Here is a 111,041-nt window from a genome sequence, read left to right as displayed (position 1 = left end):
CTCGCCGGCCGGATTGATCTCGACGATCCGCGCGCCCTTGGCCCGGGCGTCGTCGACATAGCCCTTCACCCGGTCATAGTGGCGCTGGGCGACCACGGCCGTGTAGTCGGGATTGTCCTTCAGGGTCGGGAAGTAGCGGCCGACGGCGGCCTGGGCTTCCTTGACGAAGGTCTCGACCTCTTCCTGCGGGGCGAAGACATAGTCGGGCGCCAGGCAGATCTGGCCGGCGTTCAGGGTCTTGCCGTTCATGATCCGCGCCGCGGCCGTGGCCATGTCGGCGCCGCGCGACAGGATCACCGGGCTCTTGCCGCCCAGCTCCAGGGTCACCGGCACCAGGTTCTCGGCCGCCGCCCGCATCACGTGCTTGGCCACGGAGGTCGCGCCGGTGAAGACCAGATGGTCGAAGGCGAGGCCCGCGAAGGCCTGGCCCACCTCGGGTCCGCCGACGAACACCGCGACCTCTTCCTCCGAGAACGCCTTGGCAAACATCGCCTTCAGCAGGTCGGAGGTGGCGGGCGTGAATTCCGACGGCTTGATCATCGCCCGGTTGCCGGCCGCGAAGATGCCGGCCAGCGGCGCGAAGGTCAGGTTGACCGGGAAGTTCCAGGGGCTGATCACGCCCACCACGCCCTTGGGCTGGTACTGCACGCTGGCCTTGGCGCCGAACAGGCCCAGGATCGCCGGGGTCGTCTTGCGCTTTTCGGGGCGCGCCCACCTGGCGACGTTCTCGCGGGCGAACTTCAGCGGGCCGATCGAGCCGGCGACGTCGGTCAAGGCCGTGGCCTCGGGCGAGCGCGAGCCGAAGTCGGCGTTCACCGCCTTGGCGATCTCGGCCTGGTGACCGATCAGGAGGTCGATCGAGCGGTTCAGCCAATCGATCCGCATCTCGACGCTGGGTGGCCCATTTTTCACGTGCGCGGCCTTTTGGCGCTGCAACACGTCGTTCATCGCCGCCTTATGGGCGTCGAAGGACAGATTCACCGGTGCATTCATGGCGTTGTCGCTCCTCCCCAGGATCCGCCTTACGCTGCGGAACTTACCTTATCAGCGATCACCATGAGCGAGCGGAAGGTCGTGCGCAAGTGAACGTTGTTCGTTCTTAACGGCTCGTAAGAACTCTCGAGTTTAAGGTCGCGCTCCAAGCGATCGGTGTTTCCGCAAGGGAAGCCGCCGATGGGGGAAGAAGAAAATGTCGGACGTCGAAACCACGCTGCGCGGTCCAGAGGCCTACAAGATCGCCGCGCGCGCCCTGGAGCTCATGGAACGCCACCAGGTGTGGCCGACCGCGCTGAACTTCGAGCTGTGGACCCACTACGTCGCCGACCCGGACGGCGCCCTGGCCCGTGAGCTGACCCGACTGATTTCCCTGGGCGAGCCGATGACCGAGCTGGTCAGCGAAGAGCTGGCCGCGACCTACCTGCCCAAGGCCCGCCTGAACGAACAGATCCGCGACGCTGGCGACATCCTGTCCAAGGAACTGGAAGCCGTCTCCAAGGCCATCCAGAACGCCCAGAAGTCGAACGCCGCCTTCGGCAAGGAGCTGGCCGGCGCGACCAAGAGCCTGGACAAGTCGACCGACGTCGACGCCATCAAGGCCGTGGTCGGCAACCTGGCCGACGCCACCCGCCGCGTGCACAAGGAAAACCAGTCGCTGGAAACGCGCTTGGCCGACTCCACCGCCGAGGTCGAGCGCCTGCGCGAGCACCTGGAACAGGTCCGCCGCGACGCCACCACCGACGGCCTGACGAACCTGGCCAACCGCAAGGCCTTCGACGAAGAGCTGGAGCGGGCCTGCGCGGAGGCCGACGAGCAAGGCGCCACGATCTGCCTGGCCGTGCTCGACATCGACCACTTCAAGGGCTTCAACGACACCTGGGGCCACCAGACGGGCGACCAGGTCATCCGGTACGTCGCCTCGGTGATCGGCCGCGTCGCCGCCCCGCCGCGTTTCGCCGCGCGCTATGGCGGCGAGGAATTCGCCATGATCTTCCCGCGCGAAGCCGCGTCGGCCGTCGCCACCACCCTGGAAGAGATCCGCGTCGAGGTCTCCTCGCGCATGCTCAAGCGTCGCTCGACCAACGAGGACCTGGGCGCCATCACCATTTCGTCGGGCTTCGCCGAACGCACGCCGGGCGAGCACGGCCACTCGATCATGGAACGCGCGGACGCGGCGCTCTACGCCTCCAAGCGCGGTGGTCGTAACCGCGTTACGGCGGCGGAATCCATGCCCGCCTCGGCCAACGCGGCCTAAGCTTCTTCAGCAGAAGACCTACCTGGCGCCGCCGTTCCGTGAGGATCGGCGGCGTTTCCTTTTGAAGATTCTGCTAGCCTTCCCAAGGGGCAAAGGCGCCTAGACTCTCCCTAACGAACCAGGGAGGCCTAAGCCGTGGACTACCAAAAGATCCGTGTCTCGACGCAGGACGGCGTCGCCACCGTCACCCTGTCCGATCCCACGACGCTGAACGCGGCCAGCCTGGAGATCGCCCGCGAGCTGATCCACGCCTTCTCGTCGATCGCGGCCGGCAAGGTCGAGGCGCGCGCGGTGATCCTGACCGGCGAAGGCCGCGGCTTCTGCTCGGGCGCGAACCTGTCGGGCGGTGGCGCGGCCGGACGCGAACTGGACGTCGACGGCAAGCCCGACGCGGGCTCGGCGCTAGAGAACACCTACAACCCGCTGATGACCCTGCTGCGCGACTTCCCGCTGCCGATCGTGACGGCGGTGAACGGTCCGGCGGCCGGCGTCGGCTGCTCGATCGCGCTGATGGGCGACATCATCGTGGCGGGCGAGAGCGCCTACTTCCTGCAGGCCTTCTGCCGCATCGGCCTGGTGCCCGACGGCGGCTCGACCTATCTGCTGCCGCGCCTGATCGGCAAGGCGCGGGCCATGGAGATGATGTTGCTGGGCGACAAGATCCCGGCCGCCACCGCGTTCCAGTGGGGCCTGGTCAATCGTTGCGTGCCCGACGACCAGCTGATCCCGACCGCCCACACGCTGGCGCTGGAGCTGGCCAAGGGTCCGGCGGCGCTGGGCGCGATCCGCAAGCTGGTCTGGGACAGCCTGGACAGCGACTGGACCGGCCAGCTGCACGCCGAACGCAAGGCCCAGAAGTTCGCCGGCAAGACCGAGGACTTCATCGAAGGCGTCAGCGCCTTCCTCCAGAAACGCGCGGCGGCGTTCAAGGGGCGCTAGCGGCCGCCTGCAGGGCCAGCAGGATCGCGACGGCCTCGTCGGCCCGCTCGGCCGGCACGAAGACGTGATCGTGGTTCAGCGCCGCGACCATGTTGCAGGCGATGCCGGCCTTGGCCAGCGCCGTGGCGACAGCGGCGGTCAGGCCGACGCCGTCCAGGGCCGAATAGACGTTCAGGGTGATCAGAGCCATCGGCCCTTCGACCGGAAAGCCGGCCGCTTGAGCCGCGTCGCGCTCAAGGATCAGGCTGACGCCCTCGGTCTCGTGGAACATGGCCAGGGGCTGCAGCGCCGCCCAGTCACGGTCGCCGGCCGCGCAGAAGACATACGCCCCAGGCTTCAGCGCCGGCGTCATGCCCGCGACCATTTCTCGAGCGTCGCGAACGACTTGCGTCACGTTTCGGATGTTCCGAGGTAGGGCTTGTAGCTCTTCTCCTCGACGATATCCGAGCCGGCGGCCTCGTTGATGGCGCGCTTGATGGCGGCGCGCTGGTCGTTGTCGATATAGACGCGGCGCGCCAGGGCTACGAAGTCCGGGCCAAAGTCCTGGCGGCGCTCGCAGTCGCGCTTGCCATCCTCGATATCCCAGAGGGCGGCGTTGACCGTCGTGAGTTCCTCGGTAAGGCGGGCGATGTCGGCGTTGTCGGGCAGGTGCTCGGCCGCCGTGGCTTCCAGCAGGGCCAGCTCCTTGCGGACATTGGCTTCCTTGGCCGGATCGCCGATGCGCTGGGCCTTGACCCGTAGGATGGTGATCTTGTCGACCAGTTCGCCCGCCGAGATCGGCGCGAGGATGGACATTCAGGAGGCTCCGGCAACCAGCGTCTGGAGGGCGTCCCAGGCCGCGTCGATCGGCAGGGCGTCCATGCCGCTTCCGTAGTCCTCCGCGACCAGCATCTCAAGCCGCTGGGCAGCGGGACGGAACTTCACCGACTTGCGGCGGTCCTGTTGCAGCGACAGCAGCGGCGCGCCGCCGGCAGCCAGCATATGGCCGGGTCCGGCGTCGTTGGCCACGCCCGCCGCCAGGCGTCCGGCCAAGGCGATGACCAGCAGCGGCCCCTTCACGCCCGTGAAGCCGTCGGTGCGGTTGCGTTCGGGCTGCAGCGCCTGCGGGACCTCGCGCGCAGCCACGGCGGCGTCCGCAGCCTCGTCCGGACCGAAGAAGAACACCGGCGTCCAGCCTTTCGTAACCACGCGGCGGGCCAGCTCCAGATAGTTTTCCAGCGGCCAGCGCTTGTCCTGGCCGCCCGCACCGGGCGCCAGGCCCACATAGGTCGGACCGGCCGGCAGCAGGGCCTCGGCGGCCTTCAGGGCGTCGGGATTGGTCAGGGCCAGGGGCCGCACCGCGCCCTGCCCGTCCGTGGCCAGATCCAGCAGTCGCGCCAGGCGATCGGCGACCGCCACCGGCCAGTCCTTGTCGCGCGCATGGCGAGCCGCGGAGACAAAACGCCCCGCCGCGCCGCGCTGGGCGACGCCGCTGCGGCCGATATGCTCCTGGGTGTCGATGACGAGGTCGAACTTGCGGCCGCCGAACGGTTTGCTCCACGGCATCATGTCCAAGGGCCGGCCGCCGTTCGAGCCTTCAAGGATCAACTCGTCGATATAGCCGGCCACCACGCCCTTCAGCGGGCCGGCATAGACCGTCTCGACCTTGGCCGCGCACCAGCTGATGCGCGCGTCCGGAAAGGCCGCCCGCAGGCCGGCGATGAAGGGCAGCTTGATCAGGCCGTCGCCGATCACCTCGCCCATCGAATAGATCAGAACCGTCTGGACCATGGCCGTGTGTCGCCGCGTCGCTGCGCCGGGTCAATCACGATCACGAGAATGTAAGTGAACGCTCACTTGCATTTCAACGCAGCCGTGCGATGCTCTCCTCATGAGCGCCAAACCCCGCATCGAACGCGCCGCCCTCGAGGCCTTTGTCGTCGAAGGTGTCGACGCGACCACCACCAAGACCATCGCCGCCCGCGCGGGCGTCTCGGAAGGCGCGATCTACCGTCACTGGAAGAGCAAGGACGAACTGGCGGTCGGCCTGTTCATGGACTGCCACCGCCGCCTCTCGACCCTGATCGAGGATGAGGCCAGCGCCGCCGATGGCATCAAGGCCAAGGCCGCCGCCTTGGTGACGGCCTATTGCGCGGTGGCCGACGAGGACTGGCTGCTGTTCTCATTCCACCTGCTGCAGCTGCACCACTTCCTGCCCTACTACCAGGAGGACGGCCGCGACCCGGTCACCCAGGTCGAGAATGTGATCAAGCGAGCGATGATCGCCGCCGAACTGCCGCCGGGCGACCCGCGCGTGCTGGCCGCCATGGCCATCGGCGTGATCACCCAGACCGCCCAGAACAAGGCCTATGGCCGCCTAGGCGCCGACGCCCTCTCAGCCCACGCCCCCCTCATGACCGCGGCCGTCCAGGCCGTGCTCTTTGCTCGCTAGGAACCGAACACCATGCGCAGCGCGCTGTTCAACGCCTACTACTGGGTCCTGTCGATCTTCTACGGCCTGTCGGCTGCGTTCGCCGCCCTGGCGCCGGGCCGCAAGCCCGTGGCCTTCGCCCTGCGGCTCTACAGCCAGCGGATGCTGTGGGCGCTGGACGTGTTCGCCGATGTGAAGGTGCAGCTGAAGGGCCAGGAGAACATGCCCGCCGGCCCGTTCATCATCGCCGCCAAGCACCACAGCTGGGGCGACGGCTTCGTGATGTTCGCCAATGTCGACAACCTCAGCTTCGTCACCGGCGACCACCTGGAGAAGTTCCCGCTGGTCGGGGCGATCCTGAAGAAGTTCGGGGCCATCGTCGTCGACAGCTGCGGCGGTCCCGAGGCCCGCAAGGCCCTGTCGGAAAGCGCCGCCCAGGTCGCCGCCGAGGGCCGCCGCATCCTGATCTATCCCGAGGGCCACCTGGCCAAGCCCGGCGAGCATTTCCGCTACCGGACGGGCGTCTACTACATGAGCAAGGATTTCGACCTGCCGGTCGTGCCGGTGGCGACGAACCTGGGCTGCTTCTGGCAGCAGCAGGACAAGAAGAAGACCCCGGGCGTGGCCACCGTCGAGTTCCTGCCGCCCCTGCCCCAGGGCCTGGAAAAGGCCGAGTTCATGCAGCGGCTTGAGGCCACCATCGAGGGTCGCACGAATGAGCTGATCGCACAGGCGCGGGGTGAGCCGGTGAAGCCGTCGGTGCTCGTGGAATCGCCGAAGAAGAAGTCGCAGGAACCGAAGAGGGCCGAGGCGTCGGCCTAGACCTCGACCGGGCACTCCGCCGGGACACCCGCGAACGTGCCCTCGGCGCGGCGCTTGGCGAAGTGGGTCTGGGCGCAGCCGCTGGAGCACAGCAGGCCGGTGTCGGACCAGTACAGCGGCGCCTCGTCCTCGTGCTTGAAGCGCGGCGCGCCCCAGGCCAGACCGCATTCCACGCAGGACGGAGTCTTGGCCAGCATCAGTCCAGAGTCTCAGGGGCAGGCTGGATCGTCACGCTCTCGCCGCAGCCGCAAGCGTCGGTTTCGTTCGGATTGTTGAACACGAACTTCGACGACAGCTTGGTGGTCTCGTAGTCGATCGTGGTGCCGATCAGGAACAGCACCGCCTTGGCGTCGATCAGGATGGTGACGTCCTTGTCCTCGACCACCTCGTCCAGGGGGGCTTTCTCGGCGGCGTATTCGAAGATGTATTCCGAACCCGCGCAGCCGCCGTTCTTCACGCCGACGCGCAAGCCCGCATAGGGCTTGTCGGCCCGGGCCATGATCTCCTTCACGCGCGCGGCCGCGGCGGCGGTCAGGGTGACGACCTTGGGGCGCGGGCGGCGGGGACGTGCGGTGATCGCGGTTTCCATGGCTTTCGAACCGATCAGAACATGTTCAGTTGCAGCTTGGCTTCGTCGCTCATGCGCGAGGCGTCCCACGGCGGCTCGAACACCAGCTCGACCGTGCAGGACTTCAAGTCGGGGATTTCCATGACCGCGTCACGCACCCAGCCCGGCATCTCGCCGGCCACCGGGCACCCCGGAGCGGTCAGGGTCATGTCGATGGCGACGTCCTTGGAGTCGCTGACATCGACCTTGTAGATCAGGCCCAGCTCATAGATGTCGACCGGGATTTCCGGGTCGTAGACGGACTTCAGCTTGTCGATCAGCTGGTCCGTGATCTTGGCGAGCTCTTCCTTCGAAAGCGCCGAGGGCGCTTGCGCGGAAACAGGTTCGGAAGAGGCGGCGGCGTCGGTCATGGGCGGCTCAACTGAAGAAACTGCGGGCCTTGGCCAGCGCGTCCACGAACGCGTCGGCCTCTGCCTCGGTGTTATATAGGGCGAACGAAGCGCGCGCGCTCGATGTGACGCCAAATCGGCGCATCAAGGGCTCGGCGCAATGGGTGCCGGCGCGCACGGCGACGCCGTAACGGTCCAGCACCTGGGCGATGTCGTGGGCGTGCGCGCCCTCGACCGTGAACGACAGCACCGCGCCCTTGCCGGGCGCTTCGCCCAGGATCCGCACGCCGTTGACGCCGCGCAGCTGCTCGGCGACGCGTTCGTACAGGGCGTGCTCGTGGGCGAAGATCGCGTCGCGATCCAGGCCATTCAGCCACTCGATCGCCGCGCCCAGGCCGACGGCCTCCAGGATCGCCGGGGTGCCGGCCTCGAAGCGATGCGGCGGGTCGGCGTAGGTGATCTTGTCCATCGAGACCGAGCCGATCATCTCGCCGCCGCCCTGATAGGGGGGCAGCGCAGCCAGGCGCTCAGCCTTGCCGTAGAGCACGCCGATACCGGTCGGGCCGTACAGCTTGTGGCCGGAGAAGACATAGAAATCGACGTCCAGGGCTTTGACGTCGACCTTCGCGTGCACGATGGCCTGGCAGCCGTCCAGCAGCACCGGCGCGCCGGCCGCATGGGCCAGGCGGACGATCTCGGCGACGTCGTTGACCGTGCCCAGCACATTAGACATGTGGGTGACGGCGACCATCTTGGTCTTGTCCGACAGCAGGCCCTTGAAGGCCTCCATGTCCAGACGGCCGTCATCCAGCACCGGGATGAACTTCAGCACGACGCCCTTGCGCTCGCGCAGGAAGTGCCACGGCACGATGTTGGCGTGGTGCTCCATCTCGGAGATCACGATCTCGTCGCCGGCGTTCAGGCCAAGGCCGAACGAGCTGGCGACCAGGTTCACCGCTTCCGTGGCGCTCTTGGTCCAGACGACTTCGGTCGGCTGGGCGTTGATGAACTTGGCGACGGTTTCGCGCGCCTTTTCATAGGCTTCCGTCGTTTCGTTCGCGAGCGTGTGCAGGCCGCGATGGACGTTGGCGTACGAGGTGCGGGCCAGGCCCGTCATGGCGTCCAGCACCGCGTCGGGCTTCTGGGCGCTGGCGGCGCTGTCCAGATAGATCAGCGGCTTGCCGTGCACCGTGCGCTGCAGGATCGGGAACTGGGCCCGGATCGCATTGATGTCGAAGGGGGCGTCGAAAGCCATCTAGTCGGGACTCCCCAGCTTCTTGGCGACCCAGGCGGCGGCGATGGCGCGGGCGCCGTCGTGCTCGATGCGCTCGACCACTTCGCCGACGAAGGCGACGGTCAGCATGGCCTTGGCCTCGGCTTCCGGGATGCCGCGCTGGCGGGCATAGAAGATCGCCTGCTCGTCCAGGGCGCCGATCGTGTTGCCGTGCGCGCAGGAGACGTCATCGGCGAAGATCAGCAGTTCCGGCTTGGCGTCGATCTCGGCCTTTTCGGACAGGATCAGGGCGTGGTGACCCATCCGTGCATCGGTCTGGTCGGCGCCGGGCGAAACGACGATGCGGCCTTGGAACACGCCGCGCGCCTGGTCGGTGACCATGCCCTTGGTGAGTTGGCTGGTTGTGCCATCGACGCCGGCGTGGGTCACGACAGTGGTCTGGTCGGCGTGGCGCTGGCCGTCCAGCAGATAGGCGCCGTCGAGGCGCGCGTCCGCATGGGCGCCGGGATGGCTGACGCGGGTCTCGATCCGCTGGCGACGCGCGCCCGAGGTCAGAACGGTCTGGGCGAACTTGGCGCCGGGCGCCAGGGCGACTTCGGCGGTGACGACGTTGATCGCCTCGGCGTCGTCCTCGACCAGGACGATGCGTTCCAGCGAAGCGCCCTCGCCCACGGCGATGTCCAGGGCGACGTCGGAGACATAGCCCTGGGCGCGGCCTTCGTGGCTTTCCAGCAGGACGAGGCTTTCGCCCGGCTTCACGACCAGCGCATGGCTGGCGCCTTGCGAGGCCTGGTCGGTCAGGGCGACAAAACGCAGCGCCACGACGCCCGAGACGACCTGGGTCTCGGCGATGCGGCGGCCGTTGACGAACACGGTCTCGGCGTCAGCCAGGCCCGCGAACGGACCGGCCGGAACCTCGCCGTCATGGGCCGGCGCGGCCGGCGGCAGGGTGCGCAGCAGGCCCCGCAGGTCGGTCCAGCGCCAGTCCTCGTCGCGCCGCGAGGGCAGCGCGGTCAGATCGCCGGTCTTGAGGGCGGTCGAAAGGGTCAAGCCGCCGCTCCGACGTAGCGGTCGTAGCCCTCGGCCTCCAGCTGCAGCGCCAGTTCCGGGCCGCCCGAGGCGACGATGCGGCCAGCGGCCAGCACGTGGACCTTGTCGGGTTTGATGTAGTCCAGCAGGCGTTGATAGTGGGTGATGACCAGCATGCCGCGATCAGGACCGCGCAGGGCGTTGACGCCTTCCGAGACGATCTTCAGGGCGTCGATGTCCAGGCCGCTGTCGGTCTCGTCCAGGATCAGGAACTTCGGCGAAAGCATCGCCATTTGAAGGATTTCCATCCGCTTCTTCTCGCCGCCCGAGAAGCCGACGTTCAGGCCGCGCTTGAGCATCTCGAAGTCGATCTTCAGCGAAGCGGCCTTCTCCTTGGCCAGCTTCAGGAAGGCCGGGGCGGCGATCTCGTCCTCGCCGCGCGCGCGGCGCTGGGCGTTGAGGGCGGTGCGGATGAAGGTCAGGGCCGGAACGCCCGGGATTTCAAGCGGATACTGGAACGACAGGAACAATCCCTTGGCCGCCCGCTCGTTGGGCTCCAGGGCCAGCAGGTCGTCGCCGTTCAGGCTGGCCGAGCCCTCAGTGACCTCGTAGCCGCCACGGCCCGAGAGCACGTAGGACAGGGTCGACTTGCCGGCGCCGTTGGGGCCCATGATCGCGTGGACCTCGCCGGCCGGCACGTCCAGCGTGACGCCCTTCAGGATCGGCTTGTCCTCGACGCGGGCATGAAGGTTCTGGATCTTAAGCATGGGTCTCGTTGAGTTTTCTGTATTCCGCGTCGTGGCCCGCGAAGGTTCCGGCGACGGCGATCTGGCCTTGGATGGCCGCGTTTAACAGCGAAAGATCCTCGGTCGGGATCCAGTATTCCTCGTGGCCGCGCACGCCAGCGGCCTTGTTCGCATAGGCGTTCATGAACGTCTGCGAGACCACGAACCGCACGACATAGCCGCGGCGATAGGTGGTGTGGGCGGCGTTCCAGTCGCGGGCCAACTGGGCCGCGAAGGCCTCGTCGGTGACCGGACGGAAGATCGGCTGCTCGGGATCGTGCGGCGGAAAGACCTTCCAGTCCGACGCCTTGATCGCCTGCAGCTCCTCCATGCCGACCGGCTGGTAGAGCGTGACGGTGGTCATCCCACGCTGCCCTCCAGGCTGATCGCGACCAGCTTCTGGGCCTCGACGGCGAATTCCATCGGCAGCTGTTGCAGCACGTCCTTGACGAAGCCGTTGACCAGCAGGGCCACGGCCTCTTCCTGGGAAAGGCCGCGCTGCTGGCAATAGAAAAGCTGGTCATCCGACAGGCGGGTGGTGGTGGCCTCGTGCTCGAACACCGACTGGCCGTTGCGGGCCTCGATGTACGGGACCGTGTGGGCCGCGCACTCCTTGCCGATCAGCAGGCTGTCGCACTGGGTGAAGTTGCGCGCGCCCTTGGCTTTCGGGTGGGCCGAGACCAGGCCGCGATAGGTGCTGGTCGACTTGCCGGCGCTGATGCCCTTGGCGACGATCCGCGACTTGGTGTTGGCGCCCAGGTGGATCATCTTGGTGCCGGTGTCGGCCTGCTGGTGACCGTTGGTCACGGCGATCGAGTAGAACTCGCCCGAACTCCCCTCGCCGCGCAGCACGCAGGACGGATATTTCCAGGTGATGGCCGAGCCGGTCTCGACCTGGGTCCACGACACCTTGGAGCGGTCGCCACGGCAGTCGGCGCGCTTGGTGACGAAGTTGTAGATGCCGCCCTTGCCGGTCTCGGGATCGCCCGGATACCAGTTCTGCACCGTCGAATATTTGATCTCGGCGTCGTCCAGCAGGACGAGCTCGACCACGGCCGCGTGCAGCTGGTTCTCGTCACGCATCGGGGCCGTGCAGCCCTCCAGGTACGAACAATAGGCGCCCTTGTCGGCGATGATCAGGGTGCGCTCGAACTGGCCGCTGTCCTTGGCGTTGATCCGGAAATAGGTCGACAGCTCCATCGGGCAGCGCACGCCCGGCGGGATGTAGACGAACGAGCCGTCCGAGAAGACCGCGCTGTTGAGGCAGGCGAAGTAGTTGTCCGAGGTCGGCACGACCGAGCCCAGGTACTGGCGCACCAGCTCCGGATGCTCGCGGATCGCCTCGCTCATCGAGCAGAAGATGACGCCGACGGCGGCCAGTTCCTTCTTGAAGGTCGTGACAACGCTGACGCTGTCGAACACCGCGTCCACGGCGTAACGCGGGGCGCCTTCGACGCCGGCCAGGACCTCCTGCTCCTTCAGCGGGATGCCCAGCTTGGCGTAGACGGCCAGGATGTCGGGATCGACCTCGTCGAGGCTCTTCGGCCCCTCCTTGGTCTTGGGCGCGGCGTAGTAATAGCTGTCCTGGTAGTCGATCTTGGGGAAGTTCACCTTCGCCCAGGTCGGCTCTTCCAGCTCAAGCCAGCGACGATAGGCTTCCAGGCGCCAGTCCAGCATCCACTGCGGCTCGTCCTTCTTGGCCGAGATGAAGCGCACGATGTCCTCGGAGAGGCCCTTGGGGGCGAACTCCTGATCGATGTCCGTGGTGAAGCCGTGCTCGTATTTCTCGAGCGCGGCGACGGTTTCGACAGTCTCTTTGACCGCGGCCACTACGCCACCTCCCGGCGCCGGGCGCCGATACGCTTCCAGGCGGCGAGCCAGGCGTCGCCGCACTTGATCCAATCTTCTTCCGTGCTGGCCCAGCCGCCGCTGACACGCAGGGCGAACGGAGCCAGGTCGGACCGGCCCATGGCTTCCACCACGCGGCTGGCCTTGACCTTGCCCGACGAGCAGGCGCTGCCGGCGCTGACCATGACCCCGGCCAGGTCCATGTTCATGACCTGGACCTCGGAGCCGAAGCCCTCGCCTGCAAAACACAACGTCTGGGGTAGGCGATCAGCGCCCTCCCCGAGCACGACCGCGCCTTGGGCCTTGAGCCGTTCGGCCAAGGCGTCGCGCCAATGGGACAGTTCGACCATCGACGCAAGGCTTTCCTGCGCCGCGCAGGCGGCCGCGCCGAAAGCTGAGATGCCCGCCACGTTCTCGGTGCCGGCCCGGCGGCCGCGCTCCTGACCGCCGCCGTGCTGGCGACGGGTGACGGTGGCGCGGGTACCGGCGACCAGAGCGCCGACGCCCTGCGGGCCGCCAAGCTTGTGAGCCGACAGCGCCAGGGTGTCGGCGCCGAGGGCGGAGAAATCGATGGCGATCTTGCCGGCGGCCTGGACGGCGTCAACGTGCAGCAGGCCATCGGCGGCGCGGACCAGGGCCGAGGCCTCGGCCACCGGCTGGATGACGCCCGTCTCGTTGTTGGCCAGCATCAGGCAGACCAGAGCCTTGCCGGGCGCTTCGAGCGCTTGGGCCAGCCAGGCTAGGTCGGCGACGCCATGGCCGTCGACCGGCAGGACTTCGACCGACAGGCCCGAAACCTTGGCCGTCTCGACCACGGCGTCATGCTCGACAGCGGAAATGATGATGCGGTCGACCTTGGCGCTCTGAATGGCGAGCGCATTGGCTTCGGTGCCGCCACTGACGAAGGTCACCGAACCGGCCGGCACGCCGACCAGGGCGCCGACCTCGGCGCGAGCCCGCTCGACCACGTCACGCGCGGCGCGGCCGGCGGCGTGGACCGACGAGGGATTGGCCGGGCTCTCCAAGGCGCGCAGCAGCGCTTCCTTCGCCTCCGGCCGCAGGGGGGCCGTGGCGTTGTAGTCGAGATAGACCGATGTGCGGGTGATGCTCACTCGGCCGCCATCTCCAGCGCGCGGGCGGGACGCAGTTCGCCCTTCAGGACGTCGGCCACAGAAACGCTGGCCAGGTAGCCATGGATCTGGCGGCCCATCTCTTCCCACAGGCCGTGGGTCATGCAGCGCTCGCCGCCGGCCATGCAGCCCTTGGCCTGGCCCTTGGTGAAGTTGCAGCGGGTGGCGCGCAGCGGCTCGTCGACCGCCAGCACGATGTCGGAGATGAAGGTCTCGTGCGAAGCCTTGGCCAGGCGATAGCCGCCGCCGGGGCCGCGGGCGCTGATCACCAGGCCCTTGCGGCGCAGGCGCGCGAACAGCTGCTCCAGGTAAGAGAGCGAAATCTGTTGGCGCGAAGCGATCTCGGCCAGGGCCACGGCGCGGCCCTCGCTTTCGTCCTGGCGCTTGGCCAGGTCGGTCATCGCCATGACCGCGTATCGACCTTTGGTGCTCAGGCGCATCGCCTTACCCCTTGCAGATTCCGCGCGCATCGGCTTTTGCGTGTGCTACAAGCCGCGACTTCGCGCGCGGGCCCTCCAGCCCGCGAACTGGTTGCGATCTAGGAAGACCAAGCGCAGTAGTCAAGTATTCCGACGAGCCAATCGTCGGGAGACAGGCCGCTGACGAGCTCAAGGGAACGACATGCCTGATGTGATTTTGACCGGCGCGTCCGGGCGGATCGAAGGTCGCTATTCTCCGGGCAAGACCGAGACAGCGCCAATCGCGCTGATCCTGCATCCGCACCCGAAGGCCGGCGGTCACATGAACCACCCGGTGTCGGTGCAGCTGTATCACCTGTTCATGAAGCGCGGTTTCGCGACCCTGCGCTTCAACTTCCGCGGCGTGGGCCGCAGCCAGGGCGAGTTCGACGCCGGCATCGGCGAGCTGGCCGACGCGGCCACGGCCCTCGACTGGCTGCAGACCAGCAACCCGGCCGCCAGCCAGACCTGGGTCGCCGGCTTCGACTTCGGCGCCTATATCGGCATGCAACTGCTGATGCGTCGCCCCGAGACGGACGGCTTCATCTCGGTGTCGCCGCCGACCAACATGTACGACTTCAGCTTCCTGGCCCCCTGCCCGGCCTCGGGCCTGTTCCTGACGGGCTCGGCCGACACCATCACCCCGCCGGTCGAGGTGGAGCGCGTGGTCACCAAGCTGCGGACCCAGAAGGGCATCACGATCGACTACGAGGTCATCGACAAGGCCACACACTTCTGGGCCGAGCACCTGCCCAGCGTCGAGAAGAGTGTCAGCGAGTATCTCGACAAGCGCCTGGCGGAAAACCCGATCTAGACGATTTTCGAAGGCCTCCCTCCGGGGAGGCCTTTTTCGTTGCGTCGTGCGACAAGCCATCCCTGGCGTAACATCGGTCTCGCACCTATATATTTCATCGATTGATGAATATGACTGGAGATGGTGATGCACTACGACATCGTCATCGTCGGCGGAGGCGCCGGCGGACTGGAGCTGGCGTCGCGGCTGGGCCGTAGGCTGGGTGGCCGACACGGCAAGCGCCGGGTCCTGCTGATCGACCGGTCCAGCTTCCACATCTGGAAGCCGACGTTGCACGAGGTGGCGGCCGGCACGCTGGACGTCCACCAGGAAGGCATCTCGTATTCGATCCTGGGCCGCTCGAACGGCTTCAACTTCCTGCTCGGTGAGCTGGAGACCTTCGATCCGACCGCCAAGCGCCTGACGCTGAAGGCGATCACCGACGACGACGGCCAGGTCCTGGCGCCCGAACGCGCCATCAGCTTCACCTACGGCGTGCTGGCGATCGGCTCGGGCTCGAACCTCTTCGGCACACCCGGCGCCGAGAAGGCCCACCTGCTCGAGCGCACCGAGGACGCCGAGGCCTTCCATTCGCGGCTGCTGGCGGCCTTCACCAAGGCTTCGTTCTCGGCCGAGAAGATCATGCGCGTCGCCATCGTCGGCGGCGGCGCCACGGGCGTCGAGCTATCGGCCGAGCTGATCGAGGCGCATCGCGAACTGCTGGGCAGCCTGGGCGACGAGCAGCGCTTCCGCCTGGACATCACCGTGGTCGAGGCCGCGCCGCGCATCCTGGGCGGCCTGCCGCCGAAGATCGCCGACAAGGCCACCCTGGCGCTCGAACGCAAGGGCGTGGCCGTTAAGACCGACGCCAAGGTCCTGGCCGTTCATGCCGACCGGCTGGAGACCAGCCAGGGCGACGTGCCCGCCGACCTGATCGTCTGGGCCGCCGGCATCAAGGCGGCCGATGGCAATACGGCCTACGGACTGGAGACCAATCGCGGCAACCAATTCTTGGTCAATGACCACCTGGAGACCTCGGCGCCCGATGTCTGGGCCCTGGGCGACTGCGCCGCCGCGCCCTGGAAGGACGGCAAGACCATCCCCGCCCGCGCCCAGGCGGCGCACCAGCAGGCCAGCTATCTGGAACGCGCCCTGATCGCCCGCCTGCACCAGGGCCGGGTCACGACGCCGTTCGTCTATCGCGACTTCGGCTCGCTTGTGTCGCTGGGTAACGACAAGGGCGTCGGCGCGCTGATGGGCGGGCTGGGCGGTCCCAACTTCTTCGTCGAGGGCCTGATCGCCAAGTGGGCCTACATGTCTCTCCACCTGGACCACCACCGGGCGATCCTGGGCATCGGGCGCACGGTGACCTTGGCCCTGGCGCGACTGCTACAGCAGCGGGTGTCGGGGCGGCTGAAGCTGCACTAGGGCTGGACGATCCGCCCGCCCGTCATCGGCGCCTTAACCCCCGTCGTGCCCGGGAAGCTGATCGGCAGGCCCTTGGCCGTGCGCGCCGCGAGATAGGCGAAGGCCTCGGCCTCGATGGCGTCGCCGCGCCAGCCGTAGTCCTCGGCGGTCTTGACCGGCACCGGGGCGCGTTCGGTCAGGACCTTCATGATCTGCGGGTTGTGCCGCCCGCCGCCGCAGACGATCAGAGCGCTGGGCCGCGCGCCGTGGTCGAAGGCCTTGATCACCGCCTCGGCGGTGAAAGCCACCAGGGTGGCGGCGGCGTCTTCGGCCGACAGCGGCTCGACCAGGTCCAGCGGGAAGTCGTAGCGGTCCAGCGACTTGGGCGCTGGGCCGGCGAAGTACGAACTGGCCAGGAAGGCGTCGAGGATGCCCTGGTCGACGCGGCCCGACGCGGCCAGTCGGCCGTTCTCGTCGAAGCGGCCCAGGCCCCGTTCCTGCAGCATCAGGTCGATCATGCCATTGCCGGGACCGGTGTCGAAAGCCAGCAGGTCGTCCTCACCAATCAGGGTGATGTTGGCCACCCCGCCGATGTTCAGCGCCGCCACCGGCGCGGCCAGGCCCGAGGCGCGGGCGCGGGCGGCGTGATAGATCGGGGCCAGCGGCGCCCCCTGCCCGCCGGCCGCCACGTCGTCGGTGCGGAAGTCGAAGGCCACCGGCCGCCCCGTGGCCTTGGCCAGGCGCTCGGCGTCCAGCAGTTGCACGGTCCGGCCGATCCGGTCCGGCGTCGGGCGCTCGTGCAGCACCGTCTGGCCGTGCACGCCCAGGAGATCGAAGTCGCTCCAGTGCAGACCGTGCTCGGCCAGGAAGCTCTCGGCGGCATGGAAATGCTCGTCGGCCACGGCGCGAGCCGCTTCGGCGAAGATCTCAGGCTCGGCCTTGTCGCGCGGCCAGCCGCGGGCGACCTCGGTCGCCACCAAGAGCAGGTCGCGGGTCTCTTCGCGCAGTTTACGTTCGCCCGCCGGGCCAAAGGCCTGGATCTCGTGGCCGTCGGTTTCCAGCACCGCCATGTCGACCGCGTCGAGCGAGGTGCCGGTCATGAATCCAAGGATACGCATGCGCCGTTGACTGCCACGGTCGCGAACGGGTAGCTAGGCCCCATGATCGACGCCCGCGTCCAAGCTCGTCCCTATTACCGCCCGCTGCCATAGCGGGAGGACGATCAGCCACGTCGCCACCCCGCCTCGCCGGGGTCGCTCTATTCCAAGTCGATCATGCGCTCCGGCTTATCCCGGAGTCCGAAATGAAACCCTCACAATCAGACCTCGCCGTGCTAGACGGCGCGTCGTCAAATTCAGAGAGTCGAACCATGTCCGCCGCGCCTGCCTTCAAGTCGGAGTTCCTGCGAACCCTGGAGGCGCGCGGCTACATCCACCAGATCACTCACCCGGATGAACTGGACGCCGCGGCCGCCGGCGGGATCGTCACGGCCTACATCGGCTTCGACGCCACCGCGCCGTCGCTGCACGTCGGCAGCCTGATCCAGATCATGATGCTGCGCCGTCTGCAGCAGGCCGGCCACAAGCCGATCGTCCTGATGGGCGGCGGCACGACCAAGGTCGGCGACCCGACCGGCAAGGACGAGAGCCGCAAGCTGCTGTCCGACGCCGACATCGCCGCCAACATCGCCGGCATCAAGCAGGTCTTCGCCCGCTTCCTGACCTTCGGCGATGGTCCGACCGACGCTGTCATGGTCGACAACGACGAGTGGCTCTCGAAGTTCGGTTACGTCCAGTTCCTGCGCGACTACGGCGTGCACTTCACGGTCAACCGGATGCTGGCCTTCGACTCGGTCAAGCTGCGGCTCGAGCGCGAGCAGCCGATGACCTTCCTCGAATTCAACTACATGCTGATGCAGGCCACCGACTTCCTGGAGCTGAACCGCAAGTACAATTGCGTTCTGCAGATGGGCGGCTCGGACCAGTGGGGCAACATCTTGAACGGGGTGGAGCTGACCCGCCGCGTCGACCAGAAGGCCGCCTTCGGCCTGACGACGCCGCTGCTGGCTACGGCTTCCGGCGCCAAGATGGGCAAGACCATGTCGGGCGCGGTGTGGCTGAACGCCGAGCAGTTGAGCCCGTACGACTACTGGCAGTTCTGGCGCAATGCCGAGGACGCCGATGTCGGCCGGTTCCTGCGCCTGTTCACTGACCTGCCGTTGGACGAGATCGCCAAGCTGGAAGCCCTCGAAGGCGCCCAGATCAACGACGCCAAGAAGGTGCTGGCGGACGAAGCCACGCGCATGGCCCACGGCGACGAAGAGGCCCGCAAGGCCCGCGACGCCGCCGAGAAGGCCTTCGAGCAAGGCGCCCTTTCGGTCGACCTGCCGACCTTCGAGGTGCCCGCCGCGGACCTGGAAGCCGGCATCGTGCTGGCAGCCTTGTTCGCCGACGCCGGCCTGGCTGCTTCGCGCGGCGAGGCCCGTCGCCTGGCCCAGGGCGGCGGCCTGAAGGTCAACGACAAGGCCGAGGCCAGCGCCGACCGCGTGATCAGCTCGGCCGACCTCGTAGAAGGCGTCGTCAAGCTGGCCGCCGGCAAGAAGAAGATCGTCTTGGTGAAGCCTGTTTAGTTATGGGTTGATTGTGCTCCCGGCCCTGGCGTAGCCAAGGGTCGGGGGTTCCCCCTTCTGGAGACGCGTTCGATGCTGCAGCCCGGCGACAAGGCCCCTGATTTCGACCTGCCGACCGACACCGGCCGCGTCAGCCTGTCGGGCCTGAAGGGCAAGAACGTCGTCCTGTACTTCTACCCCAAGGACGACACCGCCGGCTGCACCTCCGAGGCGCTGCAGTTCTCGTCGGAAGTCGAGGAATTCCAGAAGCTGGGCGCGGTGATCGTCGGCGTGTCTAAGGACAGCGCCGCCTCGCACGCCAAGTTCCGCAAGAAGCACGACCTGACCATCGAGCTGGCCGCCGACCCGCTGGGCGACATCGTCGAGGCCTACGGCGCCTGGGTCGAGAAGAGCATGTACGGACGCAAGTACATGGGCATCGACCGCTCGACCTTCCTGATCGACCGCGAGGGCGTCGTCCGCGAGGTCTGGCGCAAGGTGAAGGTGCCCGGCCACATCAAGGCTGTGATGAACGCCGCCAAAGCCATCAAGTAAAATTTCGCATGGCTCTTTTCGCCTCTTTGGGGAACCGCTTCGTCGCAGAAGTGTTGTATCCGCGCCTCAACCTGTGACCTTTCCACGCAAGCGCAGCCTTAACGGGTGACTTTCGCGGTCAGGAAACGTTAAGGATCGAGGCGCAATGTTATATTTTGCGACTCGCGCTCACTTGGGGCGCGAAGAGTCTTGCACGTTCCCGCTTTCTCGTAGCATATCGCCCAGACCTGAAACGGGGGGTTTCTTGGGCGATGGCGATCAAGCGCTTTAAGCGACTGCGGCACTCTCTCGAAGCCCTATTCCCCGAACGGCATATCTACATCCGCTCCGGCGGCGAGATGCGCGGCTATGTCTTTTCCACCAACAAGCAGCTGCTGGGCGCGACCGCTGTCGCGGTGACCGCGCTGTGGATGGGCGTCTGCACCGCGGCCATGGCGGTCAACGCCCTGGCCGTCAGCTCGACCGACCAGCAGGTGATCAAGCAGAAGGCCTATTACGAGCGCCTGAACGCCGATCGCCAGGCCCGCCTGAACAGCGCCGTGGCCCAGCTGTCGGCCACCAACGGCAATCTGGACGACCTGGCCACCTCGGTCGAGAAGCGCCACGCCGCCCTCGCCCTGCTGGTTTCCGATTTCAAGGGCGTGCCCGGCGCCGCCGACGCCCTCAAGGTCGCCAAGCCGCGCCTGCTGGCCGCCAGCCCCGTGCAACGCATCCAGGCCACGCGGATGGATCAGGAACGCCTGATCGACGCCGCCGAAGGCTTCGCCAAGAGCCGCGCCGAGCGCCTGCGCCTGGCCATGCGCATGGCCGGCCTGGACGCCTCCAACTTCACCGGTCGCGGCGTATCACTGGGTGGCCCGCTGATCGAGGCCAAGGATCCGCGCGCCCTGGCCGCCGTCCTGGACGTCGACGAGGACTTCGCCAGCCGCATCCAGCACGCGGCCAACGACATGTCGGACATGCGCTCGCTGGGCGCCGCCAGCAAGAAGCTGCCGTTCTATCGTCCGACCAGCAATCCGGCCCTGTCGTCCAGCTACGGCGTCCGTTTTGACCCGTTCACGCGCCGCCCGGCCTTCCATTCGGGCTTGGACTTCCCGGGCGCCTTCTACACTCCGATCATGGCCACCGCGCCGGGCGTCATCTCGTTCACGGGCGTGCGCTCGGGCTACGGCAATACGGTCGAGATCGACCACGGCGGCGGCTTCAAGACTCGCTACGCCCACTTGGCCACCATCGGCGTCCGCGTCGGCCAGCGCGTCACCATCGGCACCCGGATCGCGGCCATGGGCTCGACCGGCCGCTCGACCGGTCCGCACCTGCACTACGAAGTCTGGGTCAACGGTAAGGCCCAGAACCCCAATCGTTTCTTGAAGGCTGGTGAGTATGTTCAGCAAGCAAGCTAAGTCCGGCAAAACCCCGGCGCGTATCGAACCCCTTCCGACCCCGATGGCGGTCGCTCCGGTCGAGCAGGCCCGCCGCTCGCCCCCGAAGGTGGCCTCCCTGCTCTCGGCCGACCTGACCATCGAAGGCGGCGTCACCGGCGAAGGCGAGCTGCAGATCGACGGCGTGGTCAAGGGCGACGTCCGCGTCGGCCGCCTGACTGTCGGCGAGACCGGCCACGTCGAGGGCAGCGTCTATGCTGAGGTGGTGGAAGTGCGCGGCCGCGTGGTCGGCGCGATCACCTCCAAGCAGGTCCGCCTCTACGGCACCTCGTATGTCGATGGCGACATCACCCACGAGCAACTGGCCATGGAAACCGGCGCCTTCTTCCAGGGCCGCAGCCTGAAGTTCCAGCGCCCGGCCCCGGTCGCTCAGCCGGCCCCGGCCCCCGCGCCGCATCCGGAACAGCTGGCCCTGGCCAAGCCGGCCGCCGGCTAAGGCTTTTCCGACCTTCCGATACAAAGAACGCCCCGGATCGCTCCGGGGCGTTTTTCGTTTCAGCGCTTGAAAGCGGCGCGCTCTAGGCCTCGCCGCCGTCGCGGGTATGACCCACGCGTTGGGCCAGCGAAGCGCCCATGAAGGCGTCGAGGTCGCCGTCCAGCACCCCGGCGGTGTCGGAGGTCTCGACGTTGGTCCGCAGGTCCTTGACCATCTGGTAGGGCTGCAGGACGTAGCTGCGGATCTGGTGACCCCAGCCGATGTCGGTCTTGGTGTCTTCCAGCGCCTGCTGGGCGGCTTCCCGCTTTTGCAGCTCGGCCTCGTAGAGGCGCGCGCGCAGCATCTTCCAGGCTTCCTCGCGGTTCTGGTGCTGCGAGCGGCCGGCCTGGCAGGCCACCGCGATGCCGGTCGGAATGTGCGTCAGACGCACGGCCGAGTCCGTCTTGTTGATGTGCTGACCGCCGGCGCCGGAGGCGCGGTAGGTGTCGGTCCGCACGTCGGACGGATTGATCTCGATCTCGATGGTGTCATCGATCACCGGATAGACCCAGGCCGAGGCGAACGAGGTGTGACGACGGGCGCTGCTGTCGTACGGGCTGATGCGCACCAGGCGGTGCACGCCAGCCTCGGTCTTCAGCCAGCCATAGGCGTTCGGGCCCTTGACCAGCAGGGTCGCGGACTTGATGCCGGCCTGGTCGCCGTCGGTCTCTTCGATCAGCTCGGTCGTCATGCCGTGGGCGTTGGCCCAGCGCGTGTACATGCGCAGCAGGATGCCGGCCCAGTCGCACGACTCGGTGCCACCGGCCCCGGAGTTGATTTCGACATAGGCGTCGTTGCCGTCAGCCTCGCCCGACAGCAGGGCTTCCAGCTCGGCGCGACCCGCGCGTTCCCGGATGGCCTTCAGCTGGGCGCGGGCGTCGTTCAGGGAATCCTCGTCGGACTCCATGTCGGCCAGCTCGGCATATTCCAGCGCGTCTTTGACGTCGCGCTCGATCGACTGCACGGCCTCGACCTTGGCGGCCAGGGCGGCGCGTTCGCGCGAGACGGCTTGGGCTTCCGACGGGCGGTCCCAGAGGGTCGGGTCTTCGACCCGGGCGTTCAGCTCATCGAGCTTTCGGAGGGAGACATCCCAGTCAAAGACGCCTCCTGAGCAGTCCCACGGACTGCTCGATGTCGGCCGCGGCGGCCTCGACATCCGGTCGCATCACGTAACTCCGTGACAGTGTTGAAGGGCGCGGGAGATAGAGCGCGCCAGGGTTAAGTGTGCGCGGTTAACCCGCTCGGGCGCGCTCTAAACTCTTGAAGCTAGAGCCCGCTGCAGCGGGCTCTAGCGCGCGTCGCTCTCCCGCGCAATGACGTCAGTACAATCCGCTAAGCGGATCCGCTTTTGGCGGCGGCGGCTTGCCCGGCTGGGGCGGCGGTTGAACCGGCTGCGGCAGCCCCGGCGACAGCTGCTCGTACGGGATCGGCCCGGTCGGGACGACCTCGACCCGCGGCTCGGTGCCGGGGCGGAAGGCCTCGCGAACGCCGCGCACCATGGCGAACTTGGCCGTCTTCGGCGGCTTGAAGTCGACGATCGGCTGGCCGTCCAGCGCCACCTTCATGAAGTCGGTGAACACCGGCACGGCGTCGGTGGCGCCGGTCTCGCCCTCGCCCAGCGAGCGGTTGTCGTCGAAGCCGACGAAGACGCCGACCACCAGGTTGGGCGAGAAGCCGACGAACCAGGCGCTGCGGTATTCGTTGGTCGTGCCGGTCTTGCCTGCCAGCGGACGGCCCAACGAACTGACGGCGGCGGCGGTGCCGCGCTGGACCACGCCCTGCAGCATCGAGGTGATCTGGTAGGCCGTGACCGGGTCCATGATCTGGTCGCCCGGCGCGGCGAAGCGCGGGCTCTCATCGCCGTTGAAGCCAGCCTCGCAGCGCTCGCAGTCGCGCTTGTCGGCGCGGAAGATAACCTTGCCCTCACGGTCCTGGACCAGTTCGATCAGGTGCGGGTCGATGCGGCGGCCGCCGTTGACGAAGGCGGCATAGGCCGCGGTCAGCTTGAACGGCGTAGTTTCGCCGGCCCCCAGGGCCATGGCCAGCACCGGGTCCATGTCGCGCACCACGCCGGCGCGCTTGGCCATGTCGACGACCTTCTTCATGCCCACGCCCTGAGCCAGGCGCACAGTCATGGCGTTGATCGACTGCTCCAGGCCCTTGCGCAGCGGCTGCGCCCCGTAGAACTCCTTGTGGTAGTTCTCCGGGCTCCAGTCCTCGCCGTTCGCGCCCTTGAAGGTGATGGCGCTGTCGACGATGACGCTGGCGGGCGTGTAGTTGTTCTCCAGGGCCGTGGCGTAGACGAACGGCTTGAACGACGAGCCGGGCTGGCGCATCGCCTGGGTGGCGCGGTTGAAGTTCGACAGCGAGTAGGAATAGCCGCCCACCAGGGCGACGATCCGGCCAGTATAGGGCTCCAGCGCCACCATGGCGCCGTTGACGGCGGGAACCTGGCGCAGGCGATAGCCGCCGGCGTCGGTCTTCTCGACGAACACCAGGTCACCGGCCTTCAAGCCCTTGCCATTCTTGGCCCAGGCAACGTCCTCGCCGACGATCTGGCCCTCGCCCTCCTTCTTGACCAGGCGCACGCGCCCGTCGTTGGAGACGACCAGGGCCGGACGCCAGTCGCGGCGCTCGGAAGGGATCGGCTTGGCCAGGGCGGTCTTTTCCCAGGCCAGGTCCGTCGACTCGACGTGACCCCAGGCGCCGCGCCAGCCGTGGCGGCGGTCGTACTTCTCCAGGCCGTCCATCAGCGCGACCCGGGCGGCCGTCTGCAGGCGCGGATCCAGGGTCGTGCGCATGTAGTAGCCGCCTTCGTTCAGGCGGGGGCCGAGGGTCGCCATGCCGCGCTGGCGCACTTCCTCGACGAAGTAATCAGCGTCGCGATAGGCGGCGCGCCGGGGCGCGGTCTGGACGACCAGGTCCTCGGCCATGGCCTTGGCGGCGTCTTCCTTCGAGACCCAGCCCTGCTCGGCCATCTGGCCAAGCACCCAGTTGCGGCGGATCAGGGCTTTGGCCTTGTTGCGGATCGGGTGGTAGTTGTCCGGCCCCTTAGGCAGCGAGGCCAGGTAGGCGCACTGGGCCAGGGTCAGGTCCGGCAGCGACTTGCCGAAATAGTTGTAGGCCGCCGCGCCGACGCCGAACGAGCGATAGCCCAGCCAGATTTCGTTCAGATACAGCTCGAGGATCTGCTGCTTGGTCAGCGACTGCTCCAGGCGGTGGGCCAGGATCGCTTCCTTGAACTTGCGGCCGACCGTGGCGTCGCTGGTCAGGAGGACGTTCTTGGCGACCTGTTGGGTGATCGTCGAGCCGCCTTCCAGGCGCCGGCCGCGCATGGCGTTGCCGACGTTCTTGAGCATGGCGCGCGACAGGCCGCCGACATCGACGCCCCCGTGCTGGAAGAAGTTGCGATCCTCGGCCGCCAGGAAGGCCTGGGCCAGCTGCGGCGGGATCTGGTCGTAGGGAATGAAGATCCGGCGCTCTTTGGAGTACTCGCCGATCAGGGTGCCGTCCCACGCATAGACGCGTGTAGCCGTCGGCGGACGATAGTCCTGCAGCTCACCGGCGTCGGGCATGTCGTGGAACAGCCAGGCGGCATAGATCGCGATCGCGAATCCCGCGACGGCAATGGCCGACAACACCGCCACGCCCGCGATGGCCATCCATCGTTCGGTGGGTTTCAGATCCACGCGACCTCCGTCGGGCAGGCCCCCTCGCCTGCCGCACACCCTTCACTAGATCGCTTGTCGCCGAACCGTAAGCGGTTTTGCGGTCGCACCTTCGCCAGGCGAAGCGCGAACGATCACCCTGTGATTAGAGTGCGACGGCGGAAAGGGGAAGCGCAGTCCCTCAGGACTTGCGAAGCCCGGCCGAGAAATAGGCCTCGATCGAGTCGCCAACGGCGTTGACCAGGCGAGCGCGGCTGCTCTTGGTGGTCAGGAAGGCCTCGTCTTCCGCATTGGTGATGAAGCCCATTTCCAGCAGCACGGCCGGCACGTCGGGGGCTAGCAGCACGATGAAGCCGGCGTCGCGATGACTGCGGCGCAGCAGCGTCGTCTCTTCGCCCACATTGGCCAGCAGCAGCTGGGCGAAGGCGGCCGAGCGGTTCTTGGTGGCGCGCTGGCTCAGGTCCAGCAGGATCTGGCTGACGGCGCGGTCGCGGCCCGGCATGTTGGCCTTGATCAGCCAGTCGTCCTTGTTCAGGACCAGGCCGACGCGCTCGGCGCCTTTGTCCGACACGGTGTAGACCGACGCGCCGCGGGTGCTGGTGTCGGGGCCCGAGTCGGCATGCAGAGAGATAAAGAGATCGGCGTCGGCGCGGCGAGCGATCTGCACGCGGCCTTCCAGCGGGATGAAAGTATCGGTCTCGCGGGTCAGGACGACCTGATAACGACCGGTGCGCTCCAGACGCTCCTTCAGCGCCTTGGCGGCGGCCAGGGTCACGTCCTTCTCGTAGGTGTTGGCGCCCAGCGAGCCGGGATCCTTGCCGCCGTGACCAGCGTCGATGACGATGACCTTCTTCATGCGCAGCGGCGCGGCCTTGACCGGCATGCTGGCCAGGGTCAGGCGCGGCGCGGCCGGGCTGATGCTGGCGCCGTCCACGGCCTTGAGGTCGATGACATAACGATAGGCGCTCGCGCCGTCACCCGGCGGCAGCAGGAAGCGGCGGCGGACCTCGGCCTTGCCGGCCAGGTCCAGGCGCAGGCGGGCGCCGCCGGCGGCCTCGTCGATCACCCAGCGCTTGACCAGGCCCTGGCCCGTGCCCTGCAGGTCGCCGGAGACCAGAACGTTAGGAAGCGCCATGACCAGGCGCTGGTCGCTCATGCCGTCGGAAATCAGCTTGCCGGCCGCGGCGCGATCCAGGTCGATGACCACGCGGGTTTCCATCCGGTCGCCGCCGAAGCGGACCTTCTGCACGCCCGCGGGTGCGGCCGGCCCTTGAGCCGTCGCCACCGCGACGCCAGCCGTGGTCAGGCCGCCGATGATCAACACCGCCCGAACCCAGCCCATGCGAGCCAAACTGATGAGAACCTTACGCATCCCCGCCCGCGGTATCCGGAACTGGTGAACCGAACGTCAATATCGCTGGAAGGCGGTAGCCAAAGGGTTAAGTCCAGATCATCCGTCGAAAGCTTTTCTTTTGCTCGCTGATGTGGCTACAGTCCCGCCGCGCGCGAAGTCCGTGATCGTCACGACTCCACGCGAGCCGGCTTTGCCTCGAAAGTGGTCCTGAACCTCTTCCGAAGCGGAGACGGCAGACTAGATAGTTCGAGACGCAGCCGATCTGACGGGCACGAAGCCTGCCGAAACGCCGCGCCACGGGGCCCGCGTCGGGCTCAAACGCCTTCCCGGCGACGACGCGCCATCCAATCCCGCGCCTGGCGCGGTAGGGACAAACGAAACCTCAATGGGCTGCGCCGCACCCGACCGCCTTTGGCACCTGACCCTTCGCAACCGCGCTGACGGTGCGACGGTCGGCGACGCGCGCGCCCTTCATTCAGAACGGCGACCGGGCCTCGCGCCCGCCGCGCGCCGTGGAGACTTCCTTAATGTCGAAGAAGATGCTGATCGACGCAGCACACGCCGAAGAGACGCGTGTGGTCGTCGTGGACGGAACCCGGGTTGAAGAGTTCGACTTCGAGAGCCAAACCCGCAAACAACTTCGCGGTAACATCTATCTCGCCAAGGTAACCCGGGTCGAACCCAGCCTGCAGGCTGCGTTCATCGAGTACGGCGGCAATCGTCACGGCTTCCTGGCCTTCAACGAGATCCACCCGGACTACTACCAGATCCCGGTCGCCGACCGTGAAGCGCTGATGCGCGACGACTCGGGCGACGACGAGGACGACACCCCGATCTCGCGTCGCGCCTCGGGCGGTGACGACGAAGACGAGAACGGCGCCGATCACGCGGTCGACGACGACGACGATGACGTCGAAGAAGAGCTGGCGCGCCGCAAGCGCCGGCTGATGCGCAAGTACAAGATCCAGGAAGTGATCCGCCGCCGGCAGATCATGCTGGTCCAGGTCGTCAAGGAAGAGCGCGGCAACAAGGGCGCGGCCCTGACCACCTACCTGTCGCTGGCCGGCCGCTACGGCGTCCTGATGCCCAACACCGCCCGTGGCGGCGGCATCAGCCGCAAGATCACGGCCGTGGCCGACCGCCGTCGCCTGAAGAGCGTCGTCAACAGCCTGGACGTGCCGCAAGGCATGGGCCTGATCGTCCGCACGGCCGGCGCCAAGCGCACCAAGGCCGAGGTCAAGCGCGACTACGAATATCTGCTGCGTCTGTGGGAAAACATCCGCGACAACACGCTGCACTCGGTCGCGCCGGCGCTGATCTACGAGGAAGAAGACCTCGTCAAACGCGCCATTCGCGACATGTACGACAAAGACCTGGAAGGCATCTGGGTCGAGGGCGACGCCGGCTATAAAGAAGCGCGCGACTTCATGCGCATGCTGATGCCGAGCCAGGCCAAGAAGGTCTTCAACTATCGCGACCCGACCCCGCTGTTCGTGAAGCACAAGATCGAGGACCATCTGGCCCAGATCTATTCGCCGGTCGTGCCGCTGCGTTCGGGCGGCTATCTGGTGATCAACCAGACCGAGGCCCTGGTCGCCATCGACGTCAACTCGGGCAAGGCCACGCGCGAGCGCAACATCGAGGCCACGGCCCTCAAGACCAATGTCGAGGCCGCCGAGGAAGCCGCTCGCCAGCTGCGCCTGCGCGACCTGGCCGGCCTGATCGTCATCGACTTCATCGACATGGATGAAGGCAAGAACAACCGCACGGTCGAGAAGGTCCTGAAGGACGCTCTCAAGGACGACCGCGCCCGCATCCAGATGGGCAAGATCTCGGGCTTTGGCCTGATGGAGATCAGCCGCCAGCGTCGCCGCACCGGCGTCCTGGAAGGCACCACTCACGTCTGCGAACACTGCGAAGGCACCGGGCGTGTCCGCTCGGTCGAGTCCAGCGCCCTGGCCGCCCTGCGCGCGGTCGAGGCCGAGGCCCTGAAGGGCTCGGGCAGCGTGATCCTGAAGGTCGCCCGCTCGGTCGGCCTCTACATCCTCAACGAAAAGCGCGCTTACCTGCAGCGCCTGGTCCAGACGCATGGCCTGCACGTCACCGTGACGGTCGATGACAGCCTGCACGCCGGCGACCAGGAGATCGAGCGCACCGAACTGGGCGAGCGTATCGCCGTCGCGCCGCCTCCCTATGTCGAGGAGGATGACGATTTCGATCCGTCGGCCTTCATCGACGAAGAGGAAGAAGACGAAGAGATCATCGACGACGAGGACGAAGACGGCCTCGAGCGCGAAGACACCGACGATGACGACGCGGCGGCCCGCAAGCAGGCCCGCGACGACGATCGTGGTGGCGACCGCAAGGGCCGTCGTGGCCGTCGTGATCGCGGCCGCGGTCGTGGCCGTCGTGACGAGCGCGAGACCGAAGGCGAGGCTCCGGCCGAAGTCGAAGGTGAAGAAGACGAGCTGGAAGGCGACGCCGAAGACCGCGCCGAATTTGGCGATGACGATGACGGCAGCCGCCGTCGCCGCCGTCGCGGTCGCCGTGGCGGCCGTCGTGGTGGTCGCGAGGACGGCGATCGTCCGGCCGACGCCTTCGTCTGGATCCGTCCGCGTGTCCCGTTCGGCGAGAACGTCTTCACCTGGCACGACCCGGCCGCCCTGGTCAGCGGCGGCGAGCCCCGCCGTCCGGCCCCGGAACCCCGCGCCGAGGCTCCCGAAGCCGCCGAACGTCCGGAACGCGCCGAGCGTCCCGAGCGTGAGGAGCGTCCGGGCCGTGAGCGCGGCCGTCGTGGCCGTGACCGTGGTCGCCGCAACCGCGACGAGGCTCCGGCCAGCGAAACGGCCGTCGCCGAGACGACCGCCGCCGTCGAGGTCGTCAGCGCCGCTGAACCGGCCGAGCCGTTCGAAGCCCCGATCCTGGCTCCGCCGGTGATCGCTGGCCCGCCGGCCGACGTCTGGGTCGAGCTGCCCGAGGCCGAGGAAGCCCCGAAGAAGCCCAAGCGCACCCGCTCGCGCAGCAAGAAGGCCGTGGCCGAAGCTGCCGAAGCCGCGCCGGAAGCTGTCGAGGCCGTGGCCGAAGCGGTGACCGAGAGCGTCGCTGTGGTTCCGCCGGAACCCGTCGCTGAACCGGTCGTCGAAGCGGCTCCGGAACCGGTCCCGGCTCCCGAGCCCGTCGCCGAGGTCGTCGCCCAGGTCGAGGACGCCGAACCGGCCGCCCCGGCCGAACCGGATCCGAGCGAAATCACCACCCCGCCCGAGAAGCCCCGCAAGGGCTGGTGGCGCCGGTAAGGTGACCTGATGATGGCCCGCGCGTCCTGACAGACGCGCGGGCCAAAATCGTTGTGCGGCGCCCTGGAAACCCTTGTTCCCTCCCGCCGGACTTCCAAGTTAGACTGGTCGTGGTTCGCGGGGGCGCGATCTGGAGATCACTCGATGACCTCGCGTAGCGGGCATCCCAGGAAGAGGCTGGCCGGAAAACAGCTGGGCGTGGCGTTGTCCGCGCTGGCCATTCTTGCGTCCGGAGTTCCTCAGGTCGCCCTGGCCCAGGACAGCGGTCCGTCCCTGATCCGCGACACCGAGATCGAAGAGATCCTGCACCACGACGCCGACCCGATCTTCACGGCGGCGGGGCTGGACGCGCGCAACGTCCGTATCCTGATCATCGGCGACAAGTCGCTGAACGCCTTCGCCACCCAGGGCCTGCAGATGGGCCTGAACACTGGTCTGATCCTGCAGACCGAGAACCCCAACCAGCTGCGCGGCGTCATCGCCCACGAAACCGGACACCTGGCCGGCGGCCACCCGAGTCGCTCCGACGAGATGATGAAGGCCGGCCTCAAGCCGATGATCCTGACCATGGGCCTGGGCATCCTGGCGGCCCTGGCCGGATCGGCCGACGGCGCCGCCGTCCTGCTGGGCAATGCGCAATACGCCGGCGCGCTGGGCGCGCTGGGCTACAGCCGCGAGCAAGAGTCGCGCGCTGACCAGGCCGGCGCCGGCTTCCTGGAGGCCACCGGCCAGTCGGGCCGCGGCCTCGTCGAGTTCTTCGACAACTTCCGCTACCAGGAAGTCTTCGACCAGGCCCGGCGCTTCGCCTATTTCCGCAGTCACCCCCTGTCGTCCGAACGGATCGAGGTGCTGCGCAGCCGCGTCGAGCGCCAGCCGCACTACACCGCCGTCGACACGCCGGAGGACCTGGCCCAGCACGAGGTGATGAAGGCCAAGCTGGAAGGGTTCCTGAACCCGCAGATCGCCTTGATGAAGTACAAGGAGACCGACACCGGTTTCCCGGCCCGCTACGCGCGCGCCATCGCCTACTACCAGATGAAGGATCCGGATCGGGCCCTGAGCCTGCTGCAGCCGCTGATCGACCAGCATCCCGAAAATCCCTATCTGTGGGAGCTGAAGGGCCAAATCCTGTTCGAATTCAATCGTGTCGTCCTGGCCGAGGAGCCGCAGCGCAAGTCGGTGGCGCTCAAGCCCGACGCGGCCCTTCTGCGCATCAATCTGGGCCAGACCCTGATCAGCCTCAACGATCCCAAAAAGCTCGAGGAAGGCGTCCAGGAGCTCAAGCGCAGCCTGCTGAACGATCCCGACAACGCCGTCACGTGGCGCCTGCTGGCCCAGGCCTACGACACCCAGAAGAAGGACGGCGAGGCCCGCCTGGCCACCGCCGAGCAGTACTATTCGCTGGGCGCCGTGCGCGAGGCCAAGGTCTTCGCCATGCGGGCTCGCGAGCTCCTGACCAAGAACACCCCCGATTGGCGTCGGGCCACCGACATCATCCTGGCCTCCCGCCCGTCCAACCAGGACCTCAAGGACCTGGCCAAGGACGGCGTCGCGCAATCCAACCGGGGGCATTAGAGCCCCTCCTCTACCCGAGACCTTCATGACCCTGCTTCGTCGCGCCGCGACTCTCGCCGTTCCGCTGGCCATCGCCGGCCTGACCCTCGCCGGCTGCAACCAGGCCAAGCCCGACAAGGCGTTCGGCGAGAAGGTCCGCGCCTACCTGCTCGAGCACCCCGAGGTGCTGGTCGAGGCCAGCCAGAAGCTGCAGGAAAAGCAGGCCGCCCAGCAGGCCGTCTCGGCCCAGAAGGCGATCGGCCAGTACCGCCAGGCCATCGAGCGCGACCCGCGCGACGTCGTGATCAATCCGAACGGCTCGATCACGGTCACCGAGTTCTTCGACTATCGCTGCGGCTACTGCCGCCACGCCGCGCCCGAGATCGTCGAACTGGTCCAGAAGAACCCGGACGTACGTCTGGTGCTGAAAGACTTCGTGATCTTCGGCAACGACAGCGAGGCCGCCGCCCGCCTGATGCTGGGCGCCAAGGACCAAGGCAAGAGCCTGGAACTCTACAAGGCCCTGATGGCCGAGAACGCCCTGGACGCCGCCGGCGCTCTGCGCATCGCGGCCGGCATGGGTATCAACATGGCCAAGGCCAAGGCCGCCGGCGAAAGCCAGGCCGTCACCCAGCACCTGGCCGACACCGAAGCCCTGGCCAAGACCCTGGCCCTCTCGGGCACGCCCGCCTTCATCGTCGGCGACACCCTGATCCCGGGCGCCGACATCAACGCCCTGAAACTGGCGATCGAGCAGACGCGGGCGGGTAAGGCTAAGGCGGGCTGACCTTGAAGCACAGCCTTCGAAGGCTCACTATCTGCTGGTGAGCCCTCGAAGGAGCTGCCAGTGCGCGTCGCCCTCGCCGAAGCCGAAGGCCAACTGAACGATTTGGTCCGCCGCGCTGAAGCGGGCGAGGAGATCATCCTCACCCGCGAGGGCCAGGCTGCCGTGCGTTTGACGCCGGTTGAGAAGCAAAAGCCACCTCTCGATCCCGCCGAGCGCCTTAGAATACTTCAGGACATAAGCGAACGCGGGCGCGCTAAGGCGACGCCAGGCGTGTCCGCCGCACGCAGTCAGGACTTTCTCTACGATGACGATGGCCTGCCCGGGTGATCGTCATCGACACCTCCGCGTTGATGGCGATCGTATTGGGAGAGCCAAAGGCATCAAACTGTTACCAGGCCTTGGCGGCCGATCTTGACCTTCTGATCTCGGCCGGCACAGCCAGCGAATCAATGATCGTCGCGCATCGAAGAAACGTCGCCGTTGAAATGCGTGAGCTTTTCACCCGATTGGGCTTTCGGATAATACCCGTGACGCCAGACGACGTTGGTAAGGTCGAGAACGCCTATCGCCGCTGGGGCAAAGGCTTCCACCCAGCCGCTCTGAACTTCGGCGACTGTTTCGCCTACGCTCTCGCCCACGAACACGGCTGTCCGCTATTGTTCGTAGGCAATGACTTCGCCAGAACCGATATAACTGCGGCGCTCTAGATCAGCCCCGCCAGCGGCGAGCTCGGATCCGCGTACAGCCGCTTCTGCATCCGGCCCGCCAGATACGCCTCACGCCCGGCGATGACCGCGTGCTTCATGGCCTTGGCCATGCGGATCGGGTCCTTGGCTTCGGCGATGGCGGTGTTCATCAGGATGGCGTCGCAGCCCAGTTCCATGCCGATCGCCGCGTCCGAGGCCGTGCCGACGCCAGCGTCGACCAGCACCGGGACCTTGGCATTCTCGACGATGATCCGCAGGTTGACGCGGTTTTGGATGCCCAGCCCTGAGCCGATCGGCGCGCCCAGCGGCATGATCGCCACGGCGCCGGCCTCTTCCAGCTTGCGCGCATAGACCGGGTCGTCCGAGCAATAGACCATGACCTGGAAGCCTTCGGCGACCAGCAGCTTCAGCGAGCGCAGGGTCTCTTCCATGTCCGGGAACAGGGTCTTGGGGTCGCTGAGGACCTCCAGCTTGACCAGGTCCCAGCCGCCGGCCTCGCGGGCCAGGCGCAGGGTGCGGACCGCGTCCTCGCCGGTGAAGCAGCCCGCCGTGTTGGGCAGATAGGTGAATTCGGTCGGCTTGATGTAGTCGACCAGCAGCGGCTGGGTCGGATCGGTCAGGTTCACGCGGCGCACGGCCACGGTGACGATCTCGGCCCCGGCCGCGCGGGCGGCGGCGGCGTTGGTCGCATAGTCCTTGTACTTGCCGGTGCCGACAATCAGGCGCGAGCGGAAAGTACGGCCGGCGACGGTCCAGGTTTCGTCGCTGTCAGTCGAGACGGAGTCGGGGGAAACGTGCGCGTTCATGCGGCTGGTTTACGCCCCGTCAGCCGGGCTTTCAAACCCAGGATCAGCCGCCGCCGATAAAAGTGACGATCTCGATGCGGTCACCGTCGGCCAGCGCGGTGTCGCCATAGGTCGAGCGCGGGGCGATCTCGAGGTTGCGTTCGACCGCCACCTTGCGGGCGTCCAAGCCCAGGGCGGCCACCAGATCGGCGATCGTGACAACGTCGGCCACGTCCCGCTCTTCCCCGTTCAGCAAAAGCCTCATCTCACCTCCGAAGCGAGCCGTGCTTGTGACCCGGCGGAACCGGCTATACAAGACCTCCCGGAATCGACGGCGGAGCCGCATGGTAAAACCGATCCACGTGCTGAGTGGGCCCAACCTCAACCTGTTGGGGACCCGCGAGCCCGAGATTTATGGCAAGGACACGCTCGACGATGTCCGTGCGCGCTGTGAGGCGCGGGCGGCTTCGCGCGGCGTCGAGGTGGTTTTCCGCCAGTCCAACCATGAGGGTGTGCTGATCGATTGGGTGCAGGAGGCGCGTGAGTCGGCCTCGGCCCTGATCCTCAATCCGGCCGGCTACGGCCACACCTCGATCGCGCTTCTGGATGCGCTCAAGACCTTGAGCATCCCGGTGATCGAGTGCCACCTGTCCAACCCGGCGGCGCGGGAGGAATTCCGCCGCCACACCTATGTGTCGCTGGCCGCCACGGGGATCGTCTCCGGGTTCGGTGCGGCGAGTTATGAACTGGCGATCGAGGCCGCTTTCGGCCTGATCCGCGTTTAGCAACGATAACGCCCGGCGTTTTCCGCCGCCGGGGCGCTCAGAAGAACAAGGTAAGCTTCCATGTCGAACCCCAAGGCCCCCGCCGATCCGGTCGAAGCTCCGGCCATCGACGCCCGTCTGGTCCGCAAGCTGGCGGACATCCTGAAGGACACGGGCCTGTCCGAGATCGAAGTCGAGCACGCCGGCCTGAAGATCCGCGTGGCGCGTGAGCTGACCGCGGCTCCGGTCAACTACGTGCAGGCTGCTCCGACCTACGCTCCGGCCCCGGTCGCCGCCCCGGCTCCCGTAGCGGCCGCTGCGCCCGCCGCCGCCGCCGAAGCCGCTCCGGCCCCGGCCGCCGTCCGTGGCGACGCCGTGAAGTCGCCGATGGTCGGCACCGTCTACATGTCGCCCCAGCCGGGCGCGGACGCCTTCATCAAGGTGGGCGACACGGTCTCGGCCGGCCAGACCCTGCTGATCGTCGAAGCCATGAAGACCATGAACCCGATCTCTGCCCCCAAGGCCGGCAAGGTCGTCGAGATCCTCGTCGAGGACGCCCAGCCCGTCGAGTTCGGCGAGCCGCTCGTCGTCATCGAGTAACGCTCATGTTCGACAAGATCCTCATTGCGAACCGGGGCGAGATCGCGCTCCGGGTTCACCGCGCCTGCAAGGAAATGGGCATCGCCACCGTGGCGGTCCACTCCGAGGCTGACCGCAACTCCATGTGGGTGCGCCTGGCGGACGAGAGCGTCTGCATCGGCCCAGCGCCCGCCGCCAAGAGCTACCTGAACATCCCGTCGATCATCGCGGCGGCCGAGATCACCGGCGCCCAGGGCATCCACCCGGGCTATGGATTCCTGTCGGAGAACGCCCGCTTCGCCGAGATCGTCAACGCGCACGGCTTCACCTTCATCGGCCCCAAGCCCGAACACATCCGGATGATGGGCGACAAGATCACCGCCAAGCAGGCCGTGAAGGACGCCGGCATCCCGGTCGTCCCCGGCTCGGACGGCGGCGTCTCGACCGAGGAAGAGGCCTATGCGGCCGCCGACGCGATCGGCTTCCCGGTGCTGATCAAGGCCGCCTCCGGCGGCGGTGGTCGTGGCATGAAGGTCGCCCAGACGCGTGAAGACCTGGCCGAAGCCGTTTCGACGGCCCGCGCCGAGGCCCGCGCCGCGTTCGGCGACGACACGGTCTACATGGAGCGCTACCTCCAGAAGCCGCGTCACATCGAGCTGCAGGTCATCGCCGACAGCCATGGCAACGTGGTGCATCTGGGCGAACGCGACTGCTCGCTGCAGCGCCGCCACCAGAAGGTGCTGGAAGAAGCCCCCTCGCCGGCCCTGTCCGCCGAAGGCCGCGCCAAGATCGGCAAGGTCGTCGTCGACGCCGTCAAGGCTATCGGCTACCTGGGCGTGGGGACCATCGAGTTCCTGTGGGAGAACGACGAGTTCTTCTTCATCGAGATGAACACCCGCCTGCAGGTCGAACACCCGGTCACCGAAGCCATCACCGGCATCGACTTGGTCCGGGAACAGATCCGCATCGCCGCTGGCCTGCCGCTGTCGTTCACCCAGGAAGACGTCGTCTTCGAGGGCCACGCCATCGAGTGCCGGATCAACGCCGAGAACGCGCGGACCTTCACGCCGTCGCCCGGCACGATCACCGACTTCCACGCCCCTGGCGGCCTGGGCGTTCGCCTGGATTCGGCGATCTACACCGGCTATGCGATCCCGCCCTACTACGACAGCCTGATCGGCAAGCTGATCGTGCATGGCCGCGACCGCGCCGAGTGCATCGCTCGCCTGAAGCGCTGCCTGGGCGAGATGGTCGTCGGCGGCGTCGAGACCACGATCCCGCTGTTCCAGGACCTCCTGGTGCAGCCCGACATCCTGGCCGGCGACTACGACATCCACTGGCTGGAACGCTGGATCAAAGCCCAGGAAGCCTAAGTCCAGGCGTAGATATGGAAGACGCCTTCACGGTCGACGACCTGATCGCCTGCTACGCGCGCGGCGTCTTCCCCATGGCGGACGCCCGCGAGGACGAAAGCCTGTTCCTGATCGATCCCGAGCGGCGGGGCGTCCTACCGCTCGGGGACTTTCACATCCCCAAGCGCCTGGCCCGCACGGTCCGCAACGGTCCCTACGAGGTCAAGATCGACACCGCCTTCGAGGCGGTCATCGAGGGCTGCGCGGCCTCCAAGCCGGGTCGGGTCGAGACCTGGATCAACCACCCCATCCAACGCCTCTATGGCCAGCTCTACGCGCGCGGCCTGGCCCACAGCGTCGAGGCCTGGGAGGGCGATCGCCTGGTCGGCGGCCTGTACGGCGTGGCGCTGGGCGGGGCGTTCTTCGGCGAGAGCATGTTCTCGATCGCCCGCGACGCCAGCAAGGTCGCCCTCGTGCACCTCGTGGCGAGACTGCTGGCCGGCGGCTATCAGCTGCTGGACACCCAGTTCCTGACCGACCACCTGACGCAGTTCGGCACGGTCGAGATCAGCCGCGCGGACTATCGTCGGCGGCTGGCCAAGGCCCTGCTGGTCCCGGGCGACTTCTACGGCTTGGCGGGCGGAGCGTCCGGCAGCGACTGCTTGCAGGCGATCAGCCAGGCGTCATAGACCGGGTGCTCCAGCGGGTGCAGGCCCGGCGTGCTGGCGTACATCCAACCCTTGTAGATCTGGCGTCCCGGCGGGGCGGCGCGGCCGGCCTGGGCCTTGGGCTGGGTGTCGATGACGACATAGGCCGAGGTTTCTGGTGCGATCTCGTCCGAGGCAGCCGTCTCGCAGGCGCGGACGGTGAAGATCAGGGTCTTGTAGCGGATCGGCTGGCCCACCGGGACCTCGAACCGCATGGTCTCGGTCGTGACCTTGTCCAGCGCCTGGAGGATCGCCACCGAATAGCGTCCACGCTTGGTCGGCTCGGGCGGCTTGACCGAGGCCGCGACCTTGGGCGTCGCCGGCTTGGGCGAGGCCGGAGGATTGGGATTGGCGATGGCCGGCGTGACCTGGGTCGGCTGGGCCGGACGCGCGTCGCCCGGCGCGACGGGCGCCGTCGGCGCGGGCTGGGCCTGAGGGGCCAGGGGCGCGGCCGGGGGCTGGAAGGTCGAGTTCTGGCGCGCCAAGGCGGCACCCGTCACGGTCAAGCCGGACAGGGCCACAACGGCGGCGACCAGGGACGCCCGACGGGCCATGCGGCTTATTCCGGCTTCCAGGCTTCGTAGTCGCTGGTGGCGACCGCGCGCTCGCCGCCACGGGTCAGCGAACCCTTGGGACGCCAGGCGTGGACGGTGCCGGTCAGGTTGGGCAGGTGATCCTTTTCCCAAGCGCGGCGCGGCAGCGGAACCACAGTCGGCGGCTCGTCGAAGGTGTAGTGCAGCCAGCCGCTCCAGTCCGGCGGGACCTTCGAGGCTTCGGCATAGCCGTTGTAGATCACCCAGCGGCGCTTGCGCTGATCGTAGCTGTCGCTGTTGTCGCGGGCTTCGAAGTAGCGGTTGCCCTGCTCGTCCTGACCGATGAACACGCCACGGCGGCCGATATGGAAGCGTTGACCCAGGGTCGCGCCGTTCCACCACGTGAAGATCGCTTTCAGCACTACGTTCGCACCTGAAATTGCAAGGCTTTGATCCACCGCGAGACGCGCGGTGAAGCGGCCGGAACATAGCGCCCCAGGCTCGCAGCGTCCAGCGCCGCTCGGGCCGGACCGACTTCAACATCTTGTGGATTAGAGCCCCTCGACCCACGACATCTATTGAGGCTGGGCGATCGAGGTTCTAGCTTGGGGTGCGACCTTACGCGCATCCCGACGGCACGGAATCAGTCGTTAGGAATTTGGTAAGATATCACGACCGCCGCCCGGACCGGAACTCGCCCATGCGCACGCCCGCCAAAGCCGCCGGACTTGTTCCCGCCATGGAGTGGCGCGACCTCGAGCGCGCCGACGAGATCGTGGTGGTGTCGGCTCCGTCGACCTGGAGCGACGCCCGTGTCGAGGCTTGGCTGGACTGGGCTGGCCAGGTCGAGCCCAAGGCGCCGCTGGGCGGCGGGCCAGCCCGCTACGCTGAGCGTATCGCCCAAGCGGGCCTGTCGCGCGGCCTGTTCGGCGACAAGGCCGACGCCAACGCCTTCCGTGAAGCCCTGCTGGCCACCATGCTGTCGGGCGTCGCCACGCCCGCCATCGGCCAGGCCGGCCTGGAACTGCTGCCCGACATCGGCGAGTTCGAATTCCAGAGCGCGGTGAAGGCCACCCTGGCCCAGCGCCGGGGCCGCCTGCTGGCCGCCCAGGCCGCCGCGCGCCTGGACGCCGCCTTGGCCCAGGTCGCCGACGCCGTCCGCCGCTGCTCGGGCGACGCCCGCGCCTGCAGCGACGTTCGCAAGAACCCGGCCCTGGCCCGCGCAGCGCGCAAGGCCCGCGAGCTGGGCGCCGACGACCGCACCATCCTCGACGCCATCGCCACCGCCGAGACGCCGCGTCCGACCTTGACCGCGCAGGCGCAAGAGCGCGAGCTTTCGATGGTCGCCTCGGCCTCGCGCCAGGCCGTCGCCGCCGGCGACGAAGCCTCGGCCCTGGCCGCCCACGTCGGCTGGGAGACCAGCGCCCTGACCCTGGCCCTGTCGCCGACCGACGCCGAGCTGGTCTCGCGCGGCGCGGGCGTCAGCGCCGCCATCGACGCCAGCGCCTTCCTCGACGACGACGGCTTCGACGTTGAGCGTTTCACCTATGTCTGCCACCTGTGGGGCACGGCCCTGGAGCTGGAACGCGGCGACCGCCCTGCCCGCCTGGGCCTGGCCGGCGTCGGCGACTGCCTGCTGACTCAAGGGTGGGCGCAGACCAGCATCGAGGGCCGCGACGGCGCCGCCGCGCTGTGGGCCCTGGCTGTCGGCGCGGCCCTGTCGGCCAGCGCCGAGGCCGCCGCCGTCCTCGGTCAGGACGAAGCCTTCGCCCAGGACAAGCAGAGCGTCCTCAAGGGCATCGCCGAACGCCGCGTACGCGCCGCCGCCCTGCGCTCGGCCCTGGCCACCGAGGCCGCCGCCGCCCTGGCCACCGCCCACGCCCTGGCTCGCAAGCACGGCCTGCGCTCGGCTGCTCTGGTCGGTCCGTTCGAGGACGTCGAGGCGTCCCTTCGTCTGGGTGGCGCCCCCATCGGCCCAGCCGGCGCGGCGTCGCCCGTGTCGGTCACCCAGACCGCCGACGGCTGGCTGCTGCCCGCCTTCAGCCCCGCCGCCTTCGAGGCCCTGTCGTCCGAAGGCGTCGACCTGGACGCCGCCCGCCGTCACGCCCTGGGCCACGGCTCGCTGCTGGATAGCCCGGCCATCGACCACGTGATGCTGCAGGCCCGCGGCTTCACCGCCCACGAGATCGAGAAGGCCGAGAACGCCCTGCGCGAGCATCACGGCATCCGCGCGGCCTTCGCCCCGGCCATCGTCGGCGCGGGCTTCCTGCGCGACGTGCTGGGCGCCTCGGCAGAAGATGTGGCCCGCCGCGACTTCGACACCCTGGCCTTCGCCGACTTCTCGCCCACCGAGATCGCCACCGCCGAGCGCCACGCCCTGGGCGCCGGCACGCTGGGCGACTGCGACGCCCTGAACCCTGAGCTGCGCGAGGCCTTCCGCTCGATCGAGGCCCCGGCCTTCGCCGAGCGCCTGGCCATGCTGGCCGCCGTCGAGGGCTTCGCCTGCCTGCCCTCGCCCGTCACGGTGCCGGTGGCCTTCGACAGCCGCCCGGCCGACGCCGTCCGCGCCCAAGCCGCCGCCGCCCGTTCGGGCATCCGCGCCCTGCGCCTGCAACGCGCCGCCGCCCCGGCCGACTTCAAGCTGGATCTGCCCGACGAGCCGGCGACCGAAGCGCCCCGCGCCGCCGCGCCCGTGCGCGAGCCGGTCGTCACCGAGCGCGTGGTCGAGAAGATCGTCGAGCGCGACCGCGCCCGTCGCCGCCTGCCCGATCGCCGCAAGGGCTACATCCAGAAGGCGGCAGTCGGCGGCCACAAGGTCTATCTCCACACCGGCGAGTACGAGGACGGCGAGCTGGGCGAGCTGTTCATCGACATGCACAAGGAAGGCGCGGCGTTCCGCAGCCTGATGAACAACTTCGCCATCGCCGTGTCGCTCGGCCTGCAGCACGGGGTGCCGCTCGAAGAGTTCGTCGACGCCTTCGTCTACACCAAGTTCGAGCCGGCGGGCCCCGTGTCGGGCAACGACTCGATCAAGTCGGCGACCTCGATCCTGGACTACATCTTCCGCGAACTGGGCGTGTCGTACCTGGGCCGCGACGACCTGGCCAATGGCGACAGCGGCGAGTTCAACGCCGACGGCCTGGGCTGGGGCAAGCCGCTGACCGACGACGAGATCGACGATGTCGGCCTGGACCCCGTGCTGGCCAGCAAGTTCATCTCCAAGGGCTTCTCGCGCGGCGCGACGCCCGACAACCTGGTCTTCGCCTCGTTCGGCCGCAAACGGCTCGAGGGCGCCGACCGCCCCGGCGCCGAGGGCGAGATGTGTCCGGCCTGCGGCGACCTCTCGCTGAACCGACGCGGCGGCCTGACCGTCTGCGACACCTGTGGCGCGCAGTCCGATCGTCCGGGTCCCGTCGCCTCTTCGTAACAGCGTTGGCTTGGCGTTAAGCTTGCTGCAGCAAGGTGCGAAAGCCCTTTTCGCGTAGGATCTGCGCCAGAATGAAACCGTTTGCCCTGATCGCGGCCCTCGCCGCTCTGACCGTCGCGTCGAGCGTCCACGCCCAGAACGCCGGCCAGATCTCGGCCGTGCGCAACGGCGCCAGCTGCCCGCGCTGCAACCTGTTCCAGGCCGACCTGTCGAACCTGGAGCTGAAGAACAAGAACCTGGCCGGCGCGCGCCTTCGCCAGGCCGACTTCTCGACGGCGATCATGAACCGCACCAGCTTCGCCGGCGGCGACCTGCGCGACGTCAATGCCTATGGCGCGGTGCTGACCGGCGCCAGCTTCGCCCGCACCGACCTGACCAACGCCAGCTTCGTCGGCGCCTATCTGCAGGGCGCGAACTTCTCCGGGGCCAGACTGTCTGGCGTCAATTTCTCGGGCGCGGAAATGAACCGCGCCGTGGGCCTCAGCCAAGGCCAGTTGAACGGCGCCTGCGGCGACGACTCCACGTTGTTGCCACGCGGTTTCTCCATCCCGCGCTGCCGTTAAATCCCCGTCATTACCGCGATTTAAGTGGCCTCGTACCCTCCGACGGTTCAAACCGTAACTCACACAGTCGCGTATCGTTGGACTGGCACGGAGAAGTCGATGTCCCGCTTGGGCGTTTCTATCGCCGCCTTGACGCTGAGCCTGATGGCCCTCACGGGTCCGGCTCACGCTTCGATCGAAGACAAGGATGTCGCCAAGCTGACGTCCTTCGGCGGGATGTGCGCCAACTGTGACCTGGCCGGTCGCAAGCTGATGAACGCCAAGTTCGCCGGCGCCAACTTCGCCAAGTCCGTCCTGATCGGCGCCGACCTGCGCGGCGCGATGTTCTATGGCTCGAACTTCGCCGCCGCCGACCTGACCCGCGCCGACCTGCGCGGCGCCGAGATGCGCGGCGCCAACTTCGTGGCCGCCAACTTCACCGACGCCAAGATGTCGGGCGTCGAGAGCAGCGGCGTGAACCTGCAATCGGCCACCCTGGTCCGCGTAGACCTCTCCTCGTCCGAACTGCACGGCGCGCAGCTGGTCGGCGCCAACATGCAGCGCGCCCGGCTATCGAACGCCGAGCTGAACGGCTCGAACATGCAGGGCGTCAACGCCCGCGACGCCGACTTCTCGAACTCGGACCTGACCCACGCCAACATGACCGGCGGCCGGTTCGACGGCGCCAACTTCCGCAATGCCGACCTGACGGCCGCCAGCCTGCAGGGCGCGATCATGAGCGGCGCCGACTTCCGCAATGCCGATCTCAGCGCCGCGGTGCTGACCGGCGCGGACCTCTCGGGCGCCAAGGGCCTGGACCAGGACCAGCTGGACGAAGCCTGCGGCGATGGCGGCGTGCGCCTGCCGTCCGGCCTCACGATCCGCCCCTGCAACGGCCTGCGGGGTGCGCGCTTCATGCTGCTGCGCGAGATGCCCAAGCCGCCGGCCCCGCCAAAGCCGCCGAAACCGGCCAAGCCTCCGAAGTACTGACTTCGGACAGCGACCAAGAAAAAGCCCTCCGATCGCAAGACCGGAGGGCTTCTTTGTTTCTGGCTCTGCCGCCCGCGCCTTAGACCTTGATCGGCGGCGCGGTGCGGATGTGCAGCTCCTTGAGCTGCTTGTCGAGCACGTTGGCCGGCGCGTTCATCAGCAGGTCCTGGCCCTGCTGGTTCAGCGGGAAGGCGATGACCTCGCGGATGGCGACCTGGTCGGCCAGCAGCATGACAATGCGGTCGATGCCGGGGGCCAGACCACCGTGCGGCGGGGCGCCATAGCGGAAGGCGTTCAGCATGCCGCCGAACTGCTCCTCGACCACTTCCGGGCCGTAGCCGGCGGTGGCGAAGGCCTTGAGCATGATCTCGGGCTTGTGGTTCCGGATCGCGCCCGAGCACAGCTCGTAGCCGTTGCAGACGATGTCGTACTGGTAGGCGCGGATGGTCAGCGGATCCTGGGTCTCCAGGGCTTCCAGACCGCCTTGCGGCATCGAGAACGGGTTGTGCGAGAAGTCGACCTTCTTCTCTTCCTCGTTCCACTCGAACATCGGGAAGTCGACGATCCAGCAGAATTTGAACTGGTTTTCTTCGACCAGCTTCAGCTCGGTGCCGACGCGCGTACGGGCCAGGCCCGCGAACTTGGCGAACACGGCCGGGTCGCCGGCCACGAAGAAGGCGGCGTCGCCTTGGCCCAGGCCCAGCGATTCCATCAGGGCTTGGGTCGGCTCACCCAGGTTCTTGGCGATCGGGCCGCCCCAGCCGCCCTGGTCTTCCGACCAGAAGACGTAGCCCAGGCCCGGCTGGCCTTCGCCTTGGGCCCAGCTGTTCATGCGGTCACAGAAGGCGCGCGAACCACCGGTCGGGGCCGGGATCGCCCAGATCTGGTTCTTGGCGTCCGCGCCCAGAATCTTGGCGAACAGGCCAAAACCGCCGTCACGGAAGTGCTCCGAGACGTTCTGCATCTTGATCGGGTTGCGCAGGTCCGGCTTGTCGCTGCCGTACCAGGCCATCGACTGCAGGTAGGTCAGGCGCTCGAAGCCCTTGTGCTCGAAGCTCTCGCCAACGTCGTTGGTGAAGCTGTGCGTGCCGTCGATCGGCGAGACCGGCTTGCCGCTCGAGAACTCCTCGAACACGCCGTGCATGACGGGCTCGATGGCCGCGAACACGTCTTCTTGCGTCACGAAGCTCATCTCGACGTCGAGCTGGTAGAATTCCAGCGAACGGTCGGCGCGCAGGTCTTCGTCGCGGAAGCACGGGGCGATCTGGAAGTAGCGGTCGAAACCCGAGACCATCAGCAGCTGCTTGAACTGCTGGGGCGCTTGCGGCAGGGCGTAGAACTTCTCGGGGTGCAGGCGCGACGGCACCAGGAAGTCGCGCGCGCCTTCCGGCGAGCTGGCCGTCAGGATCGGCGTCTGGAACTCGTTGAAGCCCTGAGCGAACATGCGGTTGCGGATCGACTGGATCACGCGCGAGCGCAGGACGATGTTCTTGTGCAGCGTCTCGCGACGCAAGTCGAGATAGCGGTGCTTGAGGCGGATCTCTTCCGGATAGTCCGGCTCGCCGAAGACCGGCAGCGGCAGCTCGGCGGCTTCCGACAGCACCTCGACGGCCGAGACGCGGATCTCGATCTCGCCGGTCGGCAGGTTGGCGTTCACGACGCTGGCGTCGCGGGCCACGACCTCACCATCGATCTTGATGACGCTTTCGGCGCGCAGGCGCTCGACGATCGCGAAGCCCGGGGTCTCCGGGTGCAGGACCAGCTGCGTCAGGCCGTGGTGGTCGCGCAGGTCGATGAAGACCAGACCGCCGTGGTCGCGCTTGCGGTGGATCCAGCCCGACAGGCGCACCGAGGAACCGGTGTCGGAGGCGCGCAGAGCGCCGCAGTTGTGGGTGCGATAGGCGTGCATGGAGGTCATGAAAGTCTTGAATACGCGGTGATTTGCAAGGCGCGGTAAGGCGCACGTGGACGCCCCGATGTCAAGGATTCTAGGCCTGCTAGGCGGCTTCGACGATGGCCAGGAAGTCCTTGGCCTTCAGCGAAGCGCCGCCGACCAGGGCCCCGCCGACGTCCGGCGCGGCCAGGATCTCGCGGGCGTTGTCGGGCTTCACCGAGCCGCCATAGAGGATCGGCGTGACCGCGCCCTGCTCGCCAAACAGCGCGGTCAGCTCGGCGCGGATGGCCGCGTGCATCTCGACGATGTTCTCGACCGAGGCCACGTGGCCGGTGCCGATGGCCCACAGCGGCTCGTAGGCCACGTTGAAGGCCTGGCCCTTCAGGGCGTCCGGCAAAGAGTTGTGCAGCTGGCCGATGACGAAGCTGACCGCCTCACCCGCTTCGCGCTGCGCCAGGCTCTCGCCGACGCAGACGATCGGCTCCAGGCCCGCGGCGATGGCGGCCTGCGCCTTGGCCGCGACCTGCTGGCAGGTCTCGCCATGATCGGTGCGACGCTCGGAGTGGCCGACGATGACCAGGGTTCCGCCGGCGTCGGCGATCATTTCGGCCGAGATGTCGCCGGTGTGGGCGCCGCTGGCCTTGCCGTGGCAGTCCTGGCCGCCGGTGAGGACGAACGAGCCCTCCACGGTCTGCGCCAGGCGGTGCAGCAGGGTGGCGGGCGGGAAGATGGCGACGCGAGCGGCCGCCGGCTGGCGGTCCAGGCCGGCCGCGACGGCGCGGGCCTCGTCGAGGGCGGCCGAAAGACCGTTCATCTTCCAGTTTCCGGCGATCAGCGGCCGGGGAGTCGTGCTCGAAAGGGTCATGGACGCCTTCTTGGCGTCACGCTCGCTTGGGAAGTCAAGCCCAGGCCGCTTGCCCGGCCACCCACGGCTCTACTATACCCGCTGCTCTCGACCGCTTTGCTCGTTCGCTTGGCGGTCCCCTGGAAGGTTTTCGATCGCATGCTCGCCGGTTTCCGCTCCTTCGCCAAATCGCCGTTCGCGGTGCTGCTGTTTGGCCTGCTGATCGTCAGCTTCGCCATCTTCGGCATCAGCGACGTGTTCAAGGGTCCGCAAGGCTCGGGCGTGATCAGCGCCGGTCCGCGTACGCTGTCGGCGCAGGAATTCAAGGTGCGCTTCGACAACTATCGCAAGGCGATGGAACAGCGCGGCGGTGAGGCCATCACCCCGGACCTGGCCGTCGAGCGCGGCATCGACCGCCAGATCGTCCAGGAACTGACCCTGCAGGAATCGATCGCCGCCGCGATCCAGAAGATGGGCGTCGCGCCGTCTGACAAGCTGGTCGGCGACATCGTCCACCAGCAGATGAGCCAGCTGCCGCCCGGCCAGCGTCCGTTCAGCCCGATCACCGGCAAGTTCGACCAGCAGGCCTATGCAGCGCTGCTGGCCCAAAACAACCTGACGCCGCAGACCTACGAGGCCTCGCTGCGCGACGAGATCGCCAACGCCCACTTCTTCTCGGCCGTGGCCGACGGCATGAAGGCCCCGCGCATCTACGCCGCCCTGCAAGGCGCCTACCTGCTGGAAGGCCGCGACGTCGCGGCCTTCGCCGTGAACCCGGCGTCGGTCGAGCGCCCGGCCCCGCCGACCGACGCCCAACTGACCGCCTTCATGAAGGAAAACGCCGACCGCCTGACGCGTCCGGAAACCCGCGTGCTGTCGATCATGCGCGTCAGCGCCAAAGCCCTGGAGCCGACCGTCACGATCGATCCGGCCGCCGTGCAGAAGGCCTTCGACTTCCGCAAGGACAGCCTGGCCAAGCCGGAGACCCGCTCGATCATCCAGATCGCCGCCCCGGACGCCAAGGCCGCCGCCGTGATCTCCGACCGCCTGAAGAAGGGCGAGGATCCGGTCGCCGTGGCCAAGGCCTATGGCAAAACCCCGCTCGTCTTGAACGACAAGCCCAAGAGCGCCGTGCCGGACCGCAAGGTCGCCGACGCCGCCTTCACCCTGGCCGCCGGCCAGGTCAGCGGCGCGATCGCCGGTGAACTGGGCGCTTCGGTGATCAAGGTCACCAAGGTCACCCCGGGCGTCGTGGCCACCCTGGACAGCGTCCGTCCGCAGATCGAGGCCGAAGTCCGCGCCCAGACAGCGCAAGGCAAGGCCTATGACCAGACCCAGGCTTATCAGGACGCCCATGACGCCGGCGCCGACCTGATCGCCGCCGCCAGCAAGGCCGGCGCGATGACAGCCACGACCACCCCGATCACCGCCCAGGGCGCGGACCAGATGGGCCAGCCCATCCCCGGCCTGACCCCGGACATGGTCAAGACCGCCTTCGGCCTGCCGCAAGGCGGCGAGAGCGAGCTCGTGGAACTGGGCAAGGGCGAATACTACGCTGTGAAGGTCGAGAAGATCGTCCCGGCCGCCATGCCGCCGCTGGCCGAGATCAAGCCGCAACTGACCGGCGTCTGGCTGAACCAGGAGATGGGCAAGCGCCTGAAGGCCAAGGCCGACACGCTGGCCGCCCGCGTCAAGAAGGGCGAGAGCCTGGACGCCGTCGCCGCCTCGGCCCAGTCGAAGGTTCAGAAGGTCGCCGGCCTGACCCGCCAGAACGCGCAAGCGCACATGGCCCTGGGCCAGGAATTCCTGGGCGCGGCCTTCACCGCCAAGTCGGGTGAGACCTTCGTGGCCCGCGCCGGCCAGCAGGGCGAAGCCTTCGTGGTCGCCAAGCTGGAGACCATCAAGGCCGCCCCGACCGGCCAAGTGGCCCAGATCGCCGCCTTCACCCAGCAGCAGACGGCCAGCGGCCTGATGCGTGACCTGGGCGAGGCCTCGCGCACCGCCGCCCGAGCCCAGCTGAAGACCAAGAGCAACCTGACCCTGGCGCGCCAGGCCATCGGCGTCGACACCGACGCCCTGGCCAAGGCCGATGCCGCCAAGTCCGGAAAGAAAGCCGAGTAATGAGTCTGGAACCCGCGTTCGACGCCTTTTCGGAAGCCTATGATTCCGGACGGCAGCAGGTCGTCTGGACCCGTCTGATCGACGATCTCGAGACCCCGGTCTCGGCCTATCTGAAGATCGCCCAGACGCGTCCCTACAGCTTCCTGTTCGAGAGCGTCGAAGGCGGGACCTGGCGCGGTCGGTACTCGATCGTGACGATGAACCCGGACCTGGTGTGGCGCTGCCGCGGCGACCAGGCCGAGATCGCCGAGGGCGACGACATCGCCGCCGGCCGCTACACGCCCCAGCCGGGCGGCGCGCTGGACAGCCTGCGTGATCTGGTCGCCCAGGCGCGCATGGAACTGCCCAAGGGCTTGCCGCCCATGGCCGCGGGCGTGTTCGGCGCCCTGGGCTATGACCTGGTGCGTCTGGTCGAGCGTCTGCCCGACATCAACGAAGACACCCTGGGCCTGCCGGACGGGATCATGACCCGCCCGCAGATCGTCGCGATCTTCGACGCCATCGCCCAGGAGATCATCCTGACGACGGCCGTGCGGCCCAAGGCCGGGATCTCGGCCAAGGACGCCTACGCCGCCGCGCGCGCGCGCATCGAGACGGTCATGGCCGATCTGCATCGCCCGCTCGGCCACGACGCGCCGCGCCCGGCCCGCGATCCGATGGAGTTCACGACGCCGGTCAGCCGCGCCGACTACGCCGACGTGGTCGCCAAAGCCAAGGACTACATCGCCGCCGGCGACATCTTCCAGGTCGTGGCCAGCCACCGCTTCCGCGCGCCCTTCGACCTGCCGCCGTTCGCGCTGTATCGCTCGCTGCGCCGGACCAACCCGTCGCCGTTCCTGTTCTTCCTGAACCTGGACGGCTTCAACTTGGTCGGCTCCAGCCCCGAGATCCTGGTCCGCCTGCGCGACAACAAGATCACCATCCGGCCGATCGCCGGCACCCGTCCGCGCGGCGCCACGCCCGAGGAAGACGCGGCGCTGGAAGCCGAGCTGCTGGCCGATCCCAAGGAACGCGCCGAGCATCTGATGCTGCTGGACCTGGGCCGCAACGACGTGGGCCGCGTGGCCATGCTCAACCACCAGGGCCGCAACGCCCCCGCTGAGCGTCCTAAGGGCCCGAACGTCCGCGTGACCGAGAGCTTCAAGATCGAGCGCTACAGCCACGTCATGCATATCGTCTCGAACGTCGAGGGCACCGCGCCCGACGGCGTCGATCCGGTTGACGTGCTGATGGCCGCCCTGCCCGCCGGCACGCTCTCGGGCGCGCCCAAAGTGCGGGCCATGGAAATCATCGACGAGCTGGAAGTCGAGAAGCGCGGCATCGGCTATGCCGGCGCGGTCGGCTATTTCGGCGCCGACGGCTCGGTCGACACCTGCATCGTGCTGCGCACGGCGCTGGTCAAGGACGGCATGATGTACGTGCAGGCCGGCGGCGGCATCGTCGCAGACAGCGATCCGGACGCCGAATATGACGAGACCCTGCACAAGTCCCGCGCCCTCAAGCGCGCGGCCGAGGAAGCCTGGCGATTCAGCTGAGCCTTAGGGCTGTTTAGGGACCGCCCAGCCGATCGTCCGGCAGGTGCTGAGTGACCGCAGGCGGCGCCAGCACCATGACCGTGGCGAAGCTCAGCGCACAGACCGCGGCGAAGGCCGCGGCGGCCAGCACCGGCGCCATCTTCTGAGCGCGCGTCTTCTTCCGCAGCAGAGCGCGGACATAGGCGACGGCGATCGGGTCCAGGGCGGAATCACGCGGGTCCATCCCCATATGATGCGACAGACCGCGTTCGCTGTAACCGTAACTGAAGGCCGCGCGCGAAAATGCCGCTACACAAAGGCTTCGCGCAGGCTAGAACCGCACTTCGAAAGGCGGCGTCATGATCCTCGTCATCGATAACTACGACAGCTTCACCTACAACCTCGTCCATTATCTGAACGAGCTGGGGGCCGAGACGGTCGTCTACCGCAACGACGCTCTGACGGTGCAGGAGGCCCTTGGCCTGCAGCCCGCCGCCGTCCTGCTGTCGCCGGGCCCCAAGGCGCCTGACCAAGCCGGCATCTGCCTGCCCCTGCTGACCAGCGCGCCGGCCGACCTGCCGATCCTGGGCGTGTGCCTGGGCCACCAGGCCATCGGTCAGGCCTATGGCGGCGAGGTGATCCGCGCCAAGGCCGTCATGCACGGCAAGGTCAGCAAGGTCCGTCACGAGGACAAGGGCATCTTCAAGGGCCTGCCCAACCCGTTCACCGCCACGCGCTATCACAGCCTGGCCGTCCGCAGCGAAGACCTGCCCGCCGAGCTGGAGGTCACCGCCTGGACCGATGACGGCGAGATCATGGGCGTGCAGCACAAGACGCGCCCCGTGTACGGCGTCCAGTTCCATCCGGAATCGATCGCCACCGAGGGCGGCCATCAGATGCTGGCCAACTTCATCGACCTGGCCGGCGTCAAGCGCGACGCGGCGGTCTGGGTCTAGGGCGCACAGCATGTCCGACGCTTTCAAGCCGCTGCTGGCCAAGCTGGCCGACGGCCAGACCCTGGACGACGCCGACGCCGAGATCTTCTTCGCCGCCTGCCTGCGCGGCGAGCCGACGCCGGCCCAGGTGGCCGCCGCCGTCACCGCCATGCGCCTGCGCGGCGAGACGGTAGGTGAGATCGCCGCCTGCGCCCGCGCCATGCGCCGCGCCGCCGTGCAGTTGGAACACCCGTACGACGTCATCGACGTCTGCGGCACCGGCGGCGATGGCCTGCACACGCTGAACATCTCCACCGCCGTGGGTTTCGTGGCCGCCGGCGGGGGGCTGAAGGTCGCCAAGCACGGCAACCGCGCCATCACGTCGAAGTCCGGCACCGCCGACGTCCTGACCGCCCTGGGCGTCAATATCGACGCCACGCGCGAGCAGCAGCGCCAGGCCCTGGACGAGGCCGGCATCTGTTTCCTGTTCGCCCAGTCCCATCACGGGGCGATGAAGCACGTCTCGCCGATCCGCCAGCAGCTGGGTTTCCGCACCATCTTCAACCTGCTAGGCCCGCTGACCAATCCGGCCGGCGCCAAGCGGCAGGTCGTGGGCGTCTCGGCCCCGCGCTTCGTCGAGCCGATCGCCAAGGCCCTGGGCGCGCTGGGCGCCGAGCGTGCCTGGTCGGTGCACGGCTCGGGCATGGACGAGCTGACCACCACGGGCGAGACCGAGGTCGCCGAATGGCGCGACGGCCGCATCCACCTGTTCAAGATCACGCCCGAGGCCGTGGGCCTGCCACGCGCCTCGCTGTCGGACATCACCGGCGGTGATCCCGACTTCAACGCCGCCGCCCTCACCCGTCTGTTCGACGGCGAAAAGGGCGCCTATCGCGACATCGTGCTACTGAACGCCGCCGCCGCCTTCCTGGTCGCCGACAGGGTCGAGACCCTGGTCGAGGGTATCGAACTGGCCGCCGACGTCATCGACGAAGGCCGCGCCAAGGCCGCCCTGGCCGGGCTGGTGGCCGCTACGAATACGGAAGTGACCGCGTGACCGACATCCTCGCCAAGATCGCCGCCTACAAGCTTGAGGAGGTCGTCGACCGCAAGCGTCGCCGCACCCTGGGCGCGCTCGAGAACGCCGCCCGCAACGCCTCGTCGCCGCGCGGCTTCAAGCAGGCCCTGATCGCCGGCCACGCGCCTGGCAAGCTGTCGCTGATCGCCGAGATCAAGAAGGCTTCGCCGTCCAAGGGCCTGATCCGCGCCGACTTCGACCCGCCGGCCCTGGCTCGGAACTACGAAGCCGGCGGCGCATCGTGCCTGTCGGTGCTGACCGACGGCCCCAGCTTCCAGGGCGCCGACGCTTATCTGATCGACGCCCGCGCGGCCGTCAGCCTGCCCTGCATCCGCAAGGACTTCCTCGTGGATCCCTGGCAGGTGGCAGAGAGCCGGGCCCTGGGCGCCGACGCCATCCTGGTCATCTTGGCGATGATCGACGACGTCCTGGCCGCCGAGCTGATGAGCGAGGCCAAGCGCCTGGGCATGGACGCCCTCGTGGAAGTCCATGACGAGGCCGAGATGGAACGCGCCGGCGCCCTAGGCTCGGATCTGGTCGGCATCAACAATCGCGACCTGAAGAGCTTCGTGGTCGACCTGGCCGTCACCGAGCGTCTCCAGGCCCTGGCCCCCAAGGATGCCCTGCTGGTCACCGAAAGCGGCATCTTCACCCACGACGACGTCGTGCGGATGGAGGCCACCGGCGCCAAGGCCATGCTGGTCGGCGAGAGCCTGATGCGCCAGGCCGACGTCACGGCGGCGACCAAGGCCTTGCTCGGCTGACAGATCGGGTACGCGCCGTCTGGCGTTTTCCCCCTCGCCCGCCCACAGTCCTCTCAACAAGAACACTGCCCCGCGCGAGGAAACGCGAATGCATTGGCTCGCCCGCGTGGTGAATTGGTCCCTCGTCGCCTTTTTCAAGCGCGAGGGCTGGACGATCGAGGGCTCGGCCCCGACGACGACCCGCAAGTTCGTGATCATCGCCGCGCCGCACACCAGCAATTGGGACTTCGTCTACTTCCTGGGCGCGGCCGATGCGCTGAACCTGAAGCTCAGCTTCATGGGCAAGGCCTCGCTGTTCCGCTGGCCGTTCGAGAAGTTAATGAAGGACCTGGGCGGCGTGCCGATCGACCGCTCCCAGTCGCGCGACACGGTCCAGGCGATGGCCGACGAGTTCGCCCGCCGCGACGAGTTCATGCTGACGATCGCGCCCGAGGGCACGCGCGGCAAGGCGGGCGGCTGGAAGACCGGCTTCTACAACATCGCCCTGAAGGCCGGCGTGCCGATGGTGCCCGGCTTCATGGACTACAAGCGCAAGGTCGTGGGCCTGGGCCCCGCCATGATGCCCAGCGGCGACTACGAGAAGGACCTGGCGGCGCTGGCGGCGTTCTATGCGCCGGTCACGCCCAAGCATCCGGAACGCAAGACCGTCCTCTAGAGCCCGCCGCCACGATTTGGCCAAGCTCGCCGCCCTAACCTTGGCTTGAGCAAGCAAGGGGATGGCGATGCGCAAGTGGACTGAAGGCCTGATCGAGACCGCAAAGACCTTCGCCATCGTGGTCGTGGTGTTCCTGATCCCGCGCACGGTCTTTTGCCAGCCGTTCACGATCCCGTCGGAATCGATGCAGCCCACCCTGATGGTCGGCGACTACATCCTGGTCTCGAAATATCCGTACGGGATCAGCCGCCACTCGATCCCGCTCAGTCCGCCCGTGGGTCACGGCCGCCTGCTGGGCCAGGCGCCCGAACGCGGCGACATCGTGGTGTTCAAGAAGCCCAGCGACGGCCGCACCGACGTCATCAAGCGCGTCATCGGCCTGCCCGGCGACCGGATCCAGATGGAGGGCGGCGTGGTGCGCATCAACGGCGCGGCCGTGACCCAGACCCTGACCGGCATCGACGCCGAGGGCTCGCCCAATGCCTATCCGATCCCGGTCCGCCACCTGCGCGAAACCCTGCCGAACGGCCGGACCTACGCCACCAACAGCTTCGGGGTCGAGACCCAGGCGGCCAATACCGGCGTCTATACCGTGCCCGCCGGCTGCTATTTCGTGATGGGCGACAATCGCGACAACTCGCTGGACAGCCGCTTCAACCCCGGCTCGACGCCCAAGGGCTATGCTTCCTGCGCCTGGGACGTGGCCCGCGACGCCGACCTGCCGCCGGAACTGGGCATGGGCTTCATCCCGGCCGAGAACCTGGTCGGCCGCGCCGAGCGGATCCTGTTCTCGTGGACCGGCCACGGCCTGCGCCTGGACCGCACGTTCAAGGCCCTGCCCGCCCCCAAGGTTGGCTGACCTCACAACCCCCGCTAGGGTCCGCGCCACTTCGAATTGAGGGGAATCGGATGCGGGCCTTCCTGTCCAAGCTGCGTCGCGCCTTGTCGGCCGCCCCTCCCGCCCCGGCGGTGGACGCCGTGGCCGCCCCGCAGGAGCTCTGGCATCTGGTCGGGGCCGCCGACGCCGACTACGTCCGCGTGGGCCAGCAGTTTCGGCAGCTGTTCATCGATGCTGGCCTGCAGCCGCACCACGCTATCCTGGACGTCGGCTGCGGCATCGGCCGCGCCGCCGCGCCCTTGGTGGACTATCTGGACGAGACAGGTCGCTACGCCGGCTTCGACGTGATGGCCCAGGCGATCGACTGGTGCAAAGCCAACATCGCCGTCGGCGACGAGCGTTTTGCCTTCCTCCACGCCGACATGCACAGCGACCGGTACAATCCGGAAGGCTCGCAACCCGCCAGCCGCTTCGTGTTCCCCTATCCCGACGCCAGCTTCGACTTCGTCTGGCTGGGCTCGGTGTTCACCCACCTGCTGGCCGCCGACCAGGCGCAATTTGCGCGAGAAATCGTCCGCGTTTTGAAGCCCGGCGGAACCAGCGTCATCTCCTGGTACCTGATCGACGACGAGGCCCGCGCCAACACCGGCAATGGCCAGATCGCCTTCGATTTCGTCCACGCCCTGGACGGCTGCTGGACGGCCAATCCCGAGATGCCCGAGGACACGATCGCCTACGACCTGGCCTCGATCCTGGCTCAGTACGATGCCCTGGGCCTCGACACACTCAACGTGGCGCTCGGTGTCTGGCGGCGCGAGCCGATGCAGGACCAGGACATCATCGTGGCCCGCAAACGCACCTGAAAGCTTTCGTTAAGCTTTTGATTCTGGTCGACATTTACCCTATCGGCCAAGCTAGCTATTGATTTTCCTCGCCTTTCTCCGGCGAACGACGCTCGACTTGACTTTAACGCGGAACGCCTAGAGAACATTCGAAAGGTTTGCGGTTTGTTCCGCGCTCCAGCCGAGGTTCACATGCTCACCCGCAAGCAGCACGAACTGCTGATGTTCATCCACGAGCGGATCAAGGAGACCGGCGTCTCCCCGTCCTTCGACGAGATGAAGGAGGCCCTCGACCTGGCCTCCAAGTCGGGCATCCATCGGCTGATCACGGCCCTGGAAGAGCGCGGCTTCATCCGTCGCCTGGCCCACCGGGCTCGGGCGCTGGAAGTGGTGAAGCTGCCGCAGCAGGCGACGACGGCCGCCCCGCCCAAGGGCCGCGGCGCGTTCCGCCCGCAGGTCTTCGAAGGCGGCGGCTCGCCCCCGCCCGCCCCGGCCGCCTCGTCGGCGCCCGCCAATGACAGCCGCGACCTGCCGATCCTGGGCAAGATCGCCGCCGGCACCCCGATCGACGCCATCCAGCACGAACGCGAGCGCCTGCCGGTGCCCGAAGCCATGTTGGGTAGCGGCGAGCACTATGTCCTCGAGGTGCAGGGCGACTCGATGATCGAGGCCGGCATCCTCGACGGCGACTACGTGATCATCAAGAAGGGCGACACCGCCACCTCGGGCGAAATCGTCGTCGCCCTGGTCGGCGAGGAAGCCACCCTCAAGCGCCTGCGCAAGAAGGGCGGCTCGATCGCCCTGGAAGCGGCCAACCCGAAGTACGAGACCCGCATCTTCGGCCCCGACCAGGTCGAGGTGCAAGGCAAGCTGGTGGGCCTGATCCGCCGGTATCACTAGCTCGGCTCATCCCCGCGAAAGCGGGGATTTGAATAGGCCCCGACCTTGGCTGAGGTTCGGGGCCTTTTCGTATCGGGGTTACAGCCGCCCTTCCTCCGCCAGCCGCTTGGCCGCCTTGTCGAAGCCGGCCCAGGCCGCCGCCGCCAGCGAAGCGCCCGTGCTGACCCGGCGCACGCCCAGCGCGCCCAGGCTCTCGACCGACATGTCCGAGCCCCAGAACAGGACGTTGACCGGCTTGGGGGCCACGGCCTGAACGATAGCGCGGATTTCCTCGGGATCGGTGACCGCAGGTGCGTAGAGGCAGTCGGCGCCAGCCTCGGCATAGACCTTCAGGCGCTCGATGGTCGGCTCCAGATTCCGGTTGCCACGCAGATAGCCCTCGGTGCGGCCGACCAGGATCACGTCCTGGCCCGAGGCGTCGATGGCGGCCCGGGCGGCCTTCAGGCGTTCCAAGGCGACCGGCAGGTCGTAGAGCGCCGAGCCCGACCAGTCCTCGATCGACAGGCCTGCGACGCCGGCCTCGATGGCCAGGGTGACGCTCTCGCCGACGCCCTCGGCGGTATCGGAGAATCCGGCCTCGAAGTCGGCGTTCACCGGCAGGTCGGTGGCGGCGCACAGCTGGCGCAGGTGATCGATAACCTCGTCGCGGGTGATCTGACCGTCGTCCTTGCCCAGGGCCCAGGCCGCCCCGGCGCTGGTCGAGGCCAAGGCCTTGAAGCCCAACTTCTGCAGCCGCTTGGCGCTGCCGGCGTCCCACGGGTTCGGCAGGGCGAAGCAGCCCTCGGCATGCAGGGCGCGGAAGGCGGCGCGGCGGGCGGCGAACGGGTTGGACATCACGAATCCTCCAGAAGGTCGGCGCGAGGCTTAGCCGCCGCTCGTGACATCAGGTGTCAGCAGGCGGCTCCAAGGCCGGTCGCCGCGCAATGGCTGAGCCCAGACGATGCGCCAGCCGTCGGGCCGACGATAGAGCTCGGCCGCTCCACCGCGCGCGAAATCCTCAGCCGCCAGCAACACCGCATCGGCGCACAGCGGCGGGATGCGCTCCGGCGCCGGACCCCGGATCACCACGACCTCACTGGCCACGCACATGCCCGACAAAGTCTCGGCGTCGGGCGTCTTGCGGCTCCAGGCCAGGGACAGCCGCACCGGCGCGCCCAGGGCCGGCGCGCAGACCCGCTTGTCGCAGGCGTAGAGGCTCCAGGTCGCCGGCTCGAGCCCGCGCCGCCGCGCCCACAGCTCGGCCCCGAAGCGCTTGGCGTCGGTCCGCAACAAGACCGCCGCGTCGCCCGAGCGGACGGCGGCCGTGGCGCCGTCGGCGGCGATCCAGGCGTCCGGCGCGGCGGGCCTGGGCCACAAGGCGACCGCCAGGGCCAGGGGCGCGCCGATCCAGCGCAGATGGCCCTTCCACAGGCACAGGATCATCAGGCCCAGGAAGGCCACGACCAGCACCTGCGGCGGGGCGCTGGCTACGATCCTCTGCGCGCCATGGGCGTCGGCGAAGCCGTTGGCGATCCCGACCATGGCGTCGATGCCCCATCCGGCCACGGCCAGGAACGGCGCGCCCAAGCCGAACGGCTCAAGCAAGGTGCCGATGGCCAGGAACGGCATGATCACGAACGACGACAGCGGCGCGACCGCCAGATTGGCCGGCAGGCCCCAGACGGCGACACGATTGAAGTGCTGCATGGCGAACGGCGCGGTGGCCAGGCCCGCCACCAGGCTGGCCGCGACCGACGCCGCCAGCCAGACGATCCCCGCCTGCGGCCAGCGGATCCACCAGGGCGTCGAGATCTCCTTCACCGGACGCGGCCAGGCCTCGGCCAGGGCCACCAAGGCGGCGGTGGCGGCGAACGACATCTGGAAGCCCGGCTCGCCGGCCGTCTCGGGCTTCAGGGCCAGGATCAGCAAGGCCGCTACTGCCAGCCCATGAAGCGTGATGGCCCGCCGGTCGAACAGGATCGCCAGGAACGCCACGCTGGCCGTGATCGCCGCCCGCTCGGCTGGCGGCGGGGCTCCCGAGATCACCAGATAGCCCAGCACGGCGACGAGGCCGGCGATGGCGGCGATCTTCTTGCCTGGCGCCCGCAGGGCCAGCCACGGCCAGGCGGCGACGCCCAACCGCACTACCCCGAACATGAAGCCGCCGACGATGGCCATATGCAGGCCGGAGATCGAGATGATGTGCGCCAGGCCCGAAGCGCGCATGGCGTCCGTGTGGTCCTGAGTGATCCAGGCTTCATGGCCGGTGACCATGGCCGCGCCCAGGCCACCGCTGGTGGGTCCCATCCGCGCCAGGATCCGCTGAGCCAAACTCCAGCGGAAGGCGTTGACCGCCATCGACAACCGCAGCCGCCATGGTGGCGGATCCAGCCGCGCGACGTCCCAGTCGCCGATGATGAAACCGACGCCGCCGATCGAGTCGAACCAGGCGTCGCGCGCGAAGTCGTAGGATCCCGGCGCGGCCGGCGGCGGCGGCGGCCCCAGCATGGCCCTCAGCCGCACAGCCTGGCCCGGCGCGGGCGTCTCGTTCTCGCCGATCGTCACCCGGATCCGACGCGGCGTGTGTTCCGGCGCCAGCCCCGACACCGCGACCGGCGCGATCAGCAGACGCGGCCCGCCCGCGCCGGGGCTGACGACGTCGACGACAAAGCCCTCCACGCGTCGCACGACCCGCTCGCCGGCCATAACCGGCGCGGCCACACGGTCGCTGCGGAGCTTGGCCGCGAAGCCGCCCGCCGCGCCGCAAGCCGCCAGACTGGCCAGAGCCACCAGCAGCGGCGCCGCATTGCGTCGGCGCAAGACCTGCCAGACCGCTGCCAGCACCAGCATCACGCCGCCCAGCAGCCACAGCGACGGCTCGCGCCCCGCCTCCAGATAGGCCGCCGCGCCCAGACCGAACGCCACCGGCGTCCACAGGAAGGCCCGGACCGCATTGACTCGCACTTCGGCGACCGTCAGCGCCGCGAGGCCGCGCCAGGAGACCCGCGTTGCGGCTGTCGCCGGCGCGATATCGGCAAGTTCCGCGCCTAACACCCGGAAACCACTGTATTTTTGACGGTTAAGCCAAGTTCGCCGCGCTGCGGAAAAGCGCTAGGCCCGGTGCAAAGCGGCATGCTAAGACGCGCCGCCCAAGCCGCATCGCGGCCCGCGGTTTCCGGCGCCGTCTTGGCGTCCAGCCTTGCAGCCCTGAAGTCCATGTCGAACCCCACCTCCCCCGGCCCTTTCGCGACTGGCGTCGTCACGCGCTTCGCCCCCTCGCCCACCGGTTTCCTGCATATCGGCGGCGCCCGCACGGCGCTGTTCAACTGGTTATATGCACGCCACACGGGAGGAAAGTTCCTTGTTCGCGTCGAGGACACCGATCGTGAGCGTTCGACCGAAGCGGCCGTCGCCGCGATCTTCGAGGGCCTGAACTGGCTGGGCCTGGAATCGGATGACGAGGTCGTCTTCCAGCACACCCGCGCCCCGCGCCACGTCGAGGCCGTGCAGGAGATGCTGGCCGCCGGCCGCGCCTATCGCTGCTGGATGACCGTCGAGGAACTGGAAGTCGCCCGCGAGAAGGCCCGCTCCGAGGGCCGCGCCATCCGCTCGCCCTGGCGCGACGCGCCGGAAGGCGACCTGGCGGTCCCGCACGTGATCCGCTTCAAGGGTCCGCTGGACGGCGAGACCGTGGTCGACGACCTGGTCAAGGGCCCGGTGACCTTCCGCAATATCGAGCTGGACGACCTTGTCCTGCTCCGCGCCGACGGCGCGCCGACCTACAACCTGGCCGTGGTCGTCGACGACCACGACATGGGCGTCACCCACGTGATCCGTGGCGACGACCACCTTAACAACGCCGCCCGCCAGAGCCTGATCTACAAGGCCCTGGGCTGGGACGTGCCGGCCTTCGCCCACATCCCGCTGATCCACGGCCCCGACGGCGCCAAGCTGTCCAAGCGTCACGGCGCTCAGGCCGTCGGCGAGTTCGCCGACCTGGGCTACATCCCCGAGGGTATGCGCAACTACCTGGCCCGCCTGGGCTGGGGCCATGGCGACGACGAGGTCTTCAACGACGAGCAGGCGATCAGTTGGTTCGACGTGGCCGACGTGGTCAAGGCGCCCGCGCGCCTGGACTGGGCCAAGCTGAACCACATCAACGCCCAGCACCTGCGCAAGGCCGACGACGCCCGCCTGACCGAGCTGGCCCTGACGGCCGCCCATAAGCGTGGCGAGCCCCTGCCCGCCGACGCCCGCGAGCGCATCGCCCGCACGGTTCCGGAGGTGAAGGAAGGCGCCAAGACCATCCTGGAGCTGGTCGACCACTGTGCGTTCGCACTGAAGGTTCGTCCGCTGGCGCTGGAAGAGAAAACCCAAAAGCAGCTGACCGAGGAAACCGCCGAGCGCCTGACGCGCCTGCGGGAGCAACTGGCCTCGGTCGCGACCTTTGACGCCGCCTCCCTGGAAACCGCGTTGAAAACGTTCGCGGAATCCGAAGGCGTCGGCTTCGGCAAGTTCGGCCCGGCCCTGCGCGGGATCCTGACCGGCGGCGCGCCGGCCCCGGACCTGAACAAGACCATGGCCGCGCTCGCCCGCGAAGAGAGTTTAGGGCGCCTTGACGACGCCCTGGCGCCGCGCGCATGAGGCGCTATAACGCACGTGCGAAAACGAAAGTTGGACTGCTCGTTCCAATTTATGAAGGGGTCTAAGTATGACCGATAAAGCCACGCTGACGATCGGCGACAAGAGCTACGACCTGCCGATCCTCAAGGGCAGCACGGGTCCGGACGTTCTCGACATCCGGAAAGTCTACGCTGAAAGCGACCACTTCACGTTCGATCCGGGCTTCACGTCCACTGCGTCGTGCGAAAGCAAGATCACCTATATCGACGGCGACGCCGGGATTCTGCTGCACCGCGGCTATCCCATCGACCAGCTGGCCGAGAAGTCCTCGTTCCTCGAGGTCTGCCACCTGCTGCTGAACGGCGAACTGCCGTCGGCCGAAGAATTCGCCAAGTTCGAAAAGAACATCACCTACCACACGATGCTGCACGCGCAGTTCGACGCCTTCTTCCAGGGCTTCCGCCGCGACGCGCACCCGATGGCCGTGATGACCGGCGCCGTCGGCGCCCTGTCGGCCTTCTACGCCGACAGCATCAATGTCGATGACGCCCGCGAGCGCGAGATCAGCGCTCACCGCCTGATCGCCAAGATGCCGACGATCGCTGCCCGCGCTTACAAGTACACGGTCGGCCAGCCGTTCGTGTCGCCGCGCAACGACCTGTCGTACTCGGAAAACTTCCTGCGCATGTGCTTCGCCGTGCCGGCCGAGGACTGGAAGCCGAACCCGGTGCTGACCCGCGCCATGGACCGGATCTTCATCCTGCACGCCGACCACGAGCAGAATGCCTCGACCTCGACCGTCCGCCTGGCCGGTTCGTCGGGCGCGCACCCGTTCGCCTGCATCGCCGCCGGCATCGCCTGCCTGTGGGGCCCGTCGCACGGCGGCGCCAACCAGGAAGCCCTGGAGATGCTGGAAACCATCGGCTCGGTCGAGAACATCCCGGACTACGTCCAGGGCGTGAAGGACCGCAAGTACAAGCTGATGGGCTTCGGCCACCGCGTGTACAAGAACTTCGACCCGCGCGCGAAGGTCATGCAGAAGACCGCCCACGAAGTGCTGGCGGAACTGGGCCACAACAACGACCCGCTGCTGCAGGTCGCCCAGGAACTGGAAAAGGTCGCCCTGAGCGATCCGTACTTCATCGACCGCAAGCTGTACCCGAACATCGACTTCTATTCGGGCATCACCCTGCGCGCGATGGGCTTCCCGACCAACATGTTCACCGTGCTGTTCGCCCTGGCCCGCACCGTCGGCTGGATCAGCCAGTGGAAGGAAATGTTCGAGGACCCCACCCGCAAGATCGGTCGTCCGCGTCAGCTCTACACGGGCGCCACGCAACGCGACTACGTGCCGGTCGAGAAGCGCTAAGCGCTCTCTACTCGGAGACACGGATCAGGCCCCGCTTTCGGCGGGGCCTTTTTCGTTTCAGCGCTTCATCAGGAAGCTGAGGACCTCGGCGACGGCGCGGTACAGGGCCTCGGGGATCTCTTCGTCGATCTCGATGCTCGACAGAGCCTGGGCCAGAACCGGGTCTTCCTCGATCGGCACGCCGTGCTCGCGGGCGGTCTCGATGATCTTCTCGCCTAGCCAGCCCTGGCCCGAGGCGACCACCTTGGGCGCGTTGGGCTCCTCGTAGAGCAAGGCGACGGCGATGCGCGGGCGCGCGGAGGGTCCGGTGATCCCGCTCATGAGGCCTGGTCCACGAAATGGCCCAGCGGGCTGACGCCGCCGGGCGCAGGCGGCGCGCCGGAATGGACAGCGACCTCGGGGGTCAGCTCGGCCTCGCGCAGGGCGGCGGCCAGGCTTTCCTCGCCGGCGCGGAAGCGGGCGATGGTCTCGGCGCGCTCGGCCCATAGCGAGACGCGGGTGCGGGCGCCGGTCAGGGTGACCATGGCGTGGACGGGGCCCAGCGGCTCGATGTCGATCGAGAACCGGGCCTTGTAGGTGCGCTCGGCCGGCCCGACCGCGCCGCCGCCGGAACCGCCGCCGTCGTGGCTGATCTCGAACTGTGCGACGGCGACGCCCTGAGGCGTCACGAACGGCAGGTCGAGGTTCAGGCGCGCCCCCTGTTGGCGCGCCTCCGGGGTCTCGAGCTCATGATACTGGGCGTCGGGCAGAGAGGCGATCTGCATCAGGTCCTGGCGGGCCAAAGCGCCGCTCGCGCCCTTCAGCAGGCCGCGCACGATGTCGATGGTCGGCTGGCCGAGCGACATCGCGGGCGGCGTCGGCTTCTGGCCCGCCATCGGACCGCCGGCATAGGGCGGCGGCGGGACCTTGGAACGGGCGATCTCGGCCGCCGGCGCGCCATAGCCACGCGCGACGGCGGTCCTGGCCTCGGCCTGCGGGTTGGGCGGCGGCTCCTCGGCGACCGTTTCCTCGGCGATCAGACCGGCCTGGATCAACGGCGATAGCGACGGGCGTGCGGCGGGCGCGGGATGCGGCGAAGCCCTGGGCGGCGCCACGAGCGAACCGAAGCGGGCCGCGAGTGGCTCTTCCTCGGGCGGCGGCGTGGGCATGGGCTTGGCCGGCGGAGCAGGTTCTTCCGCTTGAGCGGTTTCCACCGGCGGCGGCGCGGGTGCGGTCGTCGCGGCGGGGGCGTTCTCGAGCGCCGGAGCGATGTTTGGCTGGGCCGGCTGCCCCGGAACGGGCGTCGACGGGCGCGCGGCGGGCTGAGGCGTCGCCTGAGCAGGCGCGGGCTGCGGCGTGGCTTGAGCGCCAGCGGGCGTCGGGCCGGCTCGCAGCGTTGGCGTCGGCGTATCAGCCTCGGCCGTAGGGCTCGGTGACGGCTCGGCGGGCGCTTCGGTCGTGACTTGCGGCACGGCGCGGGCCAGCCAGGCCGACAGCGCACCTCGGAAGACCAGCAGCGCGGCCTTCATGTCGTTGGACTGGGGCAGCGTCGGCGCGAGGTCCGAAGCCGCAGGCGGCGCGGCCGCGCGAGCCATCCTGGCTTCCAGGAAGACGCCGGAGCGCTCCACGGCCTGGCGCAGGCCCTGGGGTGTGGCCAGTTCGGCGGCCTGGGGCGTCTTGGCCAGCAGCGCCCTGCCCGCCTCGCGGACCTCGGGCGGCATGTCGGGACGGTCGACGACGGCGCGGACATTGGCCATCAGCGGCGCGATCCCGGCCTGGCGCGGCACGGCCTCGGCGGCGGCGGTGCGCACGGCGCGGGCCATGCGGGTCTCGGGCGTCGGCTTGGTCGCCAAGGCCTGCTGCTGAGCCAGCGGCGCGCCCTTGGCCGTGCTGGCGGCATCGGCGGTGTGGCCGGTGTCCTGCGTGGAGGTCTGGCCAACCTGCTCGACCGGCGTGCCGGCCTTGACGGTCTGGGGCGTCGCGGCCGGGCGACCGACGATCTGGCCCAGCTCGGCGTTCATGTTGGTCAGGGCCTGGCGCGCCATGGCCTGTAGAACCGCGACCGAATCCGGCGGGGTTCCAGCCGGATGGGATGGAAGGATCGGGGTCAGGGGCGTGGTCGGGTCGATGGCCACGACGACGGCTCCACGGCGACAGGTGTCCCGACACTATGAGTCGAGCGTAAAGCTCTAGTTAACCACCTTGGCCGTGGACCTTCAGGAAGCCCAGCAGGGCGTCGGCGGCGGCCTCTGACGGGTCGGGCATGCCGCGGCCCATCTTGTCCAGAGCGGCGCTCTGCTCGGCCGCTTGGCGGGCGCGCAGGGCCGGGTCGTCGAGCAGCTTGCCGACCTCGCGCGCCAGGCCCTCGCCATCGCAGGCGTCCTGCAGCAGCTCCGGCGCGACGGCCTTGCCGGCGGCGATGTTGAACAGCGTGACCCACTTGGGCTTCATCAGGCGCTTGAGGATGGCGTAGGTGATCGCGCCGGTCTTGTAGCCGACCACCATCGGCGCGCCGGCCAGGGCCAGTTCGGTCGTCACCGTGCCGCTGCAGGCCAGGGCGACGTCCCCGGCGACGAAGGCGTCGTCCTTCAGCGCCTCGTCCTCGATCACGTGGGCGCGGAACGGCCAGCCGGCGACGCGGGCCTTCACGGCCTCGGCGACGGTGTAGGCGGCGGGAATGACGATTGCCAGCTGCGGCCGGTCAGCCTTGAGCCGGCGCACGGCGTCCTCGAAGGCCGGCATGACGCGCTCGATCTCGGACGGGCGGCTGCCAGGCAAGACCAGCAGGATTGGATCTGTCGCCGAGACCCCGATGGCTTCGCGCAGCCTTGCGCCATCAGCGTGATCGAAGCGCTTGGCCAACGCCGAGTTGCCGACGAAGACGTTTTCCAGCCCGGCCGCGTCGAAATACGGCTTGTCCATCGGCTGGATCGACAACAGCAGGTCGACGGCCTTGGCCAAGCCTCTGGCGCGGCCTTCGCGATAGGCCCAGACCTGCGGCGCGACGTATTTCACCAGCGGTAGTTTGGGGTCCAGCTTGCGCAGCGCGTGGGCCAGACGGATGTTGAAGCCCCAGCTGTCGATCAGGATCGCCACATCGGGCTTTTCCCGGGCCGCCAGGGCCACGGAGTCGTCCAAGCGGGCTTTGACCGTCGGATAGGCCTTCAGGCCCTCCCAGATGCCCAGGATCGACAGCTGGGCGATGTCGAAGGGGCTCTGCACCCCTTGCTCGGCCATCTTGGCCCCGCCGACGCCGACAAAGGTCACCTGGTCGCCCAGCCGCGCCCGCAACGCCTTGGCCAGGCTGGCGCCCAGGGCGTCGCCCGAAGCCTCGGCGGCGACCAGCATGACTTTCATAACCATCAGGGCCGCCCCTGCGGATCGACCCCCAGCACGAAGAGGCCCAGATCGTCGGCGCAGGCGATCACCGCGTCACGGTCGACCACCAGCAGGCGGCCGGTCTCGCCGACCACGCCGGCCAGGCCGGCGCGGGCGGCGCGCTGGATGGTGGCGACGCCGATGGTCGGCAAATCGACCTTGGTTTCCTGGATCGGCTTGGGCGCCTTGGCCAGCACGCCGCGCGGACGTTCGGCCGAGCCCCGGATGGCCTGGGGCAGTTGCTCCACGCGGCGCAGCATGGCGTCGGTGCCCTCCTGGGCCTCGACGGCCAGCACCAGGCCCTCGCAGACCACGGCGCCCTGCCCCACGTCCAGGCGACCGATCTCGCGGGCCACGTGCAGGGCCTTGTCGATATCAGCCATCTGCTCGGGCCTCGGCGTATGTTTGCCCAGGCGGCCGCGCGGCAGGGTCATCTCGCCCATCACCTCGTGGGCGCCCTCGATCTCGAAGCCTTCCTTCTCGAACTCGTCCAGCACGCGGCGCAGCAGGGCGTCGTCGCCCTTGCGCGCGGCAACGATCAGGCTGGGCAGAACCTTGATGCCCCGGCCGTCGGGCATCAGTTTCGCGAAGTCGGGGCGGCTGACATTGCCGGCGAAGCAGACGACCTCGCAGCCCTCGGCCTTCAGCGCCTTGAACGCCTTGCCGAACTCGCCGATGCCCACTTCCGCGCCGGTATAGCGAGCTAGGGCCGGCTCGGCGAACCCGCGCAGGCGCATGACCGCGAAGGCCCGCCCGGCGGCCTCGCAATGGGCCGCCAGTTCGACGGGAAGCGACCCGCCGCCGGCGATCAGACCCAGCTTGCGCATCACCGGACCCTAGACTTCGCGCTCGGGCAGGCAGAGCGGGCGATTGGCGTCGGCGCGGATGAAGTCGACGATCTCCATGACCTCGGGATTCCCGGCATGGATCTCGGCCACGTCGTCCAGGCGCTCCTGGAAGGTGCCTTCGTCGGCGAACATCAGGCGGTAGGCCGCGCGCAGGGCGTTGATTGTCTCGCGCGAGAAGCCCCGGCGCTTGAGGCCGACCAGGTTCAGGCCCTCAAGGTGAGCGTGGTTGCCCCACACCGAGCCGTACGGAATGACGTCCTTGGTCACTGCGGCCAGGCCGCCGATAAAGCTGTAGCGACCGATGCGCGAGAACTGGTGCGCGGCGGCCAGGCCGCCCATGAACACATAGTCGCCGATCGAGACGTGGCCGCCCAGGGTCGCGCCCTTGGCCAGCACCACGAAGTCGCCGACGATGCAGTCGTGGGCCACGTGCGAGCCGACCATGTAGAGGCCGTCCGAGCCGATCGTGGTCACGCCACGGCCCGAGGCCGTGCCGGTGTGCATGGTCACATGCTCGCGGATGATGTTGCGCGGGCCGATCAAGAGCTCGGTCTTCTCACCCTTGTGACCCAGGTGTTGCGGCGGGCCGCCCAGATTGGCGAACGAGTGGACGGTGCAACCCTCGCCCAGCGTCGTCGCGCCTTCCACCACCACGTGCGACAGCAGGCGCACGCCGGCTTCCAGGGTCACGTCGGGGCCGACGATGCTGTAGGGCCCGATCTCGACGTCCGAGGCGATCTTGGCCTCGGGGGCGACGATGGCGGTGGGATGGATCGTCATGCCTTGGGCCCCGTCTCGACCACCATGGCGGCGAACTCAACCTCAGCGGCCACCTTGTCGCCGACCTTGGCCACGCCCTTGAACTTGAAGATCGACGAGCGCGCGCGCACCACTTCGACTTCCATGCGGATCACGTCGCCGGGGCGCACGGGCGTGCGGAAGCGGGCGTTGTCGACCGACATGAAGAAGATGGTCTTGCCCTCGGTGTCGACCTCCAGGCTCTTGCTCATCAGCACCGCGCCCGTCTGGGCCAGGGCCTCGATGATCAGCACGCCGGGCATCACCGGATTGCCGGGGAAGTGGCCCTGGAAGAACGGCTCGTTGACCGTCACGCACTTGATGCCGACGATCGACTTGTGGGCCTGGTAGTCCTCGGCGCGATCGACCAGCAGGAACGGATAGCGGTGCGGGATACGCGCCAGGATCTCGGCGATATCGATATCCGTGCGCACCGTTTCGTCGGTGTTCTGGGTCATTGAGCTTTAGCCCCTCGTGCCTCGGCCGCCCGCCATGCGCGAGAGCCATGCGGTCTCCCGAAGCCACCGCTTGAGCGGTCGCGCCGGAAAGCCCGTCCAAGTTTCACCTGCCGGCACGTCCTTGAACACCGAGGCGGCCGCCCCGATGCTCGCGCCCGAGCCGATGTTCAAATGGTCGGCGACGCCGGCCTTGCCGCCGAAGGCGACACCGTCGCCGACGACCGTACTGCCCGACAGCCCGGTATAGGCCGCCAGCACGCAATTGCGTCCTACACGGACGTTGTGCGCGACATGCACCAGGTTGTCGATCTTGGTGTTCTCGCCGATCGTCGTATCGGCGAAGGCGCCGCGGTCGACGCAGCTGTTGGCGCCGATGGTGACGTTGTCCTGGACCACCACCCGGCCCAACTGGGGCATGTCGACCATGCCGCCAGGCCCGGCGGCGGCGCCGAAGCCCGCCTCGCCAAGAACCGCGCCGGCCGAGACCGACACCCGGTCACCCAGCAGAGCAAAACCGATCACGGCATTGGCGCCGATCAGGCAGTCACGGCCGACCAGCACGCCCGGACCGATCACGGCGCCGGGACCGATCCGCGTGCCGCGCCCGATGCGCGCGCCCTGCCCGATCGTCACGTTCGGCGACAGCAGGACGCCGTCCTCGAGCTCGGCCTCGGGATGGATGGGGGCCGCGCCAGTCTCGTGACGGCGCGGCGCGTGCAGGCGATTGGCGGCGGCCGCCCAGGCGGCCTGCGGGTGCTTGGTCACAAGCGCGGCGCAGGACGCGGGCAGGAAATCCTTGTGCTCCGGACGCACGAAACAGGCGCCCGCCTGGGTGGCCCCAGCGGCGTCCTTGCGCTTCGCGTCGGAGAAGAACGTGATCGCTTGAGCATCCGCTGTATCCAGCGGCGCGGCGTGGGCGATCAGGCGGTCGCCCCAGGCCGCATCCGCCAGCTCGGCGGCGCCTGCCCGGGCCAACTCGGAAAGCGACGCCGGACCCGGGCTATCGAAGAAACGCGGGTCCGGCATGGCTCCTCACGGCAAAAACGTTCCCCTAGGTAACCCCAGGGGAGACGATTCGCTTACTTATTGGACGGCAGAGCGCCAGCGGCCGGAACCTGCTGGTCCAGGCGTTCCCGATCGAAGGTCAGCGTCTTGATGCGGGCGTCCAGGGCGGTCACCACGGCGTCGGTGATGTCCATCGACGGGTTGGCCAGCATCACCGATTCACGGTCGAACAGGACGCTGCACTTCTGGGCCTGGTAGACCTGCTTGATCGGCGTATCGAGCTCTTGATAAACGCGCGACAGCGCCTTTTGCTCGGTCGCTTCGACTTCCTTCTGGCGCAGCTGGCCCTTGCGCTGCCAGGCGTTGGCCTTGACCTGCAGAGCGGCGGCCTGTTGCTCCAGGGCGTCCTGGGCCAGGGTGGCCTTCTTGGTGTCGAGGGCCTTGGCTTCGTTGTCGAGGCCGGTGCGCTCGGCGGTCAGCTCGGCGTTCACTTGCTGGATGATGGTGCCCAGGCGCGTGTTGACGGCCTTACCGACCTGCGACTGACCCACGGCGCGTTGGCTCGAGAAGATGCAGATGCCGGTCAGGGCCGGGCCGTGCGTGACGGCGGGACCCGCCGCGGCCGGGGCGGCCGGAGCCGTCTGGGCCGAAGCGGCGGTCGCGAGAGCGAGAGCGACGACGCTGGAGGCGGCCGCGGACAGGAACTTGGACATGTTTATTGGAACCTTGTGGAGGTGGAGAACCGGAACGTTTCGGTTCGGTCGTAGCTTTCCTTGGCCAAAATACGGCTGATATCGAATCGGATGGGACCCATGGGGGACTTCCAGTCGATCGAGACACCGGCCGTGGCGCGCAGGCCGAGGTTATCCTTGATGTTGGGATCGAAGACGCCGGGCGACCTCTGGCGATCCACGTCATCCAGCAGACCGGCCGTACCCACGTCGCTGAACAGAGCGGCCTTGATGCCGTACTGCTCGGGCAGGAAGGTCGGGACGGTCAGCTCGAAGGTGCTGATGGCGTAAAGCTTGGCGCCCATCGAGTTGTTCGTGCTCGAGATGTCGCGCGGACCGATACCGGCGATCTCGAAGCCGCGGAACGAGGTGCCGCCGCGATAGAAGCGGTCGTTGATGCGGACGTTGTCGCCGCCCCAGCCCTCGATATAGCCGAACGAGCCCGTGGCGCTGAACACCAGGTCCTTGGTGAAGCCCCAGTACCAGCCGGCGTCGGCTTCGGTCTTGAGGTACTTCACGTCGCCGCCGATGCCGGCCAGGTCCTGGTTCAGGTCGGCGAACCAGCCGCGGGTCGGGTTGATTGGGTCGTTGCGCTTGTCGATGCGCAGGCCGTAGCCGATCAACGAGGTGATGTAGGCGCCGCGCTGCAGGCAGAGGATCTGCGAGACAGAACCGCTGGTGCAGAGGCTGTCGGCCACGTCCACGTTATCCTGGCGGATCGTGTAGCGCAGGCTCATCGACGAGTCGTTGGTCAGCGGGAAGCCGAAGCGGACGTCGCCGCCGACCGACTTGGTGTCGTAGGCCGCGTAGTCCGACAGGTCGTAGCGGAAGGTGTACAGGTTCACGCCGGCGACCAGGTTGCGACCCAGGAAGCGCGGCTCGGAGAAGCCGAAGTCGATCTGCTGACGCAGCGAGCCAACCGAGGCGCGGGCGCGCAGGTTCTGGCCGCGACCGCGGAAGTTCCGCTCGGTGATGCCGACGTCCAGCACCAGCTTGTCGATCGAGCTGTAGCCGGCGCTGAACGACAGTTCGCCCGTCGGCTGCTCCTCGACCTTGACCCGCAGGGCCGTGCGGTCGGGGGCCGAGCCCGGCGCGTCCTCGATCTCGACTTCCTTGAAGAAGCCCAGGCGGCGGATGTTGTTCTTCGAGCGGTCGACCAGCACGCGGTTATAGGCGTCGCCTTCGGCCACTTCCAGCTCGCGGCGCAGGACGTAGTCCAGCGTGCGGGTGTTGCCGACGATGTCGATGCGATCGACGTAGACGCGCGGGCCTTCACGGACCTGGAAGACCACGTCGACGGTCTTGGTCTCGCGGTTGGGCACGTACTTGGGACGCACGTCCACGAAGGCGAAGCCGGCGGCGCCCGCCGCGAAGGTCAGGGCGTCGGTGGCCTGCTCGATCTTCTCGTCTTCGTACAGCTGGCCGGCGCGGATCGGCAGGATCTGGGCCAGCAGGTTGCCGTCCAGCTTCTTCAGCTCGGTCTCGACGGTCACCTTGCCGAACTTGTACTTCGGACCCTCTTCCAGGGTGTAGGTAACGGCGAAGCCGTTCTTGTCCGGAGCCAGCTCGGCCACCGACGAGACGACGCGGAAGTCGAAATAGCCACGGTTGCGGTAGTGCTTGCGCAGCTGCTCGCGGTCGTACTCGATCCGGTCGGGGTCGTAGTTGTCGTTGCTGGTCAAGATCTTGTACCAGCGGCTTTCCTTGGTCACGACCACGTCACGCAGGTCGTTGTCCGAGTACTCGCTGTTGCCCAGGAAGTTGATCCCGAGCACGCCGCTCTTGGGGCCTTCGGCGATTTCGAACACCAGGTCGACGCGCTTCTGCGGCAGCTCGACCACTTTGGGCGTCACGGTCGCCGAGATGCGGCCCGAGCGGCGATACAGTTCGATGATGCGCTGGACGTCGGCCTGCACCTTGGCGCGGGTGAAGATGCCGCGCGGACGGATCTGCACTTCGTCCTTCAGCTTGTCTTCCTTCAGGGACGAGTTCCCCTCGAAGACCACCTGGTTGATGATCGGGTTCTCGACGACCTTCACGACCAGGTCGCCGCCCTGCATCTCGATCTTCACGTCGGCGAACAGATCGGTGCGGGCCAGGGTCTTCAGCGCCAGGTCGAGGCGCTGGCTATCGACCGTGTCGCCCGGCTGGATCGGCAGGTACGACAGAACCGTGCCCTGCTCGATGCGTTCATTGCCCTGAACGACGATGCGCTGGACCACTCCGGTCTGAGCGGACTGCGCGAAGGCTTGTTGCGGAGCCACCAAGGCCGTCGAGCCGAGGAGCAGCGCCATACCCGTGGCGAACGCGGCGCTTTGGGCGCGAAGTTTGTTCATGTGACCAATCATGGACGGAGGGCGGGCGCTGTTCACGTGAACAGTCCGCCGATGAATTTGAACACGTCGTAGCGGTTGAGGTCGTTCCACGCCGCGAACAGCATGAAACCCAGGATCAAGGCAAGCCCCGCGCGGAAGCCGGCGGCCTGGAAATCCGCCCGCAAGGGACGTTTAGCGATGGCTTCGTAGGCGTACATCAGCAGATGGCCGCCATCGAGGACCGGGATCGGGAGCAGATTCATGAATCCGATGCTGACCGACAGGCTGGCGATCAGCAGCATCGACGAGATGAAGACGCGCAGCGCCATGGTGGCGACGTCGGGCGCGCCGGCGGCGCTGGCCTTGGTCACCGCGCCGGCGGTGTGGCCGATGCCGATCAGACCGCTGATCTGGTCGGCGGGCAGCTGGCCGGTGACCAGGCGGCCCAGATAGAAACCGATCGTCTTGATCATGCTCCAGACCTCGGCCGTGGCGTCGGGGATGGCCGACAGCACGCTGGAGCGCTTGAACTGGGTGATGCCCGCGTTCTCGATGCCCAGCTGGCCGGTCTTCATGCGGCCGGTGATCTTGTCGTTGATCTCGACCAGGCGCGGCGTGGCGGTCAGCTGGACCTGTTGCTGGCCGCGCGCGACCGTGAAGTGAATCGGCAGGTTGGCGCGCAGCGACACATAGCCCTGCAGGTCCTGGAAGGTGCCGATCTTGCGACCGTCGGCGGCGACGATCACGTCGCCCTTCTTGAAGCCGGCCGCCTCGGCCGCGCCGCCGGGCACGACGCCGTTGACGGTGGCCGCGCGCTGCGGCGTACCGACCATCACCAGGAAGACGGCCATGATCAGGATGGCCAGGACGAAGTTCGAGATCGGGCCGGCCGCGGCGATGATCGCCCGCTGCCAGACCGGCTTGAAATGGAAGTACTTGGCGACGCCCTCTTCGCCTTCGCGCCGCACGATCGACTCGCGCATGGCGGCCAGGTTGTCCTGGTCGGGCACGCTGGCGGCGTTTTCGTCGCCCGAGAAGCGGACATAGCCGCCCAGGGGGATCGAGGCGATGCGCCACTCGACGCCCTGCTTGTCGCGCCACGAGACCAGCGGCGGGCCAAAGCCCAGCGAGAAACAGTCGATCGCGACGCCGCAGGCGCGCGCGGCCCAGTAGTGCCCCAGCTCGTGGATGGTCACCACGACGGACAGCACGAAGACCGTGGACAGGATGAAGATCAAAACGTCGGTCATGAGATGGCCGGGTCCCCCGGGTCAGCGCCCGCGATGCTTTTGCGCGACAACCTCGGCCGCAATGCGGCGAGCGCTGGCGTCGATCATCATCGCGTTTTCGACCGCGTCATTATCGGTGACGGAGAGACTACCAAGACTGTTCATACGCTCGAGGGTCCCCGCCACCGAGGCGGCAATATCGAGAAACCCGATACGCCGGTCAAGGAAGGCCGCCACGGCGACCTCATTGGCGGCATTCATAGCGGCCGGAGCGGCCCCCGCCAGGCGTAGCGCCTCACGGGCGATCTCGATCGAGGGGAAGCGGTCCAGGTCCGGCGATTCGAAGGTCAGCTGCCCGTAGGCGGCCAGATCCAGGCGCGGCGCGGGCCACGGCAGGCGGTCCGGCCAGGAGAAGGCGCAGGCGATGGGGCTGCGCATGTCCGGCGCGCCCAGCTGGGCCAGGGTCGAGCCGTCGACATACTCCACCAAGCTATGGATCACGGACTGAGGGTGCACCACGACGTCGATACGATCTTCCGGCGTTCCGAACAGGTAGGAGGCCTCGATCATCTCGAGCCCCTTGTTCATCATCGTCGCGGAATCGACCGAAATCTTGGCGCCCATCGACCAGTTGGGATGGGCGATGGCCTGTTCCGGGGTCGCGGCGGCCATGGCGGCCTTGTCCCAGGTGCGGAACGGGCCGCCCGAGGCGGTCAGGATCAGGCGGGCCACGCGGTGGGCGCAGTCGGGCTGCAGCACCTGAAATATTGCGGAATGTTCGGAATCGACCGGGATCACCGAGCCGCCGGCCGCCTTGGCGATGCTCAGCAGGGCCGGCCCGGCGCAGACCAGGCTTTCCTTGTTGGCCAGGGCGATGACCGCGCCGGTGCGGGCGGCGGCCAGGGTGGGCGCCAGGCCCGCCGCGCCGACGATGGCCGACATCACCCAGTCCGCGCCCATGGCGGCGGCGTCGCTGACCGCGGCCGCGCCGGCGGCGGCGCGCACCTTGGTTCCGACCAGGCCGTCCTTCAGCTGCTGGAGCTTGGTCTCGTCCTCGATCACCGCGACCTGCGGCGTCCAGCGCAGGGCCTGCTGGATCAGGCGCTCGACATTGCGCCCGGCCGTCAGGGCCAGGATCTCGACGTCGACGCCCGATTCCTCGAACAGACTCAGGGTCGAAAGGCCGATCGATCCCGTCGAGCCCAGCACCACCACCTTACGGGTCAAGGTCAATGGCCCCACTTCACGTGGTCGACCAGACGGACGGCGGCGACGACGATCGCCGCGAACATCAGGCCGTCGACGCGGTCCAGCAGGCCGCCATGGCCCGGAATGATGTCGCCGCTGTCCTTCACGCCGAACCGGCGCTTGAGCATCGATTCCCACAGGTCGCCGGCCATGGTGGCCAGGCCGCCCAGGAAGCCCACCAGGGCCGCCGCCGGCCATACCAGGCGAAGATGGGCGAAGTGAGCCACCAGCACGGCGCCGATCGTCGCCGCCACCAGCCCGCCGATGAAGCCCGACCAGGTCTTGTTGGGCGAGATCTGGGGCCACAGCTTGGGCCCCTTCAGCAGGCTGCCGGCCACATAGGCGAAGATGTCGGCGAACCAGGTCACCACGAACAGCAGCAGCGTCCACCACAGGCCGTCGCTCAGCGAGCGGACCCAGACCAGGGCGATGACCGCCGGAGCGATATAGACGACGCCATACGCCGCGTCGGCGCGGCGCTCGACCGCGCCGCGAGCGATCAGGCCGGCCAGGAAGGCGCCGGCCAACACGACCGACCAGGCGATGAAGAACTGATGCAGGTAGGCGGCGATGACCGCCACGGCGCAGAACAGGCCGACCACGGCGCCGACGGCGTTGGGCGACTTGGGCGCGCTGATCTTGCCCCACTCGCGCGCCAGCAGCGCCGTGCAGACCAGGGCCAGGGCCAGGAACCAGAAGTTCCCCAGCCAGACGGCGGCCACGACCATAGGCACGAGCACGGTGGCCGAAACCACGCGCGTCTTCAGATTACTCCAGTTGAAGCGCTTAGCCGGCGACGGCGACGTCATCGGCAGCGACCCCTCCATAACGCCGGTCACGGCGGCGATAGTCGGCGATGGCGGCCGCCAGGGCCTCGGGGCCGTAGTCGGGCCAGAGCACGTCCTGGAAGACGAGCTCGGCGTAGGCGCAGTCCCACAGCAGGAAGTTCGAGATCCGACGCTCGCCGCTGGTGCGCACGATCAGGTCCGGGGCCGGCGCCGAGGCGGTCGACAGGAACCGCTCGAACGTCTCTTCGGTCAGGTCGGAAGCCTTGGCCTCGCCGCGCTCCACCTTCTCGGCGAAGGCGCGGGCGGCGTCGGCGATGTCGGCCTGGCCGCCATAGTTGAAGGCCACCTGCAGGGTGAAGTCGGTGTTGTTCTCGGTGCGACGCTCGGCCCGCTCGATGACCTCGGCGATGTCGGCCGACAGGCCCGTGCGCCGGCCGATGATGCGGACGCGCACGCCCGCCTTGGCCAGCCGCTCGAGGTCTGATTCGACATAGGCCTTGAGCAGGTTCATCAGCTCGGAGACCTCGTGGGCCGGCCGACGCCAGTTCTCGGTCGAGAAGCCGAAAACCGTCAGCACACCAACGTTCTGGCTCTGAGCGCCCTCGACGGTGCGCTTCAGGGCGTTGACCCCGGCCCGGTGGCCGAGGACGCGCGGCATGCCCCGCTGCTTTGCCCAGCGGCCGTTGCCATCCATGATAATGGCCACGTGCAGACGATGACCGGAGGCGCCGTCAGCGCGCTCCGAAACGTTCTGCAGACCGGTGGTCGCCGGCATTCGCTTCAACCTTCCCTCGTCGTCCCCCACTAACTCTCAAGGGAGGCGATTAGACCTGCATGATCTCTTGTTCTTTGATTTTCAAGGCCTCGTCGACCCGCTTGATGGCTTCGTCGGTCAGCTTCTGGACCTCGGTTTCCATCTTCTTGCGCTCATCCTCGCTGATGACGTTAGCCTTCTCGGCCTTCTTGAGGTCGTCGTTGGCGTCGCGGCGAATGTTGCGCACGGCGACCTTCTGGGCCTCGGCGTACTTTCCAGCGATCTTCGAGAGGTCTTTGCGACGCTCTTCCGTCAGCGGCGGGATCGGAATACGCAGATTGTTGCCTTCGAGAACCGGGTTCAGGCCCAGGTCCGAATTGCGGATCGCCTTCTCGACGGCCGAGACGACGCCCTTGTCCCAGATGTTGACGTTGATCTGGCGCGGCTCAGGCACGCTGACCGAAGCGACGGTGTTCAGCTGCACCATCGAGCCGTAGGCGTTGACCATGATCTGGTCGAGCAGGCCCGACGACGCGCGACCGGTACGCAGACCGGCGAAGTCCTCCTTCAGGGAGAGGACGGACTTTTCCATACGGTCCTTATAACCGGACAGGACGGGCTTTTCGGCGGCGGCCATGATGGGCTCTCCTCGCTAGGTCTGTTCTTAGGCGGCGCGGTCGGAGACCACGGTGTGCGTCCCCTCGCCTCGCAGGACAGTCAGCAGGTTGCCGCGCCCCTTGATCGAGAAGACCACGATCGGAATATTGCTGTCGCGCATCAAGGCCACGGCCGAGGCGTCCATGACCCGCAGGTCCTTGGCCAGCACGTCCATATAGGTCAGGTGGTCGTAGCGCTCGGCCGTCGGGTCCTTCTTGGGGTCGGCCGTGTAGACGCCGTCGACGCTAGTGCCCTTGAACAGGGCGTCGCACTGCATCTCGGCTGCGCGCAGTGCCGCGGCGGTGTCGGTGGTGAAGAACGGGTTGCCGGTGCCGGCGGCGAAGATCACGACGCGGCCCTTTTCCAGGTGACGCTGGGCGCGGCGACGGATGTAGGGCTCGCAGACGGTGGCCATCGGAATGGCCGACTGCACGCGGGTCTCAACGCCGATGCGCTCAAGCGCGTCCTGCATGGCCAGGGCGTTCATCACCGTGGCCAGCATGCCCATGTAGTCGGCGCTGGAGCGCTCCATGCCCTTGGCCGCGCCGGCCATGCCGCGGAAGATGTTGCCGCCGCCGATCACCAGGCACAACTCGACGCCCGACTTGACGATCTCGGCGACATCCTGGGCGACGGACGAAACGGTGTTGGTGTCGATACCGTAGGGCGTCTCGCCCATCAGGACCTCGCCGGACACCTTCAACAGGATGCGGCGGTATTTCTGGGGCGCGCTGGTATCGGACATGGGACCGCTATTCCTGAGTCGTCGGCACGCACATTACGTGCGTTCTACAGAAGTGGGATGGGTTTTGCCAACCGTGGCCACGCCTTTGAGAGACTGGCTGAACGGCAGGCGCAAAAAGGGCGCGGCGCGCGTCTAGACGCGCCGCGCCCTGATTGTTTGCCAGGAGCCTTAAAGACCCCCGACGGCAAGCCTTAGGCCTGGCCGGTCATCGAAGCGACTTCGGCGGCGAAGTCGTCTTGCTTCTTTTCCACGCCTTCGCCCAGGGCGAGACGGGTGAAGCCCTTGATGGTGATCGGCGCGCCCAGGGTCTTGCCGGTCTCGGCGACCAGTTGCTCGACGGTCTGGTCCGGGTTCATGACGAAGGCTTGCTTCAGCAGCACGACTTCTTCCAGGAACTTGCGGATGCGGCCTTCGATCATCTTTTCGACGACGGCGGCCGGCTTGCCCGACTCCAGAGCCTGCTCGGTGAACACGGCCTTTTCACGCTCGATGGCGGCCGGGTCCAGATCGTCCGGCGACAGCGACAGCGGGGCGGTCGCGGCGACGTGCATGGCGATCTTGCGGCCCAGCTCGCGCAGGGCGGCCTTGTCGCCGGTCGACTCGACGGCCACCAGCACGCCGATGCGGCCGAGGTCCGGCGCGGTGGCGTTGTGGATGTACGAGGCGACGACGCCGTTCTCGACCGTGTGCTTGGCGGCGCGACGGACCATCATGTTCTCGCCGATCGTGGCGATCAGGTTGGTCAGGTGGTCCTGCACGCTTTCGCCGCCGGCCAGCTTGGCGGCGGTGATGGCGTCGACCGAACCGTCGGTGGCCAGAGCAGCGCCGGCGATCTGACGAGCAGCGCCCTGGAACAGGTCGTTGCGCGACACGAAGTCGGTTTCGGCGTTCACTTCGACGGCCGTGGCGGTTTCACCAGCGCCTTGCTCGGCGGTGGCGACGGCCACCAGGCCTTCGGCGGCGGCGCGGTCAGCCTTCTTGGCGGCCTTGGACAGGCCCTTGGCGCGCAGCCAGTCGATGGACGCTTCGATGTCGCCGTTGTTTTCCGACAGCGCCTTCTTGCAGTCCATCATGCCGACGCCGGACTTTTCGCGCAGTTCCTTGACGAGGGCAGCGGTGATCTCAGCCATCGAAAATCTCCAGATTCAAACGGTTAGCGACCGAGCCTGCACCCAGTCGTAATCTCTAATGCGTAAGCGACCGGGCTTGTTAGCCCGGTCGCATGTCAGGGTCGCGACGGCCTCCACGGCCTGGCCGAGCCAGGCGGGAGGCGCGTTGGAATTAGCCTTCGGCCGATTCCGGAGCAGCTTCGGCGGCCGGAGCGGCTTCAGCGGCCGGGGCTTCCGGAGCAGCTTCAGCGGCAACGGCTTCCGGAGCTTCCGGAGCCAGAGCGCGGGCCAGGGCCGGCTCGGTCGGGTTCACGGCGGCGCCCAGGTCGACGCCAGCGCCGGCTTGACCAGCGGCCAGGCCGTCCAGGACGGCGTCAGCGATCAGGTCGCAGTACAGCTGCAGGGCGCGGGCGGCGTCGTCGTTACCCGGGATCGGGTAGGTGATGCCGTCCGGATCGCAGTTGGTGTCGAGGATGGCGACGACCGGGATGTTCAGCTTGCGGGCTTCCAGGATCGCGATCGCTTCCTTATTGGTGTCGATCACGAACATGATGTCGGGGATGCCGCCCATGTCCTTGATGCCGCCCAGCGACAGTTCCAGCTTGTCGCGCTCGCGCGTCAGCTGCAGCAGTTCCTTCTTGGAACGGCCTTGGCCTTCGCCGGCCAGGACGCCTTCCAGCTCGCGCAGACGAGCGATCGAGCCCGAGACGGTGCGCCAGTTGGTCAGGGTGCCGCCGAGCCAGCGGTGGTTCACATAGTACTGGGCGCAACGCTTGGCGGCCGTGGCGACCGGGTCGCTGGCCTGGCGCTTGGTGCCGACGAACAGCACGCGGCCACCGGCGGCGGCCACTTCACGGACCTTCACCAGGGCTTGGTGCAGCAGCGGGATCGACTGCGACAGGTCGATGATGTGGATGTTCGAGCGCGAGCCGAAGATGTAGCGGTCCATCTTCGGGTTCCAGCGGTGCGTCTGGTGACCGAAGTGGGCGCCGGCTTCCAGGAGCTGACGCATGGAGAATTCGGGAAGAGCCATCGGGCCTATATCCTTTTTCCGGTTGAACCTCCGCGGACACCCCCGTTCCAGACGATTCTGGAGCGGGACCGGAACGGCGACGCCGGGATGTCTCCCCGGTGCAACCGAACGTCCACGTGTGGAATGGCGGCGCAAATAGGCTTTCACGACGCAAAAGGCAAGCCCTGACCGCACTTTCCGTCCGCCTTCGGACCCTCGAACGCGGCTCGGGCGCCCCGTATGGCGACCTGTCCGCACGATTTTCCCCGAAAAGCCGTGCTCATCCACCGTCCCTCCACAGTCCTTCCGCGAAATCGTCGTCGTTCCGACATAGAGCCGTGGCGCAATCGATACGCCCACCTCCCGAGGGCGTCGGAGAATGCCTCATGCTCGCGGTCTTCGATCTCGATGGAACCCTGCTGGACGGCGATTCCACGGCCCTGTGGCTCTGGGAGCGCGTCAAGCGCTCGCCGCTCCGCGCCCTGGCCGTCATCGCGATTCTGCCGCTGGCCGGTCCCATGGTCGCCCTGCCCCGCACCCGCCGCGCCGGCGCTTCGATCCTGCTGTGGATCGCCACGGCGGGTCTTTGCGAGTCCGGCCTGCGCCAGTCCTGCACGCGCTTCGGCGAGGCGTTCCGGAGCGGCCGAGGCCCCCTCTCCTGGCGCGCCGGCGGCATGGCCGCGCTGCAAGAGCATCTCCAGGCCGGCGACCGCGTCGTGGTCGTCACCGCCGCGCCCGCGATCCTGGCCCAAGCCCTGATCGGTCCGCTGGGTCATCCGATCGAGGTGCTGGGCACGTCCCTGAAGCGCCGGGCCGGCGGCTGGGTCGCCGATATCCACTGCCGCAACCAGCGCAAGTGCCAGGCCCTGGCCGAGGCCGGCCACGGCGAGCACTGGGGTTACGCCTATACCGACAGCCTCGATGACCTGCCGCTGCTGCGCGGGGCCGAGCGGCCGGTGATCGTCAAGGGCGGCAAGGCGGCCGAGCGGCGGCTGTTCCGAGCGGGGCTGGCGAATGGCCGGGCGGCGGCATGGTGAGGGAGGCTGCAGTCGACTTTTAATCGAATGCCCCCCCCGACCAAGGCCAAGCTCAACGCGACCGCCCTCCCCCGCCCGACCATCCCCGCGAACACTGACGCCATACTCCCAAAGACAGCCTCAACGCCCCCCACTGCTGTGCGGTGCCAACCGGCCGGTGATCGTCAGGGCGGCAAGGCGACCGAGAAGCTGCTGTTCCGAGCGGGACGGCGAACGGACGAGCGGCGGCTTGGTAGGGCCAGTCGCCGATCCGGTCGATCCGCTCATGGGCTCAAGCGTCATGTGGCGAAGTCGCACGTCAGGACGGCATCCCTAAAACGTCAGCCGGCGCCGTCCAGCCGATAGCGCTTGCTGATCCGATCGACGAGAACTCCGTCCCTGAGCGGCACGGCCGGGCGCACGGCGTGGTCCACGAACCCCATGCGGCTGTAGAAGGCCAGGCCGCCCGTATTGTCGGCGCGGATCGTGGCGTTGATGGCGGCGAGGCCTTGCCTGCGCGCTTCCTCACGCGTCGCCGCGAAGAGCGCCGAACCGACGCCGCGCTGGACACCGCCCACGCGGGCGAAGGTGCCGATGTCGCCGATATCTTCCGGAAGGCCAGGGTAGCGACCCAGGGTCTGAAAGCCTTCGAGGCGACCGGAACTCCGGTCGACGGCGACGAAACAGCAGATGACGGCCTCGCCCGTGAGATAGGTTTCGGCCAGGATTTCCGGCGTGAAGGGCTCCTGGAGCGCTGTCGTTCCGCCTTGGGCGATGATCTGATTGAGCAGAGTGGCGAGTTCCGGGGCATCTTCCGCGCGGACGGGCCTTACTTCAAGCTGCATCGGTTCTCCCATCGACGGCTCGGAATGGTGATGGCGGCGGCCGATCGGCTTTGGCGCCGCCAAGCCTGAGCCGGCTACCGTCTAGATGGAGATCGAGGTCCGCCTTTCCACCCGCGCCAGGCGCCAAAACCGTGGGCCGCGCCTTAGAACGACTTGCCGTCCACCGGCTGCGGCTTCAGCGCGAACACGTCAACGTCGTCGAGGCAGCGGACATTGACCGCGATCATTTCCGCCCCGTTCGGCGCGGTCCCGCGCCCGAATGACTGGATGCCGCAGGTCTCGCAGAACAGGTGGGCGATCTTGTGGGTGTTGAACTTGTATTCGGTCAGGGCGTCCTCGCCACTCTGCAGCTCGAAGGCGTCGGCGCCCGCGAAGGCCAGGATCTGGCCCAGCTTGCCGCACCGCGAGCAGTTGCAGCTGATCACGTCCTCCAGCCCGACCTCGACGGCGTAGCGCACGCGCCCGCACTGACATCCGCCTTCATGCCTGGCCATTGGCTCGCTCCCTGTTCGCGGCCCGCTTCGGGCTCATACCTGCAAGTTCCATCGGAATCGAAGATATCGAGGGTTCGAATCCCTCTGTCTCCGCCAACGACAACTAGGAATATATTCCTACACATCTTCCAGCAACGCCACGCCCGGCGCGGTCTTCAACGCGCCGCGCAGGGCCGCGTCCAGCGTGTAGCGTCCAGGCAGGCGTAGCTCGATCTCACGCCCGCCGCCGATCGCGGCGACGAAGGTGACCTCGCCGCCCTTCTGGCCCTGGGCGGGTTCCAGACGGCGTTTCAGCGCCTCGATTTCGGTCGCCGAGGGCGACAGATGGACCCGCAGGCCGGCCACGACGTTCTCGATGGCCTTCTCGATCGGCTCGGCGTCGTCGCCAAAGAAGCGGACCTCGCCGTCGCGGGCCTTGGCCCGAACCTTGATCACCACGGCCTTGCCCGGCTCCAGCACGTCCCGGCACTTGCGCAGGCTCTCGGGCGGGAACAGCACCTCGTACTCGCCGGACGGGTCCGACAACGACACGAAGGCGAACTTTTCGCCGCTCTGCGAGGCGCGCTCCTGGCGGCGGCGGACGACCCCGCACATGCGCAGGGCTTCCATGCCGGCCTCGGCCTGACCCATGGCCTCCGTCACGAGCGCCACGCGCTTGCGGCGCAGCATGCCGACCACGTCCTCCAGCGGGTGACCGGTCAGGTAGAAGCCGACGGCCGACAGCTCTTCGTCCAGCAGGTCGACCTGGTTCCAGTTCTCGGTCTTGGCCAGGCGCGGACGCCCGGCGCCCAGATCCGCCCCGAACAGACCGCCCTGCCCGCCCTGGCGGTCGGCATGGCAGCTCTGGGCGTGGGCGGTCAGAACGTCGGCCGAGGCCACGATCTGGGCGCGGTTCTTGTGGATCTGGTCGAAGGCCCCGGCCCGGGCCAGGTTTTCGATGGCGCGCTTGTTGACCTGCTTGGGGTCGATCCGCTCGACGAAGTCGAAGATGTCGCGGAACGGCCCACCCTCCTCGCGGATGGCGACCAGATGCTTCATGGCCTCGAGGCCGACGTTGCGGATGGCGCCCAGGGCGTACAGCACCTCGCCGTTCTCGACCTCGAAGTCGGCGCCCGAGACATTGACGTCCGGCGCCCGCACCGTGATGTCGAACTTGCGGGCGTCCTGGTGGAAGACCGCCAGCTTGTCGGTATTCGACAAGTCCAGGCTCATCGAGGCGGCGAAGAACTCGACCGGCGTATTGGCCTTCAACCAGGCCGTTTGATACGAGATGAACGCATAGGCGGCGGCGTGCGACTTGTTGAAGCCGTAGCCGGCGAACTTGGCCACCAGTTCGAAGATCGAGCCCGACTGCTCCTCGGGGACGTTCTTTTCCTTGGCGCCGGAGACGAAACGGATCTTCTGGAGATCCATCTCCTCCTTCTTCTTCTTACCCATGGCGCGACGCAGAAGGTCGGCTTCGCCCAGGCTGTAGCCCGCCAGGATCTGGGCGATCTGCATCACCTGTTCCTGGTAGACGATGACGCCGTAGGTCTCCTTCAGCACCGTCTCCAGCGACGGGTGCAGGGTGTCGACGGGCTTTCGGCCGAACTTACAGTCGACGAAAGTGTCGATGTTATCCATCGGGCCCGGGCGATAGAGCGAGATCAGCGCGGTGATCTCCTCGATCGAGCCGCAGCGCATCTTGCGCAGCGTGTCCCGCATGCCCTGGCTTTCCAGCTGGAACACGCCGACCGTCTGGCCGGAAGCGAGCAGTTCGTAGGTCGTGGTGTCGTCGAAGGGCAGCTTGCCCAGGTCGATCTCGAAGCCGCGCTTCTTCAGGTGCTTCACCGCGCGGTCCAGCACGGTCAGGGTCTTCAGGCCCAGGAAGTCGAACTTCACCAGGCCGGCGCTCTCGACCCACTTCATGTTGAACTGGGTGGCCGGCAGGTCCGAGCGCGGATCCTTGTACAACGGGGTCAGCTGGGTCAGCGGCCGATCGCCGATCACCACGCCGGCGGCGTGGGTCGAGGCGTTACGGAACAGGCCTTCCAGCTGCAGGGCCACGTCCAGACAGGCCGAGACGTTGGCGTCTTCCTTCTTGGCCTGCTTCAGGCGCGGCTCGATATCGATGGCCTGGGCCAGGGTCACCGGCGCGGCCGGGTTGTTGGGCACCATCTTGCAGAGACGGTCGACCAGACCCAGCGGCAGCTGCATCACGCGACCGACGTCGCGCAGCACGGCGCGGGCCTGAAGGGAACCGAAGGTGATGATCTGGGCCACGCGGTCGCGGCCGTACTTCTCCTGCACGTAGGAGATCACCTCTTCGCGTCGCTCCTGGCAGAAGTCGACGTCGAAGTCGGGCATGGAGACCCGCTCGGGATTGAGGAAGCGCTCGAACAGCAGGCCAAAGCGCAGCGGGTCCAGGTCGGTGATGGTCAGCACCCAGGCGACCAGCGAACCGGCGCCCGAACCCCGCCCGGGGCCAACGGGAATCCCGTGGTTTTTCCCCCACTTGATGAAGTCCGACACGATCAGGAAGTAGCCGGGGAAGCCCATCTTCTTGATGATGTCGAGCTCGAATGCCAGGCGGTCCCAGTAGGTGTCCTCGGGCGCGGCCAGCTCCAGACCCGCGAGGCGCGCCTTGAGGCCTTCCTGCGCCTGGAACGTCAGCTCCTCGCCCTCGTCCCGGCCGTCGCCGGTCGGGAAGCTGGGCAGGATGGGGTCGCGCTTGTGCACCATGAAGGCGCAGCGGCGGGCGATATCTAGGGTGTTGTCGCAGGCTTCCGGCAGGTCGGAGAACAGCTTGCGCATGTCCGCGGCCGGCTTGAACCAGTGCTCGGGCGTGACGCGGCGGCGCTCGTCCTGACCGACGAACGAGCCGTCTGAGATGCACAGCAGCGCATCGTGCGCGTCGTAGAAGTTTTCCTTGGCGAAATAGATGTCGTTGGTGGCCACCAACGGCACATCGTTCTCATACGCCCAGTTGACCAGGCCCGGCTCGGCCGCAGCCTGTTTGGGCAGGCCGTGGCGCTGCAGCTCGACATAGAAACGATCGCCGAACACCCGCTGCATCTCGGCCAGGGCCGCCGAGGCCTCGGCGGTCTTGCCGGCGGCGAACAGGGCGTCGATCGGACCGTCCGTGCCGCCCGACAGCAGGATCAGGCCCTCGCTGTACTCGACGACCTTGGCCCAGGGCACGATCGGCTCGGGCAGTTCGGCGCTGTCGAGATAGGCGATCGACGAGAGTTCGGAGAGATTGAGATAGCCCCGCTCGTTCTGGGCCAGCAGCATGATCGTCGGCGCGCGCGCCCAACGCTCGGTCGGGCCGCCGCCAATACCCGTGATCGGAATGGCGCAGCCGATGATCGGCTGGACCCCCGCGTCCTTGGCGTAGGACGAGTATTCCAGGGCCCCGAACAGGTTGGCGCGATCGGCGATCGCCGCCGCCGGCATGCCGATCGCGGCGGCCAGCTTGCCGATCTGGTCGGCCTTAATGGCCCCCTCGAGCAGCGAATAGGCCGAGCGGACCCGCAGGTGGACGAACCCTTGTCCTTCCGCGTCCGCCATGACCGATCTCCGCTACACGATTGTCGTTACACGACTCAGGCCACCAACTGGGCGACCGTACACATCATCCAGACGAAGCTGGCGACCGACACAAGGGCCAAAGACTCACGCGCGATACGGATCATAGGAGCCTCCACAGATTTCTTGTTTTGTTCCATATTCCGGTTTTGTTCTGTTCACAAGATGTTCCGCGGCGTTCCACCGCATTTTCTTGACCCGAGTCACTCGCTAGGCCGCCTGCCATTCCGATAAACGATATGGCCAAGCCCGCCGGATCGGTTCAGATCGACGCCATGCGCCTGATCATCGACACCGACACCGCTGGCGACGACGTCTTCTCGCTGATGCTGGCCCTGACCCGCCCTGGCGTGACCGTCGAGGCCATCACGATCGCCCACGGCAATGTCGGCTTCGTGCAGCACGCCGAAAACGCGCTGCTGACGCTGCAAATGTGCGGCCAGGCCGGAGTCCCGGTCTATCTGGGCGCCCAGGCGCCGTTCACGCGCGCGCCGCTGGATGCGGCCTATGTCTTTGGCCACGACGGCATGAGCGACAGCGGCTTTGCCAAGACCGCCCAACGCCCCGCCGATGGCCACGCGGTTGACGAGCTGGTGCGGCGGATCATGGACGCGCCCGGCGAGATCACTCTGATCGCCCAGGCCCCGCTGACCAACATCGCCCTGGCCTATCTGCGCGAGCCACGCATCGCCAAAGCGCTGAAGCACCTGTGGGTCATGGGCGGCACGGACAACGGCGTCGGCAACGTCACCCCGGCGGCCGAGTACAATTTCTATGCCGATCCGGAGGCGGCCAAGATCGTCGTCAACGCCGGCTTCAACCTGTCGATCGCCACCTGGACCCTGACGCTGCAGGACGGCCTGTGGAGCACCACGCAGCTGGCGGAGCTGGAAGCCCTGGGCACCGACAAGGCCAGGTTCTTCACCGACGTCAACCGCGCCTCCCTGGCCTTCGCCCGCGAGACCGAGGGGCTGGACGGCAGCCTGCATCCGGACGCCCTCACCTGCGCCATCGCCCTGGACGAGAGCCTGATCCTGGAGGCCGAGAATTGCGTGGTCGATGTCGAGACCATGGGCGAGCTGACGCGCGGCTATCTGTCGGTCTCGCACTCTATCCTGCCCGACATCGAGGTCGCCGATCCTGCCCTGAAGCGACGTCCGCCCAACGCGCGGGTGATCAAGGCGATCGACCAGGCCGGCTTCTTCGCGGCCATGAAGCGCGCGCTGCTTTAACCTAATCGCAGCGGTCTTCCCGCAGCCTTGCGGGCATGGGGAGACTGACTTCGACCGTTGTGGGGACGGCCCTGGTCTTGGCGAGCGCCGGTTCGGCGTCGGCGCAGGCGGACCTGTTCTCCCTCGACACCCTTTCCGGCCTGGTCGATCTGCGCCTGGCGGGCGCCAATGGCGAGACCTCGTGGATCGACGGCGGCCTGGGCAAGGCGCGCTTCGGCAAGGATCACCAGGGCCTGCGCTTGGGCGAGGCCGCGCTGGTCTGGAACCCACGCTTTACCGACACCCTTTCGGCCGTGGTCGTGGCCGAGAGCCAGGACGGCCAGCGGCACCTGGTCGATCTGGGCGAAGGCTATCTGGCCTACCGCTCGCGACCCGGCTCGTCCCTGCGCCTGTCGGCCCGGGCTGGCGTGTTCTATCCGCCGATTTCGCTGGAGCATGACGGCCTGGATTGGTCCGTGCCCGACACCATCACGCCGTCGGCGATCAATACCTGGGTGGCCGAGGAGACCAAGGTCGTCGGGGTCGAGGCCACGATCCGGCGCAGTCTGGCCGGCCAGACCTTCAGCCTGACGGCCGGGGCGTTCAAGAACGGCGACACCTCGGGCACCGAGCTGACCTTCCGGGGCTGGGCGCTGCACGACATCAAGTCGCCGGTGTTCGGCCGCTTCCCGCTGCCGCCGCTCAGCCCGACCATGGCGCGGCGTCAGGCGCCGTCGACGACGCCGCTGGCCGAGATCGACGGGCGGATCGGCTATTACGGTCGGATCGAGTGGCGGCCGTCGCCCGTCCTGGCCTTCGACCTCTTCCGCTATGAGAACGAGGGCGACCGCACCAGCGTTGACGACAACCGCGAATGGTCGTGGGAGACGCGGTTCTGGAACCTCGGCATGCGGCTGGATCTCGACGCCGTCGCCGTCAAGGCCCAGGTCATGACCGGCGAGACCCTGATGGGCTATTCGAACGCCCGCGGCGTCTGGGCCGACATGGGCTTCGAGGCCGCCTATGTCTCGGCCAGCAAGGCGCTAGGGCCGGGCTCGGCGACCGTGCGTTACGACCGCTTCTCGACCAGCGACCGCACCAACAAGGCCACCGACAACAACGCCGAGCATGGCTGGTCGGGGCTGGCGGCCTATCGCTGGGATGTCCGGCCGAACGCCCAGATCGTGTTGGAGGCGCTGTACATCGACAGTTTCCGCCGCGACCGCGAGCGGTTTTTCCTGGAGGCGCGGCAGAAGCAGACGGTCGTGCAGACCGCCTTCCGCCACCAATTCTAGAAGCCCTGAGCTTCCAGGTGGCCGTCTTTCAGGGCGAACACCCGATCCATGTAGCGGGCCAGCTCCATGTTGTGCGTGGCGATCACCGCCGCGACGCCTTGCTGGCGACAGACCTGGTACAGCGCCTGGAACACCGCCGCTGAGGTGGCCGGATCCAGGTTGCCGGTCGGCTCGTCGGCCAGCAGGAGCTTGGGATGATTGGCCAGGGCGCGGGCGATGGCGACGCGTTGCTGCTCCCCCCCCGACATTTGGGCCGGCTGGTGGTTCAGGCGATGGCCCAACCCTAGGCTTTCCAGCAGTTCCTTGGCGCGTGCGTCGGCGTCCTTGCGGCTCTTGCCGGCGATGGTCAGCGGCATGGCCACGTTCTCGAGGGCCGAGAACTCGGGCAGCAGGTGATGGAACTGGTAGACGAAGCCCACGGTGCCCAGGCGGATGCGGGTGCGCACGCGCTCGGACAGCTTGGAGCAGTCGCGGCCCTCCAGGGCCACGAGACCGGCGTCGGGGCGCTCAAGAAGCCCCGCCGAGTGAAGCAGCGACGACTTGCCCGAGCCCGAAGGACCGATCAGGCCGACCACCTCGCCCGGATAGACGTCGATGTCGACGCCGCGCAGCACGGGCAGCGGGCCGGCCTCGGTCTTGTAGACGCGCTCGACCCCACGCAGGGCCAAAATCGGCGAAGGTTGGATGGGATCACTCATAACGCAGCGCCTCCACCGGATCGAGACGCGAGGCGCGCCAGGCCGGCGGCAAGGTCGCCAGGATGCTGAACAGGGCCGACAGCGACACGATGCCGGCGACCTCGGTCCAGTCGATCTTCGCCGGGATGTGCGAGAGCATGTAGACGTCGGCGCTGAACACCGCCGTACCGGTCGCCCACTCCACGAAGTTCTGGATCGGGGTGATGTAGGCGCAGAACACCACGCCCAGGGCCAGGCCGCACAGGGTGCCGGCCACGCCGATCGAGGCGCCGGCCATCACGAAGATGCGCAGGATCGCCCCCTGCCCCGCGCCCATCGTGCGCAGGATGGCGATGTCCTTGCCCTTGTTCTTCACCAGCATGACTAGGCTGGAGATGATGTTCAGGGTGGCGATGGCGACGATGCAGCCCAGGATCAGGCGCATGACCTTCCGCTCGACCTGCAGGGCGGTGAAGTAGCTGTGGTTCTTGTCCTGCCAGTCACTGACCAGGGCGCCGGGGCCGCTGGCGACCTCAACGTCGTGCTTCAGTTCCTTGGCCTTGTCCGGATCGTCGACCTTGATCTCGACATAGTCGACTGAGGTGTCGCGGCCGAAGAACAGCTGGGCCTGCTCGAGCGGCATATAGACGAAGGCCTCGTCGAACTGGCTCATGCCGACGCTGAAGATGCCGCCGACGATGTAGTTCTTCTCGTGGGTCGAGCTGCCGAACGCCGTGGCCGGGCCCGAGGGCGAGATCAGGGTGATGGTGTCGCCGGGCTGGACGCCGACACTCTGGGCCATGCGGTCGCCGATCAGCACGATGTCGCCGCCGTATTCGCCGACGCCGAAGCCATCCAGCGAGCCCTTCTTGATGTTGCCCGAGATCAGCGACATGTGCCGCAGGTCCGAGGTGGCGACCCCGCGCACGATGGCGCCGGTCACCTGGGTCGGGCCCAGAACCATGGCCTGGGCCTCGACCATCGGCGCGGCCTGGATGACGCCTGGCGAAGCCTTGATCCGGCGGATCACGGTGTCGCGGTCGGGGCCATTGATCATCGGCGACTGGGCGTAGAGGTGGCCGTTGAAGCCGAGGATCCGGCCCAGCAGCTCGGCCCGGAAGCCGTTCATGACGCTCATCACGGTGATGAGGGCGAAGACCGCCAACATCACCGCGCTGAACGAGATGACCGAGATCAGCGCCACGCCGCCGTTCTTGCGCTTGGCGAACAGATACCGGCGAGCGACAGAGCGCTCCCAGCGACTGAAGGGACCGGCGGCGCGGGCGTCTGGCATCAGGCGGTCTTGCTCTTGGTCAGGCCGTCGAGGACGGATTCCAGCGAAGCCGTGTGACGTTCGCCGGTCTTGCGGTTCTTGATCTCGACCACGCCCTCGGCGATGCCCTTGGGACCGACGATCAGCTGCCAGGGCAGGCCGATCAGGTCCATGGTGGCGAACTTGGCGCCGCCGCGGGCGTCGGTGTCGTCGTACAGCACGTCCTTGCCGGCGGCCTTGAGCGCCGCATAGGCGGTCTCGCAGGCCGCGTCACAGGCGGCGTCGCCCTGGCGCATGTTGACGATGCCGATGTCGAACGGCGCGACGCTTTCCGGCCAGATGATGCCGCCCTCGTCGTGGCTGGCCTCGATGATCGCACCCAGCAGGCGCGAGACACCGACGCCGTAGCTGCCCATCTGGGCCGGGACCAGCTGGCCGTCCGGCCCCTGGATCGTGGCCTTCATCGGCTTGGAGTACTTCGTGCCGAACGAGAAGATGTGGCCGACTTCGATGCCGCGGGCCGACAGGCGGTCGCCTTCCGGCAGCGCGTTGAAGGCGGCTTCGTCGTGCATTTCCTCGGTCGCGGCGTACAGCGTCGTGCGCTGGTTCACCAGCGGCTGCAGGTCGCCATCGATCCAGTCAAGGTCCGGACCGGGGGCTGGCATCTCGACCAGATCCTTGTGACAGAACACGGCGCTTTCGCCGGTCTCGGCCAGGACGATGAATTCGTGGCTCAGGTCGCCGCCGATGGGGCCGGTGTCGGCGCGCATCGGCACGGCCTTCAGGCCCATCCGCGCGAACAGGTTCAGATAGGCCACGAACATCCGGTTGTACGACTTGCGCGCCCCGTCGGCGTCGAGGTCGAAGCTGTACGCGTCCTTCATCAGGAACTCGCGACCGCGCATCACGCCAAAGCGCGGACGCGTCTCGTCGCGGAACTTCCACTGGATGTTGTAGAGGTTCTTGGGCAGGTCCTTGTAGCTCTTGACCGAGGCGCGGAAGATGTCGGTGACGACCTCTTCGGCGGTGGGGCCAAACAGCAGCTCGCGCTTGTGGCGGTCGGTGATGCGCAGCATCTCGTCGCCGTAGTCGTCGTAGCGACCGCTTTCGCGCCACAGCTCGGCCAGCTGGATGGTCGGCATCAGCAGCTCGATGGCGCCGGCGCGATCCATTTCCTCACGGACGATCTGCTCGATCTTGTTCAGCACGCGCAGGCCCAGTGGCAGCCAGGCATAGATACCCGCCGCTTCTTGGCGGATCATGCCGGCGCGAAGCATCAGCTGGTGCGAAACGATCTGGGCGTCGGACGGTGCTTCCTTCAGCACCGGCAGGAAATAGCGCGACAAGCGCATGCGCGTGGAAACTCCGGGAATTCGAGAAGGGCCTGAGATAGCCCCTCCCCCGACAGCTTGGCAACGCGCGAGGCCAAACTAAGGCTCCACCGTAGAAAAAAGAGAGGCCGCGCGGATCGCCGCGCGGCCTTTCAAGTCATCGTCGGGGAAGACGCCACAGAGCGAGACCGGCAAGGCCGATCTCCTGAAGTCACCTTACCGACCGAACACGTGTTGGGGCACGGCCATCCATGGGAAGCGCTAACAATGAGGCGGTTCGCCCAAGCCTTGGGCGATTGCGGGTGAATCGACCGCATCGCGCTCAAGGCTTGTGCATCCGCACCGTCAGGTGGCCGCCGGCAGGTCGGGCAGAGTCACCAGGTGAAAGTGCACGATCACGAAGAACAGCAGGAACACGACGGCCGAAACCCAGGTCGTGGTGATGAACTTGCGCTTCAGGTTCGGATTGACCGGCGCGCCGGGATCCGCGCCCGGCGGCGGCTTGATCCCCGCCTCGTGGAAGCTTTGCGAGCCCAGCGGCAGCACGGCGAACAGCACCGTCCACCAGATGGTCAGGTAGATGGCGAACCAGGTGATCGGGCTCATATCAGTGAGCGTCCTTAGGCGTTTCCATGAGCTCGACCAGCAGGCCGCCCATGTCCTTGGGGTGAACGAAGATGATCATCGTGCCGTGGGCGCCGATGCGGGGCTCGCCCAGCACGGTCGCGCCCTTGGCCACCAGGTCATCGCGAGCTTCGTAAATGTTCTCGACCTCGAAGCAGATGTGGTGCTGGCCGCCCTTGGGGTTCTTGGCCAGGAAGCCGTGGATCGGCGAGGCCTCGCCATAGGGCTCGATCAGCTCGATCTGGCTGTTGGGCAGGTTGACGAAGCAGACCCAGACGCCCTGCTCCGGCATCGCCCACTTCTCGGTCACGGACGTCGCGCCCAGCAGGTCGCGGTACATCTTCACCGAGTCGTCGATGGACGGCGTGGCGACGCCGACGTGGTTGAGCCTGCCGATCATGTCCCTGCTCCCGCGCGCGTTTTGATTGACGACTGCCCTAACACCCCAGCCTCGGCGCGAGAAGGGCGACGTTCAAAGCGGCGCTTGAGCCTCCGAAAGCCACCAGAAGCGGGCGGGAAAGAGGCGGACCAGGAAAAGGCCTGCGACGAAGCCGCCCACATGGGCTTCCCACGCCACCAGCACGCCGCCGACGCCGGACGCCAGGCCCAGCGCGCCGCCGATGGCGACCAGGACCAGGTTCATGACCAGGAACGACCGGGCCTGCCGCCCCACGGGCCGCGACCAGATCGGCGCGAGGTCCGTGGTCTCGGTCATCCGGGCCACGGCGCCCCACAGGCCGCAGATCGCGCCGGAGGCGCCCAGCATCGGCATGTGGCCGTTCCAGTGCAGGGCCAGATACAGCGCCCCGCCCGCCAGGCCGCACAGGACGAAGAAGGCCAGGAACAGCAGGGCCCCGACCGCGTCGCGGCCCAGGCGCTGCGACACCGCCGGCCCGAAGGCGCCCAGCGCGCTGGAATTCATGGCGATGTGCAGGATCCCGCCGTGCAGGAACATGTGGGTCAACAGCGTCCACCAGACGCCCGCCCGGACGGCTGGCGGATACAGCGCGCCCAGCGTCAGCACCGGCTCGCCCCGGCCCGTCAGGTCGGCCAGGGTCTGCCCAGCGAACACGACCCACAGCACGACCAGCAAGGCCGCGACCGGCCAGGCCTGCTTCCACAGGATCGAGAAGCCCGAACGCCAGATCGGCCTGCGACGACCGTCGGCGACGGTCGCCAGGACGCTGGCGCTCGGGCTCTCGTCCGTCACGTCAGATCCGCAGGACCGTCGTCTCGACGACCGGCTTGCGTTCCCAGATGCGGAATGCGGCCTTCTTCACGGCGCGCGAGATGGCGCTCTCGATCGCCTCGTCCAGCTCGCGGGTGTCGCCCTGCAGTTTCTTGTAGGCGCCCTCGGCTTCCTCGGCGAGGTCGTCCAGGGCGTCGTCGAGGCTGTATTCCTCGTCACCGGTCAGGCCGATGCCGCGGACCTGCGGGCCCGAGACGATCTTGTTGCGGCCGTCCAGGACGATCGACACGGCCAGCATGCCGTTGAACGCCGCGTGACGGCGCTCGCGCAGGGCGTCGCCGTTCTCGGGCGTGACGACGCCGCCGTCGACGTACAGGCGGCCGGCCGGCACTTCGTCGATGATCTCGGGCTTGCCCGGAGCCAGGCGCACCATGTCGCCGTTGCGCGGCGAGACGGCGTGCGGGACCTGCAGGTCCTTGGCGAAGGCCGCATGCTCGATCAGGTGGCGACGCTCACCATGGGTCGGCACCGCGATCTGCGGACGCACCCAGGCATACATCTGGCGCAGCTCGTCCCGGCACGGGTGACCCGAGACGTGGATGCCGGGCGTGTCGCGCTCGGTGTGCAGCCGCACGCCGCGGTCGGCCAGCTTGTTCTGCAGGTTGCGGATCGGGATCTCGTTGCCCGGGATGACTCGCGAGGAGAAGACCACGTGGTCGCCCTGCCCCAGCTTCACATGCGGGTGGCTGCCGTCGGCGATGCGCGACAGGGCCGCACGAGCCTCGCCCTGGCTGCCCGTGCACAGGAACAGGATCTCGTTCTCGGGCAGGTGCTTGGCCTGGTCGTCGTTGATGAAGGGCTCCAGGCCCTGCAGCAGACCGACCGAGCGGGCGGCGGCGGCCATGCGGTGCATAGAGCGACCGGCCAGGCAGACCTTGCGGCCGCTGGCCTGGGCCGCGCGGATCACGGTGTCCATGCGCGCCACGTTCGAGGCGAAGCACGCCACGGCGATCTTGCCCGACAGGCTCTTGATCAGGTTGCCCAGCGCCACGCGCACGTCAGCTTCGGAGCCCGCCTCGCCTTCGACGAAGACGTTGGTGCTGTCGCAGACCATGGCCAGCACGCCCTCGTCGCCCAGGCGACGGATGGCGGCTTCGTCGGTCGGCGCGCCCAGCTGGGGCTCGGGATCGATCTTCCAGTCGCCGGTGTGCAGGATCGTGCCCAGCGGCGTCTTGATCGCCAAGCCGTTCGGCTCGGGGATCGAGTGGGTCAGGGTGATCAGTTCCAGGTCGAACGGACCCAGCGAGAACATGCCGCCCAGCGGCACTTCGGTGATCGACACCTCGTCCAGCAGGTCGGCGTCACGCAGCTTCTCGCGCAGCAGGAAGGCGGTGAACGGCGTGGCGTACACCGGCGCCTTCAGGCGCGGCCACAGCCAGTGAACCGCGCCCAGGTGGTCTTCGTGGGCGTGGGTCAGGACGATGCCGACGATGTCCTTGGCATAGGGCTCGATATAGCTGGGATCGGGCAGGATGATCTCGACGCCCGGCGTCGTCTGGTCGCCGAAGGTCACGCCCAGGTCGACGACGATCCACTTGCGATCGTGCGCCGGCCCGAAGCCATACAGGTTGAAATTCATGCCGATCTCGTTCGACCCGCCTAGCGGCAGGAAGACGAGCTCGTCGCTCTTGGATTTTTTCATCAGGTCTCGGAAATGGTGTTTCGACGATAGATTTCGAGAAGACCCCGTATCGTCAGGTCGGAGTCGAAGTGGTCGATGCTGTCGGTGGCGCCCTCGAACAACGAGGCGACGCCGCCGGTGGCGATGACGGTCATGGGCTCGTCGCGCTCCGCCTTGATGCGCGAGACGAGACCCTCGATCAGAGAGATATACCCCCAGAACACGCCGGACTGCATGGCGGAGACGGTGTCTGTCCCCACGATCCTGTTACCGGCCGGCCGCTGGATGGCGATCCGGGGCAGCTTGGCCGCCGCTTCGTGCAGCGCCTGCATGGAGAGGTTGATGCCCGGGGCGATGATGCCGCCCTCGAAGGCGCCGTCGTCGCCCACGATGTCGAAGGTCGTGGCCGTGCCGCTGTCGATGACGATCAGCGGCCCCTTGTAGACCATGCCCGCGCCGATGGCGTTGACTAGGCGGTCGGCGCCGGCTTCGGAAGGCTTCTCGATCCGGACGTCGATGCCCAGCTTGGCGTTCTCGCCAATCACGATCGGCTCGACGTTGAAATAGCGACGGCTGAGGTTGCGCAGGTTGAAGATCGACTGCGGCACGACGCTGGAGATGATCACCGCGTCGATGGCCCGGAAGCCCAGGCCCTGCATCGACAACAGCTGCGACAGCCAAACGACGTACTCGTCGGCGGTGCGTGTGCTTTCGGTCGCCGAACGCCACTGGGCCACCCACGACGAGCCGTCGTGAATGGCGAACATGGTGTTGGTGTTGCCCTGTTCAATGGCCAGCAGCATCAGGCGGCTCCAAAGAAGACGTCGCCGGCGGTGATCCGGCGAACCTGACCGTCATCCAGACGAAGGCGCAGCGCGCCGTCCCCGTCCAGGCCCTCGGCGATGCCTTCGACGGTCTCATTGCCCAGACGGGCGGTACAGGCCTCGCCTAGGCCGTGGGCGCGGGCCGTCCAGGCGTCGGCGATGGCAGGAAAACCCAGGGCGTTCCAGGTCCGGAACCAGCGCTCGAACGCGCCGGCCAGGGCCTCGATGGCCTCGGTCGGGTGCGGTGGCGGGATTTCACGATAGGTGGCGATCGAGGTGGCGGGACGCTCACTGTCGATCGGCTTGCGGGCCAGGTTCACGCCGATGCCCACGGCGACCCACAGTCCGCCCTGCGGCGAGGCGCCGGACTCGATCAGGATGCCGCTGACCTTCAGGCCGCCCAGCAGCGGGTCGTTGGGCCACTTCAGGCTGACCAGGGAGGCGGGCACGTACTGGCCCAGCATGTCGGCGACCGCCAGGGCGGCGACGAACGAGACCTGGGCGGCCTCGGCCGGGGGCTTGTCGGTGCGGAAGAGCAGTGTGGCGGCGAGGTTGCCCTCGCCCGTCTCCCACGCCCGGCCGCGACGGCCGCGGCCCGAGGTCTGGCGGAGACCGACCAGCCACACGGGGCCGGCCTCGCCCGCCTCGGCCCGGCGACGGGCTTCGGCGTTGGTGGAGTCGATCTCGTCCAGGACGACGACGGGCGGGACGCCCGTCACGTCACGCGTGACCAAAGGCGGCCGCGGCGGCCTTGGCGGCAGGATCCAGCCAGACCAGGGCCACCAGCACGATCGGGAACGAGAAGAACGCGGCCGCGTAGCCGACGGCGCGGGCCGAAGGCGACGGCGCGTCGACCGAGCCGGTCGAGGCGTCGAACCAGATCGATTTGATCAGGCGCAGGTAATAGAACGCCGCGACGACCGAGCCGACCAGGCCCAGAACGGCGGCCCACTGCAGCATCACGTCGCCAGCGCCCAGGGCGGCCTTGAAGACGTAGTACTTCGACCAGAAGCCCGAGAACGGCGGCAGGCCTAGGGCCGACAGCGAGAACGCCGTCATGGCCAGGGCGATGCCTGGACGTTCCTTGATCAGGCCCGCCATGTCCTCGATCGTCTCCATCGGCTTGCCGTCGCGGTTCAGCGCCTGCAGGCAGGCGAAGAAGCCGGTGACGTCGACCATGTAGAGCACCATGAAGACCAGCATCGCTTGCAGGCCGACCTCACCGCCCGCCGCGACACCCAGCAGGGCGTAGCCGACATTGGCGATCGAGGAATAGGCCCATAGGCGCTTGAGGTTGGTCTGGGCCAGGCCCGCGAAGGCGCCGACGAAGACCGACAGCAGGGCCGCGATCACCAGGATCTGGCGCCATTGGTCGACCGAGCCCGGGAAGGCGTCGCCAAGCACGCGGGCGAACATCATCATGGCGGCCAGCTTCGGCGCGGCGGCGAAGAAGCCGACGACCGGGGTCGGGGCGCCTTCGTAGACGTCCGGCGTCCACATGTGGAACGGCGCGGCCGAGACCTTGAACGCCAGGCCGCAGATCAGGAACACTAGGCCAAACAGCAGGCCCACGCCGTGCGAACCGCCATGGGCGGCGGCTAGGGCGATCTGGCTGAAGTGGGTCGAGCCGGTGAAGCCGTAGATCAGCGAGCTGCCGTACAGCAGCAGGCCCGACGACAGCGCGCCCAGCACGAAGTACTTCAGGCCCGCTTCCGACGACTTGGCGTCGTCGCGGCGCATGGCGGCCAGGACGTACAGGGCCAGCGACTGCAGCTCGACGCCGACATACAGGCTGATCAGGTCGCCCGACGAGGCGGTGACGCCCATGCCGAGGGCGGCCAGGACGACCAGGACGGCGTATTCGAACTTCTGGTCGCCGCGCTGGGCCAGCCAGCGGTCGCCCAGCACCACGGCGATGGCGCTCGAGAGATAGATGGCCACCTTGGCGTAGGTCGCCGCGGCGTCGGCTGCGTAGACGCCGCCAAAGGCGTGGCCGTGCGGGCCGAGCACCGCCGTGGCGGCGGCCGCGACCAGCGAGGCGACGGCGGCCAGGGTGAAGATGGCCCCGACCTTGCCCCGGAAGGCGCCGGCGACCAGCAGAACCAGCGCCGCGATCGCCAGGACGATCTCAGGCAGGACGAGCGAGAAGTGGTCGGAAAAGGTCATTGGCTCCTCACCCGCCCACGGCGGCGCGCCAGGCGCCGACGAGCGCGTCGACGGACGTCGCGGTCAGGTTGAACACGAGATTGGGATAGACGCCCAGGATCAGGGTCATCGCGATCAGCGGCACGAACAGCAGGATCTCACGAGCATCCAGATCGGTGATGGTCTTGAGCTCGGGATTGGTGATCTCGCCGAACATGACCCGGCGGTACAGGGTCAGGGCGTACATCGCCGACAGGATCACGCCGGTGGCCGACACGATCGCCGTCCAGGTCGAGGCCTTGTAGACGCCGGTCATCGTCAGGATTTCACCGACGAAGCCCGAGGTGCCCGGCAGGCCGACATTGCCCATCGTGAACAGCAGGAACACGAAGGCGTAGTGCGGCATGCGGTTGGTCAGGCCGCCGTAGAAGGCGATCTCGCGGGTGTGCATGCGGTCGTAGACGACGCCGACGCAGAGGAAGAGCGCGCCGGAGATCACCCCGTGGCTCAGCATCTGGAACAGAGCGCCCTGCTCGCCTGCCGCATTGCCCGAGAAGATGCCCATGGTCACAAAGCCCATGTGGGCGACCGACGAATAGGCGATCAGCTTCTTGATGTCGGTCTGACGGAAGGCGACCAGCGAGGTGTAGACGATGGCGATGGCCGACATCGCGAACACCAGCGGCTGGAAGAACTCCGAGGCGTTGGGGAACATCGGCAGGCTGAAGCGCATGAAGCCGTAGCCGCCCATCTTCAGCAGGATGCCCGCCAGGATGACCGAACCGGCCGTCGGCGCCTCGACGTGGGCGTCGGGCAGCCAGGTGTGCACCGGCCACATCGGCATCTTCACCGCGAACGACGCGAAGAAGGCCAGCCAAAGCCAGGTCTGCAGCCACGGGGCGAACTTGAACGTCATCAGCACCGGGATCGACGAGGTGCCCGCGATGCCGATCATCGCCAGGATGGCCGCCAGCATCAGCACCGAGCCGAGCAGCGTGTAGAGGAAGAACTTGTACGCCGCGTACACCCGGCGCTTGCCGCCCCAGATGCCGATGATCAGGAACATCGGGACCAGGCCGAACTCGAAGAACAGATAGAAGAGGATCAGGTCCATGGCGCAGAACACGCCGATCACCAGGGTCTCCAGGACCAGGAAGGCGATCAGGTATTCGACGACGCGCTTCTCGATCGACTTCCAGCTGGCCACGATACAGATCGGCAGCAGGAACGCCGTCAGCAGCACGAACAGCACCGAGATGCCGTCGATGCCCATGCGGTAGTGGATGCCCGCGAACCAGGCGAAGTCTTCCACGAACTGGAAGCCCGGGTTCTTCGGGTCGAACTGGACGGTCAGGATGATCGACAGGCCGAACGTGACCAGCGTGGTCACGAGCGCGATCCACTTGGCTAGCGTGTCGGTCTTTTCCCCGCCGCCGTGCAGGGCGCGCGCGGCGAGGATCACCGCGACGCCGACGATCGGCGCGAAGGTCGTAAGGCTGAGAAGGCCGCTCATGAGCTCCGTCCCCCTCAACGGAAGGCGTACAGGGCGAAGGTCAGCAGGCCGGCGACGCCGAGCAGCATGACAAACGCGTAGTGGTAGAGATAGCCGGTCTGCAGCTTGCCGGTGCGCTTGCCCACCTCATACGAGAGGTTGGAGACACCATCCGGGCCCAGGCCGTCGATGATCTTCTGGTCGCCGCCCTTCCAGAACAGGTCGCCGAGGAACTTGGCGAAGCGCACGAAGGTGGCCGCGTAGAGTTCGTCGAAGAACCACTTGTTGTAGAAGAAGACGTACAGCGGGCCCTTGCGCTCGGCCAGTTTCAGGCCCAGGCGCTGGTCGCCCTTCAGCAGGTAGACATAGACCGCGATGATCAGGCCCAGGATCGAGGCTATCAGCGGGCTCCACTTCACCCATTCGGCCACTTCATGCGCTTCATGCAGCACGTGGTTGGTCGGGGCGTTGTAGATCGCGCCGCGCCAGAACTCTTCCTGGTGGTGGCCGACGAAGTAGTCGACGAACACGAAGCCCGCCAGGACGGCGCCGGCCGAAAGCGCGATCAGCGGCGCCAGCATGACCCACGGGCTCTCGTGCGGCTTGTGGTCATGACCATGGCCGTGATCGTCGTGAGCGTGGTCATCGGCCAGCGGCTCGTCGTGCGTCTCGTGCGCGGCGCCGTGGGCGTCGTGAGCATGATCGTCATGAGCATGGTGGTCGTCATGACCCCAGCGGGCCTTGCCGTTGAAGGTGAAGAAGGCCAGGCGCCACGAGTAGAACGAGGTCAGGCCCGCCACCAGCACGCCGATCACCCATGCGAACATGGCGGTCGAGTTGTGGCCACCGGCGGCGAAGGCCGCTTCGATGATGGTGTCCTTCGAGTAGAAGCCGGCGAAGCCCAGGTGCAGCGGCGGGAAGCCGAGGCCCGTGATGGCGATCGTGCCGATCGTCATGGCGATGAAGGTCACCGGCAGCAGCTTGGCCAGGGCGCCGTACTTCCGCATGTCCTGTTCGTGGTGCATGCCGTGGATCACCGAACCGGCGCCCAGGAACAGCAGCGCCTTGAAGAATGCGTGCGTGAACAGGTGGAACATGGCCGCCTGATAGGCGCCGACCCCGGCCGCGAAGAACATGTAGCCCAGCTGCGAACAGGTCGAGTAGGCGATCACGCGCTTGATGTCATTCTGGGTCAGGCCGACCGTGGCGGCGAACAGGGCCGTCACCGCGCCGATCACCGTGACGATGTTCTTCGCCACCGGGGCGTATTCGAACATCGGCGACAGCAGGCACAGCATGTAGACGCCGGCGGTGACCATGGTCGCCGCGTGGATCAGGGCCGAGACCGGGGTCGGGCCTTCCATGGCGTCCGGCAGCCAGGTGTGCAGGAAGAACTGCGCCGACTTGCCCATCGCGCCGATGAACAGCAGGAAGCAGGCGATATCCATCAGCGGCCAGGCGTGACCGGCGAACTCCCAGGTGCGACCGGCGTTAGCGGCGATCTGCGGGAAGAGTTCAGCGAACTGGATCGTGCCGAACGCCCAGTAGGTGGTCATGATGCCGAGGGCGAAACCGAAGTCGCCGACGCGGTTGACCACGAAGGCCTTGATGGCCGCGGCGCTGGCCGAGGGCTTCTTGTACCAGAAGCCGATCAGCAGGTACGAGGCCAGGCCCACGCCTTCCCAGCCGAAGAACAGCTGCATGAAGTCGGCGGCGGTGACCAGCGACAGCATGGCGAAGGTGAACAGCGACAGGTACGCGAAGAAGCGCGGCTTGCTGTCGTCCTCGGCCATGTAGCCCCAGGAATAGATGTGCACGAGCATCGAGACGGTCGTGACCACGATCAGCATGGTCGCCGACAGGGCGTCGATGCGGATCGACCAGTTGGCGATGAAGTCGCCGATATGGATGAACGGCAGCAGGTTGACCGTGAAGGCCTCCATGTGCCCCCAGGTCCACTGGCTGAACGTGTACCAGGACAGGCCGCAGGCCAGGATCAGCGCGCCGGTGGTGACCGATTGCGAGGCCACGTTGCCGATGCGGCGGCCGAACAGGCCGGCGATGGCCGCGGCGATGATCGGCGCGAAAACGAGAATGGTGACAAGCGTCTGCATGACGTCGCTTAGCCCTTCATCATGCTGGCGTCGTCAACCGCGATGTCGCCGCGGTTTCGGAAGAAGGTCACAAGGATGGCCAGACCCACGGCCGCCTCGGCGGCGGCGACGGTCAGCACGAACATGGCGAAGATCTGCCCCGCCACGTCGTGCAGGAAGGCCGAGAACGACACCAGGTTGATGTTCACCGCCAGCAGGATCAGCTCGATCGACATCAGGATGACGATGATGTTCTTGCGGTTCACGAAGATGCCGAAGACGCCGATCGTGAAGAGGATCGCGGCGACGACGAGATAGTGCGGCAGGCCGATCATTCGGAGATCCCCTCACCCGGTTTGATCTGGACCAGCTCCATGCCGGTCTTGGGCGTGCGAGCCACCTGCTTGCCGATGTCCTGGCGCTTGACGCCCGGCTTGTGGCGCAGGGTCAGGACGATGGCGCCGATCATGGCGACCAGCAGCACCAGGCCCGCCAGTTGGAAGAAGAAGACGTAGTCGGTGTAGAGCACGCGACCGATCGCTTCGGTGTTGGGCACGCCGCCCGGCGAGGCGTTCGGCAGCGGGTTCTTCGACGCCGCGCCGTTGGTGGCCACCGTGGCGGCGACGAACACCATCTCCAGCGTCAGGACGCCCCCGACCAGCCCGCCGATCGGCAGGTACTGGGCGAAGCCCTGGCGGAGCTCGGCGAAGTCGACGTCCAGCATCATGACGACGAACAGGAACAGCACCGCCACCGCGCCGACATAGACGACGATCAGCAGCATCGCCAGGAACTCCGCGCCCAGCAGGACGAAGAGGCCGGCGGCCGAGAAGAAGGCGGTGATCAGGAAGAGCACCGAGTGCACGGGATTGCGCGCCGACACGACGAGAAGACCCGCCGCGATGGTCACGAATGCCAGCAGATAGAAAGCGATCGCCTGCAAGGCCATTGGCCCAGGTGCTCCCCTGAAAACTTAAGTCCAATGACGACGCAACCAAACGGCGCGCCGCCTCCTAGGATTCGTCCGACCGTTTAGCGGTAGGGCGCGTCCAACTCCAGATTCTTCGCGATCAGGCGTTCCCAACGGTCGCCGTTATCGAGAAGGCGTTCCTTGTCGTAGTAGAGCTCTTCGCGAGTCTCGGTCGCGAACTCGATGTTCGGACCTTCGACGATGGCGTCGACCGGGCAGGCCTCCTGGCACAGACCGCAGTAGATGCACTTGACCATGTCGATGTCGTACCGGGTCGTGCGGCGGCTGCCGTCCTCGCGCGGTTCGGCCTCGATCGTGATCGCCTGGGCGGGGCAGATGGCCTCGCACAGCTTGCACGCGATGCAGCGCTCCTCGCCCGACGGATAGCGACGCAGAGCGTGCTCACCCCGGAAACGGGGCGACTGCGGGCCGCGCTCGTTCGGGTAGATCACCGTCTTCTTCGGCGCGACCAGGTACTTCATGGCCAGGCCGAAGGCGCCGGCGAAGTCCAGAAGGGCCGCGCCCTTGGCCGCTTGAGTGATGCGCTGGAACACCAGAGCTCTCCTAACACTTTTCCTTGGGGAAAGGACGGACGTCCCTGCCCTGCTCTTTCTGCTGCCGCCGCATCTGCTGCTCGATGACGCATTTGTTGGTCTTGGCGTCGCGTTCTCGTCGCGCCTCGACCTGCTCATCGTGCGTCCGCTGCGGCGGTCGCTGAATACCGCGTCCCCAGGTCGAACAGCCGGCCAAGAGGCCCACCGTCACGATCCCGAGGACAATCCGCTTCATTTCCCAGCCTTGGGAATGACGCAGGTGTAGTTCGACAGCTGGGCGGGATCTCCCCCGTCCTGCTTGGCCTGGATGATCCCGCCCGAGGCCTTGCACTTGTCGCCTTCGCGACGCAGGTCGTCGTAGCTGACGACCCCATCGCCCAGCGAGTAGGACCGATCCGCCGCCGCGACGCCCGCACAGGCCGTCAGGGCGAGGCCGGAAAGCCCCAGCGCAAGGATGGCGGCGCGGCGCATCACGCCGCCGGACCGAACACGCGCCAGGCGGCGACCGCGGCCACCAGCACCAGCGAGGTCGGCAGGAACACCTTCCAACCGAGGCGCATGAGCTGGTCGTAGCGGTAGCGAGGCACGATGGCCTTCGCCATGGCGAACATGAAGAACCAGAAGACGATCTTGGCGTAGAACACCAAGGCCAACAGGAAGTTGACCAGGAACGGCGGCCAGCCGGCCGTGAAGGTGATCGGGAAGCCGGGGTTCCAGCCGCCGAAGAACAGCACGCTGATCATGGCGCACATCAGGACGATGTTCGAATACTCGGCCACCATGAACAGCAGGTACGGGGTCGAGCTGTACTCGACCTGGTAGCCGGCCACGAGTTCGGATTCGGCTTCCGGAAGGTCGAACGGCGGACGGTTCGTCTCGGCCAGGGCCGAGATGTAGAACATGCCCATCGAGACGATCATGACCGGCAGCAGGACGATGTTCTTCAGGCCGCCGCCGAAGACGTTCCAGTTCCAGAACCAGCCGGTCTGCTTCTCGACGATGGTCGAAAGGTTCATCGAGCCGGCCAGCAGGATCACCGTGATGATGATCAGGCCGATCGAGACTTCGTACGACACCATCTGCGCAGCCGAACGCAGGGCGCCCAGGAACGGGTACTTCGAGTTCGAAGCCCAGCCGCCCATGATGATGCCGTAGACGCCCAGCGAGCTCATCGCCAGCAGGTACAGGATGCCGACGTTGAGGTTCGACACGACCCAGCCCGGCGCGAACGGCACCACGGCCCAGCCCACGAAGCCCAGGATCAGGCTGACCAGCGGGGCCAGCAGGAAGATCACCTTGTCGGCGCCGGCCGGGATGACGATTTCCTTCAGCACGAACTTGAAGAAGTCGGCGAAGGACTGCAGCAGGCCGAAGGGACCCACGACGTTGGGACCCTTGCGCATCTGGACGCCTGCCCAGATCTTGCGGTCGGCGAGCAGCAGGAAGGCCAGGCTCAGCAGAACCCAGATCACGACCAGCAGGATGCCGCCCGTCGTGAGACCAAACCAGAGAAGCGGATTCGTCGGGCCCACGGTCTACTCCGCCGCGATCTTGGCGGCGCCGGAAGCCACGGCCGCACATTCGGCCATGGTCACGCTGGCGCGCGCGATGGGGTTGGTCAGGTGGAAAGCCTTGATCGGGCTTTCGAACGGCGCGTCCGAGGCTTCGCCATCAGCGCCCAGGGCGCCGACATCGAACGACGTGGCGACGGAGCCCGGCGCGTAGTCGATCTGGCCGAAGGTCGGGTGGTCGGCGAACAGCTTGGCGCGCAGCTGGTCCAGGCTGTCGTAAGGCAGCTTGTGACCCAGCACTTCCGACAGGGCGCGCAGGATCGACCAGTCCTCCTTGGCCTCGCCCTTCGGAAACACCGCGCGGCGGCCCTGTTGGACGCGACCTTCGGTGTTCACATAGAGGCCGTTCTTCTCGGTGTAGGCGGCGCCCGGCAGGATCACGTCGGCCTTGTGCGCGCCGGCGTCGCCGTGCGTGCCGAGGTAGATCTTGAACGCGCCCGAGGCCGAGGCCTCGCACTCGTCAGCGCCCAGCAGGAACAGAACGTCCACGGCGCCCGGCTTCAGCATGTCGCCAGCGGCCAGACCGCCCTCGGCCGGGACGAAGCCCATGTCGAGGCCAGCCACGCGCGACGCGGCCGTGTGCAGGACGTTCCAGCCGTTCCAGCCTTCGCGGACCACGTTGACGGTCTTGGCAAGGCCGGCCGCGGCCTTGAGGATCGCGGCGCCGTCGGCGCGCGACAGTGCGCCCTGGCCGATGATGATGGCGGGACGCTCGGCGGCCTTCAGGGCGGCGACGAAGTCGCCCTTGCTCTTGGCCAAGCCCGACAGGCTCTGAGCGCCGGCGCCGAGGTAGTCGTAGTCGAACGTCAGGTCGGCCTTTTCGCCGATGACGCCGAAGCGGGTCCTGCCGGCGATCCACTGCTTGCGGAAGCGCGTGTTCAGGACCGGAGCCTCGAGGCGCGGGTTCGCGCCGATGAACAGCACGACGTCGGCGTTCTCGATGCCGGCCAGGGTCGAGTTGAACAGCCAGCCTTCACGCGGGCCAGCGCCCAGAGCCGAGCCGTCCTGACGGCTGTCCAGGTTCTTCACGCCCAAGGCGGTGAAGAGGTCCTTGGTCGCCTTCAGGCTTTCAGCGTCCTGCAGGTCGCCGGCGATGACGCCGATGCGGTCCGGCGCGGTCGCCTTGATCTTGGCCGAGACGGCGGCGAAGGCTTCGGCCCAGGTGGCCGGCTTCAGGCTGCCGTTCACGCGAACGTACGGACGGTCCAAGCGCTGACGGCCCAGGCCGTCGACGGCGTAGCGCGTCTTGTCCGAGATCCACTCTTCGTTGACGTCCTCGTTGATGCGCGGCAGCACGCGCAGCACGGCCGAGGCGCGGGCGTCGACGCGGATCGACGAGCCCAGAGCGTCCATGACGTCGACGCTCTCGGTCTTCTTCAGTTCCCACGGACGGGCTTCGAAGGCGTAGGGCTTGGAGGTCAGGGCGCCGACCGGGCACAGGTCGATCACGTTGGCGCTGAGCTCCGACGTCACCGCTGCGCCCAGATAGGTCGTGATTTCAACGTCTTCGCCGCGCGAGATCAGGCCGATCTCCGGCGAGCCGGCGACTTCGGTGATGAAGCGGACGCAGCGGGTGCACTGGATGCAGCGCGTCATCACGGTCTTGATGAGCGGGCCCATGGCCTTCTCTTCGACCGCGCGCTTGTTCTCGTCGTAGCGGCTGTCGTCACGGCCGTAGCCGACGGCCTGGTCCTGCAGGTCGCACTCGCCGCCCTGGTCGCAGATCGGGCAATCCAGCGGGTGGTTGATGAGCAGGAACTCCATCACCCCTTCGCGGGCCTTCTTGACCATCGGAGTCTTGGTGAAGATCTCCTGGCCCTCGGCGGCCGGCAGGGCGCAAGAGGCCTGCGGCTTCGGCGGGCCGGGCTTCACCTCGACCAGGCACATCCGGCAGTTGCCGGCGATGGACAGACGCTCGTGATAGCAGAAGCGCGGGATCTCTTCCCCAGCCAGTTCCGCGACTTGCAGAACCGTCATGCCGGGCTCGAACTCGACCTCGACGCCGTTGACCTTGGCGATAGCCATTCTTGTTACTCCGCCGCGATCAGCTTGGCGCCCTGCACGTGCAGGCGACCGCTACGATAGGAAGCGATCCGCTCCTCCACCTCGTGGCGGAAGTGGCGGAACAGACCCTGGATCGGCCAGGCGGCCGCGTCGCCCAGGGCGCAAATGGTGTGACCCTCGACCTGGGTCGTGACGTCCAGCAGGGTGTCGATCTCTTTCGGATCGGCCTCACCGGTCGCCATGCGTTCCATGACGCGCCACATCCAGCCCGTGCCTTCGCGGCACGGCGTGCACTGGCCGCAGCTCTCGTGCTTGTAGAAGTATGACAGGCGGGCGATGGCGCGGACCAGGTCGGTGTCCTTGTCCATGACGATAACCGCGGCCGTGCCGAGACCTGACTTCAGGTTCCGCAGGGCGTCGAAGTCCATCGGCAGATCTTCGCACTGCTCGGCCGGGATCATCGGCACCGACGAACCGCCCGGGATGACGGCCTTCAGGTTGCCCCAACCGCCACGGATGCCGCCGCAGTGGTCTTCCATCAGCTGACGGAAGGGGATGCTCATGGCTTCTTCAACGTTGCAGGGCAGGTTCACGTGGCCCGAGACGCAGAACAGCTTGGTGCCGGCGTTGTTGGGGCGGCCGAAGCCCGCGAACCAAGCCGCGCCGCGACGCAGAATGGTGCCGGCGACGGCGATGCTCTCGACGTTGTTGACCGTGGTCGGCATGCCGTACAGGCCCGCGCCGGCCGGGAACGGCGGCTTCAGGCGCGGTTGGCCCTTCTTGCCTTCCAGGCTTTCCAGCAGAGCGGTTTCTTCACCGCAGATGTAAGCGCCAGCGCCGTGGTGGACGTAGATGTCGAAGTCCCAGCCGTGGACGTTGTTCTTGCCCACGAGGTTGGCTTCGTAGGCCTGCTTGATCGCCGCTTCCAGGCGCTCGCGCTCGAACACGTACTCGCCGCGGATGTAGATGTAGCAGGCGTGGGCCAGCATGGCGCGCGAGGCGATCAGGCAGCCTTCGATCAGGAGGTGCGGATCATGCCGCATGATCTCCCGGTCCTTGCAGGTGCCCGGCTCGGATTCATCGGCGTTGACGACGAGGTAGTGCGGACGACCGTCCTTCACTTCCTTGGGCATGAACGACCACTTGAGGCCGGTCGAGAAACCGGCGCCCCCCCGGCCGCGCAGGCCGGAGTTCTTCATGTTGTCGATGATCCAGTCGCGCCCGGCGTCCAGGATGTCCTTGGTGCCATTCCAGCAGCCGCGCTTCTTCGCACCCTCGAGGCCCCAATCCTGGAGACCGTAGAGGTTCGTGAAGATGCGGTCCTTGTCTTCGAGGATACCGACCATGACTCAGCTTTGCGGATCGAATGGATGGGCGCGCACATAGCGCGTCCGACGAATGATGACATAGGCGAAAAGCAGCCAACCCGCGCCGATCGTGGCGAGGCCGGCGACAACCGCCCAGAACGGCGCGTCTTGCGCGGTGCGACCCCAGATCAGCAGGATCGCGCCGAGAAGGCAGGCCACGAACCCCACGCCGCGTTCGCGGCGGCCCAGGGCCCGGATAGTATCGGCATAAGCCGCCTTGCGGGTGTTCAGGGCGCTGTCGTCGATCATGACGACGTCCCTTCCCGCTTGGCCGCGCGCATCCAGCCCAGGATGAACCAGATCTGCGAGCCAAGACCCCCGACCAGCGCCACGAAGAAGACCGGCAGCAGCCAGTCGATCTTCAGCGACACCGCGCCGACGATCGCCACGCCGGCCAGCACGAAGCAGACCGAGGTGATGGCGATCATCACGGTCAGGCGCTTCTTCTGGATGACGGCGTCGGCGGTCATGTTAGGCGGTCGGCTCCGGCTTAGCCTTCGTAGCCTTGGGCTTCTCGGGCAGGTTCGGGATCTTGATCTTCTTGGCGTACGAGCCGTCGTACAGCTTCGGGTCCGTCAGGGTGTGGATCGCGCCCTTCGGCTCCGACGACACGCGGCCTTCGTAGCTGCCCGGCTTCGGGTCCTTGCCGGCCGCGAAGTCGTCGAGGATCTGGGCCAGGCTCTCCGGCGTCAGATCCTCGTAATAGTAGTCGTTGATCGCGGCCATCGGGGCGTTGCAGCACGCGCCCAGACACTCGACCTCTTCCCAGCTGAACTTGCCGTCGGCCGAGACGTGGTTGGCGTCGCCGATCTTGGCCTTCAGCACGGCCTTCAGGTCCAGTGCGCCGCGCAGCTGGCATGGCGTGGTGCCGCACAGCTGCACGAAGGCGACCTTGCCCACCGGCTGCAGCTGGAACATCACGTAGAAGGTGGCCACTTCCAGCACGCGGATGACCGGCATCTCGAGCTGCTTGGCGATCTCCTGGATCGCCGGCTCGGAAATCCAGCCTTCCTGTTTCTGGGCCAGCCAGAGCATCGGGATCACCGCCGACTGTTTGCGGACGGCGGGATACTTGGCTTTCCACCAATCGGCCTTGGCCTGGCTGTCCTTGGAGAAGGCGAAGCTGGCGGGCTGTTCCTTGGCGAGACGACGTACGCTCATCGGGCGAAATCCACGCGGACGATCTTGTCGCCCTTGAAGGTGTAGATGGCGGCGACCTGGAACGGCGCATCGCCGTTGCCGCGGTCGACATGCTCGTGGTCGATCACGTTCGCACCGACCACGATGCGGTTCAGCAGCTTCGCGTGGTTCTTGGGGAACTCGGCGAAGGTCTTGGCATAGAAGGCGCGATAGGCGTCGAGGCCCGTGCGCGCCACGTCGCCGTTCAGGCCCGCCACGACGACGTCGTCGGCGAAGTGGGCGCAGTGGGCGTCCAGGTCCTGGGCGTTGTAGGCGTCGAGTTGCGCCTGGGCGATCGCTTCCAGGCTCACCGGTCGACCTCACCGAACACGATGTCGAGCGAGCCCAGGATGGCCGAGACGTCGGCCAGCTGGTGGCCGCGGTTCATCCAGTCCATCGCGGCCAGGTGCGAGAAGCCCGGAGCCTTGATCTTCACGCGGTACGGCTTGTTGGTGCCGTTGCTGACGACATAGACGCCGAACTCGCCCTTGGGGGCTTCGACGGCCGCGTAGACCTCGCCTTCCGGCGTCTTGAAACCCTCGGTGTAGAGCTTGAAGTGGTGGATCAGGGCTTCCATCGAGCGCTTCATCTCGGCGCGACGCGGCGGGCTGACCTTGTTGTCCTCGGTCAGCACCGGGCCCGGCGTGCCGCGCAGCATGGCGACGGCCTGCAGGATGATCTTGGTGCTCTCACGCATCTCCTGCATGCGGCACAGATAGCGATCGTAGCAGTCGCCGTTCTTGCCCAGCGGGATGTCGAACTCGAACTCGTTGTAGTTCTCGTACGGCTGGTTGCGGCGCAGGTCCCAGGCGATGCCCGAACCGCGCACCATCACGCCCGAGAAACCCCAGGCCCAGGCGTCTTCCTTGGTCACGACGCCGATGTCGACGTTGCGCTGCTTGAAGATACGGTTGTCGGTGATCAGACCTTCGATGTCGTCGCAGATCTTGGGGAAAGCCTTCGCCCAGGTCTCGATGTCGTCGATCAGCTCGGGAGTCAGGTCCTGGTGGACGCCGCCCGGACGGAAGTAGTTGGCGTGCAGACGAGCGCCGCAAGCGCGCTCGTAGAAGATCATCAGCTTCTCGCGTTCCTCGAAGCCCCAGAGCGGCGGCGTCAGGGCGCCGACGTCCATGGCCTGGGTCGTCACGTTCAGCAGGTGATTGAGGATGCGGCCGATCTCGCAGAACAGCACGCGGACGATCTGGCCGCGCTTGGGCACTTCGACGCCCAGCAGCTTCTCGATGGCCAGGCAGAACGCATGTTCCTGGTTCATCGGCGCCACGTAGTCGAGGCGGTCGAAGTACGGGATGTTCTGCAGATAGGTGCGCGCTTCCATCAGCTTCTCGGTGCCGCGGTGCAGCAGGCCGATGTGCGGATCGACGCGTTCGACGATTTCGCCGTCCAGCTCCAGCACCAGGCGCAGCACACCGTGCGCGGCCGGGTGTTGCGGGCCGAAGTTGATGTTGAACTTGCGGACGGGCGTTTCCGGGATAGCCGGAACCGTCGGTTCGTCACGGAAGAAGTCGGTCGCCGCGGCGGGCGAATTCGTGCCGGTCATTGGTTCTGACCTTCGTTACGCTGCTCGATGCTGAGCGACACGACCAGTCCAGCCATAAGCAAGACCACGCCCAGCAAGGTGATGATGGTGGTCGCGACGCTCCAGCTCTGGGAGATCGCGGCCTGGGAAAGCGGCAAGGCCAGCAGCACCGACGCTGCGCCCAGCAAGGCGCTGCGCAGCTCGGCTACCGTCATGCGCCGGAGACTGGCCCCGACGGCCAGCGTGATCACCGAAATCATGATCGCGACGCCCAGCGACTTGTTCTGATCCGGCGTAGTCACCGGCGCCTTCGTGAACCACCCCGTCAGCCGCATCCCGATGGACATCAGGAACGCGGTCGAAAAGGCGACCAGAAAGAACGCGGTGGCGGAACGGAACGACGGACGTCGCAAAGCCATGATTAGGCATCCCCTGCTCGCTTTTCAGCTTTCTCGTCACCGGGGAGGGCATACTTGGCGCCTTCCCAGGGCGAGAGGAAATCGAACGCACGGAACTCGGTAATCTTGACGGGTTCGTACACGACGCGCTTGAGCTCGTCGTCGTAGCGGACTTCCACATAACCCGTCATGGGGAAGTCTTTCCGCAGCGGATGGCCGTGGAAGCCGTAGTCGGTCAGGATCCGGCGCAGGTCCGGATGGCCTTCGAAGAAGACGCCGTACATGTCGAACGCCTCGCGCTCGAACCAGTCGGCCACCGGGAACACCGGCGTGACGCTGGGCACCGGGGTGTCCTCGTCGGTCATCACCTTCAGGCGGATGCGGGTGTTCTTCACCATCGACAGCAGGTGGTAGACCACGTCGAAGCGCGCGGCGCGCTCGGGGTAATCGACCGCCGTCAGGTCCACCAGCTGGTGGAAACGGGTCGCGGCGTCGTCACGCAGGAAGGTCAGAGTGTCGACGACGCCCTCGGCCTTGGCCACGATCGTCAGTTCGCCAAACGCCACCGAGTGACCCAGCACGCCGGGCGCGCGGGCGACGATGTCCTGGCCCAGGGTTTCGAGATCTTGGCTCATCGCTCGATCGTACCCATGCGACGGATCTTCTTCTGGAGCTGCAGCACGCCGTAGACCAGGGCTTCGGCCGTAGGCGGGCAGCCCGGCACGTAGATGTCGATCGGCACGACGCGGTCGCAGCCGCGCACGACGCTGTAGCTGTAATAGTAGTAGCCGCCGCCATTGGCGCAGCTGCCCATCGAGATGACGTAGCGGGGCTCCGGCATCTGGTCGTAGACCTTGCGCAGGGCCGGAGCCATCTTGTTGGTCAACGTGCCGGCGACGATCATCACGTCCGACTGACGCGGGCTGGCGCGCGGCGCGAAGCCGTAGCGCTCCAGGTCGTAGCGCGGCATGGCCGAGTGCATCATCTCGACGGCGCAGCACGCCAGGCCGAACGTCATCCACATCAGCGAGCCCGTGCGGGCCCAGGTGATCAGGTCGTCGGCGGCGGCCGTGATGAAGCCCTTGTCGGCCAGCTGCTGCGAGACGCCGTCGAAGAACGGGTCGTGCAGCTTGGGGTCATAGCCCTCGACCGTCGAACGGCCGCCCGACAGCGCGGGCACCGACGAGGAATTGGCGGGAACGATCACTCCCATTCGAGGGCGCCCTTCTTCCATTCATAGATAAAGCCGACGGTCAGCACGCCCAGGAAGGTCATCATCGACCAGAAGGCGAACTGCGCCACGTCGTGCGGCAGCTTCATCAGCGTGACCGCCCAGGGGAACAGGAACGCCACTTCCAGGTCGAAGATGATGAAGAGGATCGACACCAGATAGAACCGGACGTCGAACTTCATGCGCGCGTCGTCAAAGGCGTTGAAGCCACATTCGTACGCGGAGAGCTTTTCCGGGTCCGGCGCCCTTGGCGCGAACACGGCTGCCGCCAGAATGAAAACGATGCCGATGGCCGCCGCGATCCCTAGGAAGATCACGATCGGCAGATACTGGAGAAGGAAGGCGGTCATGACAGCCCTTGGCTTGAATCGAGCGGGTTGTAGCCCACTGTCGTCAACGCTTCAAACGTCCGAACCACATTGAGAAACGATCGCAACTAGACTTGCTTTCCCTAACGCCGGTCGGGGAAAAACAAGGGCTCGCGGCTTCAGCCCTGGGCTGTGCTCTGGAATGTTATCCAAAGGAAATCCGGGGCCCGACAGCAGCGATTTGTCGCTTCTTCGATATCGCCGTTGACACGAGTCTTCGAGCGACATATCAGACGCCCCTCGCCGCAGGGCGGGTCGCACTTTCGCTTCGGCGAAGGGATATGCGGATGTAGCTCAGTTGGTTAGAGCGCCGGCCTGTCACGCCGGAGGTCGCGGGTTCGAGTCCCGTCATTCGCGCCACCCCTTACTTTGTAGGGGTCGGAAGCGCCCTCCCCTCGGTTTACGGACGACCGTCGCGCCCAGGCGCAACGATGCGGATGTAGCTCAGTTGGTTAGAGCGCCGGCCTGTCACGCCGGAGGTCGCGGGTTCGAGTCCCGTCATTCGCGCCA

General features: G+C 67.4%; 115 protein-coding genes and 2 tRNA genes (1 of these 117 running past the window's edge). 40 read left to right on the top strand and 77 right to left on the bottom strand.

What is annotated here, in order from left to right:
- Nucleotides 1-993 carry the 5' portion of a coniferyl aldehyde dehydrogenase gene (locus AC1RR5_RS24525; RefSeq protein WP_492925962.1) on the bottom strand. The gene continues 465 nt to the left of window position 1, outside the view, so only the first 993 of its 1,458 coding nucleotides appear in the window; it begins with the start codon at nt 991-993; the stop codon falls past the left edge of the window.
- A 196-nt stretch (nt 994-1,189) separates the two neighbouring features.
- On the opposite strand from AC1RR5_RS24525, the gene AC1RR5_RS24520 reads away from it, so the two are divergent.
- Both AC1RR5_RS24520 and AC1RR5_RS24515 read left to right on the top strand, forming a co-directional pair.
- Nucleotides 1,190-2,251, top strand: coding sequence for a GGDEF domain-containing protein (locus tag AC1RR5_RS24520; RefSeq protein ID WP_492925960.1), 1,062 nt, complete (start codon nt 1,190-1,192; stop codon nt 2,249-2,251).
- 135 nt (nt 2,252-2,386) lie between these two features.
- Complete coding sequence (locus tag AC1RR5_RS24515; RefSeq protein ID WP_492925958.1) at nt 2,387-3,190, top strand: enoyl-CoA hydratase/isomerase; 804 nt, start codon at nt 2,387-2,389, stop codon at nt 3,188-3,190.
- Here AC1RR5_RS24515 and AC1RR5_RS24510 read toward each other — a convergent pair.
- From AC1RR5_RS24510 to AC1RR5_RS24500, 3 genes are read right to left on the bottom strand one after another with little or no spacing between them, the layout of a single operon-like run.
- On the bottom strand, nt 3,177-3,584 hold the full coding sequence (locus tag AC1RR5_RS24510) for an ACT domain-containing protein (protein WP_492925956.1): 408 nt from the start codon (nt 3,582-3,584) through the stop codon (nt 3,177-3,179). The two genes, AC1RR5_RS24515 and AC1RR5_RS24510, sit on opposite strands and share 14 nt — an antisense overlap.
- Nucleotides 3,581-3,985 carry a DUF6165 family protein gene (locus AC1RR5_RS24505; RefSeq protein ID WP_492925954.1) on the bottom strand — a complete coding sequence of 135 codons (405 nt, stop codon included), beginning with the start codon at nt 3,983-3,985 and terminating at the stop codon, nt 3,581-3,583. Before AC1RR5_RS24505 ends, AC1RR5_RS24510 begins: the two co-directional genes overlap by 4 nt.
- Entirely contained in the window at nt 3,986-4,960 is a 975-nt protein-coding gene (locus AC1RR5_RS24500; protein ID WP_492925952.1) for a glycosyltransferase family 9 protein, read from the bottom strand.
- Nucleotides 4,961-5,060: 100 nt separating this feature from the next.
- On the opposite strand from AC1RR5_RS24500, the gene AC1RR5_RS24495 reads away from it, so the two are divergent.
- Nucleotides 5,061-5,621, top strand: a complete 561-nt coding sequence (locus AC1RR5_RS24495) for a TetR/AcrR family transcriptional regulator (RefSeq protein WP_492925950.1) — start codon at nt 5,061-5,063, stop codon at nt 5,619-5,621.
- A gap of 12 nt (nt 5,622-5,633) precedes the next feature.
- Nucleotides 5,634-6,422, top strand: coding sequence for a lysophospholipid acyltransferase family protein (locus AC1RR5_RS24490; RefSeq protein ID WP_492925948.1), 789 nt, complete (start codon nt 5,634-5,636; stop codon nt 6,420-6,422).
- On the opposite strand, the gene AC1RR5_RS24485 is transcribed toward AC1RR5_RS24490, so the two are convergent.
- From AC1RR5_RS24485 to AC1RR5_RS24440, 10 genes are read right to left on the bottom strand one after another with little or no spacing between them, the layout of a single operon-like run.
- Complete coding sequence (locus tag AC1RR5_RS24485; protein ID WP_454716244.1) at nt 6,419-6,619, bottom strand: hypothetical protein; 201 nt, start codon at nt 6,617-6,619, stop codon at nt 6,419-6,421. The two genes, AC1RR5_RS24490 and AC1RR5_RS24485, sit on opposite strands and share 4 nt — an antisense overlap.
- On the bottom strand, nt 6,619-7,011 hold the full coding sequence (locus tag AC1RR5_RS24480) for a HesB/IscA family protein (protein WP_492925946.1): 393 nt from the start codon (nt 7,009-7,011) through the stop codon (nt 6,619-6,621). The genes AC1RR5_RS24485 and AC1RR5_RS24480 overlap by 1 nt, the downstream gene beginning before the upstream one ends.
- 14 nt (nt 7,012-7,025) lie before the next feature.
- Nucleotides 7,026-7,400, bottom strand: coding sequence for an SUF system Fe-S cluster assembly protein (locus AC1RR5_RS24475; RefSeq protein ID WP_492925944.1), 375 nt, complete (start codon nt 7,398-7,400; stop codon nt 7,026-7,028).
- 7 nt (nt 7,401-7,407) lie between these two features.
- Complete coding sequence (locus tag AC1RR5_RS24470; protein WP_492925942.1) at nt 7,408-8,634, bottom strand: aminotransferase class V-fold PLP-dependent enzyme; 1,227 nt, start codon at nt 8,632-8,634, stop codon at nt 7,408-7,410.
- A complete protein-coding gene (sufD, locus tag AC1RR5_RS24465; RefSeq protein WP_492925940.1) occupies nt 8,635-9,663 on the bottom strand; it encodes a Fe-S cluster assembly protein SufD in 1,029 nt (342 codons plus the stop codon).
- Nucleotides 9,660-10,409 (bottom strand): Fe-S cluster assembly ATPase SufC, encoded by a 750-nt coding sequence (gene sufC, locus AC1RR5_RS24460; RefSeq protein WP_492081742.1) that lies wholly within the window; start codon nt 10,407-10,409, stop codon nt 9,660-9,662. The genes sufD and sufC overlap by 4 nt, the downstream gene beginning before the upstream one ends.
- Complete coding sequence (locus AC1RR5_RS24455) at nt 10,402-10,791, bottom strand: hypothetical protein (protein WP_492925938.1); 390 nt, start codon at nt 10,789-10,791, stop codon at nt 10,402-10,404. Before AC1RR5_RS24455 ends, sufC begins: the two co-directional genes overlap by 8 nt.
- Nucleotides 10,788-12,257 carry a Fe-S cluster assembly protein SufB gene (sufB, locus tag AC1RR5_RS24450; protein ID WP_492925936.1) on the bottom strand — a complete coding sequence of 490 codons (1,470 nt, stop codon included), beginning with the start codon at nt 12,255-12,257 and terminating at the stop codon, nt 10,788-10,790. The genes AC1RR5_RS24455 and sufB overlap by 4 nt, the downstream gene beginning before the upstream one ends.
- The gene (locus AC1RR5_RS24445; RefSeq protein WP_492925934.1) at nt 12,257-13,387 is read right to left on the bottom strand and encodes a cysteine desulfurase family protein; all 1,131 of its coding nucleotides are present in this window, start codon (nt 13,385-13,387) and stop codon (nt 12,257-12,259) included. Before AC1RR5_RS24445 ends, sufB begins: the two co-directional genes overlap by 1 nt.
- Nucleotides 13,384-13,845, bottom strand: coding sequence for an Rrf2 family transcriptional regulator (locus AC1RR5_RS24440; RefSeq protein ID WP_492925932.1), 462 nt, complete (start codon nt 13,843-13,845; stop codon nt 13,384-13,386). The genes AC1RR5_RS24445 and AC1RR5_RS24440 overlap by 4 nt, the downstream gene beginning before the upstream one ends.
- Nucleotides 13,846-14,026: 181 nt before the next feature.
- Between AC1RR5_RS24440 and AC1RR5_RS24435 the strand changes: the two genes are divergently transcribed.
- Together AC1RR5_RS24435 and AC1RR5_RS24430 are read left to right on the top strand one after the other, a co-directional pair.
- Complete coding sequence (locus tag AC1RR5_RS24435; RefSeq protein WP_492925930.1) at nt 14,027-14,677, top strand: alpha/beta hydrolase; 651 nt, start codon at nt 14,027-14,029, stop codon at nt 14,675-14,677.
- A 126-nt stretch (nt 14,678-14,803) separates the two neighbouring features.
- The gene (locus tag AC1RR5_RS24430) at nt 14,804-16,084 is read left to right on the top strand and encodes an NAD(P)/FAD-dependent oxidoreductase (RefSeq protein WP_492925928.1); all 1,281 of its coding nucleotides are present in this window, start codon (nt 14,804-14,806) and stop codon (nt 16,082-16,084) included.
- Here the strand turns inward: AC1RR5_RS24430 and AC1RR5_RS24425 are convergent.
- Nucleotides 16,081-17,181 carry an anhydro-N-acetylmuramic acid kinase gene (locus AC1RR5_RS24425; RefSeq protein WP_492925926.1) on the bottom strand — a complete coding sequence of 367 codons (1,101 nt, stop codon included), beginning with the start codon at nt 17,179-17,181 and terminating at the stop codon, nt 16,081-16,083. The two genes, AC1RR5_RS24430 and AC1RR5_RS24425, sit on opposite strands and share 4 nt — an antisense overlap.
- Nucleotides 17,182-17,223: 42 nt before the next feature.
- Here AC1RR5_RS24425 and AC1RR5_RS24420 point away from each other — a divergent pair, with 42 nt between their 5' ends.
- From AC1RR5_RS24420 to AC1RR5_RS24400, 5 genes are all read left to right on the top strand, one after another.
- Nucleotides 17,224-17,274, top strand: a complete 51-nt coding sequence (locus tag AC1RR5_RS24420; RefSeq protein WP_454718669.1) for a hypothetical protein — start codon at nt 17,224-17,226, stop codon at nt 17,272-17,274.
- 92 nt (nt 17,275-17,366) lie between these two features.
- Complete coding sequence (tyrS, locus tag AC1RR5_RS24415) at nt 17,367-18,692, top strand: tyrosine--tRNA ligase (protein ID WP_492925924.1); 1,326 nt, start codon at nt 17,367-17,369, stop codon at nt 18,690-18,692.
- A 72-nt stretch (nt 18,693-18,764) separates the two neighbouring features.
- On the top strand, nt 18,765-19,226 hold the full coding sequence (locus AC1RR5_RS24410; RefSeq protein ID WP_492925922.1) for a peroxiredoxin: 462 nt from the start codon (nt 18,765-18,767) through the stop codon (nt 19,224-19,226).
- Nucleotides 19,227-19,477: 251 nt separating this feature from the next.
- A complete protein-coding gene (locus AC1RR5_RS24405; protein ID WP_492925920.1) occupies nt 19,478-20,629 on the top strand; it encodes a M23 family metallopeptidase in 1,152 nt (383 codons plus the stop codon).
- Nucleotides 20,610-21,104 (top strand): bactofilin family protein, encoded by a 495-nt coding sequence (locus AC1RR5_RS24400; protein ID WP_492925918.1) that lies wholly within the window; start codon nt 20,610-20,612, stop codon nt 21,102-21,104. Before AC1RR5_RS24405 ends, AC1RR5_RS24400 begins: the two co-directional genes overlap by 20 nt.
- Nucleotides 21,105-21,186: 82 nt before the next feature.
- On the opposite strand, the gene prfB is transcribed toward AC1RR5_RS24400, so the two are convergent.
- The 3 genes from prfB to AC1RR5_RS24385 form a co-directional block, all read right to left on the bottom strand.
- Nucleotides 21,187-22,309, bottom strand: a protein-coding gene (gene prfB / locus AC1RR5_RS24395; RefSeq protein ID WP_492925916.1) for a peptide chain release factor 2 whose coding sequence is annotated in 2 segments (ribosomal slippage) — nt 21,187-22,239 and nt 22,241-22,309 — 1,122 coding nt in all. Because the reading frame shifts where the segments join, the coding sequence is not laid out codon by codon here.
- Nucleotides 22,310-22,462: 153 nt separating this feature from the next.
- Nucleotides 22,463-24,832 (bottom strand): penicillin-binding protein 1A, encoded by a 2,370-nt coding sequence (locus AC1RR5_RS24390; RefSeq protein ID WP_492925914.1) that lies wholly within the window; start codon nt 24,830-24,832, stop codon nt 22,463-22,465.
- A 160-nt stretch (nt 24,833-24,992) separates the two neighbouring features.
- Nucleotides 24,993-26,183 (bottom strand): N-acetylmuramoyl-L-alanine amidase family protein, encoded by a 1,191-nt coding sequence (locus tag AC1RR5_RS24385; protein WP_492925912.1) that lies wholly within the window; start codon nt 26,181-26,183, stop codon nt 24,993-24,995.
- A 367-nt stretch (nt 26,184-26,550) separates the two neighbouring features.
- Here AC1RR5_RS24385 and AC1RR5_RS24380 point away from each other — a divergent pair, with 367 nt between their 5' ends.
- The 6 genes from AC1RR5_RS24380 (at nt 26,551) to AC1RR5_RS24355 (ending at nt 32,506) form a co-directional block, all read left to right on the top strand.
- The gene (locus AC1RR5_RS24380; protein ID WP_492081757.1) at nt 26,551-26,769 is read left to right on the top strand and encodes a hypothetical protein; all 219 of its coding nucleotides are present in this window, start codon (nt 26,551-26,553) and stop codon (nt 26,767-26,769) included.
- Nucleotides 26,693-29,458: an Rne/Rng family ribonuclease gene (locus AC1RR5_RS24375; RefSeq protein WP_492925910.1), complete on the top strand. Its 2,766-nt coding sequence runs from the start codon at nt 26,693-26,695 to the stop codon at nt 29,456-29,458. Before AC1RR5_RS24380 ends, AC1RR5_RS24375 begins: the two co-directional genes overlap by 77 nt.
- Before the next feature lie 144 nt (nt 29,459-29,602).
- Nucleotides 29,603-31,033 (top strand): M48 family metalloprotease, encoded by a 1,431-nt coding sequence (locus AC1RR5_RS24370; RefSeq protein ID WP_492925908.1) that lies wholly within the window; start codon nt 29,603-29,605, stop codon nt 31,031-31,033.
- 25 nt (nt 31,034-31,058) lie between these two features.
- The gene (locus AC1RR5_RS24365; RefSeq protein WP_492925906.1) at nt 31,059-31,799 is read left to right on the top strand and encodes a DsbA family protein; all 741 of its coding nucleotides are present in this window, start codon (nt 31,059-31,061) and stop codon (nt 31,797-31,799) included.
- A 60-nt stretch (nt 31,800-31,859) separates the two neighbouring features.
- Nucleotides 31,860-32,126 (top strand): type II toxin-antitoxin system Phd/YefM family antitoxin, encoded by a 267-nt coding sequence (locus tag AC1RR5_RS24360; RefSeq protein WP_492925904.1) that lies wholly within the window; start codon nt 31,860-31,862, stop codon nt 32,124-32,126.
- Entirely contained in the window at nt 32,123-32,506 is a 384-nt protein-coding gene (locus AC1RR5_RS24355; protein ID WP_492925902.1) for a type II toxin-antitoxin system VapC family toxin, read from the top strand. Before AC1RR5_RS24360 ends, AC1RR5_RS24355 begins: the two co-directional genes overlap by 4 nt.
- Here AC1RR5_RS24355 and AC1RR5_RS24350 read toward each other — a convergent pair.
- Both AC1RR5_RS24350 and thiS read right to left on the bottom strand, forming a co-directional pair.
- Nucleotides 32,503-33,312, bottom strand: coding sequence for a thiazole synthase (locus AC1RR5_RS24350; RefSeq protein ID WP_492925900.1), 810 nt, complete (start codon nt 33,310-33,312; stop codon nt 32,503-32,505). The genes AC1RR5_RS24355 and AC1RR5_RS24350 overlap by 4 nt on opposite strands.
- 43 nt (nt 33,313-33,355) lie before the next feature.
- Entirely contained in the window at nt 33,356-33,556 is a 201-nt protein-coding gene (gene thiS / locus AC1RR5_RS24345) for a sulfur carrier protein ThiS (RefSeq protein WP_492925898.1), read from the bottom strand.
- A 79-nt stretch (nt 33,557-33,635) separates the two neighbouring features.
- Between thiS and aroQ the strand changes: the two genes are divergently transcribed.
- The 4 genes from aroQ to aat are packed head-to-tail and all read left to right on the top strand — an operon-like array spanning nt 33,636 to nt 36,675.
- Nucleotides 33,636-34,076, top strand: a complete 441-nt coding sequence (gene aroQ / locus AC1RR5_RS24340; RefSeq protein WP_454716275.1) for a type II 3-dehydroquinate dehydratase — start codon at nt 33,636-33,638, stop codon at nt 34,074-34,076.
- 60 nt (nt 34,077-34,136) lie between these two features.
- Nucleotides 34,137-34,655: an acetyl-CoA carboxylase biotin carboxyl carrier protein gene (accB, locus tag AC1RR5_RS24335; RefSeq protein ID WP_492925896.1), complete on the top strand. Its 519-nt coding sequence runs from the start codon at nt 34,137-34,139 to the stop codon at nt 34,653-34,655.
- A 5-nt stretch (nt 34,656-34,660) separates the two neighbouring features.
- Nucleotides 34,661-36,007 carry an acetyl-CoA carboxylase biotin carboxylase subunit gene (accC, locus tag AC1RR5_RS24330; protein WP_492925894.1) on the top strand — a complete coding sequence of 449 codons (1,347 nt, stop codon included), beginning with the start codon at nt 34,661-34,663 and terminating at the stop codon, nt 36,005-36,007.
- 14 nt (nt 36,008-36,021) lie between these two features.
- Entirely contained in the window at nt 36,022-36,675 is a 654-nt protein-coding gene (gene aat / locus AC1RR5_RS24325; protein ID WP_492925892.1) for a leucyl/phenylalanyl-tRNA--protein transferase, read from the top strand.
- Here the strand turns inward: aat and AC1RR5_RS24320 are convergent.
- A complete protein-coding gene (locus tag AC1RR5_RS24320; RefSeq protein WP_492925890.1) occupies nt 36,612-37,247 on the bottom strand; it encodes a DUF2155 domain-containing protein in 636 nt (211 codons plus the stop codon). The two genes, aat and AC1RR5_RS24320, sit on opposite strands and share 64 nt — an antisense overlap.
- Before the next feature lie 5 nt (nt 37,248-37,252).
- Nucleotides 37,253-37,648 carry an NADH:ubiquinone oxidoreductase subunit NDUFA12 gene (locus AC1RR5_RS24315; protein ID WP_492925888.1) on the bottom strand — a complete coding sequence of 132 codons (396 nt, stop codon included), beginning with the start codon at nt 37,646-37,648 and terminating at the stop codon, nt 37,253-37,255.
- Nucleotides 37,649-37,926: 278 nt separating this feature from the next.
- Between AC1RR5_RS24315 and AC1RR5_RS24310 the strand changes: the two genes are divergently transcribed.
- From AC1RR5_RS24310 to AC1RR5_RS24300, 3 genes are all read left to right on the top strand, one after another.
- Nucleotides 37,927-40,653, top strand: coding sequence for a TSCPD domain-containing protein (locus AC1RR5_RS24310; RefSeq protein ID WP_492925886.1), 2,727 nt, complete (start codon nt 37,927-37,929; stop codon nt 40,651-40,653).
- A 71-nt stretch (nt 40,654-40,724) separates the two neighbouring features.
- The gene (locus tag AC1RR5_RS24305; RefSeq protein WP_492925884.1) at nt 40,725-41,216 is read left to right on the top strand and encodes a pentapeptide repeat-containing protein; all 492 of its coding nucleotides are present in this window, start codon (nt 40,725-40,727) and stop codon (nt 41,214-41,216) included.
- A 99-nt stretch (nt 41,217-41,315) separates the two neighbouring features.
- Nucleotides 41,316-42,185 carry a pentapeptide repeat-containing protein gene (locus tag AC1RR5_RS24300; RefSeq protein ID WP_492925882.1) on the top strand — a complete coding sequence of 290 codons (870 nt, stop codon included), beginning with the start codon at nt 41,316-41,318 and terminating at the stop codon, nt 42,183-42,185.
- A gap of 79 nt (nt 42,186-42,264) precedes the next feature.
- Here the strand turns inward: AC1RR5_RS24300 and aspS are convergent, their stop codons facing one another.
- Both aspS and tpiA read right to left on the bottom strand, forming a co-directional pair.
- Entirely contained in the window at nt 42,265-44,103 is a 1,839-nt protein-coding gene (gene aspS / locus AC1RR5_RS24295; protein ID WP_492925880.1) for an aspartate--tRNA ligase, read from the bottom strand.
- 79 nt (nt 44,104-44,182) lie between these two features.
- Nucleotides 44,183-44,944, bottom strand: a complete 762-nt coding sequence (tpiA, locus tag AC1RR5_RS24290; RefSeq protein WP_492925878.1) for a triose-phosphate isomerase — start codon at nt 44,942-44,944, stop codon at nt 44,183-44,185.
- 138 nt (nt 44,945-45,082) lie between these two features.
- On the opposite strand from tpiA, the gene AC1RR5_RS24285 reads away from it, so the two are divergent.
- Nucleotides 45,083-47,044 carry a peptidylprolyl isomerase gene (locus AC1RR5_RS24285; RefSeq protein ID WP_492925876.1) on the top strand — a complete coding sequence of 654 codons (1,962 nt, stop codon included), beginning with the start codon at nt 45,083-45,085 and terminating at the stop codon, nt 47,042-47,044.
- The gene (gene trpE, locus AC1RR5_RS24280; protein ID WP_492925874.1) at nt 47,044-48,579 is read left to right on the top strand and encodes an anthranilate synthase component I; all 1,536 of its coding nucleotides are present in this window, start codon (nt 47,044-47,046) and stop codon (nt 48,577-48,579) included. The genes AC1RR5_RS24285 and trpE overlap by 1 nt, the downstream gene beginning before the upstream one ends.
- 13 nt (nt 48,580-48,592) lie before the next feature.
- Here trpE and AC1RR5_RS24275 read toward each other — a convergent pair whose 3' ends face one another.
- A complete protein-coding gene (locus AC1RR5_RS24275) occupies nt 48,593-48,802 on the bottom strand; it encodes a hypothetical protein (RefSeq protein WP_492925872.1) in 210 nt (69 codons plus the stop codon).
- Between the two features lie 115 nt (nt 48,803-48,917).
- Between AC1RR5_RS24275 and AC1RR5_RS24270 the strand changes: the two genes are divergently transcribed.
- The 7 genes from AC1RR5_RS24270 (at nt 48,918) to lexA (ending at nt 54,570) form a co-directional block, all read left to right on the top strand.
- Nucleotides 48,918-49,514, top strand: coding sequence for an anthranilate synthase component II (locus tag AC1RR5_RS24270; protein ID WP_492925870.1), 597 nt, complete (start codon nt 48,918-48,920; stop codon nt 49,512-49,514).
- Nucleotides 49,515-49,524: 10 nt separating this feature from the next.
- A complete protein-coding gene (gene trpD, locus AC1RR5_RS24265; protein WP_492925868.1) occupies nt 49,525-50,550 on the top strand; it encodes an anthranilate phosphoribosyltransferase in 1,026 nt (341 codons plus the stop codon).
- Nucleotides 50,547-51,335: an indole-3-glycerol phosphate synthase TrpC gene (trpC, locus tag AC1RR5_RS24260; protein WP_492925866.1), complete on the top strand. Its 789-nt coding sequence runs from the start codon at nt 50,547-50,549 to the stop codon at nt 51,333-51,335. The genes trpD and trpC overlap by 4 nt, the downstream gene beginning before the upstream one ends.
- Nucleotides 51,336-51,423: 88 nt before the next feature.
- Nucleotides 51,424-51,990 carry a lysophospholipid acyltransferase family protein gene (locus AC1RR5_RS24255; protein WP_492925864.1) on the top strand — a complete coding sequence of 189 codons (567 nt, stop codon included), beginning with the start codon at nt 51,424-51,426 and terminating at the stop codon, nt 51,988-51,990.
- A gap of 67 nt (nt 51,991-52,057) precedes the next feature.
- A complete protein-coding gene (gene lepB / locus AC1RR5_RS24250; RefSeq protein WP_492925862.1) occupies nt 52,058-52,849 on the top strand; it encodes a signal peptidase I in 792 nt (263 codons plus the stop codon).
- Nucleotides 52,850-52,899: 50 nt separating this feature from the next.
- Nucleotides 52,900-53,691: a class I SAM-dependent methyltransferase gene (locus AC1RR5_RS24245; RefSeq protein ID WP_492925860.1), complete on the top strand. Its 792-nt coding sequence runs from the start codon at nt 52,900-52,902 to the stop codon at nt 53,689-53,691.
- 171 nt (nt 53,692-53,862) lie between these two features.
- The gene (gene lexA / locus AC1RR5_RS24240; protein WP_492925858.1) at nt 53,863-54,570 is read left to right on the top strand and encodes a transcriptional repressor LexA; all 708 of its coding nucleotides are present in this window, start codon (nt 53,863-53,865) and stop codon (nt 54,568-54,570) included.
- Between the two features lie 78 nt (nt 54,571-54,648).
- Here lexA and AC1RR5_RS24235 read toward each other — a convergent pair whose 3' ends face one another.
- Together AC1RR5_RS24235 and AC1RR5_RS24230 are read right to left on the bottom strand one after the other, a co-directional pair.
- Nucleotides 54,649-55,404 carry an isocitrate lyase/PEP mutase family protein gene (locus tag AC1RR5_RS24235; protein ID WP_492925856.1) on the bottom strand — a complete coding sequence of 252 codons (756 nt, stop codon included), beginning with the start codon at nt 55,402-55,404 and terminating at the stop codon, nt 54,649-54,651.
- 30 nt (nt 55,405-55,434) lie between these two features.
- Nucleotides 55,435-57,579: a ComEC/Rec2 family competence protein gene (locus AC1RR5_RS24230; protein WP_492926031.1), complete on the bottom strand. Its 2,145-nt coding sequence runs from the start codon at nt 57,577-57,579 to the stop codon at nt 55,435-55,437.
- 186 nt (nt 57,580-57,765) lie between these two features.
- Between AC1RR5_RS24230 and gltX the strand changes: the two genes are divergently transcribed.
- Nucleotides 57,766-59,193, top strand: a complete 1,428-nt coding sequence (gene gltX / locus AC1RR5_RS24225; RefSeq protein ID WP_492925854.1) for a glutamate--tRNA ligase — start codon at nt 57,766-57,768, stop codon at nt 59,191-59,193.
- A 67-nt stretch (nt 59,194-59,260) separates the two neighbouring features.
- A complete protein-coding gene (gene gltA / locus AC1RR5_RS24220) occupies nt 59,261-60,541 on the top strand; it encodes a citrate synthase (protein WP_492925852.1) in 1,281 nt (426 codons plus the stop codon).
- A gap of 57 nt (nt 60,542-60,598) precedes the next feature.
- Here the strand turns inward: gltA and AC1RR5_RS24215 are convergent, their stop codons facing one another.
- The 17 genes from AC1RR5_RS24215 to rpsB all read right to left on the bottom strand — a co-directional run bounded on the left by AC1RR5_RS24215 (nt 60,599) and on the right by rpsB (nt 77,616).
- Nucleotides 60,599-60,862 carry an EscU/YscU/HrcU family type III secretion system export apparatus switch protein gene (locus tag AC1RR5_RS24215; protein ID WP_492925850.1) on the bottom strand — a complete coding sequence of 88 codons (264 nt, stop codon included), beginning with the start codon at nt 60,860-60,862 and terminating at the stop codon, nt 60,599-60,601.
- Nucleotides 60,859-62,655: a flagellar hook-length control protein FliK gene (gene fliK / locus AC1RR5_RS24210; RefSeq protein ID WP_492925848.1), complete on the bottom strand. Its 1,797-nt coding sequence runs from the start codon at nt 62,653-62,655 to the stop codon at nt 60,859-60,861. Before fliK ends, AC1RR5_RS24215 begins: the two co-directional genes overlap by 4 nt.
- A gap of 58 nt (nt 62,656-62,713) precedes the next feature.
- Entirely contained in the window at nt 62,714-63,883 is a 1,170-nt protein-coding gene (gene lpxB, locus AC1RR5_RS24205) for a lipid-A-disaccharide synthase (protein WP_492925846.1), read from the bottom strand.
- Nucleotides 63,883-64,725: a UDP-2,3-diacylglucosamine diphosphatase gene (lpxI, locus tag AC1RR5_RS24200; RefSeq protein ID WP_492925844.1), complete on the bottom strand. Its 843-nt coding sequence runs from the start codon at nt 64,723-64,725 to the stop codon at nt 63,883-63,885. The genes lpxB and lpxI overlap by 1 nt, the downstream gene beginning before the upstream one ends.
- A 9-nt stretch (nt 64,726-64,734) precedes the next feature.
- The gene (gene lpxA, locus AC1RR5_RS24195; RefSeq protein WP_492925842.1) at nt 64,735-65,526 is read right to left on the bottom strand and encodes an acyl-ACP--UDP-N-acetylglucosamine O-acyltransferase; all 792 of its coding nucleotides are present in this window, start codon (nt 65,524-65,526) and stop codon (nt 64,735-64,737) included.
- A complete protein-coding gene (gene fabZ, locus AC1RR5_RS24190) occupies nt 65,523-66,002 on the bottom strand; it encodes a 3-hydroxyacyl-ACP dehydratase FabZ (protein ID WP_492925840.1) in 480 nt (159 codons plus the stop codon). The genes lpxA and fabZ overlap by 4 nt, the downstream gene beginning before the upstream one ends.
- Nucleotides 66,003-66,008: 6 nt before the next feature.
- Entirely contained in the window at nt 66,009-67,028 is a 1,020-nt protein-coding gene (gene lpxD, locus AC1RR5_RS24185; protein WP_492925838.1) for a UDP-3-O-(3-hydroxymyristoyl)glucosamine N-acyltransferase, read from the bottom strand.
- Between the two features lie 53 nt (nt 67,029-67,081).
- A complete protein-coding gene (locus AC1RR5_RS24180) occupies nt 67,082-67,720 on the bottom strand; it encodes an OmpH family outer membrane protein (protein WP_492925836.1) in 639 nt (212 codons plus the stop codon).
- 2 nt (nt 67,721-67,722) lie between these two features.
- A complete protein-coding gene (gene bamA, locus AC1RR5_RS24175) occupies nt 67,723-70,086 on the bottom strand; it encodes an outer membrane protein assembly factor BamA (RefSeq protein WP_492926029.1) in 2,364 nt (787 codons plus the stop codon).
- A 20-nt stretch (nt 70,087-70,106) separates the two neighbouring features.
- Nucleotides 70,107-71,303 carry a M50 family metallopeptidase gene (locus AC1RR5_RS24170; RefSeq protein WP_492925834.1) on the bottom strand — a complete coding sequence of 399 codons (1,197 nt, stop codon included), beginning with the start codon at nt 71,301-71,303 and terminating at the stop codon, nt 70,107-70,109.
- A 21-nt stretch (nt 71,304-71,324) separates the two neighbouring features.
- Nucleotides 71,325-72,524, bottom strand: coding sequence for a 1-deoxy-D-xylulose-5-phosphate reductoisomerase (gene dxr / locus AC1RR5_RS24165; RefSeq protein ID WP_492925832.1), 1,200 nt, complete (start codon nt 72,522-72,524; stop codon nt 71,325-71,327).
- Complete coding sequence (locus tag AC1RR5_RS24160; RefSeq protein ID WP_492926027.1) at nt 72,512-73,357, bottom strand: phosphatidate cytidylyltransferase; 846 nt, start codon at nt 73,355-73,357, stop codon at nt 72,512-72,514. Before AC1RR5_RS24160 ends, dxr begins: the two co-directional genes overlap by 13 nt.
- Nucleotides 73,317-74,093, bottom strand: a complete 777-nt coding sequence (gene uppS / locus AC1RR5_RS24155) for a polyprenyl diphosphate synthase (protein WP_492925830.1) — start codon at nt 74,091-74,093, stop codon at nt 73,317-73,319. Before uppS ends, AC1RR5_RS24160 begins: the two co-directional genes overlap by 41 nt.
- A 49-nt stretch (nt 74,094-74,142) precedes the next feature.
- On the bottom strand, nt 74,143-74,709 hold the full coding sequence (frr, locus tag AC1RR5_RS24150; protein ID WP_492925828.1) for a ribosome recycling factor: 567 nt from the start codon (nt 74,707-74,709) through the stop codon (nt 74,143-74,145).
- A gap of 27 nt (nt 74,710-74,736) precedes the next feature.
- Nucleotides 74,737-75,474 carry a UMP kinase gene (pyrH, locus tag AC1RR5_RS24145; protein WP_492925826.1) on the bottom strand — a complete coding sequence of 246 codons (738 nt, stop codon included), beginning with the start codon at nt 75,472-75,474 and terminating at the stop codon, nt 74,737-74,739.
- A gap of 191 nt (nt 75,475-75,665) precedes the next feature.
- Nucleotides 75,666-76,604, bottom strand: coding sequence for a translation elongation factor Ts (gene tsf / locus AC1RR5_RS24140; protein WP_492925824.1), 939 nt, complete (start codon nt 76,602-76,604; stop codon nt 75,666-75,668).
- A gap of 151 nt (nt 76,605-76,755) precedes the next feature.
- Nucleotides 76,756-77,616 (bottom strand): 30S ribosomal protein S2, encoded by an 861-nt coding sequence (gene rpsB / locus AC1RR5_RS24135; protein WP_492925822.1) that lies wholly within the window; start codon nt 77,614-77,616, stop codon nt 76,756-76,758.
- A 365-nt stretch (nt 77,617-77,981) separates the two neighbouring features.
- Here rpsB and AC1RR5_RS24130 point away from each other — a divergent pair, with 365 nt between their 5' ends.
- Nucleotides 77,982-78,632: a haloacid dehalogenase-like hydrolase gene (locus AC1RR5_RS24130; RefSeq protein WP_492925820.1), complete on the top strand. Its 651-nt coding sequence runs from the start codon at nt 77,982-77,984 to the stop codon at nt 78,630-78,632.
- Between the two features lie 320 nt (nt 78,633-78,952).
- Here the strand turns inward: AC1RR5_RS24130 and AC1RR5_RS24125 are convergent, their stop codons facing one another.
- The 4 genes from AC1RR5_RS24125 to sidA all read right to left on the bottom strand — a co-directional run bounded on the left by AC1RR5_RS24125 (nt 78,953) and on the right by sidA (nt 83,624).
- Nucleotides 78,953-79,519, bottom strand: coding sequence for a GNAT family N-acetyltransferase (locus AC1RR5_RS24125; RefSeq protein ID WP_492925818.1), 567 nt, complete (start codon nt 79,517-79,519; stop codon nt 78,953-78,955).
- Between the two features lie 80 nt (nt 79,520-79,599).
- Nucleotides 79,600-79,950, bottom strand: coding sequence for a GFA family protein (locus tag AC1RR5_RS24120; protein WP_492925816.1), 351 nt, complete (start codon nt 79,948-79,950; stop codon nt 79,600-79,602).
- A gap of 117 nt (nt 79,951-80,067) precedes the next feature.
- Nucleotides 80,068-83,499, bottom strand: coding sequence for a DNA polymerase III subunit alpha (dnaE, locus tag AC1RR5_RS24115; RefSeq protein WP_492925814.1), 3,432 nt, complete (start codon nt 83,497-83,499; stop codon nt 80,068-80,070).
- Between the two features lie 35 nt (nt 83,500-83,534).
- Nucleotides 83,535-83,624: a cell division inhibitor SidA gene (sidA, locus tag AC1RR5_RS24110; RefSeq protein WP_156136740.1), complete on the bottom strand. Its 90-nt coding sequence runs from the start codon at nt 83,622-83,624 to the stop codon at nt 83,535-83,537.
- Nucleotides 83,625-83,792: 168 nt separating this feature from the next.
- Here sidA and AC1RR5_RS24105 point away from each other — a divergent pair, with 168 nt between their 5' ends.
- Both AC1RR5_RS24105 and AC1RR5_RS24100 read left to right on the top strand, forming a co-directional pair.
- Nucleotides 83,793-84,749, top strand: a complete 957-nt coding sequence (locus AC1RR5_RS24105; protein WP_492926025.1) for a nucleoside hydrolase — start codon at nt 83,793-83,795, stop codon at nt 84,747-84,749.
- Between the two features lie 35 nt (nt 84,750-84,784).
- On the top strand, nt 84,785-86,023 hold the full coding sequence (locus tag AC1RR5_RS24100; RefSeq protein ID WP_492925812.1) for a hypothetical protein: 1,239 nt from the start codon (nt 84,785-84,787) through the stop codon (nt 86,021-86,023).
- Here AC1RR5_RS24100 and AC1RR5_RS24095 read toward each other — a convergent pair.
- The 29 genes from AC1RR5_RS24095 to AC1RR5_RS23955 form a co-directional block, all read right to left on the bottom strand.
- On the bottom strand, nt 86,020-86,721 hold the full coding sequence (locus tag AC1RR5_RS24095) for an ABC transporter ATP-binding protein (RefSeq protein ID WP_492925810.1): 702 nt from the start codon (nt 86,719-86,721) through the stop codon (nt 86,020-86,022). The two genes, AC1RR5_RS24100 and AC1RR5_RS24095, sit on opposite strands and share 4 nt — an antisense overlap.
- Nucleotides 86,714-87,994, bottom strand: a complete 1,281-nt coding sequence (locus AC1RR5_RS24090; protein ID WP_492925808.1) for a lipoprotein-releasing ABC transporter permease subunit — start codon at nt 87,992-87,994, stop codon at nt 86,714-86,716. The genes AC1RR5_RS24095 and AC1RR5_RS24090 overlap by 8 nt, the downstream gene beginning before the upstream one ends.
- Nucleotides 87,994-89,325, bottom strand: a complete 1,332-nt coding sequence (gene proS / locus AC1RR5_RS24085; RefSeq protein ID WP_492925806.1) for a proline--tRNA ligase — start codon at nt 89,323-89,325, stop codon at nt 87,994-87,996. Before proS ends, AC1RR5_RS24090 begins: the two co-directional genes overlap by 1 nt.
- Nucleotides 89,326-89,649: 324 nt before the next feature.
- Nucleotides 89,650-89,910, bottom strand: coding sequence for a DUF1467 family protein (locus AC1RR5_RS24080; RefSeq protein ID WP_492925804.1), 261 nt, complete (start codon nt 89,908-89,910; stop codon nt 89,650-89,652).
- A gap of 1 nt (nt 89,911) precedes the next feature.
- Entirely contained in the window at nt 89,912-90,328 is a 417-nt protein-coding gene (gene mce / locus AC1RR5_RS24075; protein WP_492925802.1) for a methylmalonyl-CoA epimerase, read from the bottom strand.
- Between the two features lie 72 nt (nt 90,329-90,400).
- Nucleotides 90,401-91,138: a rhomboid family intramembrane serine protease gene (locus AC1RR5_RS24070; protein WP_492925800.1), complete on the bottom strand. Its 738-nt coding sequence runs from the start codon at nt 91,136-91,138 to the stop codon at nt 90,401-90,403.
- A gap of 1 nt (nt 91,139) precedes the next feature.
- Nucleotides 91,140-92,819, bottom strand: a complete 1,680-nt coding sequence (locus tag AC1RR5_RS24065) for a ribonuclease J (RefSeq protein WP_492925798.1) — start codon at nt 92,817-92,819, stop codon at nt 91,140-91,142.
- The gene (locus AC1RR5_RS24060) at nt 92,819-93,604 is read right to left on the bottom strand and encodes a type III pantothenate kinase (protein WP_492926023.1); all 786 of its coding nucleotides are present in this window, start codon (nt 93,602-93,604) and stop codon (nt 92,819-92,821) included. The genes AC1RR5_RS24065 and AC1RR5_RS24060 overlap by 1 nt, the downstream gene beginning before the upstream one ends.
- A complete protein-coding gene (locus tag AC1RR5_RS24055; protein ID WP_492925796.1) occupies nt 93,601-94,356 on the bottom strand; it encodes a biotin--[acetyl-CoA-carboxylase] ligase in 756 nt (251 codons plus the stop codon). Before AC1RR5_RS24055 ends, AC1RR5_RS24060 begins: the two co-directional genes overlap by 4 nt.
- A complete protein-coding gene (gene nuoN / locus AC1RR5_RS24050; RefSeq protein WP_492925794.1) occupies nt 94,343-95,788 on the bottom strand; it encodes an NADH-quinone oxidoreductase subunit NuoN in 1,446 nt (481 codons plus the stop codon). The genes AC1RR5_RS24055 and nuoN overlap by 14 nt, the downstream gene beginning before the upstream one ends.
- 7 nt (nt 95,789-95,795) lie before the next feature.
- Nucleotides 95,796-97,298: an NADH-quinone oxidoreductase subunit M gene (locus tag AC1RR5_RS24045; RefSeq protein ID WP_492925792.1), complete on the bottom strand. Its 1,503-nt coding sequence runs from the start codon at nt 97,296-97,298 to the stop codon at nt 95,796-95,798.
- Complete coding sequence (gene nuoL / locus AC1RR5_RS24040; RefSeq protein ID WP_492925790.1) at nt 97,295-99,373, bottom strand: NADH-quinone oxidoreductase subunit L; 2,079 nt, start codon at nt 99,371-99,373, stop codon at nt 97,295-97,297. The genes AC1RR5_RS24045 and nuoL overlap by 4 nt, the downstream gene beginning before the upstream one ends.
- A gap of 8 nt (nt 99,374-99,381) precedes the next feature.
- Entirely contained in the window at nt 99,382-99,687 is a 306-nt protein-coding gene (nuoK, locus tag AC1RR5_RS24035; protein ID WP_184719350.1) for an NADH-quinone oxidoreductase subunit NuoK, read from the bottom strand.
- Entirely contained in the window at nt 99,684-100,301 is a 618-nt protein-coding gene (locus AC1RR5_RS24030) for an NADH-quinone oxidoreductase subunit J (RefSeq protein WP_492925787.1), read from the bottom strand. The genes nuoK and AC1RR5_RS24030 overlap by 4 nt, the downstream gene beginning before the upstream one ends.
- Nucleotides 100,302-100,384: 83 nt before the next feature.
- A complete protein-coding gene (nuoI, locus tag AC1RR5_RS24025) occupies nt 100,385-100,876 on the bottom strand; it encodes an NADH-quinone oxidoreductase subunit NuoI (RefSeq protein WP_184719347.1) in 492 nt (163 codons plus the stop codon).
- A gap of 10 nt (nt 100,877-100,886) precedes the next feature.
- A complete protein-coding gene (locus AC1RR5_RS24020) occupies nt 100,887-101,111 on the bottom strand; it encodes a membrane lipoprotein lipid attachment site-containing protein (RefSeq protein WP_492925785.1) in 225 nt (74 codons plus the stop codon).
- Entirely contained in the window at nt 101,108-101,347 is a 240-nt protein-coding gene (locus AC1RR5_RS24015; protein ID WP_492925783.1) for a hypothetical protein, read from the bottom strand. Before AC1RR5_RS24015 ends, AC1RR5_RS24020 begins: the two co-directional genes overlap by 4 nt.
- Entirely contained in the window at nt 101,347-102,408 is a 1,062-nt protein-coding gene (gene nuoH / locus AC1RR5_RS24010) for an NADH-quinone oxidoreductase subunit NuoH (RefSeq protein ID WP_492925781.1), read from the bottom strand. The genes AC1RR5_RS24015 and nuoH overlap by 1 nt, the downstream gene beginning before the upstream one ends.
- A gap of 3 nt (nt 102,409-102,411) precedes the next feature.
- Entirely contained in the window at nt 102,412-104,472 is a 2,061-nt protein-coding gene (gene nuoG / locus AC1RR5_RS24005; RefSeq protein WP_492925779.1) for an NADH-quinone oxidoreductase subunit NuoG, read from the bottom strand.
- A 5-nt stretch (nt 104,473-104,477) separates the two neighbouring features.
- The gene (gene nuoF / locus AC1RR5_RS24000; protein WP_492925777.1) at nt 104,478-105,797 is read right to left on the bottom strand and encodes an NADH-quinone oxidoreductase subunit NuoF; all 1,320 of its coding nucleotides are present in this window, start codon (nt 105,795-105,797) and stop codon (nt 104,478-104,480) included.
- A 3-nt stretch (nt 105,798-105,800) separates the two neighbouring features.
- Complete coding sequence (locus AC1RR5_RS23995) at nt 105,801-106,067, bottom strand: hypothetical protein (RefSeq protein WP_492925775.1); 267 nt, start codon at nt 106,065-106,067, stop codon at nt 105,801-105,803.
- Nucleotides 106,064-106,288 carry a hypothetical protein gene (locus AC1RR5_RS23990; protein WP_492925773.1) on the bottom strand — a complete coding sequence of 75 codons (225 nt, stop codon included), beginning with the start codon at nt 106,286-106,288 and terminating at the stop codon, nt 106,064-106,066. Before AC1RR5_RS23990 ends, AC1RR5_RS23995 begins: the two co-directional genes overlap by 4 nt.
- 1 nt (nt 106,289) lies before the next feature.
- Complete coding sequence (gene nuoE / locus AC1RR5_RS23985) at nt 106,290-106,979, bottom strand: NADH-quinone oxidoreductase subunit NuoE (RefSeq protein WP_492810938.1); 690 nt, start codon at nt 106,977-106,979, stop codon at nt 106,290-106,292.
- Nucleotides 106,976-107,308 carry a nuclear transport factor 2 family protein gene (locus AC1RR5_RS23980; protein WP_492925771.1) on the bottom strand — a complete coding sequence of 111 codons (333 nt, stop codon included), beginning with the start codon at nt 107,306-107,308 and terminating at the stop codon, nt 106,976-106,978. The genes nuoE and AC1RR5_RS23980 overlap by 4 nt, the downstream gene beginning before the upstream one ends.
- Nucleotides 107,305-108,555 carry an NADH-quinone oxidoreductase subunit D gene (locus tag AC1RR5_RS23975; RefSeq protein WP_492925769.1) on the bottom strand — a complete coding sequence of 417 codons (1,251 nt, stop codon included), beginning with the start codon at nt 108,553-108,555 and terminating at the stop codon, nt 107,305-107,307. Before AC1RR5_RS23975 ends, AC1RR5_RS23980 begins: the two co-directional genes overlap by 4 nt.
- Complete coding sequence (locus tag AC1RR5_RS23970) at nt 108,552-108,953, bottom strand: hypothetical protein (protein WP_492925767.1); 402 nt, start codon at nt 108,951-108,953, stop codon at nt 108,552-108,554. The genes AC1RR5_RS23975 and AC1RR5_RS23970 overlap by 4 nt, the downstream gene beginning before the upstream one ends.
- Before the next feature lie 2 nt (nt 108,954-108,955).
- Nucleotides 108,956-109,567: an NADH-quinone oxidoreductase subunit C gene (locus AC1RR5_RS23965; protein ID WP_492925765.1), complete on the bottom strand. Its 612-nt coding sequence runs from the start codon at nt 109,565-109,567 to the stop codon at nt 108,956-108,958.
- Nucleotides 109,564-110,166, bottom strand: a complete 603-nt coding sequence (locus AC1RR5_RS23960) for a NuoB/complex I 20 kDa subunit family protein (RefSeq protein WP_454760131.1) — start codon at nt 110,164-110,166, stop codon at nt 109,564-109,566. Before AC1RR5_RS23960 ends, AC1RR5_RS23965 begins: the two co-directional genes overlap by 4 nt.
- Nucleotides 110,136-110,513, bottom strand: coding sequence for an NADH-quinone oxidoreductase subunit A (locus tag AC1RR5_RS23955; RefSeq protein ID WP_454716357.1), 378 nt, complete (start codon nt 110,511-110,513; stop codon nt 110,136-110,138). Before AC1RR5_RS23955 ends, AC1RR5_RS23960 begins: the two co-directional genes overlap by 31 nt.
- A 301-nt stretch (nt 110,514-110,814) precedes the next feature.
- On the opposite strand from AC1RR5_RS23955, the gene AC1RR5_RS23950 reads away from it, so the two are divergent.
- Both AC1RR5_RS23950 and AC1RR5_RS23945 read left to right on the top strand, forming a co-directional pair.
- Nucleotides 110,815-110,891, top strand: a tRNA-Asp gene (locus AC1RR5_RS23950).
- A gap of 73 nt (nt 110,892-110,964) precedes the next feature.
- Nucleotides 110,965-111,041: transfer RNA gene (locus AC1RR5_RS23945), tRNA-Asp, on the top strand.

This window comes from Caulobacter sp. GW821-FHT11E11 (genome assembly GCF_058808315.1).
Note: the sequence above shows the minus strand (reverse complement) of the source record. Positions and strands in the feature narration are given on the sequence as shown.

Coding starts and splice junctions, on each gene's coding strand:
- AC1RR5_RS24520 (WP_492925960.1), top strand. CDS start 1,190: ATGTCGGACGTCGAAACCACGCTGCGCGGTCCAGAGGCCTACAAGATC.
- AC1RR5_RS24505 (WP_492925954.1), bottom strand. CDS start 3,985: ATGTCCATCCTCGCGCCGATCTCGGCGGGCGAACTGGTCGACAAGATC.
- AC1RR5_RS24500 (WP_492925952.1), bottom strand. CDS start 4,960: ATGGTCCAGACGGTTCTGATCTATTCGATGGGCGAGGTGATCGGCGAC.
- AC1RR5_RS24495 (WP_492925950.1), top strand. CDS start 5,061: ATGAGCGCCAAACCCCGCATCGAACGCGCCGCCCTCGAGGCCTTTGTC.
- AC1RR5_RS24490 (WP_492925948.1), top strand. CDS start 5,634: ATGCGCAGCGCGCTGTTCAACGCCTACTACTGGGTCCTGTCGATCTTC.
- AC1RR5_RS24485 (WP_454716244.1), bottom strand. CDS start 6,619: ATGCTGGCCAAGACTCCGTCCTGCGTGGAATGCGGTCTGGCCTGGGGC.
- AC1RR5_RS24480 (WP_492925946.1), bottom strand. CDS start 7,011: ATGGAAACCGCGATCACCGCACGTCCCCGCCGCCCGCGCCCCAAGGTC.
- AC1RR5_RS24475 (WP_492925944.1), bottom strand. CDS start 7,400: ATGACCGACGCCGCCGCCTCTTCCGAACCTGTTTCCGCGCAAGCGCCC.
- AC1RR5_RS24470 (WP_492925942.1), bottom strand. CDS start 8,634: ATGGCTTTCGACGCCCCCTTCGACATCAATGCGATCCGGGCCCAGTTC.
- sufC (WP_492081742.1), bottom strand. CDS start 10,409: ATGCTTAAGATCCAGAACCTTCATGCCCGCGTCGAGGACAAGCCGATC.
- AC1RR5_RS24455 (WP_492925938.1), bottom strand. CDS start 10,791: ATGACCACCGTCACGCTCTACCAGCCGGTCGGCATGGAGGAGCTGCAG.
- AC1RR5_RS24440 (WP_492925932.1), bottom strand. CDS start 13,845: ATGCGCCTGAGCACCAAAGGTCGATACGCGGTCATGGCGATGACCGAC.
- AC1RR5_RS24435 (WP_492925930.1), top strand. CDS start 14,027: ATGCCTGATGTGATTTTGACCGGCGCGTCCGGGCGGATCGAAGGTCGC.
- AC1RR5_RS24430 (WP_492925928.1), top strand. CDS start 14,804: ATGCACTACGACATCGTCATCGTCGGCGGAGGCGCCGGCGGACTGGAG.
- AC1RR5_RS24425 (WP_492925926.1), bottom strand. CDS start 17,181: ATGCGTATCCTTGGATTCATGACCGGCACCTCGCTCGACGCGGTCGAC.
- tyrS (WP_492925924.1), top strand. CDS start 17,367: ATGAAACCCTCACAATCAGACCTCGCCGTGCTAGACGGCGCGTCGTCA.
- AC1RR5_RS24410 (WP_492925922.1), top strand. CDS start 18,765: ATGCTGCAGCCCGGCGACAAGGCCCCTGATTTCGACCTGCCGACCGAC.
- AC1RR5_RS24405 (WP_492925920.1), top strand. CDS start 19,478: ATGGCGATCAAGCGCTTTAAGCGACTGCGGCACTCTCTCGAAGCCCTA.
- AC1RR5_RS24400 (WP_492925918.1), top strand. CDS start 20,610: ATGTTCAGCAAGCAAGCTAAGTCCGGCAAAACCCCGGCGCGTATCGAA.
- AC1RR5_RS24385 (WP_492925912.1), bottom strand. CDS start 26,183: ATGCGTAAGGTTCTCATCAGTTTGGCTCGCATGGGCTGGGTTCGGGCG.
- AC1RR5_RS24380 (WP_492081757.1), top strand. CDS start 26,551: ATGGGCTGCGCCGCACCCGACCGCCTTTGGCACCTGACCCTTCGCAAC.
- AC1RR5_RS24375 (WP_492925910.1), top strand. CDS start 26,693: ATGTCGAAGAAGATGCTGATCGACGCAGCACACGCCGAAGAGACGCGT.
- AC1RR5_RS24370 (WP_492925908.1), top strand. CDS start 29,603: ATGACCTCGCGTAGCGGGCATCCCAGGAAGAGGCTGGCCGGAAAACAG.
- AC1RR5_RS24365 (WP_492925906.1), top strand. CDS start 31,059: ATGACCCTGCTTCGTCGCGCCGCGACTCTCGCCGTTCCGCTGGCCATC.
- AC1RR5_RS24350 (WP_492925900.1), bottom strand. CDS start 33,312: ATGAACGCGCACGTTTCCCCCGACTCCGTCTCGACTGACAGCGACGAA.
- thiS (WP_492925898.1), bottom strand. CDS start 33,556: ATGAGGCTTTTGCTGAACGGGGAAGAGCGGGACGTGGCCGACGTTGTC.
- aroQ (WP_454716275.1), top strand. CDS start 33,636: ATGGTAAAACCGATCCACGTGCTGAGTGGGCCCAACCTCAACCTGTTG.
- accB (WP_492925896.1), top strand. CDS start 34,137: ATGTCGAACCCCAAGGCCCCCGCCGATCCGGTCGAAGCTCCGGCCATC.
- accC (WP_492925894.1), top strand. CDS start 34,661: ATGTTCGACAAGATCCTCATTGCGAACCGGGGCGAGATCGCGCTCCGG.
- aat (WP_492925892.1), top strand. CDS start 36,022: ATGGAAGACGCCTTCACGGTCGACGACCTGATCGCCTGCTACGCGCGC.
- AC1RR5_RS24320 (WP_492925890.1), bottom strand. CDS start 37,247: ATGGCCCGTCGGGCGTCCCTGGTCGCCGCCGTTGTGGCCCTGTCCGGC.
- AC1RR5_RS24310 (WP_492925886.1), top strand. CDS start 37,927: ATGCGCACGCCCGCCAAAGCCGCCGGACTTGTTCCCGCCATGGAGTGG.
- AC1RR5_RS24305 (WP_492925884.1), top strand. CDS start 40,725: ATGAAACCGTTTGCCCTGATCGCGGCCCTCGCCGCTCTGACCGTCGCG.
- AC1RR5_RS24300 (WP_492925882.1), top strand. CDS start 41,316: ATGTCCCGCTTGGGCGTTTCTATCGCCGCCTTGACGCTGAGCCTGATG.
- aspS (WP_492925880.1), bottom strand. CDS start 44,103: ATGACCTCCATGCACGCCTATCGCACCCACAACTGCGGCGCTCTGCGC.
- tpiA (WP_492925878.1), bottom strand. CDS start 44,944: ATGACCCTTTCGAGCACGACTCCCCGGCCGCTGATCGCCGGAAACTGG.
- AC1RR5_RS24285 (WP_492925876.1), top strand. CDS start 45,083: ATGCTCGCCGGTTTCCGCTCCTTCGCCAAATCGCCGTTCGCGGTGCTG.
- trpE (WP_492925874.1), top strand. CDS start 47,044: ATGAGTCTGGAACCCGCGTTCGACGCCTTTTCGGAAGCCTATGATTCC.
- AC1RR5_RS24275 (WP_492925872.1), bottom strand. CDS start 48,802: ATGGACCCGCGTGATTCCGCCCTGGACCCGATCGCCGTCGCCTATGTC.
- AC1RR5_RS24270 (WP_492925870.1), top strand. CDS start 48,918: ATGATCCTCGTCATCGATAACTACGACAGCTTCACCTACAACCTCGTC.
- trpD (WP_492925868.1), top strand. CDS start 49,525: ATGTCCGACGCTTTCAAGCCGCTGCTGGCCAAGCTGGCCGACGGCCAG.
- AC1RR5_RS24255 (WP_492925864.1), top strand. CDS start 51,424: ATGCATTGGCTCGCCCGCGTGGTGAATTGGTCCCTCGTCGCCTTTTTC.
- lepB (WP_492925862.1), top strand. CDS start 52,058: ATGCGCAAGTGGACTGAAGGCCTGATCGAGACCGCAAAGACCTTCGCC.
- AC1RR5_RS24245 (WP_492925860.1), top strand. CDS start 52,900: ATGCGGGCCTTCCTGTCCAAGCTGCGTCGCGCCTTGTCGGCCGCCCCT.
- lexA (WP_492925858.1), top strand. CDS start 53,863: ATGCTCACCCGCAAGCAGCACGAACTGCTGATGTTCATCCACGAGCGG.
- AC1RR5_RS24235 (WP_492925856.1), bottom strand. CDS start 55,404: ATGTCCAACCCGTTCGCCGCCCGCCGCGCCGCCTTCCGCGCCCTGCAT.
- gltX (WP_492925854.1), top strand. CDS start 57,766: ATGTCGAACCCCACCTCCCCCGGCCCTTTCGCGACTGGCGTCGTCACG.
- gltA (WP_492925852.1), top strand. CDS start 59,261: ATGACCGATAAAGCCACGCTGACGATCGGCGACAAGAGCTACGACCTG.
- AC1RR5_RS24215 (WP_492925850.1), bottom strand. CDS start 60,862: ATGAGCGGGATCACCGGACCCTCCGCGCGCCCGCGCATCGCCGTCGCC.
- lpxB (WP_492925846.1), bottom strand. CDS start 63,883: ATGGTTATGAAAGTCATGCTGGTCGCCGCCGAGGCTTCGGGCGACGCC.
- lpxI (WP_492925844.1), bottom strand. CDS start 64,725: ATGCGCAAGCTGGGTCTGATCGCCGGCGGCGGGTCGCTTCCCGTCGAA.
- lpxA (WP_492925842.1), bottom strand. CDS start 65,526: ATGACGATCCATCCCACCGCCATCGTCGCCCCCGAGGCCAAGATCGCC.
- fabZ (WP_492925840.1), bottom strand. CDS start 66,002: ATGACCCAGAACACCGACGAAACGGTGCGCACGGATATCGATATCGCC.
- lpxD (WP_492925838.1), bottom strand. CDS start 67,028: ATGCCGGACCCGCGTTTCTTCGATAGCCCGGGTCCGGCGTCGCTTTCC.
- AC1RR5_RS24180 (WP_492925836.1), bottom strand. CDS start 67,720: ATGTCCAAGTTCCTGTCCGCGGCCGCCTCCAGCGTCGTCGCTCTCGCT.
- bamA (WP_492926029.1), bottom strand. CDS start 70,086: ATGATTGGTCACATGAACAAACTTCGCGCCCAAAGCGCCGCGTTCGCC.
- AC1RR5_RS24170 (WP_492925834.1), bottom strand. CDS start 71,303: ATGACCGACGTTTTGATCTTCATCCTGTCCACGGTCTTCGTGCTGTCC.
- AC1RR5_RS24160 (WP_492926027.1), bottom strand. CDS start 73,357: ATGGAGGGGTCGCTGCCGATGACGTCGCCGTCGCCGGCTAAGCGCTTC.
- uppS (WP_492925830.1), bottom strand. CDS start 74,093: ATGCCGGCGACCACCGGTCTGCAGAACGTTTCGGAGCGCGCTGACGGC.
- frr (WP_492925828.1), bottom strand. CDS start 74,709: ATGGCCGCCGCCGAAAAGCCCGTCCTGTCCGGTTATAAGGACCGTATG.
- pyrH (WP_492925826.1), bottom strand. CDS start 75,474: ATGTCCGATACCAGCGCGCCCCAGAAATACCGCCGCATCCTGTTGAAG.
- tsf (WP_492925824.1), bottom strand. CDS start 76,604: ATGGCTGAGATCACCGCTGCCCTCGTCAAGGAACTGCGCGAAAAGTCC.
- rpsB (WP_492925822.1), bottom strand. CDS start 77,616: ATGGCTCTTCCCGAATTCTCCATGCGTCAGCTCCTGGAAGCCGGCGCC.
- AC1RR5_RS24130 (WP_492925820.1), top strand. CDS start 77,982: ATGCTCGCGGTCTTCGATCTCGATGGAACCCTGCTGGACGGCGATTCC.
- AC1RR5_RS24120 (WP_492925816.1), bottom strand. CDS start 79,950: ATGGCCAGGCATGAAGGCGGATGTCAGTGCGGGCGCGTGCGCTACGCC.
- dnaE (WP_492925814.1), bottom strand. CDS start 83,499: ATGGCGGACGCGGAAGGACAAGGGTTCGTCCACCTGCGGGTCCGCTCG.
- sidA (WP_156136740.1), bottom strand. CDS start 83,624: ATGATCCGTATCGCGCGTGAGTCTTTGGCCCTTGTGTCGGTCGCCAGC.
- AC1RR5_RS24105 (WP_492926025.1), top strand. CDS start 83,793: ATGCGCCTGATCATCGACACCGACACCGCTGGCGACGACGTCTTCTCG.
- AC1RR5_RS24100 (WP_492925812.1), top strand. CDS start 84,785: ATGGGGAGACTGACTTCGACCGTTGTGGGGACGGCCCTGGTCTTGGCG.
- AC1RR5_RS24095 (WP_492925810.1), bottom strand. CDS start 86,721: ATGAGTGATCCCATCCAACCTTCGCCGATTTTGGCCCTGCGTGGGGTC.
- AC1RR5_RS24090 (WP_492925808.1), bottom strand. CDS start 87,994: ATGCCAGACGCCCGCGCCGCCGGTCCCTTCAGTCGCTGGGAGCGCTCT.
- proS (WP_492925806.1), bottom strand. CDS start 89,325: ATGCGCTTGTCGCGCTATTTCCTGCCGGTGCTGAAGGAAGCACCGTCC.
- AC1RR5_RS24080 (WP_492925804.1), bottom strand. CDS start 89,910: ATGAGCCCGATCACCTGGTTCGCCATCTACCTGACCATCTGGTGGACG.
- mce (WP_492925802.1), bottom strand. CDS start 90,328: ATGATCGGCAGGCTCAACCACGTCGGCGTCGCCACGCCGTCCATCGAC.
- AC1RR5_RS24065 (WP_492925798.1), bottom strand. CDS start 92,819: ATGAAAAAATCCAAGAGCGACGAGCTCGTCTTCCTGCCGCTAGGCGGG.
- nuoN (WP_492925794.1), bottom strand. CDS start 95,788: ATGACCTTTTCCGACCACTTCTCGCTCGTCCTGCCTGAGATCGTCCTG.
- nuoL (WP_492925790.1), bottom strand. CDS start 99,373: ATGCAGACGCTTGTCACCATTCTCGTTTTCGCGCCGATCATCGCCGCG.
- nuoK (WP_184719350.1), bottom strand. CDS start 99,687: ATGATCGGCCTGCCGCACTATCTCGTCGTCGCCGCGATCCTCTTCACG.
- AC1RR5_RS24030 (WP_492925787.1), bottom strand. CDS start 100,301: ATGGCCTTGCAGGCGATCGCTTTCTATCTGCTGGCATTCGTGACCATC.
- AC1RR5_RS24020 (WP_492925785.1), bottom strand. CDS start 101,111: ATGAAGCGGATTGTCCTCGGGATCGTGACGGTGGGCCTCTTGGCCGGC.
- AC1RR5_RS24015 (WP_492925783.1), bottom strand. CDS start 101,347: ATGCGCCGCGCCGCCATCCTTGCGCTGGGGCTTTCCGGCCTCGCCCTG.
- nuoG (WP_492925779.1), bottom strand. CDS start 104,472: ATGGCTATCGCCAAGGTCAACGGCGTCGAGGTCGAGTTCGAGCCCGGC.
- nuoF (WP_492925777.1), bottom strand. CDS start 105,797: ATGGTCGGTATCCTCGAAGACAAGGACCGCATCTTCACGAACCTCTAC.
- AC1RR5_RS23995 (WP_492925775.1), bottom strand. CDS start 106,067: ATGATCGACGACAGCGCCCTGAACACCCGCAAGGCGGCTTATGCCGAT.
- AC1RR5_RS23990 (WP_492925773.1), bottom strand. CDS start 106,288: ATGACCGCCGACGCCGTCATCCAGAAGAAGCGCCTGACCGTGATGATC.
- nuoE (WP_492810938.1), bottom strand. CDS start 106,979: ATGAGCGTACGTCGTCTCGCCAAGGAACAGCCCGCCAGCTTCGCCTTC.
- AC1RR5_RS23975 (WP_492925769.1), bottom strand. CDS start 108,555: ATGACCGGCACGAATTCGCCCGCCGCGGCGACCGACTTCTTCCGTGAC.
- AC1RR5_RS23970 (WP_492925767.1), bottom strand. CDS start 108,953: ATGGCTTTGCGACGTCCGTCGTTCCGTTCCGCCACCGCGTTCTTTCTG.
- AC1RR5_RS23965 (WP_492925765.1), bottom strand. CDS start 109,567: ATGAGCCAAGATCTCGAAACCCTGGGCCAGGACATCGTCGCCCGCGCG.
- AC1RR5_RS23960 (WP_454760131.1), bottom strand. CDS start 110,166: ATGGAAGAAGGGCGCCCTCGAATGGGAGTGATCGTTCCCGCCAATTCC.
- AC1RR5_RS23955 (WP_454716357.1), bottom strand. CDS start 110,513: ATGACCGCCTTCCTTCTCCAGTATCTGCCGATCGTGATCTTCCTAGGG.